Genomic DNA, 98,936 nt, shown 5'->3' with positions numbered 1-98,936 from the left:
TCGCCCCGAGCAATGCCCCCAGCATCAGGGCGCTGCTGCCTTGCATTCCATGGAGCCAGGCAGTGAGGGCACTCAGCGCTTCGGCCACCGGTGTCCCGACGACATACAACATCAGCATGCCGACCAGCAGCGAACCCAGTACCGGCAGAATCAGCATTGGTTTGAGTCCATCCAGATTGCGTCCGAGACGGATGTAGCGATTCAGCAGTTCGGTAGCGTAACCGGCAATGAAACCGGCCAGAATGCCGCCCAGAAAACCGGCGCCGAGATGGGCCGCCAGCAAACCGCCGGTCATACCGGGTGCAATGCCGGGGCGATTGGCAATTGAATAGGCGATGTAGCCGGACAGCACCGGCACGATCAAGGTCAGGGCGGCATTGGCGCCGATCTGGAACAGCGACCACGCCAGTGAGCCTTTGTGCGCATCGTCAAAGGCATAAATGCCGCCCAGGGCAAAGGCCAGCGCAATCAGAATGCCGCCTGCCGTAATGAAGGGCAGCATGAACGACACGCCGGTCATCAAATGTTTGTAGGGCCCGCCGCGTTCCTGGCCGGCAGCGTTGCCATTGCTGGTTTGCGACGTATGGCTAAGCGGCTGCTGCGCAGCGTCGCTGATGGCGCGCCGGATCAGTGCCTGGCCATCATTGATGGCAGGTTTGGTATTGCTCTTGTAAACCCGTTTGCCGGCAAAGCGCGCGACATCGACCTGGGTATCGGCGGCAATCATGACCAGATCGGCGGCGGCAATCTCGGCCTCGCTCAGACCGTCGCGGGCGCCCACCGAGCCTTGCGTTTCCACCCGCATCTGGTGCCCCAGCGCGCGCGCGGCCTGGGCCAGACCTTCTGCTGCCATGAAGGTGTGGGCGATGCCGGTCGGACACGAGGTGATGGCGACGATATTGAGGCTGGCGCCGTTTGTCGCCGTTACTGCTGCCGGTACCGCTGCCGCTTGCATGCGCGTCAGTAAATCTTGCAACACCGCATCGGCATCGTGCAAGACCTTTTCCATGCTGACCGTCAGGCTGAGACAGCCGGCCCGTTCGGCATCGCCGGCCCCGCGTGCATCCGCTTGTGCACCGACCAGCAATACCGCGTCGGCGCTGCGCAGGGCAGCATCGGACAGCCCGGTCGCAGTGGTGAGGATGTGAATTCCGATATGCCGGGATTGCGCGCTGTGACGCAAGGATGCGCCGGCCAGAATCGACTGCGCGGAAGGGGTATCGCGCTCGCCGGCGCTGATGAGAGCCAACAGATTTGCCATGATTTTTTCCTCGTTCGGATGGTTGCCTGGATAGGATAAGTAGGGTGATGACGGCATTACATCTGTCTTATGTTGACCCGCGATGCCAGTGCCCCGATGCTGCTGGCGTCTGGCAGGTGCGGACCAATGCTGGTCAGTTTGGCGGCAGCGAATGCGACTGCCCGGCGGGCGATGGCTTCGCTGTCGAGGCCGGCGTTCCAGGCCGACACCATGCCCGCCACCAGCGCATCGCCGGCACCGACCGTGGAGCGTGCTGCCAACGCCGGCAGGCTGGCCAGCAAACTATGTTCGGCGTCGACAAACAAGGCGCCTTGTTCGCCCAGCGAGACCACGACTTTAGCGATGCCCAGTCGTTGCAGTTCACGCGCCGCCGCCGTGATCAATTCCAGTGTTGGCAAGGCTTGTCCGACCAACTGTTCGAGTTCGTGCCGGTTCGGTTTGACGCAACTGGGCATGGCTGCGGCCGGCACATCCAGTGCCGCTTCCAGTGCCGCACCGCTGGTGTCGAGCAAGACACAGGCACCGCGACGTTTGAGTTGCCAGATCAGATGGGCGTAGCTGGCTTGCGGTAAACCGATTGGCAAGCTGCCGGCCAGTACCACATGGACCGGCGCGTCGAGGGCGTCGAATTGCCATAACACGGCATCGAGCATGCCGGCGTCCACCTGAATGCCGGGCAGGTTGATGTCGGTAGTTTCGTTGCGGCTGCGATCCGATAGTTTGATATTGGTGCGGGTGCTGCCGGGCACGCGCAAGAAACGGTCATTGATGCCCTTGTGACGAAACATCTCGACGAAGCTGTCGCTGTTGTCTTCGCCGAGCAGACCGGTGACGCTCACGCGTTCCCCGAAGTCTGCCAGGCAGCAGGCGACGTTGACGCCTTTGCCGCCCGGATTGCACTGTATCTCATGCGCCAGATTCAGCGCCCCCGGCACCAGTTGCGACAGACTGATGGTCTGGTCGATTGCCGGATTCAGCGTGACGGTAATGATTTCGCGTTTCAAAGAACGTAAGGCCGTGTTGTTCACGATGCGGCTCCGTCGAGGGCGCGTACCTGGTCGGCGGTTTCGCAATTGAGTGCCTGTTGTGCCAGTGCGGTCAGGGCGCTGTGCGTACTGCGTCGCAGACGCGATTTGACGCCGGGAATGTCGCGCGGACTCATCGACAGTTCCGAGACGCCCAACCCGACCAGCAAGGCGGCGCCAAACGCATCACCTGCCAGGCCGCCGCAGACGCCGACCCGCCGCCGGTGTTTGCTGGCACCGTTGACCGTGTCGCGGATCAGGCGCAGCACCGCCGGATGCAGGCTGTCGGCTTCGCCGGCCAGTTCCGTGTGCTGGCGATCAATGGCCAATACATATTGGGTCAGGTCATTGGTGCCGATGGAAAAGAAATCGACATGCTCCGCCAGCTTGTCGGCCAGTACTGCCGCCGCCGGCACTTCGACCATGATGCCGAGCGGTACGTGCGGTGCCTCCAGCTCGCGACGAATGCGTTCACAGCAGGTGCGCAGGGCGGCCACCTCATGCACCGAGGTGATCATGGGGAACATGATTGCCAGTTGTTGACTGCACTTGGCGGCGCGGTACAAGGCCCGTAATTGCGGTTCCAGCAAATCGGGACGGCGCAGTTGCAGACGGGCGCCGCGCAGGCCCAGAAACGGATTGCTTTCTTGTGGCAGGTTCAAGTGGCCGACCTGCTTATCGCCGCCGATATCCAGCGTGCGCACGATCAGCGGGCGATCATTGAGTGCTTCCAGCATGCCGCGATAGGTGCGGTACTGTTCTTCTTCATCGGGGGCATGATCGCGTTCCAGAAACAGGAATTCGGTGCGCATCAGGCCCACGCCTTCTGCGCCCCAGTGAAGCGCGTCGCGTACCTGTTCCGGCAAATTGATGTTGGCGGCAATCTCGGTGGTGTGGCCGTCACGGGTTTGCGCCGGCAAATTGCGTTCGGCTGTTTCGCGTACTTTGCGTTGTTGCTGCAAGGCCATCCACTTTCGCGCGGAGTCGATATCGGCGCTGTCCGGCTGCACATACAGACAGCCGGTCTGGCCATCCAATATGACGCTGGTGCCGTTCGGAATGTCCAGTAGCGTCGCGCCGCCGGCCACGATTGCCGGCAAGCCGAGTGTGCGCGCCAGAATTGCGGTATGCGCGGACGGGCCGCCATGAGCAGTGGCCAGGCCGATGACGCGGGAGGTATCCAGCGTGGCGGTATCGGATGGCGACAAATCGGTGGCAATCAGAATGCAGTCGGCCTCGGGCAGGTCGGTCAGCGAAGGCACATGCAAGCGCGGATCGATATGCTGCAGCACACGCCGGGCGACGTCCCGCAAATCTGCCGCGCGTGCTGCCAGCAGTGGATTGCCCAGGGCTGCCAACTGGTTTGCCAATTGTTCGCTGGCATGGTGCCAGGACCAGGCGACGCCGTGACCTGCCACCAGCAATTCGCAGGTTTGCGTGATCAGATCGATATCGTCGAGCAGCGCGGCCTGGGCGATGAAAATGTCGGCTTGCGCTGCTCCCAGCTTGCCGGTGGTGTTGATGGCAAGCAGTTCCAGCGCGCTGCGCGCAGCGTCGAGGGCAGCGTCCAGCTGATCACCGGCATCGCGCAACAATATCGGCCGATCCGGAATGCAGAATTTTTTCGGATGCAGTACATGGACCTTGCCGATGGCGATGCCAGGACTGGCGCTCAGCCCCGAAATCACTTGCGGATCGCCAGCCGGCATCCAGCGCAATGGCGACGCATCGTCTTTTTTCTTGTGTGCCGCCAGCGCTGCTTCGGCTTGTTCTTTGGCGCTCAGATCGATGATGACTTTGTTGAATCGGATCAGCGCTTCAATCGCGTCGTGGCCATCGGCCGATATGGTGACGACGTCGCCATAGGCCAGACCCAATTGCAGCAGCGAAATCAGGTTCTTCGGATCGGCTGTTTCATCACCGCGACGAATCTGAATGCGCGCTGCGAACTGGCGTGCCGTTTTGACCCATTGCGTGGCCGGCCGCGCGTGCAGGCCGTTGGGGTAATCGGTGGTCCATTCGAAGTGTTCGCTCAGATCGCTGGTGATGGTCATGCCGCCGCCGCTCACCAGTTTGACTGGTTCTGCCTCGGCCATGGCCGCAATCAATTCCTGGACATCGCCGGTTTCGAACAGTTGCTGTAATCGCGCGGCATCTTGTAGCAGTCGTGTCAGCTGACGCAGCAACAGCAAATGTTCATCCGAGCGGGCGGCGATGACGAAGATCAGATGTGTGGTTTGTCCGGGATGCCATTCAAGCCCGTCCGGAATTTGCAAGACGGCGATACCGGTCTGGCGGATCAGATGGCGGTCTTCCGGCATGCCATGCGGAATCGCGACACCGTGGCCGAGAAAGGTATTGGCCAATGTTTCACGGCGCAGCAGGCTGTCGATGTAGGCGGGTTCAATGCAACCGGCTTGCACCAGCAATTGCCCGGCGTCGCGGATAGCGCTGTCGCGGTCCGGACTGCAGCAATTCAGCCAGACAAGTTCAGCGCGTATCAAGATGTTGCTCATAAATGCTCGTCTCCTCGATTGGTTATCCATGTTTGCCAAGGCGTCAATTTGCGTTGCCCGATGGTTGTCGAACAATCAATCAAATGGGTGAGAACGTTTCCAATAATTTCTCATTCATTCGTTTATGGTTACGTAAAATTTCTGCATTTAATCAAAAAAATACCGCTTAAATGCTTGAAATGTAGCCATGTTTGATTTACGATGACGAAATTCATGATGGAAACGATTCCAATATGAGCGTGATTATAAAGGATGTTGCCAAACTGGCCAGTGTTTCGATATCGACCGTCTCGCGAGTGTTGTGCGGCGGCTCGGTCAGTGACAGCGTGCGCAAGAAAGTCGAAGCTGCCATTGCTGCCAGCGGTTATCGTCCCAATCTCTCGGCGCGCCGTTTGCGCACACAACATACCTATGCCATCGGTCTGATCGTTCCGGATATCCGCAATCCCTTTTTCGCCGAGGTCGGGCGTGCCGTGGAAGACGCCGCTTATCGCGCCGGGCTGCGCGTGATTCTGTGCAATACCGATGGCGATGCCGACAAAGAAGATGCGTATTTGCGGCTGATGGAAGAGGAGCGGGTCACCGGCGTGATCATGGCTGCGGGCATGCAAGCCGCAGCCGGCCTGCAGCAGCGCGACACGCCATTTCCCTTATTGCTGCTGGATGTCGGCGGCCCGGTACTCAGGCACGATGCGGTCATGCTGGACAACGCACAGGCTGCAGCCATGCTGGTCGATCATTTGCATCAGAAGGGATGCCGGCGAATAGCCGGTTTGTTTGGCGTCGGCGGCACCACCACGGCAGAACGTCATGCCGGTTTTGTCGCGGCGATGATGGCGCATGGACTGCCGTTGGAGAACGCGCACTTGATTGCGGATGCGGAGCTGGCCGGGCAGGCGATAGTACAGTTGCTGGAGTCGGTTCCGGCACCGCAAGCGCTGGTGGCCGGTGATGCCGGTCTGATGTTGATTGCTTATAAAGTGCTGCGGCGTTTGGGCTTGAGCGAACGCATCGCGATTGTCGGATTTGAAAATGCGGCGTGGACCGAAGTTGCCGGCGCCGGGTTGACGGTCATTGAACAGCCGCTTGATGAAATCGGCCGTACCGCAGTGAACCTGTTGCTGGACCGTCTGGCGCAGCCGCAGCAAGCGGCGCGCAAACTGGTGTTGAGCGGCAAGCTGATCGTGCGCGGCGGTGCCGCAGATGGTGTTGCAGCGTTTTCACCGGACGCTTAAAGCGGCCAGGCGCGGCGCAGAATTTCCTGCTGTATGTTATCCGCCGGCGCCGCGCCGGCAGCGCCGAGGGTGCCGAATACGCGGCCATTGCCGGCATCGAAACGACTGGCGATAAACGCTTCGGCAGATGCCGATGGTGCGTGTTGCAACATCAAGATCGATTGAATCAGCAACACCAGTTTTTGCACCAGACGGCGTGCCTGCATTTCGCGCTGCTCTTGCGGCAATGCCAGCAAGTCTTTCAGTTCGCCGAGCTGCGTGTTCAGCAGCGGGTGACCCGCCGCCGTTTGCTGCAGATCATCCAGCAGCAGGGTCCCGACTTCCGCTTCGCGTTCCAATGCGCGCAGTACATCCAGGCACATGACGTTGCCCGATCCTTCCCAGATTGAATTGACCGGCGCCTCGCGGTACATGCGCGCCAGCGGGCCGGTTTCGACATAACCGTTGCCGCCCCAGACTTCCATGCATTCACCGCTGAATTCGAGCGCCCGCTTGCAGATCCAGAATTTGGCGGCCGGCGTGACGATGCGACGCCAGGCCCGTTGCAATGGTGACAGCGGGGCATCGAAGGCGGCCGCCAGGCGCAGCATCAGCAAGGTGGCCGCTTCGCTTTCGAGCGCCAGATCGCTGAGCACATTGCGCATCAACGGTTGCTCGGCCAGATGTTTGCCGAAGGCGCTGCGGTGGCGCGCATGATGCAGCGCCTGCACCAGCGCCTGTCGCATCAGGCCGGTACTGCCGATCACGCAATCGAGACGGGTCTGGTTGGCCATTTCAATGATGGTCGGGATGCCGCGACCTTCTTCGCCCACCATGACGCCATAGGCACTGTCGAATTCGACTTCGCTGCTGGCGTTGGAGCGATTGCCGAGTTTGTCCTTGAGTTGTTGAATCAGGATGCCGTTCTTTTCACCGTCCGGTCGCCAGCGTGGCAGGAAAAAACAGGACAAGCCGTTTTCCGTATTGGCCAGCACCATATGGGCATCGCTCATCGGTGCCGAGAAAAACCATTTGTGGCCGGTCAGGGTATAGGCCGCGCCGCGCCCGCTGCCATTGAGCGGACGGGCAATCGTGGTATTGCTGCGCACGTCCGAGCCGCCTTGCTTTTCGGTCATGCCCATGCCGATCAGGACCGAGCGTTTGTGCTCCAGCGGAATATCGCGCGGATCGTGTTCGCGCGAAAACAGTTTGTCGCGCAGTAACGCAAACAGTGCCCCTTCGTTTTGCAGCACCGGAATCGCGGCAAACGTCATGGTGGTCGGACACAGCGATCCGGCTTCGATTTGCGCATGCATGAAATAACCGGCGGCGCGCGCCACGTGGGCGCCGGGGCGTTTATCCATCCATGGCAGCGCATGCAGGCATTCGCGCCGCAGCAAGGCCAGCAAGGCGTGCCATGCCGGATGGTAACTGACGCTGTCGATGCGGTTGCCGACGCGGTCATGCGTATGCAGTTCAGGAGGGTAGCGGTTGGCCAGCTCCCCCAGTTGCAGCATATCGGCGCTGCCGAGTTCGATGCCCAGGCCGCTCAGGGCGGAAGCATGCCACTGTGCCTGCTCGCGTTGCACGCCCGCGGTCAGCGCCAGGTCGCTGGCAAAGACGTTGTAATCCTTCAGTTCCGGGACCTGATTCGTGACTTCATGCGTCTTCATCGTTGCTCCTGCGGCTGGTGGCCGATAGGGTGGCATTGCCGGTTGGCAGCGCGTTAGGTAGTTTTGCTATAACTATATGAATATCTTGTTGCTAGTCCGTTCCGGCACATGACAAAGACTCATATTAAAATGAGGCTTCTGAAAAGCATAGAAAACACCATGTCCTATTTGACCATAGAAGAAACGATCGGCAACACGCCGTTGATTCAACTGCAACGTATCGGTGGTGAAGATGCGGTGCGGCGCAATAACATCATCCTGGGCAAGATGGAAGGCAATAATCCGGCCGGTTCGGTCAAGGACCGTGCCGCACTGTCCATGATACGGCGTGCAGAAGAACGTGGACAGATCAAACCGGGCGATACGCTGATCGAGGCCACCAGCGGCAATACTGGCATTGCGCTGGCGATGGTGGCGGCCATGCGCGGTTACAAGATGGTCTTGCTGATGCCGGAAAACCTCAGTGAAGAGCGGCGTCAAAGTATGGCGGCTTATGGCGCCAAGATCGTGCTGACGCCGAAAAGCGGTGGCATGGAATACGCCCGCGACCTGGCGGAGCAAATGCAGAAAGAAGGGCAAGGTCTGATTCTGGATCAGTTTGCCAATGCCGATAATCCGCTGGCGCACTACGAAACCACTGGTCCGGAACTGTGGCGCGACACCAAGGGCGGTATCACCCACTTTGTCAGCGCGATGGGTACCACCGGCACCATCATGGGCGTGTCCAGATATCTGAAAGAACAAAATCCGGCGATTCAGATCGTCGGTGCGCAACCGGAAGAGGGATCGTCGATTCCAGGCATCCGCAAATGGCCGGAAGCCTATCTGCCGAAAATTTATGAAAAGCCGCGCGTGGACCAGCTGGAATACGTGAGTCAGGCTGCGGCGGAAAACATGGCACGCAAGCTGGCGATGGTGGAAGGCTTGTTTTGCGGCATCTCGGCTGCCGGCGCCTGCGAGGTGGCATTGCGCATTTCGCAGCAGGTCGAAAATGCAACGATCGTGTTTGTGGTCTGCGACCGCGGTGATCGTTATCTGTCGACCGGGGTATTTCCGGCCTGACTGGTCAGAATGCATAAAAAAATCGGAGCCAGAACGGCTCCGATTTTTTTTATTCTGCTTGTGCTGTTGCAGGCACGCCTGGCTTCGGCTTGAACTGCTTGTCGCTGATACGGAATTTTTCGCGACGATCGCCCATCAATTCGCGCAACTCGCGGATCGACAGTTCGCTGACTTCATGCATGCGAATCAGCAATGATGCGCCGACCGGCAGTCTGCGATGGCGGATTTTGCTGATGACCGGAGGCGCGACTTCCAGTGCTCTCGACAAGGCGGCATCATTTTTCAGATGGAGCTTTTCGATCAGCGAGTCCAGCAGGTGGTTTGGATCGTAATTGATTTGATCCAAAGGCAATTTATCGTTTGCGCCAATAGGTGTAGTCATGATCGGACATTCCATTATGCAGATGTTTATAAAGACCCTTATTTCGTAAGAGCATTAATTGTTGTTGAGATAACAACTTACGATCAAGTATCGATTAAAGGTGTCATTCTTTGCTCTCTGCAACGTCAACAACATTGTTCAACAAGTCAGTCACAGGTCTTGTGACTCGTATTAATTCGTCAATAAATTGGTAATTTTTTGACTTAATACTAAAACTCAGAAAGAACTATTGCAGAATAGTTGCAAGAGATCACCTAGAATTTGTTATGGATATTAACAGGATTTTTTCGAGATTAGGTGTTGTTTCTTTGATACTACAAACGATAACGCATTCCAGCCCGATAATCCCAGCTCCCGCATCGTAGCGATATTCCTCTCGAAAATCGCGTTTGCCTCAGGGAAAGAATCCACTGCGCGATCGATGCTGCTTTCGCGCAACAGATGAAGCGTGGGGTAAGGTGAACGGTTGGTGTAGTTATCGATTTCATCGGCGTTACTGTCGGCAAATTGATATTCCGGATGGAAACTTGCAATTTGTATAACGCCGGTCAGGTCGTTTTCGTCGACAACGGCGTCGGCGATTTCGAGAAAATCGTTATATTCCAGAAAATCCTGCAGTACTTGCGGATGAATCAGCAAGGTTGTTTCAATTTTTTCCGGATCGGTTTCGTCCAGGAATTGCAATTCACGCTGCAAATCCGCCGCCAGCGCTTCACGGGTCTTGGCATTGCTGACCACATAGCGGATTTGATTCTTGACGTGAACGGCTTTGGCGAACGGACATAAATTCAGGCCGATCACGGCCTCTTCCAGCCACGCTCGCGTGGCGGCAATAATTTCATCGGGGGTAGTTACGGTGTGCATGCGATATTGTCGCACGCATGTAAATGCATGCGCTTGCAGTGCCGGGAAATCGGCTATTCTTCACATCCTTCGTTTGTACACACAAGAAAAACGTTTATGGCTTTGAAAGCAACCATCTTTAAGGCCGATCTCCAGATTTCGGACATGGATCGGCATTATTACCAGAATCACACCCTGACGATTGCCCGGCATCCTTCGGAAACCGACGAACGGATGATGATCCGGGTGTTGGCATTCGCATTGCACGCCAGCGAGGCACTCAACTTCGGCAAGGGCTTGTCGGATATCGATGAGCCTGACCTGTGGGAAAAGGATTTGACTGGCGCCATCGATTTGTGGATCGAAGTCGGGCAACCTGATGACAAGCGCATTCTCAAAGCCTGCGGCCGCGCCGCGCGCGTGATTGTGTATAGCTATAGCAGCACCAGTCATATCTGGTGGGGCCAGATCGGCAACCGGGTCGAACGCGCCAAGAATCTGAGCGTGATCCACATTGATGCCGATACCAGTCAGGCGCTGGAAAAAATGGCGCAGCGCTCGATGCAATTGCAATGCACGATTCAGGATGGCCAGATCTGGCTCGGCAACAATGACCAGATGGTGCAGATCGATCCGCAAACCATCAAGGCCGCGACCAAGTAACCGCCACTGCGCCTGCGTGCGGCAAGCTCGCCGTATTGTTATCTGCGTTCTATCCGGTGCAGCAGGCGCTGCCCTTCGGCACTGTTGAACCAAGCGGCATGGCCGAGGAAGTATGTGTCGTAAGCCAATGCGGCATTGGCGGCAGAGCGCGTGATGCCGTGGAAGTAATTCAGTTCGGCCAGTGCGAACTCGGCATGCACCAGCGGCAACAGTGCCGCCAGGGCGCGCCACTGACGGTTCGACAGCGGCAATACCGACGCGTAGCCATCGAGCAGGGCATCCAGCAATTCCAGGTGGACCAGTTGGGTGTCGCGCGCCGGGATCGCCAGCCATTCAATGATATTGCGTTCGACTGCCGTGGCCAGATCATGCAAGGCACAGGTCCGGTCGCACAAGCCGAAGTCGAGAATGGTTTCCACCTTGGCGTGGGCGCTGCTGTCCGACCACAGTAAATTCGACGCGTGCCAGTCATTGTGACTCCACAGTGGCGTCAATTCATCCAGATACGCTTGCAATCGCGCATGCCACGGCAGCATGGTGGTGCTGACTTCGGCGCGCCAGTCGCGCTGGCGCAGATAATCGGCAATCGCCGGATGGCGTTCGATATAGTCTTGCATCTGCAGCAGCGGATCGGCAGCAGAAAAAATCGTGAAACTGGAAACCAGGGTCTGTGCCTGTCGCGCCGGCGCAGCAAAATCGCGCGCCGCCAGATGCAGCCGGGCCAGTGCGCGGCCGGCATCGAAAGCATGGGTGCTGCTGGTAAACGGGGTCCAGGAAACGGCATCGCGATACAGATCGACACCGGCGGCGACCGCATGCACTTCATACGTCCAGTGATCGTCGGCGACGGCAGTATCGCCCTGATTGGTGCGCAACACTTCGCTGACAGCAACGCCGCGTGAACGCAGGTGGGAAATGAAGCGATGCTCTTCGCGCAAATCTTCGAGACCGCGCACGCTCAGATGGTGGCGCTTGACGAAGATGTCACCGCTGTCGGTGGTCATCACGCAGCCGGCAGAAAACGGGCGCGGGCTATGCCATACCAGACGCTTGATGGCGCCCAGTTGCGGATAGTGCCGCAAGACCCGGGTCACTTCGGCCGAGGTCAATGCCGGCCAGTCCGAAATCACGGCGTCGGCATTCATGCCGTGACTCAAGACCCGCGTCAGGTGATGTGATGCAGCTTCCATAACTTAAAAATCATATTGCATGGTCAGGCGCGCCAGACGCGGCGCACCGAGATGCAGGTAACTGTCGCCGAGCGATTCTCCGACATCTTTCCAGTACCGCTTGTCGAACAGATTATCCACCGTAAAGCGAATGGTGGTGGCGTGACCGCCGATGCGGGTGCCATAGCGCAAGCCGGCATTGAAGATATTCCAGGCCGATACCGTGGCGGTGCCGTCGCGATTGGCGGCCCGGTTGCCGCTGTACAGCCAGCTGCCGAGCAGGTGCAAATCATCCATGCCGGGCACGGCATAGTCGGCGTGCAATGCAGTGCGCAGACGTGGCACGTTGATCGCCTGATGCCCGTCATAGGCCGGGGTGCCGGTATCGCGCACCCGGGCCTGAGTCCATGCCAGGCCAGCGCTCAGTCGCCATTGCCTGCCGAATTTGCCGGAGGCGCCAAGTTCGAGGCCGGTGTTGGTTTGGGTGCCTTGCTGCAGGTAAGTGAAGGAGCCGTCGGCGTTGGGTTTGGGGTATTCGTAGGGTTTGTTCATGCGGAACAAGGCTGCCGTCAAACTGACGTCTTCTTTCCAGTCGTACTTGATGCCGGCTTCCACCTGGCGTGACACGACAGGTGGAAGGATGAGACCGCCTGCCCAGGCTGGTGCCTGTCCGCCCAGCGATAATGCTTCGGTATAGCTGGTGTAAAAAGACAGCGATTTGTTCGGTTGATAAATCAATGCCAGTTGTGGCAGGAACAGTGAGCGATCGGTGTCGCGCGTGACAGCGCCGGTAGCATCAAATGCCTGCTCCTTGAGCCAGATCTGACGACCGCCGGCGATGACTTGCCAGCGTTCACCGAAATGCATACGGTCAGTGGCGAACAGTGATTGCTGGCGGCTGTCGAGCCGGCGATAGGACAAGCCCGGTTGCTGTGGCGAGGGCGAGAAGATCAGCGGCGTCGGGTTGTAGATGTTGTCGCTGCCGCGATAGTCAAATACCGCGTCAGTCTGATCTACCGTGCGCCGGAACAAGCTGGCGCCCATGGTCAGGTCATGCCGTACTGCACCGGTATCAAATTTTCCCAGTACCACCGTCTGTAATTGATCGTTGCGTCGCTCGTCGTTCGGGCTGCGATAGTCGTACACATCAAAATCGCCGTTGGCTGAAAAATACGGAGAGATACCGCTGCCATACACAAACGCCACATTGTCATCAATCACCGCCCGGCTGCGGCTGGCCGCAACATAGGCGCGCCAGTCAGGCGCCAGATCGAGGTCAAGCCGCACGTCCATGTTCAGCGAATTGATGGCCACCGGTTTGGCCCATGGCTGCGGACTCAGCATCACCGTCGGCGATACGTTCGACGGCACTGTCGTGCCGCCCAGCAATTGGTAGGCGGAAACCGAGCGCTGTACCTTTTGCTGGTACTCGGCATTGATCTGCAAGCGCGCCCTTGGGCTGATGATCCAGCTGGCAGCAACCGAGGCAAAGTCGCGGTAACCATCGGCATGGTCGACATATGAATTGATGTCTTCATGCGCGGCATTGATGCGCAAACCGAATTGCTGCTGCGCGCCGAACAGGGTGCCGATATCGGTAGCCAGATAGCGCGAGCCGTTGGCGTCGGCGCCGACCATGACGGAGCGCACATCGGCCGGACGCTTGGTCACGTAATTGACCAGCCCGCCGGGCGTGGCGACGCCGCCTTGCAAGCCCGCCAGTCCCTTGAGGAATTCGACGCTTTCCTTGTTTTCCAGCGCCACATTCTGTTCGCCGCTGATGGTCATGCCATTGATCCGGTAACCGCTCGCCAGATCGAGCGGAAAGCCACGGATGCTGATGTTTTCGTAATAGCCGACCGGCGCGTAGTTTTCACTGATGCCGGGATCGTTCTTGATGACGTCGGTCAACAAGCGTGCCTGCTGGTCTTGCAGGGTGGCGGCAGTGACGACGGTAACCGAGGCCGGGGTATCGAGCAGTGCCGCTTCGTCGAAGCCTGCTACCGAGGCTGCGCGGGCGCGGTAAGCATCCTTGCTGTCCCGGGCGGCACTGACACTGATGGTCGGCAGCGCATCGCCGGCAGGTGTTTCTTCATTGTTGCCGGCGGCATACGCCTCGGGCAGGGCGGCCGCCAGCGTCAGCGTCATGGCCAAAGGGGAAAAACGTTTCATGAGCAAGCAGTGCAGAGCGGTTGGAGTATTAACAGTAATTAACGATTGCGCGCGGCACGCACGGCCCGGCTTAGATCTATCACCGACATGGCGTAGAAATAGCTGCGGTTGTATTGGGTGATGGCAAAGAAATTGTTGGTCGCCAGCCAGTATTCGGTCGCGCCGGTGCCGTTTTGCAGATCCACCAGGCCGAAGCGCATGCCGGCCGGCAATGGCGCATCCGAACTGACGCCGACGGCTTTCAGATCATCCTGATTGAACTTGGCTTCGAGTCCCTGATTGAGCAGGCTTTCCCATTTGTTGCTGCCGTCGATGGCGCTCAGCGTGGCCGGGAATACAGTCGGCTCGCCGCGTTGCCAGCCATGAATCGTCAGGAAATGGGCGACGCTGCCGATGGCATCCACCGGAGAGTTGCGCAAATCGATCTTGCCGTTGCCGTCGAAATCGACCGCATACTGACGAATGCTGCTGGGCATGAATTGCGGCCAGCCGATGGCGCCGGCATAGGAGCCGAGCAGCGAGAACGGATCGATGTTCGATTCGCGTGCAAACAGCAGCGCGTTTTCCAGTTCGCCGCGGAAAAATGCCATGCGCGCTTCGCGGTTGGGCGTATCCGGGTAATCGAAGGCCAGCGTGGTGAGTGAATCGATCACGCGGAAATTGCCGGTGTTGCGACCGTAAACCGTTTCGACGCCGATGATGGCGACGATGATCTCCGCCGGCACGCCGTATTGTTCCTGCGCCCTTGCCAGCGCGATTTCATGTTCATTCCAGAAGTCCACGCCACCCGTAATGCGTACCGGCTCGACAAAGCGGGCACGGTAGGCTTGCCAGTTTTTCGGCTTGTTGCTTGGCGCCGGCTTGATCAGACGGATCGCGGTATCGAGATAACGCGTCTTGTTGAACATGGCCTGTAAGGTGGCCTTGTCAAAGTTGTTGCGCTCCACCATTTCATCGATGAAACGGTTGACCTCTTTCCATTGGCTGAAATTGGCAAACTCTTCATCCTGCGCCGGCGTCGCCGGTTTTTTGGCCGGCTTGCTCTTGGCCTTCTTGGCATTGACGTCGGTTTTCGCCTTGCTGCTGCCGGCTGCCGCCGGCTGGGTTTGCGCACAACCAGTCAGGCAAGCCAGGGATAACGCGAACAAACCGAACAGATGAGGAGTGCGTAAGGATGATTTCATCGACATGGGAAGGTAGTTGGGCCGGAAATGAAGCTGAGCCAGCGAATCGGCAAGTATACCGCATCGCTGCGGCAGGCCGTTGCAGGGATGCCGCAATCCGGCACTTGGAGGTACACTAACAGTTCGCCGTTTCCGGAGCAGACGGCGTTTTTCAAAGCGACTATAAAAATGACGACCGCCTTTTACACGCATACCGATTGCCTGCGCCACGAAATGGGGGACTGGCATCCTGAAGCGCCGGTGCGACTGCAAGCGATTGAAGACCAGTTGATTGCCAGCCGCATCGACCAGTTTCTGGAGCGGCGTGAAGCGCCGTTGGCCAGCCTGGAAGATATCGGGCGGGTGCATACCGGCAACGCGATCAGCCTGGTGCATGACAACTCGCTGGCGCTGGCAGGAAAATCCGACTATTACTCGATTGACGGCGACACGCTGCTCAATGGCCATAGCTGGCAAGCCGCCTTGCGCGCCGCCGGCGCCGCCATTGCTGCGACCGACGCGGTGCTGGCCGGTGAACTCGACAACGCCTTTTGTTCGGTGCGACCGCCGGGACATCACGCCACGCCGACGACGCCGATGGGATTTTGCTTTTTCAATAACGTCGCCGTGGCGGCGCGGCATGCGATGGATGTGCACGGTCTGGAACGGGTCGCGATCATCGATTTCGATGTACATCACGGCAATGGCACCGAAGCCGCATTTGCGCATGACCCGCGCGTCTTGATGGCGAGTTTTTTTCAACATCCGTTTTATCCGTTCAGCGGCGCCGAGCCAGCCGAGTCGCATATCGTCAATGTGCCGGTGCCGGCCTACAGCGGCGGCGATGTGGTGCGCGCGCTGGTCAAGGAAAAATGGTTGCCGGCGCTGCATGCGCACCGGCCGCAGATGATCTTCATTTCCGCCGGCTTTGATGCCCACCGTGAAGATGACATGGGGCAGATGGGGCTGGTAGAAGCCGATTACGCCTGGCTGACCAAGGAAGTCATGGCGATTGCCAGGCTCTACGCCAACAACCGTATCGTCAGTTGTCTCGAAGGCGGCTACAACCTGTCGGCACTGGCGCGCAGCGTGGTAGCGCATCTCAAGGTGCTGGCCGATCTCGACTGAGATCCGCGCAGCGTCAGGACGGCTGATAGGCGGCGATGATGGCGTCGGCCACCGCACGCACGCGGGCAGTACGATTGAGATCACCATGCAGCACCAGCCACATGTCGTAAGGCTCGGAACGCTGCGGCCAGATGCGTTTCAGTTGCGGTTCCTGATCGCCCAGATGGAGCGGCAACTCGCCGATGCCGAGACCGGCCCGGATCGCTTCGATCATCATCAGTCCGGACATCACTTCCATTGCCACCCGCGCATTGCAGAACGATTCGCCGCAGATGGCGGTATTCGAATGTTGCACAACCGTGCGTTGGTAAATCACCACATCGTGACCACGCATGCCGCTGCCCGGCTCCGGCTCGCCGTGCGCTTTCAGATAGGCCTTGGAGGCATACATCCCCAATTCCTGCCGGGCCAGATGGCGCGAGATCAGGTCCGGGCTGGTCGGACGCTGGCTGCGCACCGCCAGATCGGCTTCGCGCCGGGTCATGTTGGCATACTGCTTGGCCGTGTTCAGCACCACCCGGATAGCGGGATGTTCGGCGTGCAGCTTTTGCATGGCGGGGATCAGGAAATAGCGCGCCGAGGTATCGGTGGAGGCAACCTTGACGGTGCCGCACAGTCGCTCATCGATACCCTGGGTCTGGCGCACCAGTTGTTCGGCACCTTGCTCCATGCGTTCGGCGGCGCTGACCGCAAGTTCGCCGGCCGGCGTGGCAACATAGCCGGCAGGTGTCCGTAAAAACAGACGGGCATCGAGCGCCTTTTCCATCGCACTCAGACGCCGCCCGACCGTGGCCTGATCGATCTGCAATTGTTCGGCAGCCCCGCGCAGCGTGCCTATGCGGTGAATTGCCAGAAAAACACGGGCATTATCCCAATCCATTCGGTGCTCCTGTCCGGTGTTCGCCGGAGGTCTCGTTGTGATGCATTTTTGCATCGGAGTCACGATGTTATGCTTCTTTATTGCATCGGACAAGTTGCCTAGAATGAGCATCTGTTCACTGCTCGCGGAAATATCATGTCGCTGCCATCTGCCGTTCCTTGCACTACCGTGCCACTGCCGCCGTCACCGCTGGTGACTGCGCGCGCCGGCTTGTTGCCGCTGGTGACGCTGGCCATCGGCTTCGTCATGGCAATGCTGGATGTGACCGTAGTCAATGTCGGCTTGTCTTCCATCGAACACAGCCTGGCGACACCGCTGTCGATGCTGGTGTGGATTGTCGATGGCTACACGCTGACCTTTGCCGCAATGTTGCTGGTCGGCGGAGCGCTGGCAGATCGCTACGGCGCCAAGCAGATTTACCTGCTGGGTTTGTTGCTGTTCGTGGTGGCGTCCCTGTTGTGCGGCGCGGCGCCGAACGGCGGCTTGCTGGTGGCAGCGCGTTTGTTGCAAGGCTTGGGGGCGGCGTTGTTCATGCCCAGCTCGCTGAGTTTGCTCACGCATACTTATCAGGATGACCGGGTGCGGGCGCACATGTTGGGTATCTGGTCGGCCACGGTGGGCGGCGCTGCTGCGCTCGGACCGCTGGTGGGTGGCGTGCTGATTCACAGTTTCGGCTGGCGCAGCGTCTTCCTGATCAACGTGCCGGTCGGTTTGCTCGGTCTGGTATTGGCGTATCGGCTGATTCCGGCAGTACAGAAAAATCCGCGGCCGCTGCGCATCAGCAGCCACGTACTCGGCATCGGCATGCTGGCGGCATTGAGCTTCGCCCTGATTCAAGGCCCGGTATATGGCTGGGGTTCGCTGCCGATCATTACGGCGTTTGGCTTGACGCTGGCCGCCGCAGCGTTGCTGGTGCAGCGTGAACGGCGCGGCGTCACGCCGTTGTTGCCGCCGGCATTGTTTGCCACGCCGCAATTTGCGGCTGCCAATGGCATCGGCTTCCTGATCAACTTCGGTGTCTACGGGCAATTCTTTTTCCTCAGCCTGTTTTTGCAACAGGCGCGCGGCGCGGATGCCTTGCATACCGGCTTGCAGTTATTGCCGATGATGGCCGTGATTTTTGCCGGCAATCTGTTGTCGGGACGCATGACGGCACGCTGGGGTGCGCGTTTCCCGATGCAGCTGGGCTTGACCGTGGCCGTCATTTTCTCCGGTTTGCTGATGACGGTCACTGCCACCACGCCTTACTGGATCTTCGCGCTGGTCGGTGCGTGCGCCAATCTCGGTGTCAGCACGGCAATTCCGGCCATGACCACGGCGGTGATGCAGGTCGCCGGCCGCACCCATGCCAACAGCGCCGCGGCAGCCCTGAATGCCAATCGCCAGATCGGCGCCCTGGTCGGAGTGGCGCTGGTCGGAGCGATCCTGCATACCTTCGGTGACTGGTACTGGCGCACGGCGCTGGCATTTGGCGTCATTTGTGCCGTCTATGCAGGGGCCTTGTGGCTGGTGGCACGCTACATCGGCAAGCCTGCGGCACCGGCGAGCGCGGCCACGCCGGATCACTGAAGCGCACGAAAAGCGGCGGCGACTGCTTCTTTTTGCGGCGATCGGTGCCGCAGGCCGTAAAATAGCGGCTTATTTGTAAAAAAGAAGAATTCGCATGTCCATACAATGGTTCCCAGGCCACATGAACGCCGCCCGCAAGAAAGCGGCGGAGGCAATGGAAAAGGTCGATCTGGTGATCGAAGTGCTTGATGCGCGTCTGCCGCAAGCCAGCTGTAATCCGATGATTGAGCAATTGCGCCTGTTTCGCCAGCGGCCCTGCCTGAAGATCCTGAACAAGAGCGATCTGGCAGACCCGGGCGCAACGCAAGCATGGATCAGTCATTACAACAGTCAGAAGAACGTCAATGCGGTGGCCCTGAGCTGCAAGAAGCCCAGCGACGTCGCCCGGATCCCCAAGCTGGCACTGGCGCTGGCGCCGCATCGCGGCACGCCGCTCAAGCCATTGCGCATGATGATCATGGGCATTCCCAACGTCGGCAAATCGACGCTGATGAATGCCCTGCTGAAAAAGCGCGTGGCGGCGGTGGGGGATGAACCGGCCGTGACCAAGACACAACAGCGCTTGTATCTCGGCAACAATATGGTGCTGATCGATACCCCGGGCATGTTGTGGCCCAAGATTCAACTGGCCAGCGACGGCTTGATGCTGGCTGCCAGCCATGCCATCGGCAGCAATGCGCTGATCGAAGAAGAAGTCGCCACCTATCTGGCCGACGTCTTGCTCGAACGTTACCCGCAATTGCTGAAGGCGCGTTACGGTTTCGATACCAATGGCATCGATGGCGTATCGGTGATCGAAGGTGTGGCTGCGCGGCGCGGGTTCCGGCTCAAAGGCGGCGATCCCGATTTCGAAAAGGCGGCGCATACTTTCCTGCAGGATTACCGTACCGGCGCCTTGGGCCGCATTACGCTGGAGTCGCCGCAATCGCGCGCACTGTTGCTGCAACAGCACCGCGAAGAAGTGGCTGCCATCGCTGCCGAAGAAGCGGAACTGGCTGCGGCGGCAGCAGCCAAGGCGGCCAGCGATCACGGCCGCGGAGAAGCCGATCTGACGTCGTGATGTGATGACAGGATCAGCATGAAAAAAAAGCGCCGGCGAAGTGATTCGCCGGCGCTTTTTTCATACCGGTCTGCCGCAGCAGACCAGCAAGTGATTACCAGGAAGTGATGACCGAGTTCTTGTACTTTTCGATCACGAACTTCTTGATTTCAGGGCTGTGGTAAGCCTTGATCAGCTTGGCTACCCATGGCTTGTCCTTGTCTTCGGCGCGAACCGCGATGACATTGACGTAAGGACCCTTGGACGCTTCCACGGCGATGCCATCCTTGGTTGGCGACAGGCCGGCCGATTCCGCGAAGTTGCCGTTGATCACGGCAGCATCGAAATCATCCAGCGAACGTGGCAGTTGCGCTGCGTCCAGTTCGATGATTTTGACTTTCTTCGGATTGTCGGTGATGTCCAGCGGTGTTGCCTTCAGACCGGCATCTGCCTTCAGCTTGAGTACGCCTTGTGCTTGCAGCAGCAACAGTGCGCGACCGCCATTGGTCGGATCGTTAGGGATACCGATACGGCCACCGCTCTTGAGGTCTTTGAGCGACTTGATCTTCTTGGAGTACACGCCCATCGGGAACGTGATGGTGGTGCCGACGCTGACGAACTTGTAGCCACGGTCCTTGACCTGAGCATCCAGGTAAGGCTGGTGCTGATAGCTGTTGGCATCGAGGTCGCCGGCAGCCAGCGCTGCGTTCGGCTGAATGTAATCGCTGAATTCGATGATTTGCAATTTCAGACCATCTTTTTCAGCGATCTTTTTGACCTGTTCCAGAATCTCGGCATGCGGGCCGCCGGTGGCGCCGATCTTGATGGTTTTGTCCTGGGCCGACACAGGTGCTGCAACCAGACTGGCGACGACGCCCAAGCCTGCGAAAAACTGGATTAATTGACGACGGTTCATTGTTTCCCTTTCATTTTTTCGATGCAGCGGATAGCTGCGTTTTTTTGCGTCCTAGCGATGACTGAGACGTCTTACCAGGATATCTCCCAGTGTTTGTACCAATTGCACAAATACGATCAGAATCAGCACCACTGCCAGCATCACTTCCGGCAAAAAGCGCTGGTAGCCGTAGCGGATGCCGAGGTCTCCGAGACCGCCGCCGCCGATGGCGCCGGCCATGGCCGAATAGCCGACCAGGCTGACGAAGGTGATGGTGAGACCGGCGACGATACCAGCAAATGCTTCCGGCACCAATACCTTGTAAATGATTTGCCAGGTGGTGGCGCCCATGGCTTGTGCCGCCTCCACCAGACCATGATCGACTTCACGCAATGCGGTTTCCACCAGACGCGCGATGAACGGCGCCGAAGCGATGGTCAGCGGCACGATGGCGGCAGCAGTACCGATTGAGGTGCCGACAAAAAAGCGCGTGAAGGGAATCACGGCCACCAGCAGGATGATGAACGGGGTCGAGCGCACCGCGTTGACCAGCAGGCCGGCAGTGCGGTTGAACGCCAGATTCGGCAAGATGCCGTTGCGTTCGGTCAGATGCAGGGCGATCCCCAGCGGTACGCCGAGAATGGCGCCGAGGATGCCGGAGATGCCGACCATCATCAGGGTTTCGCCAAACGAACTGACGAACAGATCAAGCATTTCAGATGACATGATTCAACTCCTCTACGACCACGCCCTGAGCGCGCAGATACTCCATGGCGCCGGCGATATTTTGTGGGGTACCGCTGGCCAGAATGGCGAGCGAACCAAACGCTTGTCCCTGAATTTCATCGATCTGGCCGTGCAGGATATTGAAGTCCAGATTGAAACGGCGCACCGCTTCCGACAGATGTGGCTGATCAACCCCCGAGCCGGTAAATGCAAAACGGAACAGATGGTCGGTAGCAGCACTGCCTTCGGCATCGCTGCGCGCCAGCCGGGCCCGCAGCCGCTCCAGCACGCCCTTGGGCAATTCATGCGCGATCACATCGCCGATCAGGGCGCGCGTGACTTCATGTTTCGGTTCGCGGAAAACGTCCAGCACTTCGCCTTGCTCGATCACCTGGCCGGCTTCCATCACTGCCACGCGATCACAGATGACCTTGATGACTTCCATCTGATGCGTGATCAGCACGATGGTCAGGCCCAGTTCCTTGTTGATCTTGCGCAGCAGTTCCAGAATCGAGCGGGTAGTTTCCGGATCGAGCGCCGAGGTGGCTTCGTCCGACAGCAATACCTTGGGTTCGTTGGCCAGCGCGCGGGCGATGCCGACGCGCTGTTTCTGGCCGCCTGAAATGTTGGCCGGATAGCGATCCTTGAGCGCAGTCAGGCCGACCAGCTCCAGCAATGGGGCGACCTTCTTTTCAATCTCGGCTTTCGACAGCCCGGCCAGTTCCAGCGGCAAGGCGATGTTGTCGTATACGGTGCGAGACGACAGCAAATTGAAATGCTGAAAAATCATGCCGATTTCGCGACGTGCCGCGCGCAACTGGTCGGCCGACAGCGTGGTCATGTCTTTGCCGTCGAGCACGATGCGGCCCGAAGTCGGACGGTTGAGCAGATTGATGGTGCGCACCAGTGTGCTTTTGCCAGCACCGCTGCGACCGATGATGCCGAATACTTCGCCCTTGCGGATCGACAGGTCGACATTGCGAACCGCGTCCACGGCGCCGCCTGCACTCTGGAAGCGTTGAGTGACCGCTTGAATTTCTATCATTGCAATGAAAAAGGCAGCTATTCGCATCGCATCGCGTTGTTGCGCGTGCCGACACAAGCCGCTGCCTCTGTTTTTATTGTGAATCCGCAATTTTAGGGGTGTTTGCAGATCAGGCGAACTATTTTTTTCTAATTTGTTATGACGAAAATGAATATAGCGCTTCAGGGTGCTCAAATCCGGCATTAAATTTCAATGCGGCACTATCCGGAGCCGTCCGGTTACAAAATGTTTCTTTTGAGAAATATATTGTTGTGTACATTTCATCATGTTTTGTGACGCCAACCGGTACGTTCGCAGTGCCGGCCATTTGTGACGACCCGGGCGGTTGTTTTGTGTATCCGGTCCGGTTTTTGAAAAGGAGCATTTCATGCGTATCAATTCCAATCTGTATACAGCGGTTCCGCAGCAAAACAGCGTTGCCGGCATGGCGGCGGCCGGCGAGATTGCTGCGGGCACCGTGGTGACTGTGACGGGCGGCGACCGGCATGAGGCCGGTTTGCCGTTATATCAGGCCGACGGCCGGTTGCGCCAGCGTGCGGATGCTGCCGGTACGGCACAAGCCGCGCCGGAAGACGCCCCGGCGATTCCGCATGACCGTCCCAAACGTTTCATCCCGGTGGCAGCCGGCGTTGCGGAAGTGATTGCCGAAGTGGTGGCAGAAGCAGAAGCCGCCGCAACTGCGGCTACCCTCAGTCGCAGTCTGGCGGCCGGGAGCACGGCTGCAGCAACTGCTGCCTCGACGATTGTCAGGACCGAAGTGACGATGTTCGAGGCTGAGGCGGCATTCATGATGCCGGTGTCGCGCGAATTCGGCAGCGGCCAGTTGTTTCATGCCATCAAAAAAACGGCGATTCGCGAGGCCGTTGCCAGCGCCACCGATAGCGCTGGCCGGGCCGGTTTGCGGTCGGGCACGCTGCATGGTCAGCGCATGGGAGCGTTGCTCGGCGCGGAGGTTGGCGAAACCAATGGCAGGAGCGCCGGCGCTGCCGCCGCAACGCGCGTTGCCGGGGAGCAGATCGATTGGGTGGCAGTAGCGGCAGGTGGCGATGCCGGACGACAAGCCGGACGCGAGATCGGCGAGGCAATTGGCGGTCAGCGTGCCGGTAGCCTAGGCTACCGGTTTGGCAGGGCATCCGGCGCGGTAGCCGGAAGGTTGACCGGCGCCACGATTGCTTCTCGCCTGGCAGCAAGGCTGGCGGCGACAGAGTTGGCTGCCGGTGCCGGCAGCGGCCGGGCGCTCAGCGACGCCGGCAAGATCGGCCGGGCTGCGGCCATTCAGGCCGGCCGCCTGGCAGGCGAGAAGGTAGGCGTCATCGTTGGCCGGGAGATCGGCAGCAGCGTCACGACGCTGGCCGATGAGGCAGTACGCGTGGCTGCCGCCCGGGCCGGATATGAAGCAGGGCGTGAAGCGGGGACGCTGGCAGCGGCGACCGCCAGAGAGTGTCGCGGCCCGGTGCTTGCCGGGCGCTGGGGCAAATGACCGCGAACCGGCAACAATGTCTTGTGCCGGCAAACGACGGACGAAAAAAAACCGCAGCAAGCTGCGGTTTTTTTCTGCAACAGGAGCTGCGAATGCCGAAGCACCCGCATGGCATCCGGCAAATTACATCATGCCGTCCATGCCACCCATGCCGCCCATACCACCCATGCCGCCTGGCATGCCGCCAGCTGCCTTGTCATCCGGCAGTTCAGCGATCATTGCATCAGTAGTCAGGATCAGACCGGCAACCGACGCTGCATTTTGCAATGCCGAGCGGGTAACCTTGGCTGGATCCAGAACACCCAGTTCCACCAGATCGCCGTAAGTACCGTTGGCAGCGTTGTAACCGTAGTTACCCTTGCCAGCCAGCACTGCATTGATCACAACCGATGGCTCATCGCCAGCGTTGAATACGATTTGACGCAGAGGCTCTTCGATTGCGCGCAGAACGATCTTGATGCCGGCTTCCTGATCAGCGTTGTCGCCTTTCAGGTCCTTGACATTGGCACGTGCGCGCAGGAATGCAACGCCGCCGCCTGGAACCACGCCTTCTTCAACTGCAGCGCGGGTAGCGTGCAGCGCATCTTCAACGCGTGCTTTCTTTTCTTTCATTTCAACTTCAGTTGCCGCGCCGACCTTGATCAGTGCAACGCCGCCTGCCAGCTTGGCAACGCGTTCCTGCAGTTTTTCACGGTCGTAATCCGAAGTGGCTTCTTCGATTTGCGCACGGATTTGCTTGACACGCGATTCGATAGTGATGGCTTCGCCGGCACCGTCGATGATGGTGGTGTTTTCTTTGTTGATTTCGATACGCTTGGCTTGGCCCAGTTCTGCCAGAGTTGCCTTTTCCAGTGTCAGACCAACTTCTTCAGCGATAACTTGACCACCGGTCAGGATCGCGATGTCTTCCAGCATGGCTTTACGACGATCGCCAAAGCCAGGAGCCTTGACAGCTGCTGTCTTCAGGATGCCGCGGATGTTGTTGACGACCAGAGTTGCCAGTGCTTCGCCTTCGACATCTTCTGCGATGATCAGCAGCGGACGGCCCGACTTCGCAACTTGTTCCAGGATCGGCAGCAGATCACGGATGTTCGAAACCTTCTTGTCGAACAACAGGATGAATGGGTTTTCCAGAGCAACAACCTGTTTTTCCTGGTTGTTGATGAAGTATGGCGACAGGTAGCCGCGGTCGAATTGCATACCTTCGACGATATCCAGTTCGTTTTCCAGCGATTTGCCGTCTTCCACGGTGATCACGCCTTCTTTGCCGACCTTGTCCATTGCCTTGGCAATGATTTCACCGATATCGGTGTCGGAGTTGGCGGAGATCGAACCAACCTGAGCAATTTCCTTGCTGGTAGTAGTTGGCTTGGACAGTGTCTTGATTTCAGCAACGATAGCGACAACAGCCTTGTCGATGCCGCGCTTCAGGTCAGTCGGGTTGAAACCGGCTGCAACATACTTGAAGCCTTCGCGAACGATGGCTTGTGCCAGCACGGTAGCAGTAGTAGTACCGTCGCCTGCGTTGTCGGAAGTCTTGGAAGCAACTTCTTTCACGAGCTGCGCGCCCATGTTTTCCAGCTTGTCTTTCAGTTCGATTTCTTTCGCAACCGAAACGCCGTCCTTGGTCACGGTTGGTGCGCCGAAGCTGCGTTCCAGAACCACGTTACGACCCTTAGGACCCAGTGTTACCTTGACTGCGTTAGCCAGGATGTTGACACCGTTGACGATCTTGGCGCGTGCATCATCGCCGAAAATTACTTGTTTTGCTGCCATGTTGGATTCTCCAAAAATTCGTGTGAATTTGCTCGGTAGAGCGGGAATGCATTACATGAATTGCGCGCGGACCGGAGGCCCGGCGGCGCAATTCACATGAAATTACTTGCCTTCGACAACGGCGAACAGATCTTCTTCGCGCATTACCAGCAGTTCCTGGCCGTCGATCTTGACAGCTTGACCGGAGTATTTGCCGAACAGAACGCGGTCGCCGACCTTGACTGCCAGCGGACGGACTTTGCCGTCGTCGAGGATTTTGCCGTTGCCGACTGCCAGGACTTCACCTTGATCTGGCTTTTCGGTCGCAGCGTCCGGGAGCACGATACCGGATGCGGTTTTGGTTTCCTGGTCGAGACGTTTCACGATAACGCGATCGTGCAAAGGACGAAGACTCATAAAAGCTCCTTCAAATTCAATAAGTTATAAGTAATTGCGGCATTCGCTGCAAAGCAGACTTCAACCATGCAGCTTCAATTAAGCGCGCTACATCGGAAAAGTGTTCAGGCCAGAAAGAGCTGTTAGCACTCTCTCATGACGAGTGCTAAGTATAGGGACGGTCAGTTGATTTTTCAAGGGCAGTGTTAGGAAATTAAAGTATGGCGGGCGAAAATCGTTGCCCGAATCCATTTAACAGGGCACTTCACCGATCCGATATCGGGCGCACCGAGACATTGTTTCCAAAAAGAAATACCAATGACGGAGCAGCTGACGCCTTGCGTTGCACGGCATGGCTGGGAGCGCTTGCCGGAGAGGCCAGACACAAATCCCCCCGACATCGACTATTGCAATTGAAATACAGGCAACCCGGTTTGTAATACAACTGCAACTTCGTCTTGGCAAGATTGATTCCAGATCAACACAATCCAAGAGGGAGAAGATGATGAACAAGATAATGGCGCTGGCAGCGGGGGTATTCATGGCAGGTCAGGCTACTGCGGAAATCAGGCCGGAGTTCACCCTGGGTACTGAAATCTACGAAGAGACTTATCTCGAGTGGCACCAGGGGCGGCGCTTCATGAAGGAGCGGGCCAGCATGAAAGGCATTACCGGCGACTTGCGCTTGGAGATTGATCAGCAAAATGCGGTGCGCGTGGCAGGCCGGTATGCCTGGGGTAACGGCGATTACACCGGCGCCTATCAAGGGCAATCTTATGGATCGCTGTCGTTGCCGGGGTTGTCGCGCAGGACCTGGGAGATCAGGAGCACCTATGAGTGGACCACGCATGCCTTCGATTATCCTGTGACTTTGTCCGCCGGCGCTGGCTACCGCAATCTGGTGGATCGACTTGATCAGGCGGGATTGGGAGGTTATCGTCGCGAGTCCAAATATTTTTATGGCACGCTGGGGGTGGGTTCCGTATTCAAGGTCGGGGATGGATCGTGGACTTTTTCGCCCAAGGCGTCTTATCAACATTTACTGCGGGGGTTCCAATATTCCGACAACGTGGTCAATCGTCAGGACAGTGGTTACGGCCTGGAAGTCTCGGCAGCGCTTTCCCGTCCGGTCGGTACCGGCAGCATCAGCGTGACACCGTTTTACCGTTACTGGAAAATTGCCGATAGCAAGTTGAACAGTTCCGCCAATGACTGGATGGAACCCGAAAACAAGACCAGTGAATTCGGCGTCAATTTGTCGTACCGCTTCTGACTTGAGTACAGCAGCAAAAAAATAGCCGGCTAGGTTGCCATTGCAGGGGTGTGATGGCAACGTATTTTCCGGATCACGATTTCATCATTTGGAGGAGAGTAGATTGCTTATAAAAAAAACTCACGGACTCGTCTTTGTGTCCTTGCTGAGCCTGATTGCCGCTTCACTGTTGCCGCTTCAGGTCCGGGCCCAGGTTTCACCCGCCGCACAGGCGCCGGTTGCGTTGCCGCCAGGTGTTACCCGCGGCCCGGTCGCGGAAGGCATTGCCGAATTTCGTTTTGCCAATGGCTTCAAGGTGCTGCTGCTGCCTGATGCCTTGCAGAAGACGGTCACTCTCAACATCACCTATCTGGTCGGTTCGCGCCATGAAAACTACGGTGAAACCGGCATGGCTCACTTGCTTGAACATTTGCTGTTCAAAGGGACGCCACGCAATCCGGCGATCCCTCAGGAATTCAGCCGGCGCGGCATGTCGTTTAACGGCACCACTGGAATCGATAAGACCAATTATGTTGAGACCTTCCAGGCCGGCGATGAAAATCTGCGCTGGGCGATTGCGATGGAAGCTGACCGCATGCGCAATTCTCATATCGCCAGGAAAGATCTCGATAGCGAGATGACCGTCGTGCGCAACGAATTCGAGGAGGGTGAAAACTCGCCGTTCCAGGCAATGATCAAACGCATGCAAAGCGTTGCTTACGACTGGCACAGCTATAGCCGCTCGCCGATCGGCAATCGCAGCGATATTGAAAATGTCAGGATCAGGAATCTGCAAGCCTTTTACCGGACCTATTACCAACCGGACAATGCGGTCATGATGATCGCCGGCGATTTCGCCCCGGAACAGGTTTTGCGCTGGGTCAGCCAGAGCTTCGGCAAACTGCCCAGGCCGAAACGCGCACTGCCCGAGTTCTGGACCATCGAACCGACGCAGGATGGTGAGCGCCAGTTTTTCATCCGTCGCAGCGGCGACATGCAACTGGTCGCGGTGGGATACAAGATGCCGTCCATGGTGCACGCCGATTACAACGCGCTGACGGTAGCGGCGGCGGTGTTGACAAATACCCCGAATGGCCGCTTGCACAAATCGCTGGTGGAAAGCGGACTGGCCACGCAGATTGATGTATTTCAGTTGAGCGGGCTGGCGCCGGGCTTGCAACTGATTGCAGCCAGAGCCAAACAAGGTGCAGACCTTGAGGCGATCAAGCAGGCGTTGGTTGCCGGTATCGAATCGTTTGCAGCGACGCCGCCGACCGAGGCCGAGCTGGTGCGCTTCAGGCAGGAACAAGTCAACTTCTACGAGCAACTGCAAAATGATCCGCAGCAGTTGGCGGTCTCCATGTCCGACGCGATAGCCCTGGGTGATTGGCGCTTGCTGTTCGCTGCACGCGACGACCTGCTTCAGGTGACTGCGCCGCGGGCTGCCGCAGCGGCTGCCAAATACTTCCGCCGCGATAATCGCACCGTGGGTCTGTTCGTGCCGGAAGACCAGCCGCAACGCACGGATGTCCCCGCAACACCACCGGTATCGGCCGCGCTGGAACAGTATCATCCGCAACAGCGCGTACATGCCGGCGCAGGCTTCGATGCGACGCCAGCCAATATCGACCGGCATACCCGGGTGCTGCTGCCCGGCCAAGGCCAGCACACTGGTTTCAAGCTGGCGCTGTTGCCGAAAAGCACGCGTGGCGACATGGTCACGGTCAGTCTTCATCCCGAGTTCGGTAACGAGCAGAGCCTGTTCGGCAAGCAGGTACCGGCCAAAATGGCGGAGATGATGCTCTTGCGCGGTACCGAGTCGAAGAGCCGTCAGGAATTGCTGGACGCGATTCAACGTCTGAAGATCAACGGTGAGCTGTTCGGATTTCAGACTACCCGTGAAAACCTGGTACCAGCCTTGCAATTGCAGGCCGAAGTACTGCGCCATCCCAGGTTTGATGCAGCGGAATTCGAGCAAGTGCGTCAGGAATTATTGTTGGACCTGGAAGCCGCGCGCAAGGATCCTTCGGCCCGCGCCAACGACGTCATGGCGCTTCACTTCAATCACTATCCGGCCGGTGACTGGCGTGCCGCCATGGGACTGGAGCAAAAAATCGACGGCGTGAAAAACACCACGCTGGACCAGGTCAAACAGTTTCATCAGGAATTCTATGGCGCCTCTGACGGCCAACTGGTGATCGTCGGCGCGTTTGATCCGGACACCGCTGTCAAGGCTGTCGATGCAGCGTTTGGCGGGTGGGCGAGTCGCGCTCCTTATGCGCGGGTGTTGGAATCCTGGGCTGAGATATCACCCAAGCGCGAGCTGATCGACACGCCAGACAAGGAAAACGGTTTTTATCTGGCGCGTCAGAATATCCGCATGCGCGATACCGATGCCGCTTTTCCGGCATTGATGGTCGCCAACTATCTGATTGGCGGTAGCTCGCTCAAATCTCGTCTGGCTGACCGCGTGCGTCAGAAGGATGGGCTGTCATACGGCATTGAATCCATGCTGGAAGTTGGCAGTTTCAGCGATGCCGGCTATTTCGCGGTGCGGGCAATCGCTGCGCCGCAGAATCTGGGCAAGGTGGAAGCTGCGGTGAAGCAAGAGCTGGCGCTCGTCGTGAAGGATGGATTTACGGCCGAAGAATTGGAAAACGCGAAATCAGGCATATTGCAAATGCGCCAGCGATACCGTGAGGGCGATGCCAACATCGCTGCCGATTGGGTTGGATTGTTGGCGCTCGATCGCAACTATCAATGGGCTGCCCAACTGGACCAGCAGATCGGCAGCCTGACGCTGGCGCAGCTCAACGCAGCGGTGCGCGCCTATATCGATCCGGCGCAAATGAGTGTCGTGATCGCACGCGATACGAAGCGGGCCGGGCAATAGCGGCAACCTAAGGGGCAGCATAAGGAGCAACATAAGGAGCAACATGCGGACCGGCACATCAGCCGGCATGCAACCGCGCAGATGCTTGCGCACAGAGTCTGAGACTCGTTCAAGGTCAAGGCCGCTCCGCATGGAGCGGCTTTTTCTTTTTGGGAAACAATCTTGTCAAGGTGCGTTTAATGTCCGCCGTGCCGGTCTGACTTCGGGCGCTGCATGCCAATGTTGTCAGTGGAAAATCAAAAGGGAGCCGGGGGAGCAACCGTCAGGGTGCTGCGGTCGCCCGGCAAGAAAATAAACCTGTCACGCCCGGGTAAAGGGGTCATACTCAGTCTCTTCGTATCATTCCGGTGCCACGCCTCAGCCCTAACCATATCTACCTTGTCATGCATGGATAAAAACGACGATAAGCGACAGCAGCTGGTTTCCAGTGTGCTGGCTATAACAGCGGGGGCGAGTCAGGCCGAGTTTGTCGCACAGGCATTGCAAGCCTGGGAGCGGCTGGCTGCGCATTTGTGCCCGCTGGTGGGCGATGCCGGCTTTACGGCCTTGTATGCGCGCTCGGTACGGCTGGTCAGCCAGCGCCATGGTTGGGTGGCGGCGGTGCAATCATCACATTCGGTCGATATTCTGTTCGCGACCCTGAAGGAAAACCTGTTATCAGCTGACTTGACGGAGTCGGGCGCCGCCAATGCTGAACTTCTTGATACCTATACCAAGCTGCTGTCGGACTTGATAGGGGGAGCGCTCACCACACGGCTTCTAAATACTGCATGGGCCGCTGAGCCCGAGGGAAAAAGTAGATGAACGACAAAGTAGCCCTCGGACTGCAGGCGACCGGCGTGCCCGGCCTCGATACGCTGTTGGGTGGCGGCTTGAGCGAATTCTCCTTCAATGTCATTGCCGGCGCGCCCGGCAGCGGCAAGACGACGCTTGCGCACCAGATCATGTTTGCGCTCGCCAATCCGCAACGCAAGGCGCTGTTCTTTACGGTACTTGGCGAACCACCGCTGAAAATGTTGCGTTACCAGCAACAATATTCATTTTTCGATATCGATAAAATCGACGACGCCATCCGCTATATCAATCTGGCGGAAAATTTGCGTACCGGCGATTTCAGCGGTGTGCTGGAACGCATCACGAAAGAAGTGGAAACCTTTGCGCCGGGCCTGGTGTTTGTCGATTCGTTCCGGTCGGTGATCCAGACCGCAAAAAGCGGTAACGAAGGCGTGGCCGACCTGCAACATTTCGTGCAGGAACTGGGGACGCGCATGACCAGCTGGCAGGCCATGACATTTCTGATCGGTGAGTACTCGCATGTGGAAACCGAAGCCAATCCGGTGATGACGGTGGCCGATGGTTTGTTTTCGCTGACGCAAAATGTCGATCAGAATTCCACCATCAGAAAAATCCGCATCGTCAAGATGCGCGGGCAGGCGCATCTGCAAGGCGCGCATACGTTTCGCATCAATGGCGATGGCTTGCATATCTATCCGCGCTTGCTGCCATCGCTGATTGATGCGGCAGTCGTGCCGGATCAACAGCCGCAGCGGATCCCGATGGGTATTGCGGAACTGGATGTGATGCTGCACGGCGGTTTGCCGCGCGGGCATGCGGCGCTGGTGGTCGGGCCTTCTGGTTCCGGCAAGACCATTCTCGGCACGGCGTTTCTGGCCGAGGGGGTGCGACAGGGTGAAAACGGCGTCGTCGTCTCCTTCGAAAAAGGACCATCGCGACTGCGCAATGCCGTGCTGGCGCGGATGGTGAAAGCCGGCGAGGTGGCGGTGATCGAAAGCCGTTCGCTCGATTTGTCGGTCGAGGAAATACTCGATGATCTGGTGCAGGCGGTGCATCGCACGCAGGCCAAGCGCGTATTGATTGATTCCTTGTCCGAATTCGGACTGTATCTGGCGCCCGAGTTCAGGCAGGATTTCCGGGCTTCGGTGTTTCGCGTACTGGCCAGTCTGGCCAGCCTCGGCGTCACCGTGGTCGTCACGATGGGCCTCGAAGATCGCTTTACCGATTTGCGTTTCAGCCAGTCCGATTCCTCCTTTCTGGTGGATGCGATCATTGCCATGCGTTACGTGGAAACCGGCGGTCGTCTGATGAAAATGATTTCAGTGGTCAAGGTGCGCGGCAGCGACCACAGCAATGATTTGCGTCATTACCGCATCTCGGATCAGGGTATTGAAATCGAGCCGCAACCAATTCCGCTGGAAGGGATCCTTTCCGGCCGCCCTTCGGCAATCAAGCCTCCAGGCTGAAAGAGCCATTCATGGCGATTGACAACGAGGACGGGGAAAGTTTGCCGCAGCCATTCGCCGCTGCTGCCAGCAACGCTGCGGATCGCGAGACGGACCCGCTCGTGCTCAGCGCCCGCATTGATGCTCTGCAAGCTCAAATCGTCCGGCTCGGCGCCGAGATGCAGGATTTCAATTCGCTCCGGGAAACAGTCGGACAATTGCGCGAAGCCAACCAGAATCTGGTGCTGGCCACGCTCAGTGCGCAAAATTTGCGTGACGAAGCGGAGGCCAGCAATCAGCGGCAGAATGAATTTCTCGCCATGCTGGCGCATGAATTGCGCAATCCGCTGGCACCGATCAGCATGGCCGCAGCATTGCTGGCAAGAACGCCGAACGCGACGCCGCAACTGGTCAAGATCCAGGAAATCGTCAGTCGTCAGGTCAAGCATCTGGCGCGTTTGCTGGATGACTTGCTGGATGCGGCGCGCATCAGCAGTGGCAAGATCACGTTGATCATCGAACCGGTACTGTTGGCAGAAATCGTCGAGCGTTCAGTGGAAACGGTACAGCAGCGCGTGGCGGAGCGCCAGCAAACACTGACGATCAGTGTGCCGGACGAATTGATCGTGGTCGATTGTGATCAGATGCGCCTGGCGCAGGTGTTTTCGAACTTGTTGGTTAATGCCTCCAAATTCACCCAGGATCACGGTGAGCTGAAACTGACGGCAAAACGCGCGGGCGACAAAGTGCTGGTGAGCGTCAAAGATAACGGTGTCGGCATTTCCGCCGATGTGTTGCCGCATATCTTTTCCTTGTTTACGCAGGGGCCGCGTTCGCTGGCGCGCTCCGAAGGCGGTCTTGGCGTCGGCCTCAATGTCGCGCGCAACCTGTTGCAGATGCATGGCGGCAAAGTTGAAGCGCACAGTATGGGGCTGGGCCGTGGCAGTGTGTTTAACGTGACGTTGCCGATTTCCTCGGCGCTGCCGCTGGTGGTGCCGGTATTGCCTGCATTCCGGGGCGACACCATCAGACACCGGATATTGCTGGTCGAAGATAACCGCGATGCCAGCGATACCTTGAGCAGTTTTCTGGTGCAGACCGGGCATACCGTGGTGACCGCGTACGATGGACCCAGTGGTCTGGCGCTGGCGCGACAACAAGATTTCGACGTGGTGATTTGTGATATCGGCCTGCCGGGATTGGATGGCTTCGGTGTGGTAGAAGGCATCCGTAATACGGTGGGGAAAAAGAAACCGTTGGCGATTGCCTTGTCCGGCTACGGCCAGATCGAAGACCGTGCGCTGGCATTCACTGCCGGCTTTGACCACTATTTCGTCAAGCCGATTGACGTCAATGTCTTGCTGGCACTGATTTCCTCCATCCCGCCCACGATTACCTGAGTGGATTGCCGCCGGCACGCTTGCGCTTGTCGCGGAAGGTGCTGACGGCAACCGTCATCAATAGCGCTTTTACGCGGCCAATGCGCCGTGCGGATCAATCACGAATTTCTTGGGCGCGCCGGCATCGAATTCGCCGTAGCCGCTCGGCGCCTGATCCAGCGAAATCACCTGGACGCCGACGATGTCGGCAATGTTGAGCCGGTCCCATAGAATCGCTTGCATCAATTGCCGGTTGTATTTCATGACCGGCGTCTGTCCGGTATGGAAGCTGTGCGATTTGGCCCAGCCGAGACCGAGCCGAATACTGAGGCTGCCGCGTTTGGCGGCGCTGTCGACGGCGCCCGGATCGTCGGTGACATACAAGCCGGGAATGCCGATGCGGCCAGCGGCGCGGGTAATTTCCATCAGCGAATTGAGGACCGTAGCCGGGGCTTCCACTTGCGAGCCGTCATGGCCGTGACCACGGGCCTCGAAGCCGACGCAATCGATGGCGCAATCGACTTCGGCATCGCCGAGGATGGCGGCGATCTGGTCCGCCAGCGTGGCATCCTGCGACAGATCGACGGTTTCGAAACCGACCTTGCGCGCATGCACCAGTCGCAATGGATTGACATCACCGACGATCACCACTGCCGCCCCCAGCAAGCGCGCCGAGGCGGCTGCGGCCAGACCGACCGGGCCGGCGCCGGCGACGTACACGGTGGAGCCGGGGCCGACACCGGCGGTGACTGCACCGTGAAAGCCGGTCGGCAAGATATCGGACAGGCAGGTCAGATCGGTGATCTTGGCCATGGCGCGGTCTTTATCCGGGAAGCGCAGCAAATTGAAATCGGCGTAAGGCACCATGACATATTCGGCCTGGCCGCCGATCCAGCCACCCATGTCGACGTAACCATAAGCACCGCCGGCGCGTGCCGGATTGACGCTGAGGCAGACCCCGGTGTGTTGTTCCTTGCAGGTGCGGCAACGACCGCAGGCAACGTTGAACGGTACCGAAACCAGATCACCTTTCTTGAGCGTTTCGACATCCTTGCCGATCTCGATCACTTCGCCGGTGATTTCGTGACCCAGCACCAGCCCCGAAGCAGCAGTGGTGCGGCCGCGCACCATGTGCTGATCGGAGCCGCAAATATTGGTCGAGATCACTTTCAGGATCACGCCATGTTCAATTTTCTTGCCGGCGGGATTATCCAGCTTGGGGAAGGGAATGGCCTGGACTTCGACCCGCCCTTGTGCGACGTAAACGACACCGCGATTTTCTGCCATGACTTGATCTCCTTTGTTGTGGGGTGGTGCTGGATGGTGAGTGATGAGCCGCCGGCAGGTATCAGCCGCTGCTCTGGTTATTGGCACGAGCGGGCGTCAGGGTATCGGCCACGACGCGCCATTGTTTTTCGGTCTTGCTGACGATGCCGGCCTGGACCTGATCAGCCATCCAGTCCTGGCGTTGCGCGATGGCGTCCGACAGCCACGGCGTCAACCCGGCATCGTCAACGGTGTGCGCCACTTCGCGCAATTCAGCAGCGCGGCGGCGACCGTGCTGCACCACGCGCGACACCAGATAGTCGGCTTGTTGCGGCCAGTCGATGCCGGGAAAGGTTTCGCTCAGCGACGCGATGACCTGTTCTTCCACGCCGTAATGGCGGGCGGCAAACAGACTTTCGATGGTGAGCGCTTCCAGGCCCTTGATCATGACGCTGCGGCACATCTTGATGGCCGAGGCGATGCCGATCTCGTCAGCGGCAGTGCGCATACGCATGCCGGATCCGGCCATCAGTTCCATGAAGGATGTGGTGTGCGGTCCGCCAAGCAGGATCGGCACCGCCAGTCCGCAGGGCGGGATCGATGCCATGACGGCGGCTTCGACATAGTGCGCGCCGGCGGCGCTGATCAGCGCGAAGCCCCGTTGTTTGGCGGCTGGCGAAATCGAGTTGATATCCATGACGAAGGGCGGTGGGGATGGCTGCTGTTCCTGCAGCAGCGCGGCGACTTGCTGCATGACGTCAAGCGCGGCATTGGCCGTGACCGCCGAAATGATGACGCGTGCGCCGGCCATGGCGGCAGCCAACGTGGCATGCAGGCGGACACCGGCTGCAGTGGCCGCCACCTGCATGGCTGTGGCGACTTGGGCATCGCCGGCGGCGGTCAGTTGCAGATCGAACGCCGTCACGGTGAATTGACCGCCGGCCATCAGACCTTGGGCAAAGATGCGGCCGGCTTCACCGTAACCGATGATGCACAGAGGAATGGGGGCAGTGACTGAGGCTGGCGACATGAGGTGAATTCCGATGGTCAGATGAACGGCTGCCGGCATCCAGCGGCTGGCCAACCGATTTTCAGCCAATTGATTGGCGCTCACTACTGCAATCGACGCCATGTGCCATCTAATTTTCTTATCGGAATACCCGGGGGATAAGCCAGACAGCGGCCATGAAACGGTCATTTTGGCTGCGGCATTGCCGGCTTGTCAAAAGCCGGACTATCGAGCATGCTAGAAAAAACACCGGCATCAGGCTGCTCCCGGCCTCTCATCGAATCAGGTTGTTCCCTATGACACCGTACGTCAGTCTGCGCCATTTGCGCGCCTTTATCACCGTCGCCGAGCTGGGCAGCGTCACCCGGGCGGCGGAAGCCTTGTTCCGGGCGCAGTCGGCAATCACGCGCTCGATTCATGAATTGGAAACGGTTATCGGTGAATCCTTGTTCGAACGCAAATCCAGCGGCATGCTGCTGACCGTGTTTGGCACGACCTTGCTGTTTCGCGCCAAACGCGCAGCGCAGGAATTCGAGCTGGCGCGCGATGAGATCGCCAGCAAGATCCGGATTTCCAATGGCCCGATCAAAGCCTCGATCTTTTCCATGTTGTTCAATGAACGGCGTTTGCAGACCTTCGTCAAGCTGGCCGAATCGCATCACATGCCGACCGTTGCCAATGCGCTGGGGATCACGCAACCGGCCGTCAGCGCCTCGATCTCGGATCTGGAATCGAGCATGGGTACCGCCTTGTTTCAACGCACGCCGAAGGGCATGCTGTTGACTGAAGCGGGTAGTCTGCTGCTGTTCCGCGCCAAGCGGGCGCTGGCCGAACTGCGTCATGTGGAAGCCGATATTTCGGCGCTCAAGGGCACGACGCAGGGTCGGGTGGTGGTCGGCGCGCTGCCGCTGAGCCGCACCGCCATCTTGCCGCGCGCGATTGCGGCGGTCATCGCCGCCCATCCGCATTTGCGCATCTCCACCATCGAAGGCCCGTTCGATCATCTGGCCGCAGGTTTGCGCGCCGGCGACATCGATTTCATTCTGGGTGCCTTGCGGCCGCCCGAATACGCCAGTGATCTGCGCGGCGAAGCACTGCTCGATGACAGCATGTCGGTGATTGCCCGGCGCGGTCATCCGCTGACATTGCAACGGCGGGTAACCATAGAAGATCTGGGACGGGCGCAATGGATTCTGTCGATCAAGGGCACGCCGGCGCGTGACCTGTTTGAATCTTCGATGACCCGCAACAATTTGCCGGCGCCGACCGGGGTGGTGGAAACCAGCGACCTGGCGATCTTGCGCGGGTTGTTGCTGCACAGCGATATGGTGACGGCGCTGTCGGCGCAGCAGCTGGAATATGAAATCCTGTCAGGCGCACTGGAAATTGTCGATTTCGACTTGCCGCAAACCTCGCGCACCATCGGCATCACGCAGCGCGAAGAAAGCTTTCCGGCACCGGGCGCGGTGGTGTTGATGAATGCAATTCGCAGCGTGACGGCGCAGATGCAGCGCACGCCGCTGAAGTAATCTCAGGCGGCCCAGTCCAGCAGGGCCTGACTGACGGCGTCGCTTTGTTCCATGGTCGACATGTGGCCGCAGGCGGGAATCACCAGCAAGTTGCTGCCCTTTACCAACTCTGCCATGCGTGCATGCCGTTCCGGCGGACTCCAGCCATCGTCGGCGCCGCACAGAATCAGGGTCGGGCAGGTAATCGTGGCCAGCACCGGGGTGGCGTCCGGCCGCCCCAGCAAGGCGCGGGTCTGGCCGGCATAAATCTGCGGTGACATGCGGCCCACCATTTGCAGCATTTCCTGTACCAGTTGTGGCTGATGCCGATGCGCCGGCGCCAGCATCGGCAAGGCCCAGGTGGCGGCAATCGCATCAATGCCTTGTTCCTGTGCCTGATTCACCAGCACCGCCCGCTTTTGCGGTTCACCGGCAACCGCCGCTTCATAACCGGTATCGAGCAAGGCCAGCCGGCTGATGCGTGGCGCGGCCTGACGATACACTTCGAGTGCCACCCGTCCTCCCATCGAATGGCCGGCCAGCAAAAATTCTGCCGGCGCATCGCGCAATACTTTTGCCGCCATGGCGCTGATCGAATCCTCATCCTGAAAACTGACAATGTGCACCTCGCAATCACCGCGCTGGCGCAGTGCCTCGGCTTGCCGGCGCCATACGATGTCGTCACACAACAGGCCGCACAGCAGATAAATGGTTTTCATCGGAATCACGCTTTCAGTAAATGACAGGGCCGGGCTGCCCGGCGACAGGGGCGTTGCAAGTGCAGTGAAATGTAGCGAAAGGGTGCCGGCGTGTCCACCCCGTGGCAGCGTTGCAATCAGTCAGTTGCACATCGTGGAGGAAGATTGTCGGCGCGCCGGATGAGCAGGATTTGTTTTTAGTTGATTGATTTTAAAAGGGATTTAATTTTCTCTGTCCCGGATTCCTAAAGGCATTGCCAGTCTTGAAGGAAAAATCGATAAACAAATTCGATGGCACTCAAAGGCTAAATGTATACAGCGAGATGGGTGCCGTGCCGATAATGCAGACACAAGAAAAGGCAGGTGACAGCAAATTTTTTGCCGTCAGCCCCGGCCGGAAAATTCATACAACAGGAGACCAACAATGTTGCATCGATTTATCAAGCTTTCCCTGGCATCTGCCAGCGCCATGCTGTTTGCTGCCAGCGCCAATGTGCAGGCCGATGAAATCCGCATCGGCGTGATTGCCGCCTTCAGCGGTCCTTACAGCAACTGGGGCAAACAGATTCAGGATGCGACCGAACTGTATGTGGCGCAGCATAACGGCCGCGCCGGCGAACACACGATCAAGCTGATTTACCGTGATGTCGGCGGCAACAATCCGGCACGTGCGCGTCAGTTGGCCGAAGAACTGGTGGTGCGCGAGAAGGTGCAATATGTCAGCGGTCTGGAATTTACGCCGACCGCGCTGGCGATAGCCGATGTGGCTACCCAGTCCAAGGTGCCGTTCATCATCATCAACGCCGGCACCTCCGGCATTCTGGCCCGCTCGCCGTATATGCTGCGCGCCGGCTATACCCAATGGATGGTGGCGACGCCGCTGGCCAAGTGGACGGCCGAACAGGGCGGCAAGCGGGTGGTGCTGGCCGTGGCTGATTATGCGCCGGGCGCAGATGCGCTGACCTCGTTCAAGAAGTCGTTCAATGAAGAGAAGGGCGAGATTGTCGGCGAACTGAAGATTCCGTTGAACACCTCCGATTTTTCCACGTACATGCAAAAGATCAAGGAAGCGGCGCCGGACTATGTCTACATGTTCACCCCGGTCGGTCCGTTGTCGGTGGCGTTCATCAAGGCCTTTGTTGATCGCGGTCTGGACAAGTCCGGCATCAAACTGCTGGCGACTGCCGAAACCGAAGAAAGCGAATTGCCGTCCTATGGCGATGCCGCCGCCGGCATCGTGACCGCGTTGCACTATTCGCCGGCCGGCACGACGCCTGCCAATCAAGCCTTCGTCAGCGCCTTCCGCAAAAAGTATGGCAATGACAAGACCCCGAATGTGGCATCGATTGCCGCTTATGATGCGATGAAGATGATTTATGAAATGATTCGCGCCACCAACGGCAAGCAGGATGGCGACAAGGCCATGGCGGCCATCAAGGGTTATGCCTGGGAAAGTCCGCGCGGTCCGGTGTCGGTCGATCCGCAAACGCGCGAGCTGATCCAGAACATTTATATCCGGCGGATTGAAAAAGTCGACGGCGTGTACATGAACAAGCCGTTCAAGACTTATCCGGCGATTCGCGACCCGGGCGTCAAGATTCAGTAATTGCCGGTTCGATTGTTCGTGCTCCCGGGATGGCACCGATGGCACCGTCCCGTTTTGTGAAAAGGAATTCCCATGTTGCAGAAAGCCGCCCCCGCCAAGCCGAAGATGGCCAATCACACGACGCCGCTGATCATGAATTGCTGGTACGTGGCAGCGCGGGCCGGCGAGGTCACGCGCACGTTGCTGGAACGCACCTTGCTCGGCAAAACCGTGGTGCTGTATCGCAAACTCGACGGCACGCCAGTGATCATGCAAAACCGTTGTGCGCATCGTTCTTTCCCGTTGTCCAAGGGACGCTTGGAAGGTGATCAGGTGGTGTGCGGCTATCACGGCATGGCCTACAACCCGGAAGGGCAATGCGTAGCGATGCCGTCGCTGGCCAATGCGCCGACGCATGCCCGCATCGCTTCTTATCCGACGGTGGAACGCGGGCCGCTGATCTGGGTCTGGATGGGCGAAGCCGACAAGGCTGATCCAGCCTTGATTCCTGACACCGCATGGCTGGAGTCGGCTGACTGGACGACCGTCACCGGCTACTTTCACATGAAATCGAATTACGTCGCGATGCATGAGAACTTGCTTGATCAGACCCATTTCGCGATTCTGCATGCCGACACCGTGGGGACGCCGGAATATGCCCGTTCCAGTCTGGAAATTTTCAATGAAGGCGATGTGGTGCGCATTCAGCGCGCTTTGCACGATTCACCACCGCCGCCGATTTATGGCATTCCGATGAAGCTGACCGGGCGTCAGGTTGATCGCTTTTCCGACAGCCGCTTTGCTTCACCAGCCGGACATATTGCCTTTGCCAAAATTGTCGATCTGGCCGCGCCCGATCCGGCACAGGCAGAATACCGGGTCAATATCACGCATTTGTTTACGCCGGAATTTCAAGGCACTATTCATTATTGGTGGTTCAATAGCCGCGACTTCGGACTGGACGACGCCGCCGCCAGCGCCTATCTGACGGAAACCTCGCTCAAGGCCTATCAGGAAGATGTGGACGCCCTGACCTGGATTCAGGAAGAAGTGGAGAAGGGCGACGGCGCGCCGGATGAATTGAGTTTCGGTCCCGACCGGCCCGGTCTGGCGATGCGCAAGATCATGTTGCGTCTGGCCATGGCGGAGCAGCCGGAACAACCGCAGGCTGCCGCGGCCGGGCCGGCAGCGGTGGCGATCAAGATGTATTGAGCACGGTGTGGCCCGAATGCCGCATCACTCCAACGTATTACCCGTTCATGCAGTGGCAACAGAAGGATAGAGATGGCAAGAATTATTGGTGGTATCGGTACCTCGCACGTGCCGACGATAGGATTGGCGTATGACAAGAAGCGCCAGAACGATCCGGCTTGGGCGCCGCTGTTCGAGGGCTACCTGCCGGTGGCCGAGTGGCTGCGCGAGCAGGCGCCGGATGTGCTGGTGATGTTCTATAACGATCACGCCAACAGCTTTTTCTTCGATTGTTACCCAACCTTTGCGCTGGGCGTGTCGCCCAGTTTCGAGATGGCCGATGAAGGTGCCGGCAAACGGCCATTACCGGATATCAAGGGACATCCGGAACTGGCGGCACATATGGCCGAAAGTCTGATCAATGATGAGTTCGACATGACGCTGTTTCAGGAGCGGGCGCTGGATCATGGCTGCAATTCACCGTTGTCGCTGATGTGGCCGCATGAGCCTGAATGGCCGGGCGCCATCGTGCCGATTGAAATCAATGTCTTGCAATACCCGCTGCCGACCGCCGCCCGTTGCTACAAACTGGGGCAGGCGGTGCGGCGCGCGATCGAATCGTTCCCGCAGGATTTGAAGGTGGCAGTGGTCGGTACCGGCGGTTTGTCGCATCAGATTCATGGCGAACGCACCGGCTTCAATAATCCCGACTGGGATGACGAATTCCTGCGGCGCATGGTCGACGATCCGCTCAGCCTGACCAGGATGCGGCATGCCGATTTTGTCCGCCTGGGCGGCGCCGAGAGTGTCGAAGTCATCATGTGGCTGGCGATGCGTGGCGCGCTCGATGACAAGATCAAATGCATTCATCAAAACGTCTATCTGGCCACCACCACCGCGATGGCGGTGGCAATCTATGAAAAGGATGAGGCATGAATCCGCAATTGCAAGGAATCGAGGATATCGAAGGGACCTATGTGTTCGATGTCCGTCAGAGCGTAAAGGCGTTGCGACTGAATCGTTTTTTCTGGCGCCATCGCGAACCACTGTTCCGCGAACTGGTGACGCGTGACTTGGCGGCGGCTTGCGATGAATTGCAGTTGACGCCGGAAGAACGTGCGCTGGTGCAGAATCAGGACTGGCTCGGCCTGATCAGGTATGGCGTCAGTTTTTTCGTGCTGGAAAAATTCGCGCGCGTGGTCAAGATGTCCAACCTCAGTGTTTATGCCGCCATGCGCGGCGAGACGCTGGAAGCATTTCTCAAGACCCGGCGCGTGCCGGCGTCCGCTTAGTCTGCGCTGAAGATGTGAACCCCGCCCGCAACCGGCGGCGGGGACACATCTGCATTACGCGTTACCCCTGGTTCGTTCATTTGTCATGCCCGTCAGCGCCGCTGCGGGCAGGACCGCGCACGTCTGAACGCGCGCAGCGGCACCCGTCAATCGCTTATCGCAAACGCAGCCAATAAATAAATTAGATGGCAGCGTATGGAAACGCGAACGTGCACCGGCGGGCGCTGCCCTAGAATAAATCGCAATGTCATCAAGCGTTTGAAATTGCTTGCAACAGCCTTTTATGAATGACGGAATCAACAGGATAACTATGGAAAATACCCAAAAACCATCGATGCTGGTGGTCAGCGCTCACGCTGCCGACTTTGTCTGGCGCGCGGCCGGCTCGGTTGCCTTGTATGCCGAACGCGGTTATCGCGTCAAGGTCGTGTGCCTGTCGTACGGCGAGCGCGGCGAATCGGCCAAGATGTGGAAGCAGCCGGCGATGACGCTCGACAAGGTCAAGGCGGCGCGCCGTGAAGAAGCCGAAAAAGCGGCCCGCATTCTCGGCGCCGAAATAGAATTTTTCGATATCAGCGATTACCCGATGCGGGTCAGCGACGAAGTCTTGTACAAGCTGGTAGATGTGTTCCGCGAATTGCGACCCGAATTCGTGTTGAGCCATTCCCTGCACGATCCCTACAACTTCGATCATCCGCTGGCGACACACGTGACGCAGGAAGCACGCATCATCGCCCAGGCCCATGGTCACAACCCGGAGCAGGCCGTGATCGGTGCACCGCCGGTATTTTTGTTCGAGCCGCATCAACCCGAGCAATGCAACTGGAAGCCGGATGTCTTGCTGGATATCAGTTCGGTGTGGGAAAAGAAAAAAGCCGCATTCGAAACCATGAATGCGCAAGAACATCTGTGGGAGTACTACACCCGTGTCGCCTTGCAGCGCGGGGTGCAGGCCTCGCGCAATTCGTCGCGCAGCATCCGCTACGGGGAAGCCTATCAGCGTGTATTTCCGCAAGTCAGCGGAGAGTTTTCATGACCCGCACGGTAGCGGTAAGAAACATTGCGCGTGCCGATCACGCCGTGGTCGCCCGTCTGGCCGAGTATGGCGTGGCGACGGTGCACGAAGCGCAAGGGCGCAGCGGCTTGTTGCATCAGCGCCTGCGACCGGTGATTGCCGATTGCGCGATAGCCGGCTCGGCGGTGACCGTCAGTGTCGCTCCCGGCGATAACTGGATGCTGCACGTGGCGGTCGAGTTGTGTCAGCCGGGCGATCTGCTGATCGTCAGTCCGACTTCGCATTGCGAAGACGGTTACTTCGGTGATCTGCTGGCGACATCTTTGCAGGCGCGCGGCGTGGTCGGACTGGTGATCGATGCCGGCGTGCGCGATGTGCGCAGCTTGCGGCAAATGAAGTTTCCGGTGTGGTCGCGCGCAGTGTTCGCGCAGGGTACGGTCAAGGCTACCGTGGGCGCGGTCAATGTGCCGCTGGTGTGCGGCGAGCAACTGATCAACCCCGGCGATGCGGTGGTAGCCGATGATGATGGCGTGGCGGTGGTGGCGCGTGAACAGGTGGCGACGGTGCTTGCGGCCTGTGCCGCCCGCGCTGCCAACGAAGAACAGAAGCGCTTGCGGCTGGCCGCCGGCGAACTCGGTCTGGATATCTACGACATGCGCGCCCGGCTGGCCGCTGCCGGATTGACCTACCTGTAAGGAACAGGCATGACGACAGCTTCTCAACGCGGCATTGCCTGTGCCTTCATGCGCGGCGGGACCTCGCGCGGACCGTTCTTTCTGGCGCACGATCTGCCGGCGGATCGCGCCACGCGTGATGCGGTATTGCTGGCCGTGATGGGCTCCCCCGATCCGCGCCAGATCGATGGTCTGGGCGGCACCGATACGCTGACCAGCAAAGTCGCCATCGTCTCGAAGTCAGTCTTGCCCGGCGTCGATGTCGATTTCCTGTTTGCGCAAGTGGCAGTCGATAAACCGCTGGTCGATGTCTCGCCCAATTGCGGCAACATGCTGGCGGGGGTCGGCCCGTTTGCGATTGAGCGCGGTCTGGTAGCTGTCAGCGGCGCCCAAACCAGTGTGGTGATTCACATGGTCAACAGCGGCAACATCGCCACCGCAACGGTGCAGACGCCGGGCGGCGTGGTGGCGTATGACGGCCATGCCGAAATTTCCGGGGTGCCGGGCACGTCAGCGCCGATCAGCATTGCCTTTCGCGATACCGCCGGCTCTGCCTGCGGTACCTTGCTGCCGACCGGCAATACCCGGGATGTATTCAACGGTATCGACGCCACCTGCATCGACAACGGCATGCCGGTAGTGGTCATGCTGGCCAGCGCCTTCGGCAAGAGCGGACAGGAAACGCCGCAAGAGCTGGATGCCGATCCGGCGTTCAAGCAAAAACTGGAAGCGGTGCGGCTGCTGGCCGGCGCAAAAATGGGCCTGGGCGATGTGCGCGACAAGGTGGTGCCGAAAATGACCTTGATTGCACCGGCCCGGGATGGCGGTCACATTGCTACCCGGACCTTCATTCCGCATCGCTGTCACAGTGCCATCGGCGTATTGGGCGCGGTCAGCGTCGCCAGCGCCTGCCTGTTGCCGGGTTCGGTGGCGGCGCAGATGGTCGACATGCCGCATGGCGATACAGTCGAATTGTCGGTGGAACACCCGAGCGGTGAATTCACGGTGGCATTGCAGATGCACATGCAGGATGGCCGCATGCAGTTTCTCAGTTCCGGTTTGCTGCGCACGGCGCGCATGCTGATGGATGGCACCGTGTACGTACCGCACAAGGTGTGGCCATGAACTAGTCATCTTCATCGTGGTTGCAGGCATGTTCAATTCATTCCAATAAAGAGACACTTCATGCTTTCTCGTTTTGCAATTTCCCTTGCGTCGGTGCTGTTCGACGGCCTGGCATTCGGCATGGTGCTGTTCCTGATATCCATCGGCATGTCGATCACCATGGGTGTCATGCGCGTGGTCAATCTGGCGCATTGCAGCTTCGCCATGGTCGGCGGTTATCTGACCTTCATGCTGGTGACGCAGTGGCAGGTGCCATTCTTTGCCGCCGTGCCATTGGCGGTGATCGGCACCATGCTGCTCGGCGCGGTGCTGGAAAGAACCGTGTATTCGTGGATCTACACGCAGAGCGAACTGGGGCAGGTCTTGATGACCATCGGCCTGACCTTCGTCATGATCGCCACCGCCAATGCCATGTTCGGCTCCACCATTCAGGATATTCCGGTGCCGGCCTCGTTACGCGGCACCATGCACATCGGTGCCATCGGCTTGCCGGTCTATCGCTTGTTCCTGATTGCCGTCAGTTGTTGTTGTGCGGCGCTGATCTGGTATGCGCTGGAGCGCACGCAAGTGGGTGCCAGGCTGCGCGCGGCAGTGGACAACGCCAGGATGGCGGGGTGCATCGGCATGAACGTGAAGGCATTCTTTGCCGTCACCTTCGCCATCGGTTGCGGCTTCGCCGGTCTCGGCGGCGCGCTCGGCGCCGACATGTTTCCGCTGGAACCGTTTTATGCGCTCAACTATCTGGTGCTGGTGCTGATCGTGGTTTCGGTCGGCGGCCTCGGCAGTATCAAGGGCACGCTGATTGCCGCCTTGACGCTGGGCATGATCGATACGCTGGGCCGCTACTTCCTGCCGGCCGCCGGTGGTCTGGTAATTTATCTGGCAACGCTGGCCTTGTTGCTGTTGCGCCCTCAGGGACTCTACGGAAGACAAACTTCATGAAACCGATACGCGAAAAACTGTTGCCTGCCGCCGCCTTGCCGTTTTACCGCATCCGGCCGGCCGATGCGTTGCCGTGGGTGATTGCGCTGGCGGCATTCTTCTTGTTCGACACCTATATGTCGATTGGCGCGCAAATCCTGATCATGGTGATTTTCGGCATCTCGCTCGATCTGGCCCTGGGCTTTGCCGGCATCAATACCCTCGGGCATGCCGCGTTCTTTGGCGTCGGCGCTTACGCTGCCGGTTATTACTCATTGCACATCTCACCCGAGCCCTTGAGCGGATTGCTGGTGGCAGCGGTGATAGCCGGTGTCATCGGTCTGATATCCGGCTGGATGCTGTTGCGTACCAATGGTCTGGCGTTGCTGATGCTGACCATGGTGACCACCGTGGTCTTGCATGAAGTGGCCAATACCTGGCGCGATGTGACCGGTGGCGCGGACGGTTTGTCTGGCATGGATACGGCACCGTTGCTGGGATTGTTTTCATTCGATTTGTATGGAAAGACCGCTTACCTTTATGCGCTGGCGGTGTTGTTCCTGATGTTCATCGTGGTGCGTATCGTTGCCAACTCACCATTCGGTTTGTCGATTCGGGGCATCCGCGAAAATCCGCGGCGCATGTTGCTGGTCGGTACGCCGGTGCATGCGCGGCTGATTCTGGCCTATACCATTTCGGCCGCGATTGCCGGTGTGGCCGGCGCGCTCAGTGCGCAGATCACCAAGACCGTCAGTCTTGATCTGCTGACCTTTCAACTGTCGGGCAACATTCTGATCATGCTGATCATCGGTGGCGTCGGCCGGCTGTATGGCGCCTTCATCGGGATTCCGCTGTACATGCTGTTGCTGGACCGGGCGGCCGCAATCGATCCGTTTCACTGGATGTTCTTTGTCGGCATCGCCCTGATCTTGATGGTGCGTTTCGCCCCCGGTGGTTTATTGATGCTGGGTGCCGGCATCTGGTCGCGCTGCACCGGCGCCAAGGTGGAGCAAAGCAAATGATGCAAACAACGCAGACGACACAACAGACACCAGCCTATGTACTGGAAACCCACAATCTGTGCAAACGCTACGGCGCAATCGAAGTGACCCGGGATATCGATTTCAAAATCGCGCGCGGTGCCCGCCATGCCTTGATCGGTCCCAACGGTGCCGGCAAGACCACCTTCGTCAATCTGGTGACTGGCGTGACGGCGCCGACTTCCGGCACGATTTTTCTGGATGGCAAAGAAGTCACGCAGACCACGCCGCAGCATCGGGTGGCGGCGGGACTGGCCCGGACTTTTCAGATCAATACCTTGTTCACCGAACTGACGGTGGCCGAGAACGTGGCGATTCCGATTGCCCAGCGTCTCGGCCTCGGCTGGAAGGTGTGGGGCAAGACCGGCAAGCATGCGGCGCTGGTCGAGCAAGCGGCATTGTTGCTGGATCAACTCGGATTGCTGGCGCTGGCGGCAAGACCGGTGAATCAACTGGCTTACGGTCAGCGCCGCATGGTTGAAATCGCGATTGCACTGGCGCTCAAGCCGCAAGTGTTGTTGCTGGACGAGCCGGCGGCCGGCATTCCGAACGGTGAAAGCGGCATCATTCTGGATTTGCTGGAACGCTTGCCGGAACACATTTCCATTTTGTTCATCGAGCACGATATGAATCTGGTATTTCGTTTCGCCAAAAAAATTACGGTACTGGTGGAGGGCGGCATCCTGACCGAAGGGACGCCGGCCGAGATCCGCGCCGACGACCGTGTCCGCAACGTTTATCTGGGGCGACGTCATGCTTGATCTGCTCAGCGTAAACAATCTGACGGCCGGTTATCGCGATGCCGTGGTGATCGACGATCTGTCGCTCGACATCGCGCGCGGTGAAGCGGTCAGTCTGCTGGGACGCAACGGCGTTGGTAAAAGTACCTTGCTGGCGAGCCTGATGGGATTGACCACGGTCAGCAAGGGCAGCATTGCCTTCGGCGGCAAGGACATCGGCAACCTGCCGAGCTATCAGCGCAATCGCAAGGGGCTCGGTTATGTGCCGCAAGAGCGCGAAATCTTTCCGTCGCTGACGGTCGAGCAGAATCTGCGTGTCGCGGCGCGTCCCGGCGAATGGGATATTGCGCGCATCTACGCCTTGTTCCCGCGCTTGCAGGAACGGCGCGGCAACTACGGCAATCAATTGTCCGGCGGCGAGCAGCAGATGCTGTCGATGGCGCGCGCATTGGTGGGCAATCCGGCCTTGCTGTTGCTGGATGAGCCGCTGGAAGGCTTGTCGCCGATCATGATGGATATCTTGCTGGACGCCGTCAAACAACTCAAGCAAACCGGACTGACCCTGATTCTGGTCGAGCAGCATGCACATCTGGCGCTGGAAGTGACGGACCGGGTCGTGGTGTTGGATCGTGGCCGCATCATCCATCAGGGCCGCAGCGATGTGTTGTTGCAGGATGAAGCGCAAATGCATTGCCTGCTCGGACTGGCGCAAAGCGAAGCCGCCGGTGACGGATCGCCACCGCATCTGCAACTGGTCAGTTGAGTGCAGCGATGACGACCGACATCATTCGCACCTGTGAACAACTGATTTATCGCTACGCCTATTTGAATGACGAACGCGATTTCGATGCGCTGATTCAATTGTTCACCGACGACGCGGTGCTGTACCGGCCATCCGCGCCCGACACTCCATTGCAGGGACATGCCGCAATACTGGCATCGTTCCGCAGTCGCGCGCCGGATATCCGCACATTCCATAGTTGCAGCGACGTCATGGTCAGCGTTGAACATGCGCAACTGGCACATGCGCGCTCCAGAATACTGCTGCTGTCGGCAAGCCGTTCCGCGCCGTCGGCCACCGCGATTGCCGCGCCGGACAAGCCGCCGATGCCGGGGACGTTTCGCGACCGATTTCAACTGACTGTCGACGGCTGGAAATTTTCACAGCGTCGCGGTTGCTTCTGGATCTGACGCTCTTGCTGTGTTCACCAGTCGCCGGCGCGGCATAAACAAATTAGATCGCGCTCGCGGCAATCAGCAATTATCAGCGCAGGTCCGCTCGCTAGAATGACTCACGCTTTGTCATGCACATCGACCCTGCCAACCGGGCTGATGCATGTGATCTGCGCAACTCAAAAATCAATACGATAAAAACTCTGGAGGAGACCCGTCAATGAATAAATTCGCTTATGCCGCCATCGCCACGTCGGCAGCATTGTTGTCGCACACGGCGCTGGCGCAGTCGCAGGTTGTGGTTTACGGTTTGATCGATACCGGTATCGAGTACGTGACCAATGCCAACGCAGCCGGCAATTCGGTGATCAAGATGCCGTCGCTGACCGGCTCATTCCCATCGCGCATCGGCTTCAAGGGCACCGAAGATCTGGGCGGCGGACTGCAAGCGATGTTTGTGCTGGAAGCCGGACTGGCCGTCGATACTGGTGCCATGGGGCAGGGCAACCGGCTGTTCGGCCGGCAGTCGTATGTCGGTCTGAAAAATGCCGGCAACAGTGTCATGCTCGGTCGCCAGGTCAACATGACGTATCTGTCGACCTTCAAGTCCGACGTGATGGGGCCGAACATTCACAGCATCGGTAATCTGGACGCCTATCTGCCGAACGCCCGCAGCGATAATTCGATTGGTTACCTCGGCACGTTTTCTGATGTCACGGTGGGCGCTACCTACAGCTTCGGTCGCGATGCGTCGGCCGCCGGTGGTCCGGCCGCCACCAATTGCGCCGGCGAAGTGGCCGGCGACAGCAAGGCGTGCCGCCAGATGACGGCATTGCTGGGATATGACAACAAGGCCTTTGGCGTCAACCTCGCGTACGACACCATGAATGGCAATACCAACGCTACCGGCGGTTTGAATAACAGCAGCTACACCGACCGCCGCATCGGCGTGCATGGTTACTTCATGGTGGGCGATACCCGCATCGGGCTGGGCGTACTGGATCGCAAGACCCAGACCGCTGTCAATAGCGATTCCGATTTGTATTACCTGGGAGTGAGCTATCCGTTCCTGACCGCGTGGGTCCTGGATGCGCAGGTGTCGCGTCTGAAATTCAATGGCACGTCGAATGTCTCGACGCTGTCGGTGGCGCGGCTGACCTATAACCTGTCCAGGCGGACTGCCTTGTACACCTCGGTCGGTTACATCAAGAACGGCGGCAACGCAGCGATTGCGGTGGATGCCGGCGGTACGGTCGGGGTTGGCATGAACCAGCTCGGTATCATGACCGGTGTCCGTCACACGTTCTGATCGCCGTTCAGCAGCGTGTGTTTATCGTGTGCAGCAAGGGTGTTGCACACGATGTATCACCAAGTCAGTTCACGCGTTCCATTAGCAACGCCACCAGATAGGAAACCACGCCGGCCGTCACGGCCCATACCAGCACGCGATGTTGCGGGAAATAGCGGGTGATCAGTGGCAGCAGAAAAAAGAGAATGACGGCAATCAAAATGCTGGAGATGACTTTTTTCATGAGTGGTCTTTTGTTGTGGTCGTTTTCATGGGGCTGATTGGTGCCGGCGTTAGTGTAGCGCCGGATGTGTCCGCGCGGTATGCCGGATGAAAAAAACGGCGCGGACAAACATTGCCGGCCAGTTTATTGCAACTGATATGCCTGGCTGGCTTCCGACCAGCGCCATGTCTGGCGCCATTTTCCGTTACGCTCGCGCAATTGCAGATCGTGGTAGCCGGCCGTCGTGCCCGGCAAGACATTGAGCGTATTGCTGCCGTCGGTCAGGTCGTGACTGCGGGTGCCATCTTTATGCCAGTCACCGGCAATCATCTTGTTGAACATCATCGGTTGTGCGAACACCACGCGCAATGCCTTGCCATCGATATGGAACAGGTACAGCGCCTCGAATGAGGCACCGCCGCCGGCATATCCTTCCGACCAGCCGGCACGCACGCCGAACGCGGTATCGCCGTTGCGCAACTGGTAGCGCGCAAAGTCAAACCGCTGCCAGCTTTGCGGCCGGCTCAGCGGCGGCGTTTTGCTATCGTCCAGTTCCATGGCTTGCGGCATATCGATATTGGTGTGGCCCCAATCGGTGCCGGCGGTCACTGCCGCTTCCGTGCGCGCCACCAGTTGCACGCTGCCGTCGGCCGCGCGGTCGAATACGCCGAACCAGATTTCGTTGCCGCTGCTGTCGTTTTCGCCATCGCATTGCGACGACGGATAACGCAACGCGCGCTGTGCCTGTTCTGCCGATGCCGCCAGACAGGCCACTGCGACGTAGCCCCCGGGGCGTTGCGGCCAGGCTTTGGCACCGGTCAGTACCACCCGTTTGCGGTCGATACCCGGTGTCAGTTGCGACAACAGCAGCTCGCGGCTGAACCCGGCCGGTAGTTGCGTGCCGAAGCCATCCGGGATCGGCGCCGAACCCATTTGCTGATCGAACGAGGCGCGCGCATCGGCATTCTTGATGGCGCCACGCGCTTTGTCCAGCGAGGGGACGGTGGTTTGCGCCGTGGCGGGGGCAAGCAACATGCCGGATGAGAGCAGGCACGCGGCAGCGGTTGGCAGAACATGGCGGAAGCGAGGATTCATCAGTGACAAGGAGGGTGGGTTGGCCGGATGGCGATGGCGCTTATTCTACTATCCCGGAAAACGGACAGCCGTGCTTTCGCTCGGGCAATCTTGATTTCAACACGGAAACAGATCGTGAGCGGCAGCCTGATGACCAGCGCTGCCGGTTACAATTTAATTATGGAAAAACTAATAATCTGAATCCCGTTGACTATACTTGTCTGATCAGATGTCGCATCGTTACAGCAGGATGTCGCATTGGTACAGAAACACCGGGAGCGAAAAATGAAAAACGAAACCAGCGTAGCCATGGCTTCGGTCGCCGCGTTTGTTGCGGGGTGTGCGGGAGTCGGCTTCGGCCAGAAGCTGGCCATCAGTCAGGAAGTGGTCAATCAGCATGTGCCGGCGCTGCACGCGCTGTATTTGCAGGACCGCTGGCGCATGCAGGTACTCAACGGACGTTCATCGCGCACGATGTTGAATTTCAAAAGTGCGCGCAATATTTTTCAAGATACAGCGTGGCCCTGAGCCGGGTCCGGAAACAACAACGGCAGACCTTGCGGCCTGCCGTTGCTGATGACGGATGCGTAATCATGCCGGCCTGTTGAATTGCCGGCCGGCATGGCGTTGCATCAGACCTGCGCTGCTTTCAATGCTGCATTGAACGTGGCGCTCGGGCGCATGATGGCGCTGACTTTTTCCGGCACTGCCAGGAAGTAGCCGCCGATATCCACCGGATTGCCTTGCACGGCCTTGAGTTCGGCCGTGATCTTGGCTTCGTTCTCGGTCAGGCTCTTGGCCAGTGGTGCGAAGTGCGCTTGCAACTGTGCATCTTCAGTTTGTTCGGCCAGAGCCTGCGCCCAGTACATGGCCAGATAGAACTGGCTGCCGCGGTTGTCGAGTTCACCGGTGCGTGGCGATGGCGACTTGTTGTTGTCGAGCAGTTTGCCGGTGGCATCGTCGAGTGTCTTGGCCAGAACCTTGGCCTTGTTGTTGCCGGTTTTGATGCCGACATCTTCCAGCGACACTGCCAGTGCCAGGAACTCGCCCAGCGAATCCCAGCGCAAGTGATTCTCTTCCACCAGTTGCTTGACATGCTTTGGCGCCGAACCGCCGGCACCGGTTTCAAACATGCCGCCACCGGCCATCAGCGGCACGATCGACAGCATCTTGGCGCTGGTGCCCAGTTCCATGATCGGGAACAGGTCAGTCAGGTAGTCGCGCAGGATGTTGCCGGTGACCGAGATGGTGTCCTTGCCGCGGATCACGCGTTCCAGCGTGTAACGCATGGCGCGCACTTGCGACATGATCTGGATGTCGAGACCGGTCAGGTCATAGTCCTTCAGGTAAGTACGTACTTTCTTGATCAGCTCGGCTTCATGCGGACGGTACTCGTCCAGCCAGAAGACTGCCGGCATGCCGGACAGGCGGGCGCGGTTGACGGCCAGCTTGACCCAGTCACGGATCGGTTCATCCTTGACCTGGCACATGCGCCAGATGTCGCCTTGCTCGACGGTTTGTTCCAGCAACACATTGCCGTTGAAATCGGTGATGCGGGCCACGCCGTCTTCGGCGATTTCGAATGTCTTGTCATGTGAACCGTATTCTTCCGCCTTTTGCGCCATCAGGCCGACGTTCGGTACTGTGCCCATGGTGGTCGGATCGAATGCGCCGTTGGTTTTGCAGAAGTTGATCACTTCCTGGTAGATACGGGCAAAGGTGCTTTCCGGGATCACGGCCTTGGTGTCTTTCGGACGGCCATCGGCGCCCCACATCTTGCCGCCCAGACGAATCATGGCCGGCATCGATGCATCGACGATCACATCGTTCGGTGCGTGCAGATTGGAAATGCCCTTGGCCGAATCGACCATGGCCAGTTCCGGACGGTGTTCATGACAGGCGTGCAGGTCTTTGATGACTTCGTCACGCTTGGATTCCGGCAGGGTCGCGATCTTTTCGTAGACGCTGCTCAAACCGTTGTTGGCATTGACGCCGAGTTCTTCGAACAGTTTGCCGTGCTTGGCGAATGCATCTTTATAGAAAATCTTGACGGCATGGCCGAACACGATCGGGTGCGATACCTTCATCATCGTGGCCTTGACGTGCAGCGACAGCATGACGCCGGTTTCGCGCGCATCTTCCATCTGTTCTTCATAGAACTTGCACAGCGCGTTCTTGCTCATGAACATGCTGTCGATGATTTCGCCGTCCAGCAGCGATACCTTGTTCTTGAGCACGATGGTCTGACCGCTCTTGGTCACCAGTTCCATCTTGACGTCGCAGCCCTTGGCCAGCGTGATGCTCTTTTCGCCGGCGTAGAAATCGCCGCCGTGCATGTGCGACACGTGGGTGCGCGAAGCCGGGCTCCACTTCGACATCGAGTGCGGGTGCTTGCGCGCAAAACGCTTGATCGAAGCAGGTGCGCGGCGGTCCGAGTTGCCTTCACGCAGAACCGGATTGACGGCGCTGCCGAGTGCGGTCGAATAACGCTTCAGGATCGCTTTTTCTTCGTCGGTCTTCGGATCTTCAGGGAAATCGGGAATCTTGTAACCGCGTGCCTGCAGTTCGCGGATGGCGGCAATCAGTTGCGGCACCGAAGCGCTGATGTTCGGCAGCTTGATGATGTTGGTGTCAGGTTCTTGCGTCAGCTTGCCCAGTGTTGCCAGATTGTCAGGCACCTTCTGGTCATCGCTCAGGTATTCGGGGAATGCAGCCAGAATCCGTGCCGCCACCGAAATATCGCTCTCGACGACATTGATGTCGGCCGGTGCGGTAAAGGTGCGGATGATGGGCAGGAAAGAATAAGTCGCCAGCAGCGGCGCCTCGTCGGTAAGCGTGTAGATAATGGTGGATTTACCTGTGGTCACGATGTTGTTCCTTGCTGTTGGTATATTGATATGTTGATGTGTGCTTGCTGTGCGGGTTCTATTGTATCGGGGCTAGTTAATGGCGAACAGAATTAGCCGGGAAATTGTCATCGGGGAGCGCGCCATGGCGGTCCGGGAACGCAATTTCTCTCAGGGGAAGAAGTTTATTCGGATTTGCACTTGTGTGCTCGACAAAAAATCAGCCGCTAGTTTACTCCGAAGCCGGGACTTTTGCCTTTTTGCTGTGTTTTCGACGATTTTTGCCGGCGATGGTGCGAAAACGGTGGCGCTTGGCATCAGCGCTGCGGATCGGAGTGTCAGGAGCGGGGGGGCGTGACGGAAGAAAGATGGCGGGCCTGGCAAGCAGGCCCGCCGTGCGTACAGGCAGAAATTACCAGTAATACGTGGCGCTGAGTACCGCTTCGCGTGACGCGCCGCGGAAGGTCGAGGTGAAATATTTCTTGTTGAACAGATTGTTGACGTTGAGCGCCAGGCGGTAGCGCGTGGTTTCATAGGCCAATGCGGCATCGGCCAGCGTGAATGGCTGATCGAAGTAATCGCCGCCGGTACTGCTTTTGCCGAAGAATGCCTTGCCACGATAGCGCACGCCGCCGGCCAGCATGACGCCGGGAAGTTGTTGCGGCCGGTAATCGACCCAGATGCTGGCGGTGTTTTTCACGGTCTGGACGGCTTGTCTGCCGATTTGTTGCGGATCGTTACTCTTGGTGGTCTTGGGATCAACGTAGGTGTAGTTGGCCAGGATCGCGATTTCCCGGGTCGGTTGCAATTTTCCTTCGAGTTCGACACCGCGCGAACGCACTTCGCCGGTCTGAATGCTGAAACGCGGATGATCCGGATCGCTGGTCGACACATTGGTCTGGGTGATTTCAAACAGTGATGCAGTGATGAATGCTTCGCTTCCGGGTGGCTGATATTTCAGGCCGGCTTCATATTGCACACCTTTGCGCGGCTGGAACGGCGTGCCATTGAATTGCCTGCCGGTGGCCGGATCGAACGACGTGGCGTAGCTCACATATGGCGCAAAACCGCTGTCGAACAAGTACAGCAAGCCGGCGCTGCCGGTGACGGCGGTATCGCTGATGGTCGGTTGGGTGGTGCTGGTCTGCGTGGTTTTGGCGGTATCATGACGCAGACTCAGATTGGCAACCCAGCGCCCGAGTTTGAATTGATTCAGCGTGTAAATGCCGGTCTGTTCCAGATCGAGATTGCTTTCGTCCATGGCCGGCGTCGGCACGAACTGACCGTAGACAGGCGCGCGCATGTTCAGCGTCGGTACGTCGAAACCAAAACCCAGGCCGCCGCGTTCCTGATACTTGAGGTAATCCAGACCGAGCGAGAACGTGTGGCGCAGGTCGCCCCACACCAGATCTTTTTCAATGCGGTTGTCGATGGCCAGTGTCTTGCCACGGGTTTGCTGTACCAACGAACCGCGATCCACGGTTTTGCCGTCAGCTTGTACCGCGGACGCATAGACGTGCGCGTAATCGATATCGATCACCGAGTAACGCAAATTTTGCCGCAGCCGCCAGCCGTTATCGGTGTCGTGTTCGAAGGCATACCCAATCGATTTGGTATCGCGGTTGAAATGATCGAAGGCCGGTTCGCCGGCGGTCCATTGTGCCGGCAACTCCATCACCGCCGGTGAGACGAACAGGCTCGGCCACCAGGTTTTCGGCGTGCCTCTTTCCTGCGAATACTGGGCGCGCAGTGTGATGCGGGTTTGATCGGAAATGTTCCACAACAGGGATGGAGCAATGGCAATGCGGTCATCGCGTGAATCGATGGTGCGCGCATCGCTGTCGCGGCCCAGAATGTTGAGACGATACAAAACCTTGTTGTCGCTGTCGATGGCGCCGCCCAGATCGGCGGTGGCTTCAACCCGGTTATAGCGGCCATACGACAAGCCGACGCTGTTGACATGAGCAGCCTCCGGCTTTTTTGTCACGACGTTGACCACACCGCCCGGACGGCCCTGTCCGTAATACACGGAGGCCGGGCCTTTCAGCACTTCGATGCTGTCGAGTTCGCTGACCGGATCGTTCCATGAGCCATAACTGCCGGCCGACAGCTGTTTCAAGCCGTCTTTATAGTAAGCGCTGCCATCCGAGAAACCGCGAATGATGGCGCCGGTCATGCGGGTATCCCCGCCGCCGCCATTTTCGGTGATGACGCCAGAGGTATAGGCCAGTGCTTGTTCCAGTGAGCGCGGCGCCTGGGTCTTGATCTGTTCGGCGGTCACCACCGAGATCGCGCGCGGTGTTTCGATCAGCGGCGTATTCAGTTTGGTGGCGTGGTCGGTCCTGGCAATATACGAGGCCGCTGCGGCATCGGCGCTGCCCACTACCGTGACCGTGGTCAACTGCGATTGTGATTGCAGCTTGCGGGTCAGCGTGATGGTATTGCCATTGCGTTCAAACGCAATATTGGTGCCGCTCAGCATGCGTTGCAAAGCTTCTTCCGGGGTAAAGCGTCCCTGAATTTCAGGTGCGCTCCAGCCTTGTACGACGCCGGTGTTGTACAGCAATTGCAATGAGGTTTGCTGACCGAGCTGCAACAAGGCATTACCGAGCGACTGGCGCGGAATGTTCAATTGCACGGCGGCGTCTTGTGCCTGCACCGGATAGGGTGCCGCAGCGACTGCCAGTGCCACGGCCAAAGCGGAGGCGGCGGTTATCCGCACGGCGTAATTGCGCGACTCCGGATGGCCGGAGACGACTGTTATTTTTCTGTGAATCATCGAATGGTTTTCCCTGGTGTTGACATACCGGCGCAATGCGCCAAACCCTTTGGCCAAAGGTTTCACGAGGGATAGCACCGGCTTGCGGAAATATCCCTCTTATCGGATAAGACGGACCAGCAAGGGAAAACCCTGAATCGACGCTGAATATTTCTTGATGTGGAAGGGGGAGGCAGGGCAGTGTGGCGCCGCACCGATAGTCCCGGCGGCATGCTTGCCGTCAGGCCGATTGGGCAATATCGACGCCGCCGTCCGGTCGTTGCTTGACCGTAATCGGGGCGATGCGGCGCAAGGCGGTGAGAAATGCCGCGGAATCTTTCAGATTGAATACGCCGGCCATGCGCAGATGGTTCAGGCGGCTGTCGGTGATACGGATCGGTTGCGGCAGATAGCGGCTCATTTCGCGCACGATATGGTCGAGCGGCTGATCGTTGAACACCAGCTTGCCATAACGCCATGCGGTGGCGGCGCCGACATCGATCCGGGTCGGCGCTGTCAGCGTGCCGGCGCGCATGCTGGTGCTGGTGCCGGCCGCCACGATTGCGCGCTGTCTGCGCCACCATGGTCCGGTACTGATTTCGGCGCTGCCGGATTCGACTGCCAGCCTCACCTGGGCATCATCGTTACGGACGTTGAAACTGGCAGCGTCGGCGCTGATCTGGCCGATGGCGGTAGCGACGATGAAGGGGCGGGCGCTGTCGGCAAGTGTTTGCAACATGATTTCGCCAGACATCAGTTGTACTGTGCGGCGTTGTTTGAAGTATTCCACCACGGCCACGGTATCAGTATTGATCTGTATGCGGGAACCGTCCGCCAGGCTGGCGCTGCGCAGCTCCCCTCTGCCGGTGGCGTAGCGGGTCTGCTGCTCCGGTGTCGTCGGCCACCAGGCGGCAGCGACGACCCCGCCTGCCATCACCGTGCTGCAAATAGCCCCGCCGGTGATAAGCAGACGCCGGCGCGCCATCAACGGCGCCGATCTTGCCGGCGCACTCAGCAAGCTGCGCAACTCATCTGCAGGAATCATCTGCGTGGCTTGCCATACCTCGTCAAGTGCACGGTATTCCTGCTCATGCCGGCTGTCGGCCTGCCGCCATTGCCGGAACATGCGCTGTTCAGCCGTGGTGAAATTGCCCGAATGCACGCGGGCAAACCACCAGGCTGCGGCATCGCGTGGATCGTTCGGAATTTTCGGGGGATGATGAGGCATGTTGAATCGGCGTAATCGGCGTCGTGACAGGATAAGGCTTTTTCGGCTCCCTGACTGCGACGTTTGAGACTGCAAAAATCCTGAATCAATGAGGAGCGTGGCTGTGCAGGCGTTGGCGCAGGTGGCGTGCGGCGCGGATCATGTATTTTTCCACCATGTTCACCGAAATGCCGAGCTTGTGTGCAATCTCCTGCTGGGTATAGCCTTCCAGTCGATGCCAGATGAAAACCTGGCGACATTTTAACGGAAGTTCTGCCAACGCTTCCTTGAGCGCGGCCAGCAATAGTGCGGTGCGGACTGCGGCGTCGGGATCGGACAGCAAAGGATGTTCGTCTTCCTGCAGTTCATGCAGCGGTACGGTGTCGAGAACCTGCGCATGGCGGTGCATGTCGGTGAGCTGATTGCGGACACTGCGATGCAGATAAGCGCGCGGATGATGAATGACGGAGGTGGTGCCGCTCAGCATGGTGGTGATGACATCGTGCACGGCATCCTGAACATCATGCGTGACGCTGTCGGTGCGCCGTACCCAGGTGCCGATCAGTTCCCCGTAATGCGCGAGCCAGCCTTTCTTGAGCGAGGAGGATTGAGACACGAAGCGGGCACCCTGAATAAATGATGCGGCCATTATTGCAAACAATTCTCATTTACGCAATGCGCCTGCGCTCAGGGTGCCACCCGCTTGCCTTGCCAGTGGTTGTCGCTGCGGGTGAATACCGCACGCTGGTGGCCGGCCGGTGAAATATCGAGATAGTCGATTTTACTGAGCGTTGCGCGGACCACGCAGAAATTGTCGTAACCGTCATGCCGTCCGGTGCTCACGGCAGTGGCTTGCGGTGAATGGGGGAGGGGCGTGCCGGGTGACAACGGCGCCTGATACAGAATCAGCGTATGTGGCCGCGCGCTGTTCCAGATGGCGCTGCGTTCGGCTTCATCGGGACAAATCTCGGCGCGGCCTTCGAGCCGGATCTGTTGCAGCTTGACCAGATCGGCTGCCAGCATGGACAGTCGCGGATCGGCGCGCAGCTCCGCCACTTTGACTGAGCGCATATCGGTATGAAACGTCAGTGTGTTGCGCGCTTCATCGGCGGCACGCAACACGATTGTGCGCAATTGCGGTACCCCGTCTGCACCGTTGGTGGCCAGTTGCCACATGGTGAATGGCGACTGGCCGGGGCTTGCACCCGCCGTCAGGCACTGCCAGATGTGGCGGTAGATTTCTTGCATGCGTAATTGGCGCTACTGCTCAGGCCGGCACGCCGACAATCACGTGTGATGCCTTGAAAATGGCGGTGGCGGGTTTGCCTTCGGCCAGACCGAGGTCGTTCACGCTGTCGAGCGTGATGATGGCGCATACCTGATTGCCGCCGCTCAGTTGAATCACCACTTCGGCATTGACCGCGCCCAGTCGCAGTTTGCTGACGGTGCCGGCGAGCTGATTGCGGGCCGACAGTTTGATGCCGCTGTCGTTGGTGGCGACGATCACCCATGGCGCCTTGATCAGGGCAATCGCGGTGCTGCCGTTTTGCAGGCCGAGATGTTTGGTGCTTTCGTGGGTAATGATGGCGATCAGCTTGTCGCCGCCGGGCAATTCGATTTCGATTTCATCGTTGACGGCGCCGGTCTTGATGTTGCTGACTTTGCCGGAAAACTGATTGCGGGCGCTGGTTTTCATGGTCACTCTCTGAATGGGGTGGAATGCGGAGGGCAAGCGTTTCCGGTGCGGCGGGGCACCGGAAACGGCCGGATCAGTATAGACGAAGCACGCGCCCGCGCCCAGTGCCGGCAATCTCGTGCAATTACGAGAATGCGCCGGCCAGCATGAACAGACCGAAGGCGCCGACGATGAAAGCCCAGTATTGCATCTTGATGAAGAACAGGGAGTGCTCGGGCTTCAGGATGACTTCGGCGCCGGTATTCTGATCGACCAGCACGCGATTCTTGAGCGGCGAATTGAGTTTGTTGCCGACCACCCAGATCGCCACTGCCGACAGTATCGCGCCGAGGGCCGGACCGAAACCATGCGCCACGCCCAACGTTGCCAGCAACATCATGGTTGCCAGGCTGACCACCAGTGCAATGACCAATACCAACAATCCCCAACCCTTCCAGATCACAATCATTTCATTTCCTGTTTTTCAATTTTAAAAATACCGGCTTGATACAAAACGAATCTGCATCGTCATGAGATACCAATGCCATTCACCGCTCCGCGTGTCGGCATGTAACATCGCGGGGGGCTGAATTGTAAATTGCGGCGGCAGAATCAGGAAATGAAATTTCAGGCCGGCAGCAGTGGGCTGCCGGCCTGAATCACGCGCACATCAATGTTGATGGCGGTGGTGCATGTCAGGGAAGTGACTGTGCGCATGCTCCAGTGGCGCATGCCGGTGGGCATGGTTGTGGCGGGTGCCGGGAGCTGTCGGCCACGGATGTGCATGATCATGATGTGCATCGTGGGTATGTTCATGCTCATGCTCCATCGGTTCATGCCGGTGCAGATGTTCGTGGCGTTCCGACAGGTGCAGCCAGATACCGAAGGCCATCAGGGCGCCGGCCGCCAGCAGGGGCAAGGTCATCGGTTCGCCCATGACCACTGCCAGCAGTGCGCCGAAAAATGGCGCCACTGAAAAGTAGGCGCCGGTGCGGGCCGTGCCGAGATGACGCAAGGCCACGATAAACAGGGTGAGACTGACGCCATACGCCAGAAAGCCGATGGTCATTGCGCCGCCGATGACCGGCCACGATGGCAGATGGGCGCCCAGCAACAGCGCCAGGCCCAGGTTGGTGCCGCCGGCCACCAGACCTTTGACGGCGGCGATCCATGAGGCGTCGTTGAGCGAGACCTTGCGTGTCAGATTATTGTCGAGGCCCCACGCCAGACAGGCGCCGAGCACCGCCAGTGACGGCCACAAGCGTTGCAGTTCAAGCGTATCGGGCCAGCTCAGAATGGCAGCACCGGCAACAATCGCCAGCATGCCGCAGACGATGCGCTTGTCCACATTTTCCTTGAAGGCAAACCACGCCAGCAGCGCCGTGAAGACGCCTTCGGCATTGAGCAGCAACGAAGCATCGGCGGCGGCCATATGGGTCAGGCCGAACATCAGCAAGACGGGGGCAATGATGCCGCCGCAAGTGACGGCGCCGGCAAACCAGCGCAACTCGGCGCGCGGTAACACGACCTTGGGGCCGGGGCGCAAGCGGCGCAACAATGTCAGTCCGAGTCCGGAGCCGAGGTACAGCAAGCCGGCAATCAGCCACGGCGAATTGCCGCTCAGCAGCGGTTTGGCCAGCGGCGTGGCGGCGCCGAATAACAGCGCTGCCAGCAGCGCGGCCTTGATGCCGGGGTGCATTGCCTGATTGAAATGTTTCATGAAATTCGGCTTCGGGGTGGATTGACGCCGGATGCCGGCGAGATGGTGAATGATACTGCGCGGCGCTTATAAAAATCCGTGCTTGAAAAAATTCGTCATTTCAATAATAATTGAATTATTGAAATAATCGGAGGCAGTTGATGCAAACCAAAGACACTCTGGCCGTATTGGCGGCACTGGCGCAAGAATCGCGGCTTGCAGTATTCCGTCTGCTGGTGCAATGCGGACCCGAAGGGATGGCGGCCAGCAAGATCGCCGAGCAGTTGGCGGTGGCGCCGTCGGCCTTGTCGTTCCATTTGAAGGAACTGTCGCATGCACAACTGGTGACGTCGCGTCAGGCCGGACGCTTCGTGATTTATGCCGCCAACTTCGACACCATGAACGGACTGATTGCGTTTCTTACCGAAAACTGTTGTGGCGGTAATCCCTGCTCGCCGTTGCAGGAATGCTGTTCGCCATCCGTCAGCAGTGTCAAGTAGCCATGTGCGCTCCCTCTGCAAGCGCCGGAAAATCCTCCGCAGCATCGCTGAATGTATTCGAGCGCTATCTGACGGTGTGGGTCGGCATATGTATCGTGATTGGCGTGGCGGCAGGGCAAGCCTTTCCCGCCAGTGTCAAATTGATTGGCGGTCTGGACATTGCCAAAGTGAATTTGCCGGTCGGCGTGCTGATCTGGGTCATGATCATTCCGATGTTGCTGAAGATCGATTTTGCGGCATGGAATCAGATCAGAGGTCATGTGCGCGGCATTGGCGTAACGCTGTTCATCAATTGGGCGGTCAAGCCGTTTTCAATGGCTTTGCTCGGCTGGTTGTTCATTCGCCACTGGTTCGCACCGTATCTGCCAGCGGCGCAATTGGATTCGTATGTGGCCGGTCTGATTCTGCTGGCCGCTGCGCCCTGCACGGCGATGGTATTTGTCTGGAGCCGGTTGACGGGTGGTGATCCGTATTTCACGCTGTCGCAAGTGGCGCTCAATGACTTGATCATGGTGTTTGCGTTTGCGCCGCTGGTGGCGCTGCTGCTCGGCGTGTCGAGTATCACGGTGCCGTGGGCTACATTGCTGACTTCGGTGGGCTTGTACATTGTGGTACCGGTGATCATCGCGCAACTCTGGCGCCGTCTGTTGCTGCGGCGCGGCCAACCGGCATTCGAACGCGCGGCGACCCGGATTCAACCGTGGTCGGTTGCGGCGCTGCTGCTGATGCTGGTGTTGCTGTTCGCATTTCAGGGCGATGCCATCATCAAACAGCCAATGGTGATTGCCTTGCTGGCGGTGCCAATCCTGATTCAGGTGTTTTTCAATTCGGCGTTGGCCTATTGGCTCAATCGCGTGGTCGGTGAAAAACATGCGGTTGCCTGTCCGTCGGCCCTGATCGGCGCTTCCAATTTCTTTGAACTGGCGGTCGCGGCGGCGATCAGCTTGTTCGGCTTCGAATCCGGCGCCGCTCTGGCGACCGTGGTCGGGGTCTTGATCGAGGTGCCGGTCATGCTGCTGGTGGTCAGCGTCGTCAATCGCACGCAAGGATGGTATGAGCGAACCTCCTGAATTGTTTTCCATGCGCTGATGAAGAATACCCGATTACTTTGGCAAGGAGCCGATATCATGCCCGTCACGATCTATCACAATCCCGCCTGCGGCACTTCGCGCAATACGCTGGCGCTGATCCGCAATACCGGCGATGAACCGGAAATCATCGAATATCTGCAGCACCCGCCATCCCGCGAAACACTGCTCGGCATGATCAGGGATGCCGGCCTGACGGTACGCCAGGCGATCCGGGAAAAGGGCTCGCCGTATGCCGAACTCGGTCTGGATAATCCGCAATTGAGTGATGAACTTTTGCTCGACGCGATGCTGGCGCATCCGATCCTGATCAACCGGCCGTTTGTGGTGACCGCCAACGGCACCAGACTATGCCGGCCATCGGAACTGGTGCTGGATATCCTGACCAGGCCGCAGCAAGGTCCCTTCATCAAAGAGGACGGTGACATCGTCATCAATGCGGAGGGCCGTCGTGTCACGCTCCCTTCCTGATTTGCCCAATGTCGAGGCCGCCCTGTTGCAACCGGCTGCCACCGCCGACTTCCGCATGGTCGGCCGGGCTGCGCATGCACCCCGGTTTCTGTTGTTGTACGGATCACTGCGCGAGCGTTCCTATAGCCGTTTGCTGACACTGGAAGCAGCTCGTCTGCTGTCAGCGATGGGTGGTGACGTGAAAATATTCGACCCGCGCGGCTTGCCGCTCCCCGATGGCGAACCGGAGACGCATCCCAAGGTGCAGGAATTGCGGCAACTGGCGCAGTGGTCGGAAGGTATGGTGTGGACTTCGCCGGAACGCCACGGTGCGCTGAGCGGCATCATGAAGGCGCAGATCGACTGGATTCCGCTGGCCGCCGGCGCGCTCCGTCCGACTCAGGGTAAAACGCTGGCGGTGATGGAAGTGTCCGGTGGTTCGCAGTCATTCAATGCGGTCAATCAGATGCGCATTCTCGGACGCTGGATGCGGATGCTGACCATACCGAATCAATCTTCCGTGGCCAAGGCCTTTCAGGAATTCGATGAGGCCGGCCGGATGAAACCTTCGGCATACTATGAACGGGTGGTCGATGTCATGGAAGAACTGTACAAGTTCACCGTGCTGACGCGCGATGTCTCGCCATGGCTGACCGACCGTTACAGTGAACGGCGCGAGAGCGCCGGACAACTGACGTTGCGAGTCAATCAGACGGCAATTTGAAAGGCGTCGGTCATATATGCCGGCGATGCTGTCAGAAAGGACACGACATGCTGCAGGCAGGGTGGTCATGCTGCCAATGCGCAGCGTAAATTCTGTTGTTGCCAACGACACTGAACATGGTAATGTTAGCGATGTTTTCGCATCGCCGGCGGCGCCGTGCGAGGCGCGGCGCAAGCGTTTCATGTTGATTGAGCAATAAGGTTTACCTGTCATTTTTCCTGGTTTCCTGACGCCATCCTGACGTACCGCAGATGTAATGAAACAGTCACATTGGCTTGATAGCATCGGGCACCTTTTTTCGGAAGGATCACCCTTATGAAATTGCATTTCAAAGCCTGCGCTGTTACAGCACTGCTGGCAACCATGACCACCCCGGCCTGGGCCGTCACCGAAATTTCCTGGTGGCATTCGATGACTGGCGCCCTTGGCGAGCGCGTCAATGCCATGGCCGACGAATTCAATAAAAGCCAATCTGACTACAAGGTGATCCCGGTCTACAAGGGGACCTATGACGAGTCGATGGCCGCCGCAACCGCCGCTTATCGCGCCGGCAATGCGCCCGATATCCTGCAGGTCTTTGAAGTCGGCACCGCCACCATGATGTACTCCAAGGGTGCGATCAAACCGTTCTACGAAGTCATGCAGCAAGCCGGCGAGAAGGTCGATCAGAATGCCTACGTGCCAGCCGTCGCTGGTTATTATTCGACCGCCAGGGGCTTGATGTCCTTCCCGTTCAACAGTTCGACGACGATCATGTTCTATAACAAGGACCTGTTCGTCAAAGCCGGTCTGGACCCGAACAAGCCGCCAGCGACCTGGCAGGATTTCGTCGGCATGGCCGCCAAGATGAAGGCCAGCGGTATTTCCTGTCCTTACACCACCACCTGGCAATCGTGGGTGCATCTGGAATCATTTTCGGCCTGGCACAACACCGAGTCAGCCAGCAAGAACAACGGTTTTGGCGGCCTTGATGCGCGTCTGAAAATCAATGGCCCGCTGCAAGTGCGTCACATTGAAAATCTGTCCAACTGGGCCAGGCAAGGTTACTTTGTCTATGCCGGCCGCAAGGACGAAGCCAACGCCAAGTTCAATGCAGGCGAGTGCGCGATCATCACCGGCTCGTCTTCCGCTTACGCCGATATTCGCAAGAACGCCAAGTTCAAGTTTGGCGCAGCACCGTTGCCTTACTACAGCGATGTAGCAGGCGCACCGCAAAACACCATCATCGGCGGCGCCTCGCTGTGGACCATGGGCGGCAAGAAGGCTGATGAATACAAGGGCGTGGCGAAATTCTTCACTTACTTGTCCAAGCCCGAAGTACAAGCCAAGTGGCATCAGGAAACCGGCTACCTGCCAGTGACCAAGGCGGCTTATGACATCACCCGGACGTCCGGATTCTATGACCGCAATCCAGGGACCGACGTTGCCGTGAAGCAGATGATCGTCAAGACCACGGACAAATCGCGCGGCATTCGCCTGGGCAACTATGCCCAGATCCGTACCGTGATCGATGAAGAGTTGGAAAACGTCTGGACCGGCAAGAAGACGCCCAAGGAAGCACTCGACAATGCCACCCGGCGCGGTGACGAATTGCTGGTACGTTTCGAGAAAGCCAACAAATAAAAACCGGCGGAACGGTGTTCTTGCATCCGCTTGCGGTTGGACAGGAATGCAGTTTCAGTCAGCGATGGTAAAGCACGCAGCCCCGGTCTTTCCGGGGCGCCGTGTTTTCAGTCGCCAGGCGATCTTTCAGTAAATTCAACGATGCGGGATGTAATCGTTTTCAATCATCCTTGGTCCGCATCGCTTTCAGGGACATAAGCTATCGTGGAAAAACGCGCCCGCTTCACTTCTTCATGGCTGCCGTACGCGCTGGTTGCGCCGCAGATCCTGATCACCATTTTGTTTTTCTTCTGGCCGGCGGCGCAAGCCTTGTACCAGTCCGTGCTGCTGCAAGACGCTTTCGGCGGCTATTCCGAATTCGTCTGGTTTGACAATTTCATCACGTTGTTCAGCGATCCGACTTATCTGGAGGCATTCCAGACTACCGCGATTTTCTCGGTGCTGGTGGCGGCGGGCGGGATGGTACTGGCGCTGATTCTGGCGGTGTTCGCCGATCGCGTCGTCAAGGGGGCGGCAATCTACAAGACCTTTCTGATCTGGCCGTACGCGGTGTCGCCGGTAGTGGTCGGCGTACTGTGGATGTTTTTGCTGAGCCCTTCACTGGGGCTGATCTCGCACGTGCTGGCCTGGCTCGGCATCAACTGGAACTATATGATCAACGGCAATCAGGCCATGACGCTGATCGTGATTGCCGCGATCTGGAAACAAATCAGCTACAACTTCCTGTTCTTCCTGGCCGGCCTGCAATCGATTCCGAAATCGCTGATCGAGGCTGCTGCCATTGATGGTGCCGGTCCGGTCAAGCGTTTCTTCACGATCATCTTCCCGATGATTTCGCCGACCACCTTCTTCCTGATGGTGGTCAACATTGTGTATGCCTTCTTCGATACGTTTGCCATCGTCGAAGCGACGACCCATGGCGGTCCCGGCAAGGATACGGAAATCTTGGTCTACAAGGTATTCAGCGACGGTTTCAAAGGCGGCGACCTCGGCAGCGCCGCAGCGCAGTCGGTGGTGCTGATGGTGATCGTGATTCTGCTGACCGTGGTGCAATTCAAGTATGTTGAGAAGAAAGTCCAATATGCCTAAGCCCTCATTGCATGTGATCGTGGCGGAGGTGCGATCATGATCGAACGCCGTCCCGTACTCGACGCGATCAGTCATCTGGTCTTGATCATCGGCGCGATCATCGTGATTTTCCCGCTGTATGTCGCGTTCATCGCCAGCACGCAAACCGCCGAACAATCGGCAATGTCGCCATTGTCACTGATGCCCGGTGCCGAGTTGATCAACAACTACCGCACGGTATTGACCCAGGGCGCGTCGGGCAACGTCTCCTCGCCGCCGGTGTCGCGCATGTTGTGGGTCAGTCTGGTGACGGCGCTGGTGATTGCCATTGGCAAGATTTCCATCTCCATGCTGTCGGCGTTTGCGATAGTGTATTTCCGCTTCAAGGGGCGCAATTTCTTTTTCTGGATGATCTTCGTCACGCTGATGCTGCCGGTCGAGGTACGCATCACGCCGACCTATCAGGTGGTGTCGGATTTCGGCATGCTCAATAGCTATGCGGGCCTGACGGTACCGCTGATTGCCTCGGCGACCGCCACCTTCCTGTTCCGGCAATTCTTCCTGACGGTGCCCGATGAGCTGGCCGAAGCGGCGCGCATCGACGGTGTCGGACCGTTGCGCTTTCTCAAGGATGTGTTGTGGCCGCTGTCGCGTACCAATGTGATTGCCCTGTTCGTGATCATGTTCATTTACGGCTGGAATCAATATCTGTGGCCACTGATGATTGCTACCGAACAAACCATGTACCCGATCGGTATCGGCATCAAGACGCTGATATCGGGCGGTGACTCGGCGGTGGAATGGAATATGGTGATGGCCACGATGGTCCTGGCAATGTTGCCGCCGGGGCTGGTGGTCGTGGTCATGCAAAAATGGTTTGTTAAAGGCTTGGTCGATTCCGAGAAATAGAGACATGGCAAAAATTCATCTGAAACAAGTCAAGAAGACTTACGGCAAAGCGCCGAAAGCAGTCGATGTCATTCACGGTATTGACATCGATATCGCCGACGGCGAATTCATTGTGATGGTCGGACCGTCAGGCTGCGGCAAGTCGACGCTGTTGCGTATGGTGGCGGGGTTGGAAGAAATCAGTTCCGGCGACATCGTCATCGGCGACCGGGTGGTCAATAACCTCGAACCCAAAGAGCGCGATATTGCGATGGTATTCCAGAACTACGCCCTGTATCCGCATATGAGCGTGTACGACAACATGGCGTACGGCCTCAAGATCCAAGGCTTGCCCAAAGCCGAGATCAACACGCGCGTACAACGTGCAGCGGAGATCCTGGAGCTGGGGGCATTGCTGGATCGCATGCCGCGCGCCTTGTCCGGTGGCCAGCGTCAGCGGGTAGCGATGGGTCGCGCGATCGTGCGCAAGCCGGCGGTATTTCTGTTCGACGAACCATTATCGAATCTGGACGCCAAGCTGCGGGTGCAAATGCGCCTGGAAATCCAGAAGCTGCATGCGGCGTTGCGCACGACCAGCCTGTACGTGACGCATGATCAAGTCGAAGCGATGACGCTGGGCCAGCGCATGATCGTAATGAACAAGGGCCGCGCCGAACAGATCGGCACGCCGGCGCAAGTCTACGGCAAGCCGGCCACCACGTTCGTCGCCAGCTTCATTGGTTCACCGCCGATGAACCTGCTCAATGGCAAGCTCAGCGACGATGGCACACGGTTTGGTGTTGACGATGGTGCAACGGTCGAACTACCGGCATCAGACAAGATTGGTGGCGGCGCGCGCATCCTTGGCATTCGTCCGGAGCATTTGCAATTGGGACTGCCGGGTCTGAACCTGGAAGTCGAACTGGTCGAGGCGCTGGGTGCCGAGTTACTGGTGCACACGCGGTGCGGCCGCCAATCGGTGGTGATCCGCTGCGCGGCGGCCACCGAGGTCAAGATGGGCCAATGGGTGACGGCCGGGTTCGATCCCGGTCTGCTGCACTGGTTCGATCCGCATACCACGCAGCGTATCGACTGACCACGGCCAGGCACGCGGGCGGCGGTGGCGGCCGGGATCAGTGATCTTCGGTGAGATGCATGCTGCGGCGCGGATGCCCGATGCTATCGGTAAATGCGCTGAATGCTGCGCGCGTCAGACACAGCGTCGCGGTATTGACCAGCGGATGAAAACACAGCACCGGCCGCGCTTCCAGATCCTGATCGAACAGCAGTTGCACCACGCCATCGTGGTCATTGATCAGCGCCAGAGGCGACAGGGCGCCGGCACCGATACCGAGTTTTTCCGCCAGTGTCGCGGCCGAAGCAAACGACAGCCGGGGACAATCGAGGCTGGCGGCCAGTGCCTTGAGGTCGACAGTCTTGTCCGGCGTGGTGGTCAACAAAAAGAACTGACGTTTTTTCTTGTCATGCAAGAACAGGTTTTTGCAGCGCACCCCGGGCAGGTCGATATCCAGCGCTGCCGAGTCGCGCATGGTGTAGACCGCCGCGTGAGCGACGCGGACATACGGCAACCGGCGGCTGTCGAGCAAGGCCAGTACCGCCTGTTCCTTGTCATCGACGCCGCTGTGCAGGGGGTCACAAGACATGGCTCAGGAACTCCTGGGTGCGCGGGTCGCGCGGGTTGCTGAAAAATTCTTCCGGCGCTGCATGCTCCACGAGCAGGCCACGGTCGGTGAAGAACACATGATGCGCGACCTCGCGCGCGAAGCGCATTTCGTGTGTGACCAGAATGCTAGTCATGCCTTCGCTGACCAGATCACGAATGGTGTTGAGCACTTCCTTGACGGTTTCCGGATCGAGCGCGGCGGTGACTTCATCGAACAGCATCACTGATGGCCGCATCGCCAGCGAACGGGCAATCGCCACCCGTTGCTGCTGACCGCCCGACAGATTGCCGGGGTAGGCTTTTTCCTTGCCGGTCAGTCTGACCTTGGCCAGCAATTCCAGCGCCCGCACTTCGACTTCGTGCTTGTCTTCCTTGAGCACATTGATCGGCGCCAGCATCACGTTTTCCAACACTGTCATGTGCGGGAACAGGTTGTACTGCTGGAATACCATCGACACATCCTTACGCAACGCCATCTTGTCTTGTTCGGTGGCGGTTTCATGCACCCGGTGTCCGGCGGCGATCACCTGGCCGCTGTCGACCTTGATCAGGCCGTTGATGCAGCGCAGGATAGTGGACTTGCCGGAACCGGACGGGCCGATCAGTGCGGCGGCGGTGCCTTGCGGGATATCCAGCGAAACGCCGCGCAGCACCTGGTTGCTTCCGAAGGCTTTGGTAATGTTGTTGACTGAAACAATCGGCGACATAGATTTTCTTTCTGTAGTAAACGATGTGAGGTCTGTCCGTTATTTGGCGCGTGCTTCAATGCGTTTGGTCAGCAATGCAATCGGCGCGCAATACATGAAGAACAGCAACAGAATCAGGCCATAGACCCAGATCAGCAGGGCCGGATTTTCCAGCGTCGAGAGCATCGAGCCGGCCACCTTGACGCTGTCATTGACGCCGACAATCGACACCAGCGGGGTTGCCATGATCAGCACCGCATAGGTATTCATCCACGGCGCCATCATGCGTTTGATGGCTTGCGGGATGATGCACAAACGCATGGTTTGGGCGCGGTTCAGGCCCAGTGCATCGGCGGCTTCCCATTGTCCCGAAGGCAGCGACTGGATGCCGCCGCGCACCACTTCCGATACATTGCCCATGACCGGGAACGACAAACCGATGACGCCCTTGGCCCAGGCCGGAAAGGGAATTTCCAGACCGAAGGCGCGGATCTCGAACGGCAGCAGATAAATGCAGAAAAACAAGATCACCAGCCATGGCGCATTGCGGAAAAATTGCGTGACGATGCGACTGACGAGTCGTACCGTGGCGTGTTCAGCAACCTGACCGAAGCCCAGGAACAGGCCGGCGATACTGCCGATCAGCATGGCCAGCAGGCTGATCAGGATATCGAAGCCGAAACCTTGCAGGATGACCGGCAACCAGTTGACGATGACTTCCAGTTTGTCCATGTTCATGCTTTCCCCCATCCCGGTACCGCAATCGATTTTTCCAACAGGCTCATCAACAATACAAACAATCCGATCAGGCCCAGATAAAACACCAGCAACACAATCATCATTTCCGCCGTGTTCAGATTCTGGGTCCAGATTTGCGACGACACGTACAGAATCTCCGGCACCGCGATGGCGTAGGCGTTGGTGGTGGTCTTGATCAGATTGATCAGGTTGTTGGTCAAGGCCGGCAGGCTGATGCGGGCGGCCAGCGGAAACGCCACCTTGACGAAGATCTGACGCCGGTTCATGCCCATGGCCGAGGCTGCTTCCATCATTGACGACGGTACCGCTTCAATCCCGGAACGGAAGATTTCGATATTGAAGGCACCGGCATACAGGATCAGTGAAATCACGGCCCAGCCGATATTGCCGAGCACCGGCGTACTGCTGCCGGCCAGACTGGCCAGTTGCGGACCGAGCGCAAAGTAAAAGAAAAACAATTGCACCAGCGGCGGCGTGTTGCGGAATATCCAGACATAGGTCGCCACGACAATGCGCAACCAGCGCACCGACGACTGTTGCATGAATACGCCGAGCATGCCGAGCAACACACTGCCGACGATAGTGCCGGCCGACAGCAGCAAGGTGTAGCCGATGCCGCCGACGAAGGCATGCCATTCGAAGGCATCGTAAAACACCGAAAAATTGAAACCCAGGTCGTTATTGACCCAGGTAAAAAATGCAACGATTGGGGAGGTCTCCATCCTGTTTCCTGTCCTTCCTTATTTTTTGGAATTGTCAGAACTGCGCCTGCGCTGCCAGTTCGATCCGGGTGCGTGCCTCGGCCCGCGACAGCAGACCGGATTCATCGAGTATCTCGATCAGCGGCCGTCCTTCGCTGACCGATTGCCGCGCCAGTGCACTGACTTTTTTGTAACCGAGGGTCGGCACCAGCGCTGTAGCCACGGCCATCGAATCGAACAGATGGCGTTCGTTCACCTCGGCATTGGCGGTAATGCCGCGCACGCATTTTTCGCGGAATTGACGGATGCCTGCAGTCAGCAAATGGATCGACTCGAACAAGCGGTCAGCCACTACCGGTTCGAAGTGATTGATTTCCAACTGGCCGGCCTGGGTTGCCTGGGCAATGCAGGTGTCGTTGCCGATCACGGCAAAGCCCAGTTGAATCATTGCCATCGGCAACACCGGATTGACCTTGCCGGGCATGATCGAGGACCCGGCTTGTACCGCCGGCAGGCCGAGTTCGGCAATCCCGCCGGCGGGGCCGGATGACAGCGTGATCAGGTCCGAGGCGATTTTGGCGAGCGCGGCGGCGGCGGTGCGCAATTCGCCCGAGACCCGCGCAAAGACATCGATGTTCTGCATGGCGTCGAAGGCATTTTCGGGCGCGCTGAACGGCGTCTGGCTGAGCGCTGACAGATGCGTGTAAAGCGCTTTGCGGTAGCCTTGCGGGGCGCCGAAGCCGGTGCCGATGGCGGTGCCGCCCAATGGCAGCACGGTCAGCTTGTTGCGCACGCTTTGCAGTTCCGAAGCCAACCGGTTGGCCAGCGCGGCGTAACCGCCAAAGACCTGGCCCAGGCGCATCGGTTGCGCATCTTGCAGGCAGGTGCGGCCCAGATGCAGGATGTGGTCGAATTCCTGCTCCTTGGCGGCAAACGCCGTGGCCAGCGCCTGCAATTCCGTGATCAGTGCGGCCAGCATGGTATGGCTGGCGATCTTCATGGCCGCCGGGTAAACATCGTTGGTCGATTGCGAACCGTTGACGTGATCATTGGGGTGCACCGGCGCATAGCTGCCGAGTGCGCTGCCCAGAATCTGGTTGCTGCGATTGGCAATCACTTCATTGAAATTCATGTTGGTCGAGGTACCGCCCGAGCCTTCCAGCAAATCGACGATGAGCGCGTCGCGATGTTGACCGCCGATGATTTCGCGGCAGGCTTCAGCGATGGCGTCGCGCTGGGCCGGCGTCAGCACGCCGACATCATGATTGGCCAGCGCCGCCGCCCATTTGCACAGCGCAAATGCCTTGGTGAATTCTTCGCAGGCACCGATATTGCGGGCCGATACCGTCAGGTTCTCCACGCCGCGCACGGCATTGATGCCATACAGGTTGGCGGCAGGAATCTCGACGCTGCCGAGCAGGTCGGTTTCGGTGCGTATGTCAGTGGGTATCGATGTCGTCTTGTTCATGGTCAGTCCTTGGTTCCAGTTCAATAAGTGATTCCAGACCCGGATGGATGGATCTCAGGCCGGGCGGCAGGGTCGATTCCAGAATCGCGTGCGCGATACGGTAGGTTTGGTTAAACAGATGTTTGTATTCGTCGTAACGGGCCAGCAGAAACAATGAGCGGCCGGCATTGGCGCCCTTGAGCGGATGCACCTTGACGGTCTTGATGCTGGTGCCGCTTTGCAGCAGGCACATCGGGGTGGTGATGGCCCAGCCGATACCGCCGGCCACCATCGAGGTCAGGGTGTCGGCACCATCCAGTTCCAGCCGGTGCGGGACCTTGATGTCGATGCGACGCAGGAAGACGTCGATTTGCGCGCCCAGATGGGATTGCCGGTTGAAGTGCAGCAACGGCTGCGTGTCGGCCAGTTTGCGCATGTCGCTGATGGTGGTGTAGGTGCCGGGATAGCTCTTGGGCGTAATCAGGACAAACCGTTCCGATAGCAGCCGGCGTCGCACGATGCCATCAATGGCATGCAAACCGTCGGTTGAAATCGCCAGATCGAGACTGCGGCCGATCAGCGATTCGCCGTGCATCGGCGACAACCCGGCGCGGATCGACAGTGTCGCCGAGACGTTCAGCATTTCCTTGATGAAGGACACGCCGCACGTGGCGGCAAACGAATCGACCAGGCCGATGCGCACATCCGGTTTGATGCCCTGGCTGGCATCAATGATTTGCGCTTTCAGATTGGCGATGTCGCCGAGCAGGGTCAGCGCTCGGTTTTTCAGCGCCAGCCCGGCCGAGGTCAGTGACAGCGGACGCCGGGTGCGGTTCATCAGTTGCACGCCGAATTGTTCTTCCAGTTGCTGAATGCTTTGGGACACGGCCGATTGCGTAATGCCCAGCCGTTTGGCGGCATTGGTCATGTTCTGCTCTTCGGCGGTAGTGACGAAGATCTGTAGCATCTGGATGTCCACGTGATTGGCATTTGGCATGGTTAAACTCCGGCAGAATGTAATGGTTGAGAATCTATATCGCAAATAGTATGGCTATAAAATTAGCAAAACTAATTGAATGAATTTTCTCCCGTGATACTGCACGGGAGCAAGCGGGAAATGCTGCTGGCGTGTCGCGGTTGCCGCGCCGCTCATGCGCAGGGGGACATCGGGAAACAGCGGGAGGTATCGCGCCAGCCTTGCTGCCAACGATTCTTGGCGGATCGCATGATGCCGTGCGGCAATGTCGGTGATGTGGACCGGTTGCAGACGAGCTGGCAATGCGCGGCGGCGCTATTATCTGGAAAATTGAATTTCATCATTAATCTTGCTAATTCTTGGTGGCTATCATTTGCCTTAATGATGGCGATCCTTATACTTCCACTGGCAGGATTCACTACCCTCGACACCCATCACATTCGCTGCTTCGCATGCATGGTTTGTGCACATGGATACGAACAAATAAATCAGGAGACACGTATGAAAACCAATGGAATTTTTTGCCTTGCCGCGTTGCTGGCATGTATCTCGACGCCGGCGCTGGCACAAAGCGATGCGCTGGATAAAATCAAGAAGGATGGCGTCATCAAGATTGGCGTCAAGACCAACTATCAGCCGTTCGGCATGCTCAATTCCAGCGGCAAGATCATCGGCATTGAGCCGGATCTGGCTGCCGATATCGGCAAGCAGATGGGCGTCAAGGTCGAACTGGTGCCGGTCGAGTCTTCCAACCGGATCCAGTTTTTGCAGCAAGGCCGCATTGATGTGCTGATCGCTACCCTCGGTGTCAGCGCCGAGCGCGTCAAGGTGGTCAATTTCATCCAGCCCTACTATTACGCCAGCGGCACCGGTTTGCTGGTGCGGCCGGAATCCGGCATCAAGGCCTGGGAAGATTTGAAGGGCAAGACGCTGTGCGGCGTGCAGGGGACGTATTACAACCGGCCTGTGAGTGAAAAGTATGGCGCCACGGTATCGGCCTTCGCCAATATTTCGGAAGCCCAGACCGCATTGAAGAACGGCTCGTGCATCGGTTTGCTGGACGACAGCATCGTCACCGGCAAGATTCTGATGGAAGGCAAGTTGCCCGGCTATGTGGCGCCGCTGCCGCCGGGCGATCCGCAGCCGTGGGGACTGGCGACTGCGCTGAGCAACAAGGATTCGGCCCTGGCCAAAAACCTGTCGGCAATCGTGACCGGTTGGCACAAGAGCGGCAAGATTCTGGCACTGGAAAAAGCGGCTGGCCTGCCCGAGTCGAAATGGCTGCTGGACGCCCAGCAACAGGTCAAATAAGGAAATCGTTGTCATGCATCCCCGGCATCGCCTGCGCATGCCGGGGCGCGGCATGATCTTTACGCGTGACAGTAGTGGGCCGCTGATGTCATTATTCTGAGAATTCGGATAATTTCACTTACTCAGGGCATGACATGCGGCGTTTGACAATCTCGGTCGATGACGATCTGGCGGATTCCTTTGATCAATTGGTCGAGCGCAAAGGCTATCTGAATCGTTCCGAAGCCTTCCGCGATCTGGTGCGCAAGGAACTGGGCGCGGCCGAAATCGTCAGCGGCAAGGCCAAGTGGTGCATCGCCACCGTCAGTTATGTGTATGACCACCACGAGCGCCAGCTCGCCAACCGGCTGACCCAGTTGCAGCATGATCATCATGATCTGGCCGTCACTTCGCAGCATGTCCATCTGGACCACGACAATTGCCTGGAAACGGTGGTCCTCAGAGGCCGCATCGACGAAGTCAAGGCTTGCGCCGAAGGCATCATTTCACAGACCGGCGTGCGGCACGGCAATGTCCACATCGTGCCGGTCGACATCGATAACGGCAAATATGTCCGCAAGGGCCATGCCCATGTCCATCCGCATCGCTGAGCCGGGGCGCCGATGATTGCTGTGGTGCGCGCCGTTTGCCGGCCATTTCTGCAAGACCGGCTGTTGCATGTCCTGCTGCTGCTGGCCGTGGTGCTGACGTTGTGGCATCCGGACGCGGTGCGCGACTATCCGCAGTGGGTGAACTGGACCACCATCATGACCCTGGCCGGGTTGATGCTGCTGACCAAAGGCATTGAAGTCAGCGGTTATCTCGATCATGCTGGCCGGCGCATCCTCGGCCGCCTGCGCCATGAGCGGCCGTTGGCGCTGTTTCTGGTGAGTGCCGCCGCCGTGCTGTCGACCGTACTGACCAACGATATTGCCTTGTTCATCGCGGTGCCGCTGACGCTCGGTTTGCGCAATGTGGCGGCGCTGCCGGTCAGCCGCCTGATCATCTTCGAAGCGCTGGCGGTCAATGCCGGGTCATTGCTGACGCCGATTGGCAATCCCCAGAATATCTTGTTATGGCAACAATCGCATTTGTCGTTCGCCGCCTTTACCCTGCAAATGGCGCCGCTGGCGGCGGCGGTGTTCGGCGTATTGCTGGTGTTGACCTTGCTGGCGTTTCCCAACGAGGAAATTGAAGTACGCCTGAATGCCGAGACCGGGCATTGGGATACGCGGCAAATGACGGTATGTGCGGTACTGTATCCCGGCTTTGTGCTGGCGCTCGAATTCGGCCACGCCGGTCCCGGTCTGGTCGCCGTGATCGCGGTGCTGCTGTTGCTGTACCGGCGCTTGCTGGTGACGGTCGACTGGAGCCTGATTGCCGTTTTCATCCTGATGTTCATCGACATCCGGCTGCTGACGGGCCTGTCGTTGTTGAGGCCGGCGCTGGATGCGATTGCCGGTTATTCGGACGTGCAGATTTTGTGGGCCGGCTTGCTGGGATCGCAAGTGATCAGCAATGTCCCGGCCACCATCCTGCTGCTCAAGTATCTGCCGGCCAGCAAAGTGATTGCCTATGCCGTCAATGCCGGCGGTTTCGGTCTGGTGCTCGGCTCGCTGGCCAATCTGATTGCCTTGCGCATGGCGAACGAGCGCAAGATATGGCTGCAATTTCATTATTATTCGATGCCGATGCTGATCATTGGCGGTGTATTGGCCTGGCTGCTGCTGGATTTGTGACGCCGGTGCCGGGTGCGGCATGCTAGAGTGGTCACCGGCTGCGCGCACGTGCAGCGCCATGAGAGATATCACACCTGTCAATGAGAAAAGCCATGAAGAAAACCACCCTGATGCTGTCTCTGATCGCCGCCATGGCGGTCAGCAATACCAGTTTTTCCCAGACCGATAACGGTTTGTTGCAAGCCGCGCAAAAGAAGAAGGCTGATCTGGTCAATGACCTCGGTCGTCTGGTCAATATCGATTCCGGCACTGATGATGCCAAGGGGTTGGGGCAGGTAGAAGCGGTACTGGCGCAGCGCCTGAAAGAATTGGGCGCTCAGGTCGAGATCGTGGCCGCACCGCCGGCAGCCGGAAAAATGGTGATCGGCACCGTGGCAGGCAGCGGCAGCAAGAACATCATGCTGATGATTCACTACGATACCGTGTTCGGTATCGGCGAAGCGGCCCGGCGCCCGTTCAAGGTCAGCGGCAACAAGGCTTATGGTCCGGGCGTGGCCGATGCCAAGGGCGGGGCACTGATCATCCTGTACGCGCTGGACCTGATCCGCGAACGCGGCTTCAGGGAATTCAAGACGCTGACGGTATTGTTCAATCCGGATGAAGAAAAGAGTTCACTCGGTTCACGCGACATGATTCGCAAGCTGTCGGCCGATCAGGATTACGTGCTGGTGTTTGAGCCGCCGGAAGCAGACCGGGTCACGGTCGGCACCAATGGCATCGCCTATGTTTACCTGAGTGTGAAGGGGCTGGCCTCGCATGCCGGATCAGCGCCGGAAGCCGGCCGCAATGCAGCGGTGGAACTGTCGAATCAAATCATGCAATTGAAGGATCTGGGCAGCCCGGCCAAGGGCACGACCGTCAACTGGACCGTGATTCAGGCCGGTGACCGGGTCAATATCATTCCCGAGAAAGCCAGCGCCACGGCCGATATGCGGATGTCCGACCTGAGTGAAATCGAACGCGTGCAGCAAGATGCCAATCGCATCGTGCTGAAGAAATTCATTCCGGAAACCGAAGTCAGCGTCAAGGTGGAAAACCGCCGGCCGCCATTCAGCAAGAATGCCGCCAGCGATGAACTGGCAGCGACTGCCGACCGTATCTATCAGGAACTGGGCAAGAACATTCAGCCGGTGGTGATGCGTTACGGTACCGATGCCGGTTTTGCCTACAACCCGAACACCGGCAAGCCGGTGGTGCTGGATGGCATGGGCATCGTCGGAGACCGGATTCACTCGGCCGATGAATGGGCTGATCTGGACAGCGTGGTGCCACGGCTGTATCTGACGGTGCGCATGATTGAAAGCATGAGCAAGGCGGGCAGCAAGTAATTCAAGTAATTGCCCGCTGTCGGCGCACATGCGCGGCGAAAGAATCCGGCTGTGACAGCCGGATTTTTTTCGCCTGCACGCGGCGGGAGCGGCTTACAACACCGGACTGAACAGTCGCGCCACGTGCATCGCCACCCGCCGCAGATAGCTTTGCTTGAGGTAATCGCCGGTATCGATTTCCAGCGACTGCGCGAAATCGGCCAGCAGCATGGCTTCCACTTCGCTGGCGAAAACCGGATCGAGATTGAGTGCCGCCACTTCAAAATTCAGGCGCAGGGAACGATTGTCCAGATTCATGCTGCCGACGCCGGCAGTGTCATCGTCAATCAAGATCACTTTTTGATGCGTGAACCCGGGTTGATAACGGAACACCCGGATGCCGGACCGCACCGTTTCATAGGCGTTGAGCGTTGACGCCAGAAAGACGGTGCGATGGTCGGGCCGCGACGGGATCAGGATGCGCACATCGACACCGCGAAATACCGCCAGCCGCAGTGCCGATATCACCGCCGAATCCGGCACCAGATAAGGCGACGTCAGCCACAGACGGCGGCGGGCGGAATTGATCAGTTGCACGAAGTACAGCGAGCAGGTTTCCTGTTCATCGGCCGGTCCGGTCGCGGCCACCAGTGAGGTCGCCTGACCGTCGGCAGCGGGCGGTGCGCGCAGCGCGATCTGGTCGCCGGTAATCCAGTGCCAGTTTTCATCGAAGGCCAGTTGCAGCTCGTTGACGGCCGGTCCCTGCAATTCCATATGGGTATCGCGCCACGGCGCCAGCGGTGGTTTCTTGCCGAGATATTCTTCGCCGACATTGAGGCCGCCGACAAAACCACGGACGCCGTCGATCACGACGATCTTGCGATGGTTGCGAAAGTTGAGTTGAAAACGATTGCGCCAGCGCCGGGTCTTGAACGGATGCACCTGCACGCCGCCGGCGCGCAAGGCTTCGCCGTAGCTGGCCGGCAGATCGTGACAGCCGACACCGTCGTACAACAGATAAACCCGCACTCCGGCCGCAGCGCGTTCCAGCAGTGCCGCTTGCAACTGACGTCCGAGCGGATCATCGCGAATGATGAAAAACTGGATCAATACATACTGTTCGGCCGCGGCAATGGCGGCGAACATGGCTTCAAAGGCGGCGCTGCCGTTGACCAGCAAGCGCAGCCGGTGGCCGCCCAGAAACGGCACGCCGAGCATGGCGCTGATGGCGGAAAAACGTTCGGCGCCCGCATGCGGCGGATAGTGCAGCGCCAACTGACGGCTGGCCGGATCGTCCAGCGTGCGCCGGCGGGCCAGCCGCGAATGATGCAATTCGGCGTAGCCGGTGAAATGTTTGCTGCCCAGGAACAGATAGGGCAACAGTGTGACATAAGGCAGCAGTACCAGCCCGAACACCCAGGCCACCGCACCTTGCGGCGTGCGGGTATGCATCAGGGCGTGGGCGGCGGCAACAATACCGCCCAGATGCAACAGAATGACCGCGACAGAAATCAGGCTTAACGTGACAGACAGGTGTTGCAGCATGCTTGGGCTCCGGATTGCGAGGATCTTGATGCATGACATCTTAATGCATTGCGCGCAGCAGGCAACGGCCGTGGTTCAGTCGCTGCTCAGGGTAATCTGGCTGTAGCCCATGCCGACTGCCTTGTGGACCTTGATCTGCACCGCAATTCTTTCCTGCATGGCGGCGACGTGACTGATGACGCCGATCATCTTGCCGCTGGCATTGAGTTTGTCGAGCGCATCGAGTGCAATTTCCAGTGTTTCGCCATCGAGCGTGCCGAAGCCTTCATCGAGAAACAGCGATTCAATCGAGGTCTTGTGACTGACCAGATCGGACAGCGCCAATGCCAGCGCCAGGCTGACCAGAAAGCTTTCGCCGCCGGACAGGGTTTTGGTATCGCGGCCGATATCGCCTTGCCAGGTGTCGACGATGCCGAGTTCCAGTTCGACATTGCTCTTGCGGATCAACTGATAGCGCCCGTGCAGTTGTTCCAGGTGGCGATTCGCCAGATGCACCAGATGATCGAGCGTCAGGCCTTGCGCAAACTTGCGGTACTTGGCGCCATCGGCGGAACCGACCAGACCATTCAGATGTTGCCACAGCGTGTATTGCTCCTGCTGTTTTGCGATCTCGGCAAACAGTGCCGACTGTCGTTGCCGTTGCTGGTCATCGTTTTGCAGCAGGCCCGCAATCTCGCCCTGGCGCTGAGTAAGCTGGCTGATATCGGCGCTCAGCAATTCCAGCCGCGTGCTCAGCGTGGCGCCATCATCAGTGGTCAGTGCCTGGGTGTGCAATTGGTCGAGCTGTTGCGTGACCGTTTGCAATACCGCTTGCGTGGCGCTGGCCTGACTGTCTAATGACTGCTTGAGTGCGTGCAGATGCTGACGCTCTTCGTCGCTCAGCAGTGCCGCCAGAAAAGCCGCTTCATCCCCGAACGGGCTGGCATCCAGCACCGTTTGCCAATGGTGTCCGGCATCTTGCGATTGTGTCTGTTCGGATTCCCATTGCGTTTGCAAAGCGGTGCAGGTGCCGCTCAGCAGACTGAGTTGTTGCTGGGCTGCGTCGTGGGCGTGGATGCAGGCCGCCAGTGTGTCCGCGAGATCTGTTGCAGCGGGCAGGTCGATTGCCGGCGGCGCTATGTCAGTGAGCGCATTCCAGCGTTGTTCCCACAATTGTTGTTGTACCAGTGCCGCTTCGGCTTGTGGCTGTTGGCGTGAAATGGTCTGTGCCAGTGTTTGCAGTTGCGCCTGCGCCTGCTGCCAGCGTTGCCATTCCTGATCGCGCTCTTGCAGCCAGGCGGCGGCATCGGCCGGCATGCTCAGGCCCAGACTTTGCAGCGCAGCCGCGATCTCTTGCTGGCGCTGATTATGTTGATGCCGGCTGTGGACAATGCGCTCGTTCAACTCCTGCTGACGTTGCTTGTGATTTTCCAGCTGTTGCGTCAGCAAGGCACCCGCCTGGGCATCGGCGTTGAGTGCCTGTCCGGCATCTTGCACGGCTTTGCCGGTTTGCTGTACGGCGCGCTTGGCCAGATCGATCTGTTCCAGCCGCAGTTGTGCCGCGCGCATCTGTTCCTGTTGCAACTGGCGCAGTGTCTCAATGATCTGTGCCGGCGCGGCCGTCTGTTCCTGTGCCACGCCCAGCCTGGCGGCCAATGCCTGCCATTCCTGTTGCGCCCGTTCCAGCTCGCCATGCGATTGTTGCAATTGGCTTGCCAGCGTCTCGTTCTGGGTGATCAGTGCGGTATGTTCGCGGTCTTGTGCCTTGCCTTTTTCTTCCAGAGCATCCAGTTCGGTTTGCAAGGCATTCATTGCCTGACGGGTTGCCGACACATCGAGTGCCTGGTATGCGGCAATCGCCGGATGTTCGGTAGCGCCACACAGCGGGCAGGGCGCACCAGCCTGTAGCTGGTTGCGGTGGGCTTCCAGTGCCTGAATCCGCTGTTCCTGTTCCAGCAATTTCTGTTTGTCTGCGAGTTGTTGTCGCAGCGTCTTGAATTGCACGCGCAGCGCATCAAGCAGGGTTTTCTTTTGCTGCTGCAACTGCCGCTTTTCAGCCAATGCGGTCTGAGTATGTTGATACTGCTCCTGCAATTGGTGACGCCGACGCTGTATCTGTTCCAGTTGCGCGATATCGGCTTCCCGTCGCGACAAGTTTTGCCAGTCGTCACGCCAGGTTGCTTCGTCCTTGCCATCGAGGAGCGTTGCCAGTTGCCGCGCCGTCTCCGCATCCTGCTCGCGGCAAAGTTGCAACTGTGTCGCCAGCGCTTGCGTTGCGGTTTGCCGGCGTTCAATGCCGGCTTGTATGGTCTGGATCTCGCTTGCCGCCTGGTCGAGCGCTTTTTGCAGTTGCGCGGTGTCGTGCGCGGCTTGATCCAGCGCGGCAAATTGCTCTTTCCATTGGCCGAGGTGTTGCCCTAGCATGTCGCGCTGCGGCTGGCTGGCGAGTTCGTTGTGTAATTGCTGGTGCGCGGCATTGCTGTGTGCCAGTGCCGCCTGTTGCTGCTGCGCCAGTTGCGTGGCGTAATGGCGCGCGCGCCAGCGTTCCTGGTGCAGTGCCTGCGCGGTGGCGTCATGTGTCTGCCGGTTCTTGTCCCGTTCCAGTGTCGTGTGTTGCAGCCGTTGGGCCGCATGCTGGCGACTCTGATAGGCCGGGGCGATCTTTTGTGCCGGTTCTGCCGCAGCCAGTTGCAACAATTGTGCTTGCGCCTGCACGGTCGCCGCTTGCCATTCCTGGCGGCGTTGTTGCGCATCGCCTTGCAGTTGTTCGGCCTTACTGATGTCGTTGCGCCAGTTGAGCTGTACCTGCAATTGCTTTTGCTGTTGCACCAGCTTGCCGCTGTTGCTGCCCAGTTGCGCGACTTCCTGTTGCAGTTGAGTCCGTTTTTCCGGCGTCAGCAATTCGGCGCCGGCAGCACGCGCTTCCAGTTGATCCAGCGCGTTGCGCAATTCTTTGGTACGCGCATAGACCCGTTGCGAAATGTTGCCGTAGATATCGGTGCCGGTCAGTTCTTCCAGCAACTCGGCACGGGTGCCGGCATCGGCATTGAGAAAGGCGGCAAAGCCACCTTGCGCCAGCAACATCGATTTGGTGAAACGACCGAAATCGAGTCCGCTCAGTTTTTCGGTGATGCGCAGTTTTTCATTGATCTTGTCGGTCAGGATCGTGCCATCGGCCGCCGCCAGTTCTACTTTGGGTGCCTGTAATGCGCCATCGGCCTTGTCGCGCGAACGGCGCTGACTCCAGAAGGCCCGGTAGCCCTGACCCTTGATTTCAAATTCGACTTCGGCCAGGCAGTCGGCGGTATGCCGCGTCATCAGTTCATTGCTGCCGGCCGATACCGTCGCCATGCGTGGCGTCTGGTGGTACAGCGCCAGACAGATGGCATCCAGCAGCGTGGTTTTGCCGGCGCCGGTGGCGCCGGTGATGGCGAACAAACCGTTGCCCTTGAATGGCGCTTCCCGGAAATCGATCTTCCATTCACCCTTGAGCGAATTCAGGTTCTTCAGGCGCAGCGAGAGAATTTTCATGCCTGCTCCGTGCGCAGTTCGTCGATCACCTGATCATGCAATTGCATCAGTTGCTGCTGCAATTGCGGTTCCAGCGCTTCGCTTTGCAGGCGTTGCGAGAATACTTCCTGCGGTTGCAATTCATCGAGGGTGAGCTTGCTTTGCTGCTGCATGACGCTGGCGGCATTGCCGCGCGCGCGCCGGATGCGCAGGATGTCGACCGGCAAGTCCGCCGCCATTGCCAAAACCTTGCCTTGCATGTCGCTCAGATAGTCGTCGATGGCGACCGTGATGTCGAGCCACACCGTTTGTTCTGCACTGCCGGATTGCGCGGCGTCGCGGATCTGTACCTGCAGTTCTGCCAGCGTGCCGCTCAATGATTGCAGGTGCCGGAAGCGCGGCACTTCCAGTGGCAGCACGCGCTGCAAGCCTTGCGGCGTGAATTCGGCCAGCAATACTTCCTTGGTTTGGCGCGCTTCATCAAAACTGAGCGGCAATGGCGAACCGCTGTAACGGATGTGTTCCAGGCCGCCGACCTTTTGCGGCCGGTGGATGTGCCCCAGCGCAATGTAGTCGGCCGGTGGAAAGGCGCTGGTGGGAAAGGCTTCCAGTGCGCCGACATAAATTTCCCGCACCGAATCGCTGGCGCTGGCGCCGACCGTAGTCAGATGACCGGTAGCGATGACCGGCAGCGGCAGACCCAGCGCTTCGCGTTTGGCCAGCGCCATTGCATACAGCTGGCGATAGTGATCATGAATTGCCGTTTGCAGTGACAACTGTTTGTCATTGGCGCTTTGACCGGCCTGACTTTGCAAGACATCGCGCGCACGAATGAAGGGGATCGCGCACAACACGGCGCCCGGGGTGCCATCGCGGCGCGGCAATACCAGTACTTGCTGTTCGGGGTCGGCCGCGACGCCGGGGATCACCTGGGTATGCAGTTGTGCCAGCAGCGTCCGGCTTTCACTCAGCGTCGCCACCGAATCGTGATTGCCGCCCAATACCACCAGCCGGGTGCCGGTCCGGTGCAAGGCAACGATGAACTCGTTGTACTGCTCGCGTGCATAGCTGGGCGGGGTACCGGTATCGAAGATGTCGCCGGCGATGATGATGGCGTCGATCTGATGCGCATCGGCCTGCGTCACCAGCCAGTCGCAAAACTGACGATGCTCCGCTTGCCGGGTCTGGCCCATGAAGTGCTGGCCGAGATGCCAGTCAGAGGTATGCAGGATTTTCATTGCTGATGGTAGTGAGGTAGAGGCGACAGCAATGGTGCTGGCATCGCGCGCTATTGTACGGCCGTCATGGATAAGGCGCTATAGATATGAACGAGAAAATATACGCGGTTTTTTTGATGCAGGGTGCATTTATGTGGGTAATCCATGCACACGCGCGACTTCAGGACGGGGATATAAATCGCATCACAAATCGCACATTATTCGATGTTGCCGGTAATCGTTGCTGATTACGATGGAGTCGTAAATTCGAGCACGGAAATGTATCGGCCATTCCATGAATTTACGTTTGCCGGCCGGCTTATTTTGAATGGAGAAAGAGTAATGAAATTGTTAGAGAAAAATGCATTGGAACAAGTGTCGGGTGGTTTTTTGTTTGGTTTGTTTTGGCAAAAATTGCAGGGCAAGCTGGATAAGATATTCCCGCCGGTAATGCCGTCGCCGCCAGCCATGCCAGCACCGCTGCCCAGGCCGCCGGTGGTTACGCCGCCGGTAGTTGATCCGGGTACGAACGGCGCCAGCTGGGGGTAAGTACACGCGGCCAGAGGCTGTCTGCGCCGCAGTCGTGATCAGTGGTTCTCAGAAGGAGAAATGAAGTGGACGTGAATATCAACGCATGCTTTGGCGGATTGCTCATGTTGGGCCTGCTGAACACGACGCATGTGCAGGCAGCATGCAAGCAGCTTGCCGGCTTTGAAACCAAAGTGATTGAAATGGGAATGGGAGCGGTGATCGTCCGGCGCGATACGCCGGTCGGTGGTGTCATCGTGACCCGGACCTTTCCGATTCCGGTGCGACCGAACAGCGACAATGGCGGCGAGCGCTTTGCCACTTGCCGGGGCGGCGGTCAGATGATCGGGGCAATCTTGCAAGGGTTGCCGGTGACCGGTATTTCGAGCGTTGATACTCCGGTGTATTCAACCGATGTGGCCGGCATCGGTATCCGTTTGTCGCGTACCGTGGGTGCCGGTAGTCAGTTCAGGACGGTGTATTACCCGCACAGTCTTGCGGTCAATACAGGCACTTCCGGTGCGGGAGATTTTTACTTTGCACCGGTCAACGGGTTTCAGGTCGATTTGGTAAAAACTGCGGCAAACACTGGCAGTGGCGCATTGTCATCGGGACTTTATACAAGCTATTACGCCGATGGTGACGGTATGGGAAAGCCGGTGATGGTGACCCGGCTCGCAGGAAATGCCACAACGATCGTCAGCGCAACCTGCTCGGTGGGCTCCAGTGACAAGAACCAGGTTGTCAATCTGCTGCCGATCGGGCAGCACAAATTTACGCATCCGGGTTTTACCGGTGGGGAACGCGCTTTCTTTATCAGCATCTATTGCAATCAGAGCATTCCCGGCCAGGAGCGCCGGGTGGGATTGCGCTGGGACGGGCTTTATCAGCACCGCGACAAATTGCCGGGTGTGCTGGCGCCCGTCACGAATACCCGTGCGCGCGGCGTGGCGATACAACTGTTATCAGGCAGTGCGCCCGTGCGCTTCGACGACGCCGTGCAATGGCTGCCGGGTCAATCGAGTGTGGGTGGTTTTACCGTTCCCATTGTCGCCCGCTATTATCAAACCGCGCAAGTGGTGAGCGCCGGGTCGATCCAGGCCGTGGCGCGTTTTTCGCTTACTTACCAATAGCTTCCCGGGCATCGTGCTTTTTTCTGTGTCGGGCGCTCGCTGCTGCCTCTGGCGGAATGGGGTGATTGCGCCGGGATTGACGTTGGCGCGTAGCGTCAGCGGTGATGTGCATCATTCATGCCACATATGCTGTCGGCAGCGGTATCGGGGATAATAGCGAAAACGAAGCATGTCGCCGCTCATGGCGCGTGCTTTTCACTTTCGTCGTCCATGCGGACGTACCCAGCCTGAAAGCAGAGGTAAACGGTGCCAGTCACTATCAAGAATGAAAAACAGATCGCCCAGATGCGCGTGGCCGGCCGCCTGGCTGCCGAAGTGCTGGAAATGATCGCCGAATATGTGGTGCCGGGCGTGTCCACGGAAGAACTCGACCGCCGTTGCCATGACTATATTCGCAAGGTACAAAAGGCGACACCGGCCAATGTCGGCTATCACGGTTTCCCCAAAACCTTGTGCACCTCGATCAACAGCGTGGTGTGCCACGGCATTCCGAGCAGCAAGGAAATTCTCAAGGAGGGCGACATCGTCAATATCGATGTCACCGTGATCAAGGACGGCTGGCATGGCGATACCAGCCGCATGTATTTTGCCGGTACGCCGTCGGCCAAGGCCAGTCATTTGGTGCAGACCACGCTCGACGCCATGCTGGCCGGGATTGCCGTGGTGCGGCCGGGGGCTCGTCTGGGCGATGTCGGACACGCGATCCAGACGCTGGCCGAAGCCGCCGGTTATTCGGTGGTGCGCGAATACTGCGGCCATGGCATCGGCAAGATTTATCACGAAGAACCGCAAGTCTTGCATTATGGCCGGCCTGGCACCGGCTTGTTGCTCAAGCAGGGCATGACCTTCACCATCGAGCCGATGATCAATGCCGGCGCCAGAGGCGTGGAAGAGCTGGGAGACGGCTGGACCGTGGTGACGCGCGACCGTTCGTTGTCGGCGCAATGGGAACACATGATTGCGGTGACGGAAAACGGTTCTGAAATTTTGACGCCCTGGCCGCAAAAGTAAGCCGTTCTCCTCCATCCTCGTTGCCGGCGCGTCAGGAAAAATTCCTGCCAGCAATCGAATTTTCTGGATTACCATGACGGCTCTGATATTCGCCGAGAGCTTGATATGGAGTGGCTAGCCCCGACCCTGCGTCGTTATCCCGAGATCGCGATTTTTCTTTCTCTGGGTATCGGTTACTGGATCGGCGAACGGAAATTCTTCGGTTTCAGCCTCGGTGTGGTACCGGCGACTCTGCTGGCCGGCATTCTGATCGGTCAGTTCGAGATTGCGGTATCCGCCGATCTCAAGCAAATCTTTTTCCTGATGTTCATCTTTGCGGTCGGCTATGGACTGGGGCCCCAGTTCATCCGCGGACTGGCGCGCGAAGGCTTGCCGCAGGCGGCGTTTGCGGTGACGGCCAGCGTGGTGTCGCTGGCGGTGACGCTGGTCATCGCCAAACTGGCGCAGTACGACGCCGGTTCTGCTGCCGGCTTCTTTTCCGGGACCCAAACCAATTCCATGTCGATTGGTCTGGCGACCGATGCCATCGGCCGTCTGCTGTTGTCCGATGATGCCAAACGCGATCTGATCGATGCCATTCCGGTCACTTATGCAGTGACCTATCTGTTCGGCACGCTCGGTACCGGACTGATTCTGTCGCGCCTCGGGCCGTGGTTGTTGCGTATCGACCTGGCACAGGCTTGCCGTGAATATGAAGCGCAGATGAATCTGCTGGCGGGCAACACCGGTGCCGGCTGGACGCAATTGGAGCGGCGTGCGTACCGAGTCGGGGCAAGCAGCCGGGTGGCCGGCCTGACGGTGCTGGAAGCGGAAATGCTGGCGCCCGAAGATCGCATTTTCGTTTCGCGCATCAGACGTGGCGCTGACATCTTCGAAGCGCAAATCGATACCCGTTTGCAGGTTGGTGATGTGGTTGCCGTCAGCGCGCCGCGTCAGAGCCTGATCAATCTGCTGGGAGCGCCGGCGCAGGAAGTGGACGATCCGGAATTGCTGATTGTCGAGACCGGCACGCTGGAAGTGTATGTGTCCGGGCGCGAGGTGATCGGCAAGACCCTTGATGAATTGGCATGCCGGATGGAGGCGCGCGGCGTGTTCGTGGCCAGAATCGTGCGTGGCGCCGCCACCACCGAAATCCCGGTGTTGCGCAATACGCGTCTGGAACGCGGCGACATCGTCACCCTCAACGGCCGGCAACGCGATATTTTTGCGGCGGCCAGGATACTGGGGCAAATCGAATCGCCGACGCGCGTGGTCGACATGGCGTTTGTCGGCGCGGCGATTGCGGTGGGGGCGCTGGCCGGTGCGGTGGTCATCAATATCGGCCATGTGCCGTTGTCATTGTCGAGCGCCGGCGGCACGCTGCTGGCCGGCATCCTGTTGAGCTGGGTACGCTCGGTGCGCCCGCTGTTCGGTCGCATACCCGAGAACACGGTATGGTTCATGAATGCCATCGGCCTCAATATCTTCATCGCCACGGTGGGCATTTCGGCCGGACCACGTTTCGTCGCGGGCCTCGAACAACTGGGCTTTTCACTGTTCTTCTGGGGTGTGGCGGCGACCGGATTGCCGCTGATCGCCAGCATGTTGATCGGCAAATATCTGTTCCGCATCCATCCGGCGCTGGTATTGGGGTGTTGCGCCGGCGCCCGCACTTCCACCGCTTCGCTCGGCATGGTGTGCGAAGTGGCGCAAAGCAAGATTCCCGGTCTTGGGTATACCGTCACGTATGCGGTCAGCAATACCCTGTGCGCGATCTGGGGAATTGTTGTTGTTCTAGCTATTGCCTGATTGGCAACCGTCTCTCGGACGGGTATTTGGTTCCCCGAAATTCGGTAAGTTTTGCGACTAAATATTTCTTGCTCTTGTCCCAGATCAATACCATGATGCCTGCGACAGCACAGAATCGAATCTCACATTTTTTCTGCCCCGCTGCGCCGAGTCGGCTACCCCTAATCTCATGCGGCGGTCATGAACAGCACGCCATCCGTGTGCGCTGAAGTGCCGGGACTATCAATCACCCGGATTTTCAATTTAATTCTGAATGGACCAACATGACACTGGAAAAAATATCTCCGCGCAGCATTGATCATTTTTTTTCAACGCCTTCATTGCGCGCCGATCAATGGATGACGATTCTGGCGGCCACCCGCAAGCTCAGCGCCACGCCTGATCATGTCGCCACCCGCGAAAAACTGTTGGAGATATTTGCCGGCATGGCACCGATTGAGGCGTTTTATGCCTACCCCGGCGTGCATTTGCTCAAGACCCTCAATGAAAAACTGGCCGCCGACGACATTCAGGGCTTCAGCATTCTGGCGCAGCGTATTTCGACCGCCATCATTTCCCGCAACTACAAGCGCAATACCACCGAGTGGGAAACCAGCGATGATGCCAAGGATCAGCATGCTGATCGCTTGCCGCCGACCGTCGGTCAGAATGGCCATGCGCCGCCGTATTTCGAAGTACTGGTCGTCACGCCGTTTCCGGAATCGCGCTGGGAATATACTGCCACGCAAGTGCGCCGGGTCCGTCGTCCGGAAGATGAGTTCATTTATGAACCGGTGCTGGTGGGCAGTTTCGAAGATGCGATCTGCGCTGCCATCATGAATCCGGATATTGCTGCCGTCACCTTGTATGAAGGTTTCGGCATGCGTTCGCGGCAGGAAGCGCCGCTGCTGCGCGCCATGCTGGAGGCGTTCAATATCGATACCGATGGTCCCGAAGATGAAATTGCTTTGCGCCTGGCCAATATCTTGAAATGGATCCGGCCGGAACTGGACATCTATTTGCTGACCGATCGCTGGGTAGAAAAGATTGCCGGCGACCCGCGTGCCGATGTCGTGCGACGGATTTTCTATCAGGTGGAAGAACCGCTGGAAATTCACTTGTCGGTACTCGAAGGCATCCGTGCCCGTTACGAAACACCATTCTTTGATAACCTCAAGCGCTATGCGCAACGGCCTATCGGCACTTTCCATGCGCTGCCGATTGCACGCGGCAAGGCCGTGTTCAAGTCGGACTGGATTCGCGACATGGGCGAGTTCTACGGCATCAATCTGTTCCTCGCCGAAAGCTCGGCCACCACCGGCGGTCTCGACAGCCTGCTGGAACCGACCGGCAACATCAAGCGCGCACAGGAACTGGCAGCGCGGGCGTTTGGCGCCGACAAGGTATTCTTCGTCACCAACGGCACCTCGACCAGCAACAAGATGGTGATCCAGGCTTTGCTGACGCCGGGCGATATCGTCATCGTCGACCGTAACTGCCACAAGTCGCATCACTACGGTTTCGTCTTGGCCGGCGCCCAGCCGTATTACGTCGAAGCGTATCCGATGACGCAATACTCGATGTATGGCGCGGTGCCGCTGCGCACCATCAAGAAGGCGCTGCTCGATCTGAAAGCGGCCGGTCGTCTGGACCGGGTCAAGATGCTGGATCTGACCAACTGCACCTTCGACGGTCACTTCTACAATACACGGCGGGTGATGGAAGAGTGTCTGGCAATCAAGCCGGATCTGATCTTCCTGTGGGATGAGGCATGGTTCGGTTTTGCGCACTGGTCGCCATTCATGCGGCCGCGTACCGCGATGGGCGGCGCCAAGACGCTGGAAGCCGAATTCCGCGATCCGGCGTTCCTCGAACGTTACGAAGCACAGCAAAAACTGCTGGGTGAAAAACCGGACGTCAATACCTTGCTCGATACCCGTCTGGTTCCCGATCCGCGCAAGGTGCGCCTGCGCGTGTACCAAACCAACTCGACGCACAAGTCGATGTCGGCCTTGCGTCAAGGCTCGATGATTCTGGTCAAGGACGTCGATTATCACACCGTGGATGAGCAATTCCATGAAGCCGTATTCACCCATGCCTCGACCAGCCCGAATCAGCAGTTGATCGCCAGCCTCGACGTGGCGCGCCGGCAGATGGAGCTGGAAGGCTACGGACTGGTCATGAATGCAATTGAAATCGCGTTGGCGATCCGGCGTCAGGTCAAAGAGCATCCGATCATTTCCAGGTACTTCGAAATCCTGGGTGTCGACGGCATGATCCCGGCCGAGTACCGCGAGTCCGGTTACAGCGACTATTTCGCACCGGATACCAGTTGGTGCGATCAGGCTGAAAGTGTGCGCCACGACGAATTCTGCCTCGATCCGACACGCATGACGCTGGTGTGCGGTCGTGCCGGCTTTGACGGTACCCAGTTCAAGGGCTTGCTGGCGGCGAAATACGATATCCAGCTCAACAAGACGTCACGCAACAGTGTGCTGTTCCAGTCCAACATCAACAATACCCGCAGCGATGTGGCCTTGTTGCTGCGCGTGCTGCTGGAAATTTCACATGAGATCGATACCCGTCTGCAAAACGGCAGCGATGCCGAACGGGCGGCGTTCGATGCGCGTGTGTATTCGCTGATGGACGATGTGCCGGATTTGCCGAACTTCAGCCATTTCGATGAACGCTTCCGTCAGCAATCGGGCAAGGGCACGATTGAAGGGGATATCCGCAGTGCGTTTTACGATGCCTATCGTGCCGCCGATTGCGAACACATCCCGATTGGCAGCGCGGATATCGACCAGCGTCTCAAAGACGGACCGCCGCTGGTGTCGGCCAATTTCGTGATTCCTTATCCACCGGGTTTCCCGATCATGGTGCCGGGCCAGGTGATTACCCAGGGCATCGTCGACTTCATGCGCAAACTCGATGTCAAGGAAATCCACGGCTATAACCACGCCGAAGGTCTGAAGCTGCTCTCAGCCAAAAAATAAACGGGACGCGTGAGACGGTTTCTGCTTGCAGATGCCGCCATCGCCGGCCTCGTTGATGTCCGCAGTAGTCGGGTACAGCGGGGGCGGCGATGCCATGCGCCACATATCACTATTTCGGGAAAGTGAACCAATCATGGCAGCAGCCTTTCAATTTTTACATGACAACCCTTACATCCTGCTGTTCTTGACCGTCGGTCTGGCAGTCGGCATCGGCCGGCTGACCGTCGCCGGCTATGGTCTGGGCATGGTGGCGGCCGCCATCGTGGTCGGCACCGCACTGGCAGTGTGGTCATCGATGTATGGCGTCAAACTCAATCTCAACGACTTCACCAAGAGTCTGTTCTATTACCTGTTCATGTATGGCGTCGGGCTGCGGGTCGGGCCGTCGTTTCTCAACAGTCTCAGCCGCGAGGGTTTGCGGTACGCGCTGCTGGGTGTCATCAGTTGCTTCGCCGGTCTGGGCATCATCGTGCTCGGTGCGCGCTTGCTGGATTTGCCGCTCGGCGCCGCCGGCGGCATTCTGGCCGGTTCGCAAACCATGTCGGCTGCCATCGGTTCGGCTGAGCAAGCAGTCTCCGCGCACGCGGTAACGCTGCCACCGGGCACCACGGCCGAGCAAGTGTCGGCCATGATTGCCTTGTCCTACGGCATTACCTATGTCTGGGGTACGGTCGGTATCGTGCTGATCACCAAGTATCTGCCGAAGTGGTGGGGCCTCAATGCCAAGGCCATCGCGCGCAAATACGAAGATGAGCATGGCGTGGCCAGTGCCGATGTGCCGAGCCTGAGCGGCTGGCGCAGCGGCGTCAGCTTGCGTGCCTATCGGCTGGAAAACACAGCGGTGGCCGGGCTGACGATTGGCAAGTTCCTGGCCGACAATCCGGAGTATCAGATCGGCAATGTGGTGCGCGATGGCAAGTCAATCGGCTGCGACGATAATCTGGTGATGCAACTGGGCGACGTCATTGCGCTCGGTGGCAACAAAGAACACATCACGCAAAAGATGGGATTGATCGGACCGGAAGTGGCGGATCGCGATGCACTCGATATTCCGCTCGATCAGGCAGATATCGTGGTGATGGAAAAGTCGGTGGTCGGCAAGACACTGGCCGAACTGCGCACCAATCCGGCTGCCAATCACTTGCATCTGGTGCGGTTGGAACGCGGCGGGGTGCCGATTCCGGTGGCCCACGATACCCGGCTGCAACGGATGGACATTCTCGGCGTGGTCGGCCTGAAGGCCGCGGTCACCTATGGCGGCAATCTGATCGGACGCATCGTGCGACCCAGCACGTCGACCGACTTGCTGACGCTGTCGGCCGGTATGATCCTCGGCTTGCTGATCGGCATGATCCAGTTCCCGGCTTTCGGCGCTTCGGTCGGCCTCGGCAATGCCGGCGGCTTGCTGGTGTCCGGCGTGATCGTGTCATCGGTGTCGTCACGCTTGCGCTTTTTCGGCAATACGCCGAGCGCGGCGCGCAATGTGCTGGAAGATATCGGACTGGTGGTGTTCGTGGCGATTGTCGGTATCAATGCCGGCTCTTCGTTGCTGGAACAATTGACCGGCGCGATTGCGATGAAGATTTTCGCCGTCGGCTTTGTCGCCAGTACCGTGCCACCGTTCATTGTGTGGGCAATCGGCTACCATTGGTTCAAGATCAATCCGGCCATTCTGATGGGCGCCGTCGCCGGTGCGCGCAGTCACTCCGGGCCTTGCCGCGAAGCAGCGGTGGAAATCCAGAGTAATGTGCCGTGGATCGGTTTCCCGGTCGGCTATGCCGTTTCGGGTGTGCTCTTGACTGTCTTCGGATATTTTGCGATGGTGTTGGCATAAATTACGCACAGCGGTGAATCAGGCGGCGGTTGCGTGATTGGCGCAACCGCCGCTTTTGTTTGCGCCGGCACTTTTCTTGTTGCAGCCGCAGCGCCTGATTCCGTCGCTGGTCCCGTCATCCGATTTTCCGTCACTGAAAGCGTCAAATGAAAATACCGCAAACCTTGCCGCTGTGGTCCATCGCTGCACCGGTCATCGGCTGGTTGTTGCTGGCAGGCGTGGCGGCCGGCTTGGGCGGCGCTTATGAGCTGATCCTGGTGCCGGCGCTGATGGCCAGCGTGCTGGCCGCGGTGTATCACGCCGAGGTGGTGGCGCACCGGGTCGGCGAACCGTTCGGCACGCTGGTGCTGGCGCTGGCGGTAACGCTGATCGAAGTGGCGCTGATCGTATCGCTGATGCTGAGCGGCGGTGAATCGACCGCCGGCCTGGCGCGCGACACGGTGTTCGCCGCCATCATGATCATTCTCAACGGCATCGTCGGCATCTGCCTGTTGCTCGGCGCCGGTCGTCACCGCGAACAAACCTTCGGGCTGCTCGGGGTCAGCGCTTCGCTGGCGACGCTGGCGGCAATCGCGGTGCTGACGCTGGTATTCCCAAATTTCACGTCGAGCTTGCCCGGTCCTTCTTACAGCAGCAGCCAGCTGATTTTCATCGCGGTCATTTCACTGGTGCTGTACGGCACCTTCGTGCTGATGCAAACCGTGCGCCATCGCGATTATTTTTTACCTGAAGTGGCGCTGGCCGACGAAGATGTCCATGCGCCGCCACCAAGCAACAAACTGGCATGGTCGAGCGGTGTGCTGCTGGTGATCTGTCTCGGCGCAGTGGTATTGCTGGCCAAGTCGCTGGCACCGACGCTGGAATCGGCCGTCGAAGCGATGGGCGCGCCGAAGACGCTGGTGGGCATCATCATCGCCGCCGTGGTGCTGTTGCCGGAAGGCTTGGCAGCAGTGCGCGCAGCCCGCGCCAATCGTTTGCAGACCAGCATGAACCTGGCGCTCGGCTCGGCACTGGCCAGTATCGGTTTGACCATTCCGGTCGTCGCGGTGGTTTCGCTGGCCACTGGCTGGACGCTGTCGCTCGGCCTCGACATGAAATCGACCGTGTTGCTGCTGCTGTCATTTCTGGTTGCCACGCTGTCGCTCGGCACCGGCCGTACCACGGTGATGCAGGGGACGATCCATCTGGTTATTTTTGCGGTGTATTTGTTTACCACGATCGTGCCGTGAGCTAGTGCTGTATTCCGCAGCTTCAGCATGTTGACACTGCTGTGGTAGCCGTTACCATGTCCGGCAGATGATGATCCGGTTGGCATCGACGATCAAAGAATTGAAATTTTTTAAATGGAGCCTGTATGAAATCAACAATTATTTTAGCGACGGATGGATCGGAATTTGCAGACGCGGCAGCACGCTTTATTGCTGAAGGAACGCTGCTTGGTTCTGATCCGATTGTGCATTTAGTCACGGTCGCTACTGACGTTCCCTTGAGAATGCGTGGGTACTTTGACAAAGATACGATCGATACGTGGCTGCGAGATACCAATGTCGCCAACCTGGTGTCGGCATGCAAGATTCTTGACGATGCCGGAATCCCTTATGAAAAACACCTGTTGCACGGAGATGCCGCGGAAGTCATCGTCGAGTTGGCAGAAACCGTTGGCGCGTCAGCCGTTGTCATGGGACGGCATGGACGGGGCTCATTTCTCGATGCCATCGTCGGATCAGTCGCAGGCAAGGTGTTAGCGCGTGCTGAATGTCCTGTGATCCTGATTAAAACTGATGCGCCGACTGGCAAGGAATCTCCTGCGAAAAATTGGAAAGAATGACAAGAGTGGCTTTATTCATCTGACCAACGACAACGCCAGGAGCCGGCGGATAGTCACGCGATACTTTGCCGGGTGATATAGCGCAACTGCATTTCGCTCTGGCGTGTATGGCGAACACCCGGAGCTGCAGATATCCGGGCGTACCGTTGGTGTTGATGAACTCTTCACGCATGTTGCCTGGCGCAGCGATGTCAGCTAAGATCCCGTCATGGAATCCGGAATGCAGAATTCAATCGACCAAAATACCCTCTACATCGAGAAGGTGTATGACCGCCTGCTCGAAGCTATCACCAGCGGTGACCTGAAACCCGGTGAACGGGTGCGGCAATCGGCGCTGGCGGATCGCCTCGGGGTATCGCGCCAGCCGATCAGTCATGCCTTGCAACTGTTGCGGCATCAGGGGCTGGTGCGCGATGCGGGCAAGCAAGGGGTGGAAGTCTCGCCGGTCAATCCCGACTACATCGTTCATCTTTACCGCGCGCGCGTGTCGCTGGAAGCCAGTGCGGCTGCCATGGCGGCGCAGCGGGTCAAGGATGGTCTGGCGCCGAAAGAAGACATCGATGCGCTGAAGGAAACGATTGAACTGGGTGTCAGCGCGATGCGGCATAACGCGCCGTTGGCGGTGCTGGTCAAGGCAGATTTCCGGTTTCACATGGCGATTTACCGGCTCAGCGGCAATCCCGCAATCGAGCAAATCATGGCCGGGCAATGGCCGCATCTGATGCGTTCCATGATGGCCGTGCTCAATGATCCCGGCGTCCCGGTGCGGGCCTGGGAAGAACATCAGATCATCGCGACGCACATTTTTACCGGCGTGGTGGATGAGGCATTTCAGGCTGCCACCCGCCACATCGAACGCGCTGGCCGCGACCTCAGCAAGCGCCTGAGCGCGGCCTGATCCGGTTGCCTCAACTGTGCTGAGGGCAGGGCAGCATTGCCTTGCCGGCTTTCATTTCCATCCTTCAGATTCAGGGCCGGACCGGCTGACATCTGTTGCGATTTTCATGTTGATTGGCGTCGCTGTTGCCAATTCAGTCGATGTCATATTGATAATTTCGCCTCCCTGAAATTGCTTAATAGCAATAAATCCAGCCCTTCGTCTGTCTTGCTGCACGTGGATTTCGGCATCCGTTGGCAGCAGACCTGACCGCATTCCGCATCATCCCATCCCCGCAGTTAACCACTCGCAGCCCGCGTGGCCGGGCATTCCGGCTGTGCACGGTCGTTATTCAGGCATTTTCGCACGCACAAATTTGTCGTTGACCTGTTGCAAAGGGACGTCTATTATTCGAACACTGAATTCGGAATTCCAAATTCAGGATTCAAAATAAGAACAATATTACTTCGACCCCATTGCGTCCACAGGAGACAGTATGAAACTCAACGCAGAACAACTCGCCCGCTTCGACGAACTTGGTTATGTCTTTCTTCCCGATTGTTTTTCCGAGGCAGAAATCACCGCATTGCGCAATGCATCGGCAGCGGTACTGGAAATGCAACGGCCGGATATCTGGCGTGAAAAAGATGGCACCCCGCGCACGGCTTTTGCCTGTCAGCAATACAACGAAGCCTGCAAATTGCTGGCCTCGGACGAACGTCTGGTAGCGCCGGTTGCGCAGTTGTTCAACGAAGAGGTGTATATCCATCAATTCAAGATCAACGCCAAAGCAGCCTTTACCGGCGAAGTCTGGCAATGGCATCAGGATTTTCCGACCTGGCACAAGGATGATGGCATGCCGGAACCGCGCGCCATGAACATTGCGGTGTTCCTGGACGAAGTGATGCCGATCAATGGTCCGCTGATGGTGGTGCCGCGCAGTCACAAGGCCGGTGCGCTGGAATCCTCGCACGATACCGAAACCACCTCCTATCCGTTGTGGACGCTGGACAAAAAGACCGTCACCGAGATGGTGGACCGCAACGGTATCGTCACCCCGACCGGCAAGGCTGGCGGCGTCTTGATGTTCCACGCCAACATGGTGCACGGTTCGGCCGGCAACATTACGCCATATCCACGGCGCATCGTTTATCTGACGCTGTCGGCCGTATCGAATGCGATCACCAAACCGACCCGGCCTGATTTCATTGCGCATCAGGACTTCACGCCGCTGCGCGCGACCAGCGCCAATATTCTCAAAGAGTACGCCGAACGTGCTGCTGCGGCGCCTGCCAAATCTGCCCTGGCAGCCTGAGTCGCAGCAACATTCCAACGGGGCCTGTGACATGTGATGAAGCATGTCCGCTCGCCCCGATACCCCGTACATCATTGAGGAAATCATGTCTGAACGCATGCAAGGAAAAGTCGTCATTGTCATCGGCGCCGGCTCATCCGGGCCGGGCTGGGGCAATGGCAAAGCTGCTGCGGTGCTGTATGCCCGCGAAGGAGCAAGAATATTCGCGGTCGATTTCCGGCTCGAAGCCGCCGAGGAAACTGCTGCCATCATCCGCAGTGAAGGCGGTGAATGCACCGCGTTCCGCGCCGATGTCGCCAGCAGCGAAGAAATTCGCGCAATGGCTGCAGCTTGCGTGGCTGCCTATGGCCAGATCGATGTGTTGCACAACAATGTCGGCATTGTCGAAACTGGTGGCCCGGTCGAGACGTCGGAAGAAAGCTGGGACCGCGTCATTGCAGTCAATCAGACCAGCATTTTTCTGACCTGCAAACACGTACTGCCCTACATGGCAGAACGTAAGGCGGGCGCCATCGTCAACATCGGTTCGATTGCCGGCCTGCGCTGGATCGGCTTTCCCTATCTGGCATACAGCGCCGCCAAGGCAGCATTGATCAGCATGACCGCCAACATCGCAGTGGAGTATGCGGCACAAGGTAT

Annotated in this window: 87 protein-coding genes (1 of these 87 cut by a window edge); 50 read left to right on the top strand and 37 right to left on the bottom strand. The window is 58.5% G+C overall.

Annotation, left to right across the window (positions count from 1 at the left end; translation table 11 throughout):
- From AKL27_RS03895 to ptsP, 3 genes are all read right to left on the bottom strand, one after another.
- Nucleotides 1–1,261: PTS fructose transporter subunit IIC (locus AKL27_RS03895; RefSeq protein WP_050461460.1), on the bottom strand; the 1,261-nt coding region annotated here is incomplete at its 3' end.
- A 56-nt stretch (nt 1,262–1,317) separates the two neighbouring features.
- On the bottom strand, nt 1,318–2,289 hold the full coding sequence (gene pfkB / locus AKL27_RS03890; RefSeq protein ID WP_332308326.1) for a 1-phosphofructokinase: 972 nt from the start codon (nt 2,287–2,289) through the stop codon (nt 1,318–1,320).
- Nucleotides 2,286–4,802: a phosphoenolpyruvate--protein phosphotransferase gene (gene ptsP, locus AKL27_RS03885; protein WP_050461459.1), complete on the bottom strand. Its 2,517-nt coding sequence runs from the start codon at nt 4,800–4,802 to the stop codon at nt 2,286–2,288. The genes pfkB and ptsP overlap by 4 nt, the downstream gene beginning before the upstream one ends.
- 233 nt (nt 4,803–5,035) lie before the next feature.
- Between ptsP and AKL27_RS03880 the strand changes: the two genes are divergently transcribed.
- Nucleotides 5,036–6,037, top strand: coding sequence for a LacI family DNA-binding transcriptional regulator (locus AKL27_RS03880; protein WP_050461481.1), 1,002 nt, complete (start codon nt 5,036–5,038; stop codon nt 6,035–6,037).
- On the opposite strand, the gene AKL27_RS03875 is transcribed toward AKL27_RS03880, so the two are convergent.
- On the bottom strand, nt 6,034–7,689 hold the full coding sequence (locus tag AKL27_RS03875) for an isovaleryl-CoA dehydrogenase (RefSeq protein WP_050461458.1): 1,656 nt from the start codon (nt 7,687–7,689) through the stop codon (nt 6,034–6,036). The genes AKL27_RS03880 and AKL27_RS03875 overlap by 4 nt on opposite strands.
- A 159-nt stretch (nt 7,690–7,848) precedes the next feature.
- Between AKL27_RS03875 and cysM the strand changes: the two genes are divergently transcribed.
- A complete protein-coding gene (gene cysM / locus AKL27_RS03870) occupies nt 7,849–8,751 on the top strand; it encodes a cysteine synthase CysM (protein WP_050461457.1) in 903 nt (300 codons plus the stop codon).
- A gap of 49 nt (nt 8,752–8,800) precedes the next feature.
- On the opposite strand, the gene AKL27_RS03865 is transcribed toward cysM, so the two are convergent.
- Together AKL27_RS03865 and AKL27_RS03860 are read right to left on the bottom strand one after the other, a co-directional pair.
- A complete protein-coding gene (locus AKL27_RS03865) occupies nt 8,801–9,148 on the bottom strand; it encodes a hypothetical protein (protein ID WP_198155876.1) in 348 nt (115 codons plus the stop codon).
- 258 nt (nt 9,149–9,406) lie between these two features.
- Entirely contained in the window at nt 9,407–9,997 is a 591-nt protein-coding gene (locus AKL27_RS03860; protein WP_050461456.1) for a DUF1415 domain-containing protein, read from the bottom strand.
- A 96-nt stretch (nt 9,998–10,093) separates the two neighbouring features.
- Here AKL27_RS03860 and AKL27_RS03855 point away from each other — a divergent pair, with 96 nt between their 5' ends.
- On the top strand, nt 10,094–10,639 hold the full coding sequence (locus AKL27_RS03855) for a YaeQ family protein (protein WP_050461455.1): 546 nt from the start codon (nt 10,094–10,096) through the stop codon (nt 10,637–10,639).
- A gap of 38 nt (nt 10,640–10,677) precedes the next feature.
- Here AKL27_RS03855 and AKL27_RS03850 read toward each other — a convergent pair whose 3' ends face one another.
- From AKL27_RS03850 to mltB, 3 genes are read right to left on the bottom strand one after another with little or no spacing between them, the layout of a single operon-like run.
- Nucleotides 10,678–11,829: a phosphotransferase enzyme family protein gene (locus tag AKL27_RS03850; protein ID WP_050461454.1), complete on the bottom strand. Its 1,152-nt coding sequence runs from the start codon at nt 11,827–11,829 to the stop codon at nt 10,678–10,680.
- A 3-nt stretch (nt 11,830–11,832) separates the two neighbouring features.
- On the bottom strand, nt 11,833–13,980 hold the full coding sequence (locus AKL27_RS03845) for a TonB-dependent siderophore receptor (protein ID WP_050461453.1): 2,148 nt from the start codon (nt 13,978–13,980) through the stop codon (nt 11,833–11,835).
- A gap of 38 nt (nt 13,981–14,018) precedes the next feature.
- A complete protein-coding gene (gene mltB, locus AKL27_RS03840; RefSeq protein ID WP_083438853.1) occupies nt 14,019–15,170 on the bottom strand; it encodes a lytic murein transglycosylase B in 1,152 nt (383 codons plus the stop codon).
- A gap of 162 nt (nt 15,171–15,332) precedes the next feature.
- On the opposite strand from mltB, the gene AKL27_RS03835 reads away from it, so the two are divergent.
- Nucleotides 15,333–16,271 carry a histone deacetylase family protein gene (locus AKL27_RS03835; RefSeq protein WP_050461478.1) on the top strand — a complete coding sequence of 313 codons (939 nt, stop codon included), beginning with the start codon at nt 15,333–15,335 and terminating at the stop codon, nt 16,269–16,271.
- 13 nt (nt 16,272–16,284) lie between these two features.
- On the opposite strand, the gene AKL27_RS03830 is transcribed toward AKL27_RS03835, so the two are convergent.
- Complete coding sequence (locus tag AKL27_RS03830; protein WP_050461452.1) at nt 16,285–17,151, bottom strand: LysR family transcriptional regulator; 867 nt, start codon at nt 17,149–17,151, stop codon at nt 16,285–16,287.
- Nucleotides 17,152–17,286: 135 nt separating this feature from the next.
- On the opposite strand from AKL27_RS03830, the gene AKL27_RS03825 reads away from it, so the two are divergent.
- Complete coding sequence (locus AKL27_RS03825; protein ID WP_083438852.1) at nt 17,287–18,720, top strand: MFS transporter; 1,434 nt, start codon at nt 17,287–17,289, stop codon at nt 18,718–18,720.
- A 94-nt stretch (nt 18,721–18,814) separates the two neighbouring features.
- Entirely contained in the window at nt 18,815–19,780 is a 966-nt protein-coding gene (gene ylqF, locus AKL27_RS03820) for a ribosome biogenesis GTPase YlqF (RefSeq protein WP_083438851.1), read from the top strand.
- A gap of 94 nt (nt 19,781–19,874) precedes the next feature.
- Here the strand turns inward: ylqF and AKL27_RS03815 are convergent, their stop codons facing one another.
- Genes AKL27_RS03815 through AKL27_RS03805 form a run of 3 tightly spaced genes read right to left on the bottom strand, consistent with a single transcriptional unit; the run spans nt 19,875 to nt 22,425 of the window.
- Nucleotides 19,875–20,675: a MetQ/NlpA family ABC transporter substrate-binding protein gene (locus AKL27_RS03815; RefSeq protein ID WP_050461450.1), complete on the bottom strand. Its 801-nt coding sequence runs from the start codon at nt 20,673–20,675 to the stop codon at nt 19,875–19,877.
- Between the two features lie 51 nt (nt 20,676–20,726).
- On the bottom strand, nt 20,727–21,380 hold the full coding sequence (locus AKL27_RS03810; protein ID WP_050461449.1) for a methionine ABC transporter permease: 654 nt from the start codon (nt 21,378–21,380) through the stop codon (nt 20,727–20,729).
- Nucleotides 21,370–22,425 carry a methionine ABC transporter ATP-binding protein gene (locus tag AKL27_RS03805; protein ID WP_050461448.1) on the bottom strand — a complete coding sequence of 352 codons (1,056 nt, stop codon included), beginning with the start codon at nt 22,423–22,425 and terminating at the stop codon, nt 21,370–21,372. Before AKL27_RS03805 ends, AKL27_RS03810 begins: the two co-directional genes overlap by 11 nt.
- Nucleotides 22,426–22,792: 367 nt before the next feature.
- On the opposite strand from AKL27_RS03805, the gene AKL27_RS03800 reads away from it, so the two are divergent.
- On the top strand, nt 22,793–23,905 hold the full coding sequence (locus tag AKL27_RS03800) for a hypothetical protein (RefSeq protein ID WP_050461447.1): 1,113 nt from the start codon (nt 22,793–22,795) through the stop codon (nt 23,903–23,905).
- Between the two features lie 123 nt (nt 23,906–24,028).
- Here the strand turns inward: AKL27_RS03800 and groL are convergent, their stop codons facing one another.
- Nucleotides 24,029–25,681 carry a chaperonin GroEL gene (groL, locus tag AKL27_RS03795; RefSeq protein WP_050461446.1) on the bottom strand — a complete coding sequence of 551 codons (1,653 nt, stop codon included), beginning with the start codon at nt 25,679–25,681 and terminating at the stop codon, nt 24,029–24,031.
- A gap of 102 nt (nt 25,682–25,783) precedes the next feature.
- Nucleotides 25,784–26,077, bottom strand: coding sequence for a co-chaperone GroES (gene groES / locus AKL27_RS03790; RefSeq protein WP_050461445.1), 294 nt, complete (start codon nt 26,075–26,077; stop codon nt 25,784–25,786).
- A gap of 481 nt (nt 26,078–26,558) precedes the next feature.
- On the opposite strand from groES, the gene AKL27_RS03785 reads away from it, so the two are divergent.
- From AKL27_RS03785 to AKL27_RS03765, 5 genes are all read left to right on the top strand, one after another.
- A complete protein-coding gene (locus AKL27_RS03785; RefSeq protein WP_157056782.1) occupies nt 26,559–27,329 on the top strand; it encodes a hypothetical protein in 771 nt (256 codons plus the stop codon).
- Nucleotides 27,330–27,432: 103 nt separating this feature from the next.
- A complete protein-coding gene (locus AKL27_RS03780; protein WP_408609752.1) occupies nt 27,433–30,201 on the top strand; it encodes a M16 family metallopeptidase in 2,769 nt (922 codons plus the stop codon).
- 387 nt (nt 30,202–30,588) lie between these two features.
- Nucleotides 30,589–31,005 (top strand): hypothetical protein, encoded by a 417-nt coding sequence (locus tag AKL27_RS03775; RefSeq protein ID WP_050461442.1) that lies wholly within the window; start codon nt 30,589–30,591, stop codon nt 31,003–31,005.
- Nucleotides 31,002–32,462, top strand: coding sequence for an ATPase domain-containing protein (locus AKL27_RS03770; RefSeq protein ID WP_050461441.1), 1,461 nt, complete (start codon nt 31,002–31,004; stop codon nt 32,460–32,462). Before AKL27_RS03775 ends, AKL27_RS03770 begins: the two co-directional genes overlap by 4 nt.
- Nucleotides 32,463–32,473: 11 nt before the next feature.
- Nucleotides 32,474–33,841 (top strand): hybrid sensor histidine kinase/response regulator, encoded by a 1,368-nt coding sequence (locus tag AKL27_RS03765; protein ID WP_083438850.1) that lies wholly within the window; start codon nt 32,474–32,476, stop codon nt 33,839–33,841.
- A 69-nt stretch (nt 33,842–33,910) separates the two neighbouring features.
- On the opposite strand, the gene fdhA is transcribed toward AKL27_RS03765, so the two are convergent.
- Both fdhA and AKL27_RS03755 read right to left on the bottom strand, forming a co-directional pair.
- Complete coding sequence (gene fdhA / locus AKL27_RS03760; protein ID WP_050461440.1) at nt 33,911–35,107, bottom strand: formaldehyde dehydrogenase, glutathione-independent; 1,197 nt, start codon at nt 35,105–35,107, stop codon at nt 33,911–33,913.
- A 61-nt stretch (nt 35,108–35,168) separates the two neighbouring features.
- Nucleotides 35,169–36,116 carry an NAD(P)-dependent oxidoreductase gene (locus AKL27_RS03755; RefSeq protein WP_083438859.1) on the bottom strand — a complete coding sequence of 316 codons (948 nt, stop codon included), beginning with the start codon at nt 36,114–36,116 and terminating at the stop codon, nt 35,169–35,171.
- 275 nt (nt 36,117–36,391) lie between these two features.
- On the opposite strand from AKL27_RS03755, the gene AKL27_RS03750 reads away from it, so the two are divergent.
- Entirely contained in the window at nt 36,392–37,624 is a 1,233-nt protein-coding gene (locus AKL27_RS03750) for a LysR family transcriptional regulator (protein ID WP_050461438.1), read from the top strand.
- 2 nt (nt 37,625–37,626) lie between these two features.
- On the opposite strand, the gene AKL27_RS03745 is transcribed toward AKL27_RS03750, so the two are convergent.
- Nucleotides 37,627–38,322 (bottom strand): alpha/beta fold hydrolase, encoded by a 696-nt coding sequence (locus tag AKL27_RS03745; RefSeq protein ID WP_050461437.1) that lies wholly within the window; start codon nt 38,320–38,322, stop codon nt 37,627–37,629.
- Nucleotides 38,323–38,725: 403 nt separating this feature from the next.
- On the opposite strand from AKL27_RS03745, the gene AKL27_RS03740 reads away from it, so the two are divergent.
- The 13 genes from AKL27_RS03740 to AKL27_RS03680 all read left to right on the top strand — a co-directional run bounded on the left by AKL27_RS03740 (nt 38,726) and on the right by AKL27_RS03680 (nt 50,366).
- Complete coding sequence (locus AKL27_RS03740; RefSeq protein ID WP_050461436.1) at nt 38,726–39,907, top strand: ABC transporter substrate-binding protein; 1,182 nt, start codon at nt 38,726–38,728, stop codon at nt 39,905–39,907.
- 72 nt (nt 39,908–39,979) lie between these two features.
- Complete coding sequence (locus AKL27_RS03735; protein ID WP_050461435.1) at nt 39,980–41,098, top strand: aromatic ring-hydroxylating dioxygenase subunit alpha; 1,119 nt, start codon at nt 39,980–39,982, stop codon at nt 41,096–41,098.
- A 72-nt stretch (nt 41,099–41,170) separates the two neighbouring features.
- The gene (locus AKL27_RS03730) at nt 41,171–42,013 is read left to right on the top strand and encodes a gallate dioxygenase (protein WP_050461434.1); all 843 of its coding nucleotides are present in this window, start codon (nt 41,171–41,173) and stop codon (nt 42,011–42,013) included.
- The gene (locus AKL27_RS03725) at nt 42,010–42,369 is read left to right on the top strand and encodes a protocatechuate 3,4-dioxygenase (RefSeq protein WP_050461433.1); all 360 of its coding nucleotides are present in this window, start codon (nt 42,010–42,012) and stop codon (nt 42,367–42,369) included. The genes AKL27_RS03730 and AKL27_RS03725 overlap by 4 nt, the downstream gene beginning before the upstream one ends.
- Nucleotides 42,370–42,679: 310 nt before the next feature.
- Nucleotides 42,680–43,405 (top strand): PIG-L deacetylase family protein, encoded by a 726-nt coding sequence (locus tag AKL27_RS03720; protein ID WP_050461432.1) that lies wholly within the window; start codon nt 42,680–42,682, stop codon nt 43,403–43,405.
- On the top strand, nt 43,402–44,079 hold the full coding sequence (locus tag AKL27_RS03715) for a 4-carboxy-4-hydroxy-2-oxoadipate aldolase/oxaloacetate decarboxylase (RefSeq protein ID WP_050461431.1): 678 nt from the start codon (nt 43,402–43,404) through the stop codon (nt 44,077–44,079). The genes AKL27_RS03720 and AKL27_RS03715 overlap by 4 nt, the downstream gene beginning before the upstream one ends.
- Before the next feature lie 9 nt (nt 44,080–44,088).
- A complete protein-coding gene (locus tag AKL27_RS03710) occupies nt 44,089–45,183 on the top strand; it encodes a 4-oxalomesaconate tautomerase (protein ID WP_050461430.1) in 1,095 nt (364 codons plus the stop codon).
- Nucleotides 45,184–45,243: 60 nt separating this feature from the next.
- A complete protein-coding gene (locus tag AKL27_RS03705) occupies nt 45,244–46,125 on the top strand; it encodes a branched-chain amino acid ABC transporter permease (RefSeq protein WP_050461429.1) in 882 nt (293 codons plus the stop codon).
- On the top strand, nt 46,122–47,126 hold the full coding sequence (locus tag AKL27_RS03700; RefSeq protein WP_050461428.1) for a branched-chain amino acid ABC transporter permease: 1,005 nt from the start codon (nt 46,122–46,124) through the stop codon (nt 47,124–47,126). The genes AKL27_RS03705 and AKL27_RS03700 overlap by 4 nt, the downstream gene beginning before the upstream one ends.
- Nucleotides 47,126–47,905 carry an ABC transporter ATP-binding protein gene (locus AKL27_RS03695; protein WP_198155880.1) on the top strand — a complete coding sequence of 260 codons (780 nt, stop codon included), beginning with the start codon at nt 47,126–47,128 and terminating at the stop codon, nt 47,903–47,905. The genes AKL27_RS03700 and AKL27_RS03695 overlap by 1 nt, the downstream gene beginning before the upstream one ends.
- Nucleotides 47,898–48,647, top strand: coding sequence for an ABC transporter ATP-binding protein (locus AKL27_RS03690; protein ID WP_050461426.1), 750 nt, complete (start codon nt 47,898–47,900; stop codon nt 48,645–48,647). Before AKL27_RS03695 ends, AKL27_RS03690 begins: the two co-directional genes overlap by 8 nt.
- An 8-nt stretch (nt 48,648–48,655) precedes the next feature.
- The gene (locus tag AKL27_RS03685; RefSeq protein WP_050461425.1) at nt 48,656–49,075 is read left to right on the top strand and encodes a nuclear transport factor 2 family protein; all 420 of its coding nucleotides are present in this window, start codon (nt 48,656–48,658) and stop codon (nt 49,073–49,075) included.
- Between the two features lie 202 nt (nt 49,076–49,277).
- On the top strand, nt 49,278–50,366 hold the full coding sequence (locus AKL27_RS03680) for a porin (protein ID WP_050461424.1): 1,089 nt from the start codon (nt 49,278–49,280) through the stop codon (nt 50,364–50,366).
- A gap of 64 nt (nt 50,367–50,430) precedes the next feature.
- Here AKL27_RS03680 and AKL27_RS28095 read toward each other — a convergent pair whose 3' ends face one another.
- Nucleotides 50,431–50,589 carry a hypothetical protein gene (locus AKL27_RS28095; protein WP_198155875.1) on the bottom strand — a complete coding sequence of 53 codons (159 nt, stop codon included), beginning with the start codon at nt 50,587–50,589 and terminating at the stop codon, nt 50,431–50,433.
- 123 nt (nt 50,590–50,712) lie between these two features.
- Nucleotides 50,713–51,603 carry a hypothetical protein gene (locus tag AKL27_RS03675; protein ID WP_157056781.1) on the bottom strand — a complete coding sequence of 297 codons (891 nt, stop codon included), beginning with the start codon at nt 51,601–51,603 and terminating at the stop codon, nt 50,713–50,715.
- A gap of 324 nt (nt 51,604–51,927) precedes the next feature.
- Here AKL27_RS03675 and AKL27_RS03670 point away from each other — a divergent pair, with 324 nt between their 5' ends.
- Nucleotides 51,928–52,170, top strand: a complete 243-nt coding sequence (locus tag AKL27_RS03670; protein ID WP_050461422.1) for a hypothetical protein — start codon at nt 51,928–51,930, stop codon at nt 52,168–52,170.
- Between the two features lie 104 nt (nt 52,171–52,274).
- Here AKL27_RS03670 and AKL27_RS03665 read toward each other — a convergent pair whose 3' ends face one another.
- From AKL27_RS03665 to AKL27_RS03625, 8 genes are all read right to left on the bottom strand, one after another.
- The gene (locus AKL27_RS03665) at nt 52,275–54,509 is read right to left on the bottom strand and encodes an NADP-dependent isocitrate dehydrogenase (protein ID WP_050461421.1); all 2,235 of its coding nucleotides are present in this window, start codon (nt 54,507–54,509) and stop codon (nt 52,275–52,277) included.
- A gap of 391 nt (nt 54,510–54,900) precedes the next feature.
- Nucleotides 54,901–57,267, bottom strand: a complete 2,367-nt coding sequence (locus AKL27_RS03655; RefSeq protein WP_083438849.1) for a TonB-dependent siderophore receptor — start codon at nt 57,265–57,267, stop codon at nt 54,901–54,903.
- A 220-nt stretch (nt 57,268–57,487) separates the two neighbouring features.
- On the bottom strand, nt 57,488–58,474 hold the full coding sequence (locus tag AKL27_RS03650) for a FecR family protein (protein WP_050461418.1): 987 nt from the start codon (nt 58,472–58,474) through the stop codon (nt 57,488–57,490).
- An 85-nt stretch (nt 58,475–58,559) separates the two neighbouring features.
- Nucleotides 58,560–59,069, bottom strand: coding sequence for an RNA polymerase sigma factor (locus tag AKL27_RS03645; protein ID WP_232310890.1), 510 nt, complete (start codon nt 59,067–59,069; stop codon nt 58,560–58,562).
- Between the two features lie 71 nt (nt 59,070–59,140).
- Entirely contained in the window at nt 59,141–59,701 is a 561-nt protein-coding gene (locus AKL27_RS03640; protein ID WP_050461415.1) for a pyridoxamine 5'-phosphate oxidase family protein, read from the bottom strand.
- A gap of 19 nt (nt 59,702–59,720) precedes the next feature.
- Nucleotides 59,721–60,149 (bottom strand): TOBE domain-containing protein, encoded by a 429-nt coding sequence (locus AKL27_RS03635; RefSeq protein WP_050461414.1) that lies wholly within the window; start codon nt 60,147–60,149, stop codon nt 59,721–59,723.
- 124 nt (nt 60,150–60,273) lie between these two features.
- On the bottom strand, nt 60,274–60,597 hold the full coding sequence (locus tag AKL27_RS03630; protein ID WP_050461413.1) for a hypothetical protein: 324 nt from the start codon (nt 60,595–60,597) through the stop codon (nt 60,274–60,276).
- Between the two features lie 201 nt (nt 60,598–60,798).
- Complete coding sequence (locus AKL27_RS03625; RefSeq protein ID WP_050461412.1) at nt 60,799–61,848, bottom strand: DMT family transporter; 1,050 nt, start codon at nt 61,846–61,848, stop codon at nt 60,799–60,801.
- Between the two features lie 140 nt (nt 61,849–61,988).
- On the opposite strand from AKL27_RS03625, the gene AKL27_RS03620 reads away from it, so the two are divergent.
- The 8 genes from AKL27_RS03620 (at nt 61,989) to AKL27_RS03585 (ending at nt 69,264) form a co-directional block, all read left to right on the top strand.
- Nucleotides 61,989–62,327: an ArsR/SmtB family transcription factor gene (locus AKL27_RS03620; RefSeq protein WP_050461411.1), complete on the top strand. Its 339-nt coding sequence runs from the start codon at nt 61,989–61,991 to the stop codon at nt 62,325–62,327.
- A 2-nt stretch (nt 62,328–62,329) separates the two neighbouring features.
- Nucleotides 62,330–63,397, top strand: coding sequence for an ACR3 family arsenite efflux transporter (gene arsB, locus AKL27_RS03615; protein WP_050461409.1), 1,068 nt, complete (start codon nt 62,330–62,332; stop codon nt 63,395–63,397).
- Nucleotides 63,398–63,454: 57 nt separating this feature from the next.
- Nucleotides 63,455–63,886, top strand: coding sequence for an arsenate reductase (glutaredoxin) (arsC, locus tag AKL27_RS03610; RefSeq protein WP_050461407.1), 432 nt, complete (start codon nt 63,455–63,457; stop codon nt 63,884–63,886).
- Entirely contained in the window at nt 63,852–64,589 is a 738-nt protein-coding gene (arsH, locus tag AKL27_RS03605) for an arsenical resistance protein ArsH (RefSeq protein ID WP_157056780.1), read from the top strand. Before arsC ends, arsH begins: the two co-directional genes overlap by 35 nt.
- Nucleotides 64,590–64,904: 315 nt before the next feature.
- Nucleotides 64,905–66,212: a sn-glycerol-3-phosphate ABC transporter substrate-binding protein UgpB gene (ugpB, locus tag AKL27_RS03600; RefSeq protein WP_050461404.1), complete on the top strand. Its 1,308-nt coding sequence runs from the start codon at nt 64,905–64,907 to the stop codon at nt 66,210–66,212.
- 204 nt (nt 66,213–66,416) lie between these two features.
- Nucleotides 66,417–67,301: a sn-glycerol-3-phosphate ABC transporter permease UgpA gene (ugpA, locus tag AKL27_RS03595; protein WP_050461403.1), complete on the top strand. Its 885-nt coding sequence runs from the start codon at nt 66,417–66,419 to the stop codon at nt 67,299–67,301.
- A gap of 36 nt (nt 67,302–67,337) precedes the next feature.
- Nucleotides 67,338–68,189 (top strand): sn-glycerol-3-phosphate ABC transporter permease UgpE, encoded by an 852-nt coding sequence (gene ugpE, locus AKL27_RS03590; protein ID WP_050461402.1) that lies wholly within the window; start codon nt 67,338–67,340, stop codon nt 68,187–68,189.
- A 4-nt stretch (nt 68,190–68,193) separates the two neighbouring features.
- Nucleotides 68,194–69,264, top strand: coding sequence for a sn-glycerol-3-phosphate import ATP-binding protein UgpC (locus tag AKL27_RS03585; RefSeq protein ID WP_050461401.1), 1,071 nt, complete (start codon nt 68,194–68,196; stop codon nt 69,262–69,264).
- Nucleotides 69,265–69,301: 37 nt separating this feature from the next.
- Here AKL27_RS03585 and AKL27_RS03580 read toward each other — a convergent pair whose 3' ends face one another.
- The 6 genes from AKL27_RS03580 to AKL27_RS03555 are packed head-to-tail and all read right to left on the bottom strand — an operon-like array spanning nt 69,302 to nt 74,442.
- A complete protein-coding gene (locus AKL27_RS03580) occupies nt 69,302–69,832 on the bottom strand; it encodes a prolyl-tRNA synthetase associated domain-containing protein (RefSeq protein ID WP_050461400.1) in 531 nt (176 codons plus the stop codon).
- Nucleotides 69,822–70,559, bottom strand: a complete 738-nt coding sequence (locus tag AKL27_RS03575; RefSeq protein ID WP_050461399.1) for an amino acid ABC transporter ATP-binding protein — start codon at nt 70,557–70,559, stop codon at nt 69,822–69,824. Before AKL27_RS03575 ends, AKL27_RS03580 begins: the two co-directional genes overlap by 11 nt.
- Before the next feature lie 39 nt (nt 70,560–70,598).
- Entirely contained in the window at nt 70,599–71,276 is a 678-nt protein-coding gene (locus tag AKL27_RS03570; protein ID WP_050461398.1) for an amino acid ABC transporter permease, read from the bottom strand.
- The gene (locus AKL27_RS03565) at nt 71,273–72,019 is read right to left on the bottom strand and encodes an amino acid ABC transporter permease (RefSeq protein WP_050461397.1); all 747 of its coding nucleotides are present in this window, start codon (nt 72,017–72,019) and stop codon (nt 71,273–71,275) included. Before AKL27_RS03565 ends, AKL27_RS03570 begins: the two co-directional genes overlap by 4 nt.
- A gap of 34 nt (nt 72,020–72,053) precedes the next feature.
- Complete coding sequence (locus AKL27_RS03560) at nt 72,054–73,466, bottom strand: aspartate ammonia-lyase (protein ID WP_050461396.1); 1,413 nt, start codon at nt 73,464–73,466, stop codon at nt 72,054–72,056.
- Nucleotides 73,438–74,442 carry a LysR family transcriptional regulator gene (locus AKL27_RS03555; protein ID WP_157056779.1) on the bottom strand — a complete coding sequence of 335 codons (1,005 nt, stop codon included), beginning with the start codon at nt 74,440–74,442 and terminating at the stop codon, nt 73,438–73,440. The genes AKL27_RS03560 and AKL27_RS03555 overlap by 29 nt, the downstream gene beginning before the upstream one ends.
- A 480-nt stretch (nt 74,443–74,922) precedes the next feature.
- Here AKL27_RS03555 and AKL27_RS03550 point away from each other — a divergent pair, with 480 nt between their 5' ends.
- The 4 genes from AKL27_RS03550 to AKL27_RS03535 all read left to right on the top strand — a co-directional run bounded on the left by AKL27_RS03550 (nt 74,923) and on the right by AKL27_RS03535 (nt 78,778).
- Nucleotides 74,923–75,732 carry a transporter substrate-binding domain-containing protein gene (locus AKL27_RS03550; protein ID WP_050461395.1) on the top strand — a complete coding sequence of 270 codons (810 nt, stop codon included), beginning with the start codon at nt 74,923–74,925 and terminating at the stop codon, nt 75,730–75,732.
- Nucleotides 75,733–75,866: 134 nt separating this feature from the next.
- Nucleotides 75,867–76,322, top strand: coding sequence for a nickel-responsive transcriptional regulator NikR (gene nikR / locus AKL27_RS03545; RefSeq protein ID WP_050461394.1), 456 nt, complete (start codon nt 75,867–75,869; stop codon nt 76,320–76,322).
- Between the two features lie 12 nt (nt 76,323–76,334).
- Nucleotides 76,335–77,450 carry an SLC13 family permease gene (locus tag AKL27_RS03540; RefSeq protein WP_050461393.1) on the top strand — a complete coding sequence of 372 codons (1,116 nt, stop codon included), beginning with the start codon at nt 76,335–76,337 and terminating at the stop codon, nt 77,448–77,450.
- 92 nt (nt 77,451–77,542) lie between these two features.
- Entirely contained in the window at nt 77,543–78,778 is a 1,236-nt protein-coding gene (locus AKL27_RS03535) for a glutamate carboxypeptidase (RefSeq protein ID WP_050461392.1), read from the top strand.
- Nucleotides 78,779–78,871: 93 nt separating this feature from the next.
- Here AKL27_RS03535 and cls read toward each other — a convergent pair whose 3' ends face one another.
- The 3 genes from cls to sbcD all read right to left on the bottom strand — a co-directional run bounded on the left by cls (nt 78,872) and on the right by sbcD (nt 85,029).
- On the bottom strand, nt 78,872–80,302 hold the full coding sequence (gene cls, locus AKL27_RS03530; protein WP_050461390.1) for a cardiolipin synthase: 1,431 nt from the start codon (nt 80,300–80,302) through the stop codon (nt 78,872–78,874).
- 75 nt (nt 80,303–80,377) lie between these two features.
- Nucleotides 80,378–83,812 carry an AAA family ATPase gene (locus tag AKL27_RS03525; protein ID WP_050461389.1) on the bottom strand — a complete coding sequence of 1,145 codons (3,435 nt, stop codon included), beginning with the start codon at nt 83,810–83,812 and terminating at the stop codon, nt 80,378–80,380.
- Nucleotides 83,809–85,029 carry an exonuclease subunit SbcD gene (sbcD, locus tag AKL27_RS03520; RefSeq protein ID WP_050461388.1) on the bottom strand — a complete coding sequence of 407 codons (1,221 nt, stop codon included), beginning with the start codon at nt 85,027–85,029 and terminating at the stop codon, nt 83,809–83,811. Before sbcD ends, AKL27_RS03525 begins: the two co-directional genes overlap by 4 nt.
- 204 nt (nt 85,030–85,233) lie before the next feature.
- Here sbcD and AKL27_RS27540 point away from each other — a divergent pair, with 204 nt between their 5' ends.
- From AKL27_RS27540 to AKL27_RS03465, 11 genes are all read left to right on the top strand, one after another.
- Nucleotides 85,234–85,557 (top strand): hypothetical protein, encoded by a 324-nt coding sequence (locus tag AKL27_RS27540; RefSeq protein ID WP_157056777.1) that lies wholly within the window; start codon nt 85,234–85,236, stop codon nt 85,555–85,557.
- 104 nt (nt 85,558–85,661) lie between these two features.
- Nucleotides 85,662–86,669 (top strand): fimbrial protein, encoded by a 1,008-nt coding sequence (locus AKL27_RS03510; RefSeq protein ID WP_157056776.1) that lies wholly within the window; start codon nt 85,662–85,664, stop codon nt 86,667–86,669.
- A gap of 246 nt (nt 86,670–86,915) precedes the next feature.
- Entirely contained in the window at nt 86,916–87,680 is a 765-nt protein-coding gene (map, locus tag AKL27_RS03505) for a type I methionyl aminopeptidase (RefSeq protein WP_050461384.1), read from the top strand.
- A gap of 105 nt (nt 87,681–87,785) precedes the next feature.
- Nucleotides 87,786–89,468: an aspartate-alanine antiporter gene (gene aspT / locus AKL27_RS03500; RefSeq protein WP_050461382.1), complete on the top strand. Its 1,683-nt coding sequence runs from the start codon at nt 87,786–87,788 to the stop codon at nt 89,466–89,468.
- Between the two features lie 263 nt (nt 89,469–89,731).
- Nucleotides 89,732–92,443 carry an aminotransferase class I/II-fold pyridoxal phosphate-dependent enzyme gene (locus tag AKL27_RS03495; protein WP_050461381.1) on the top strand — a complete coding sequence of 904 codons (2,712 nt, stop codon included), beginning with the start codon at nt 89,732–89,734 and terminating at the stop codon, nt 92,441–92,443.
- A 133-nt stretch (nt 92,444–92,576) separates the two neighbouring features.
- Nucleotides 92,577–94,277 carry an aspartate:alanine exchanger family transporter gene (locus AKL27_RS03490; RefSeq protein ID WP_050461379.1) on the top strand — a complete coding sequence of 567 codons (1,701 nt, stop codon included), beginning with the start codon at nt 92,577–92,579 and terminating at the stop codon, nt 94,275–94,277.
- A gap of 146 nt (nt 94,278–94,423) precedes the next feature.
- Nucleotides 94,424–95,506: a calcium:proton antiporter gene (locus AKL27_RS03485; RefSeq protein ID WP_050461377.1), complete on the top strand. Its 1,083-nt coding sequence runs from the start codon at nt 94,424–94,426 to the stop codon at nt 95,504–95,506.
- Between the two features lie 125 nt (nt 95,507–95,631).
- Nucleotides 95,632–96,105 carry a universal stress protein gene (locus AKL27_RS03480; RefSeq protein WP_050461375.1) on the top strand — a complete coding sequence of 158 codons (474 nt, stop codon included), beginning with the start codon at nt 95,632–95,634 and terminating at the stop codon, nt 96,103–96,105.
- A gap of 220 nt (nt 96,106–96,325) precedes the next feature.
- Nucleotides 96,326–97,003, top strand: a complete 678-nt coding sequence (locus AKL27_RS03475) for a GntR family transcriptional regulator (protein ID WP_050461372.1) — start codon at nt 96,326–96,328, stop codon at nt 97,001–97,003.
- Nucleotides 97,004–97,478: 475 nt separating this feature from the next.
- Nucleotides 97,479–98,297: a phytanoyl-CoA dioxygenase family protein gene (locus tag AKL27_RS03470; protein WP_050461370.1), complete on the top strand. Its 819-nt coding sequence runs from the start codon at nt 97,479–97,481 to the stop codon at nt 98,295–98,297.
- An 85-nt stretch (nt 98,298–98,382) separates the two neighbouring features.
- On the top strand, nt 98,383–98,936 hold the 5' portion of the coding sequence (locus tag AKL27_RS03465; protein WP_050461368.1) for an SDR family NAD(P)-dependent oxidoreductase. Its footprint extends 244 nt past the window's final position; 554 of the gene's 798 nt are visible here — the first part of the coding sequence; it begins with the start codon at nt 98,383–98,385; its stop codon lies beyond the right edge, outside the window.

Origin of the sequence: Herbaspirillum autotrophicum, assembly GCF_001189915.1 — a bacterium.
GTDB lineage: Bacteria > Pseudomonadota > Gammaproteobacteria > Burkholderiales > Burkholderiaceae_D > Herbaspirillum > Herbaspirillum autotrophicum.
Note: the sequence above shows the minus strand (reverse complement) of the source record. Positions and strands in the feature narration are given on the sequence as shown.

Bases quoted from the DNA above. Each gene is read 5' to 3' on its own strand.
- ptsP (WP_050461459.1), bottom strand. From the start codon at position 4,802: ATGAGCAACATCTTGATACGCGCTGAACTTGTCTGGCTGAATTGCTGC.
- AKL27_RS03880 (WP_050461481.1), top strand. From the start codon at position 5,036: ATGAGCGTGATTATAAAGGATGTTGCCAAACTGGCCAGTGTTTCGATA.
- AKL27_RS03875 (WP_050461458.1), bottom strand. From the start codon at position 7,689: ATGAAGACGCATGAAGTCACGAATCAGGTCCCGGAACTGAAGGATTAC.
- cysM (WP_050461457.1), top strand. From the start codon at position 7,849: ATGTCCTATTTGACCATAGAAGAAACGATCGGCAACACGCCGTTGATT.
- AKL27_RS03865 (WP_198155876.1), bottom strand. From the start codon at position 9,148: ATGGAATGTCCGATCATGACTACACCTATTGGCGCAAACGATAAATTG.
- AKL27_RS03860 (WP_050461456.1), bottom strand. From the start codon at position 9,997: ATGCACACCGTAACTACCCCCGATGAAATTATTGCCGCCACGCGAGCG.
- AKL27_RS03855 (WP_050461455.1), top strand. From the start codon at position 10,094: ATGGCTTTGAAAGCAACCATCTTTAAGGCCGATCTCCAGATTTCGGAC.
- AKL27_RS03850 (WP_050461454.1), bottom strand. From the start codon at position 11,829: ATGGAAGCTGCATCACATCACCTGACGCGGGTCTTGAGTCACGGCATG.
- AKL27_RS03845 (WP_050461453.1), bottom strand. From the start codon at position 13,980: ATGAAACGTTTTTCCCCTTTGGCCATGACGCTGACGCTGGCGGCCGCC.
- mltB (WP_083438853.1), bottom strand. From the start codon at position 15,170: ATGTCGATGAAATCATCCTTACGCACTCCTCATCTGTTCGGTTTGTTC.
- AKL27_RS03835 (WP_050461478.1), top strand. From the start codon at position 15,333: ATGACGACCGCCTTTTACACGCATACCGATTGCCTGCGCCACGAAATG.
- AKL27_RS03830 (WP_050461452.1), bottom strand. From the start codon at position 17,151: ATGGATTGGGATAATGCCCGTGTTTTTCTGGCAATTCACCGCATAGGC.
- AKL27_RS03825 (WP_083438852.1), top strand. From the start codon at position 17,287: ATGTCGCTGCCATCTGCCGTTCCTTGCACTACCGTGCCACTGCCGCCG.
- ylqF (WP_083438851.1), top strand. From the start codon at position 18,815: ATGTCCATACAATGGTTCCCAGGCCACATGAACGCCGCCCGCAAGAAA.
- AKL27_RS03815 (WP_050461450.1), bottom strand. From the start codon at position 20,675: ATGAACCGTCGTCAATTAATCCAGTTTTTCGCAGGCTTGGGCGTCGTC.
- AKL27_RS03810 (WP_050461449.1), bottom strand. From the start codon at position 21,380: ATGTCATCTGAAATGCTTGATCTGTTCGTCAGTTCGTTTGGCGAAACC.
- AKL27_RS03805 (WP_050461448.1), bottom strand. From the start codon at position 22,425: ATGATAGAAATTCAAGCGGTCACTCAACGCTTCCAGAGTGCAGGCGGC.
- AKL27_RS03800 (WP_050461447.1), top strand. From the start codon at position 22,793: ATGCGTATCAATTCCAATCTGTATACAGCGGTTCCGCAGCAAAACAGC.
- groL (WP_050461446.1), bottom strand. From the start codon at position 25,681: ATGGCAGCAAAACAAGTAATTTTCGGCGATGATGCACGCGCCAAGATC.
- groES (WP_050461445.1), bottom strand. From the start codon at position 26,077: ATGAGTCTTCGTCCTTTGCACGATCGCGTTATCGTGAAACGTCTCGAC.
- AKL27_RS03785 (WP_157056782.1), top strand. From the start codon at position 26,559: ATGATGAACAAGATAATGGCGCTGGCAGCGGGGGTATTCATGGCAGGT.
- AKL27_RS03775 (WP_050461442.1), top strand. From the start codon at position 30,589: ATGGATAAAAACGACGATAAGCGACAGCAGCTGGTTTCCAGTGTGCTG.
- AKL27_RS03770 (WP_050461441.1), top strand. From the start codon at position 31,002: ATGAACGACAAAGTAGCCCTCGGACTGCAGGCGACCGGCGTGCCCGGC.
- AKL27_RS03765 (WP_083438850.1), top strand. From the start codon at position 32,474: ATGGCGATTGACAACGAGGACGGGGAAAGTTTGCCGCAGCCATTCGCC.
- fdhA (WP_050461440.1), bottom strand. From the start codon at position 35,107: ATGGCAGAAAATCGCGGTGTCGTTTACGTCGCACAAGGGCGGGTCGAA.
- AKL27_RS03755 (WP_083438859.1), bottom strand. From the start codon at position 36,116: ATGTCGCCAGCCTCAGTCACTGCCCCCATTCCTCTGTGCATCATCGGT.
- AKL27_RS03750 (WP_050461438.1), top strand. From the start codon at position 36,392: ATGACACCGTACGTCAGTCTGCGCCATTTGCGCGCCTTTATCACCGTC.
- AKL27_RS03745 (WP_050461437.1), bottom strand. From the start codon at position 38,322: ATGAAAACCATTTATCTGCTGTGCGGCCTGTTGTGTGACGACATCGTA.
- AKL27_RS03740 (WP_050461436.1), top strand. From the start codon at position 38,726: ATGTTGCATCGATTTATCAAGCTTTCCCTGGCATCTGCCAGCGCCATG.
- AKL27_RS03735 (WP_050461435.1), top strand. From the start codon at position 39,980: ATGTTGCAGAAAGCCGCCCCCGCCAAGCCGAAGATGGCCAATCACACG.
- AKL27_RS03730 (WP_050461434.1), top strand. From the start codon at position 41,171: ATGGCAAGAATTATTGGTGGTATCGGTACCTCGCACGTGCCGACGATA.
- AKL27_RS03725 (WP_050461433.1), top strand. From the start codon at position 42,010: ATGAATCCGCAATTGCAAGGAATCGAGGATATCGAAGGGACCTATGTG.
- AKL27_RS03720 (WP_050461432.1), top strand. From the start codon at position 42,680: ATGGAAAATACCCAAAAACCATCGATGCTGGTGGTCAGCGCTCACGCT.
- AKL27_RS03715 (WP_050461431.1), top strand. From the start codon at position 43,402: ATGACCCGCACGGTAGCGGTAAGAAACATTGCGCGTGCCGATCACGCC.
- AKL27_RS03710 (WP_050461430.1), top strand. From the start codon at position 44,089: ATGACGACAGCTTCTCAACGCGGCATTGCCTGTGCCTTCATGCGCGGC.
- AKL27_RS03705 (WP_050461429.1), top strand. From the start codon at position 45,244: ATGCTTTCTCGTTTTGCAATTTCCCTTGCGTCGGTGCTGTTCGACGGC.
- AKL27_RS03700 (WP_050461428.1), top strand. From the start codon at position 46,122: ATGAAACCGATACGCGAAAAACTGTTGCCTGCCGCCGCCTTGCCGTTT.
- AKL27_RS03695 (WP_198155880.1), top strand. From the start codon at position 47,126: ATGCAAACAACGCAGACGACACAACAGACACCAGCCTATGTACTGGAA.
- AKL27_RS03690 (WP_050461426.1), top strand. From the start codon at position 47,898: ATGCTTGATCTGCTCAGCGTAAACAATCTGACGGCCGGTTATCGCGAT.
- AKL27_RS03685 (WP_050461425.1), top strand. From the start codon at position 48,656: ATGACGACCGACATCATTCGCACCTGTGAACAACTGATTTATCGCTAC.
- AKL27_RS03680 (WP_050461424.1), top strand. From the start codon at position 49,278: ATGAATAAATTCGCTTATGCCGCCATCGCCACGTCGGCAGCATTGTTG.
- AKL27_RS28095 (WP_198155875.1), bottom strand. From the start codon at position 50,589: ATGAAAAAAGTCATCTCCAGCATTTTGATTGCCGTCATTCTCTTTTTT.
- AKL27_RS03675 (WP_157056781.1), bottom strand. From the start codon at position 51,603: ATGTTGCTTGCCCCCGCCACGGCGCAAACCACCGTCCCCTCGCTGGAC.
- AKL27_RS03670 (WP_050461422.1), top strand. From the start codon at position 51,928: ATGAAAAACGAAACCAGCGTAGCCATGGCTTCGGTCGCCGCGTTTGTT.
- AKL27_RS03655 (WP_083438849.1), bottom strand. From the start codon at position 57,267: ATGATTCACAGAAAAATAACAGTCGTCTCCGGCCATCCGGAGTCGCGC.
- AKL27_RS03650 (WP_050461418.1), bottom strand. From the start codon at position 58,474: ATGCCTCATCATCCCCCGAAAATTCCGAACGATCCACGCGATGCCGCA.
- AKL27_RS03640 (WP_050461415.1), bottom strand. From the start codon at position 59,701: ATGCAAGAAATCTACCGCCACATCTGGCAGTGCCTGACGGCGGGTGCA.
- AKL27_RS03635 (WP_050461414.1), bottom strand. From the start codon at position 60,149: ATGAAAACCAGCGCCCGCAATCAGTTTTCCGGCAAAGTCAGCAACATC.
- AKL27_RS03630 (WP_050461413.1), bottom strand. From the start codon at position 60,597: ATGATTGTGATCTGGAAGGGTTGGGGATTGTTGGTATTGGTCATTGCA.
- AKL27_RS03625 (WP_050461412.1), bottom strand. From the start codon at position 61,848: ATGAAACATTTCAATCAGGCAATGCACCCCGGCATCAAGGCCGCGCTG.
- AKL27_RS03620 (WP_050461411.1), top strand. From the start codon at position 61,989: ATGCAAACCAAAGACACTCTGGCCGTATTGGCGGCACTGGCGCAAGAA.
- arsB (WP_050461409.1), top strand. From the start codon at position 62,330: ATGTGCGCTCCCTCTGCAAGCGCCGGAAAATCCTCCGCAGCATCGCTG.
- arsC (WP_050461407.1), top strand. From the start codon at position 63,455: ATGCCCGTCACGATCTATCACAATCCCGCCTGCGGCACTTCGCGCAAT.
- arsH (WP_157056780.1), top strand. From the start codon at position 63,852: ATGCGGAGGGCCGTCGTGTCACGCTCCCTTCCTGATTTGCCCAATGTC.
- ugpB (WP_050461404.1), top strand. From the start codon at position 64,905: ATGAAATTGCATTTCAAAGCCTGCGCTGTTACAGCACTGCTGGCAACC.
- ugpE (WP_050461402.1), top strand. From the start codon at position 67,338: ATGATCGAACGCCGTCCCGTACTCGACGCGATCAGTCATCTGGTCTTG.
- AKL27_RS03585 (WP_050461401.1), top strand. From the start codon at position 68,194: ATGGCAAAAATTCATCTGAAACAAGTCAAGAAGACTTACGGCAAAGCG.
- AKL27_RS03580 (WP_050461400.1), bottom strand. From the start codon at position 69,832: ATGTCTTGTGACCCCCTGCACAGCGGCGTCGATGACAAGGAACAGGCG.
- AKL27_RS03575 (WP_050461399.1), bottom strand. From the start codon at position 70,559: ATGTCGCCGATTGTTTCAGTCAACAACATTACCAAAGCCTTCGGAAGC.
- AKL27_RS03570 (WP_050461398.1), bottom strand. From the start codon at position 71,276: ATGAACATGGACAAACTGGAAGTCATCGTCAACTGGTTGCCGGTCATC.
- AKL27_RS03565 (WP_050461397.1), bottom strand. From the start codon at position 72,019: ATGGAGACCTCCCCAATCGTTGCATTTTTTACCTGGGTCAATAACGAC.
- AKL27_RS03560 (WP_050461396.1), bottom strand. From the start codon at position 73,466: ATGAACAAGACGACATCGATACCCACTGACATACGCACCGAAACCGAC.
- AKL27_RS03555 (WP_157056779.1), bottom strand. From the start codon at position 74,442: ATGCCAAATGCCAATCACGTGGACATCCAGATGCTACAGATCTTCGTC.
- AKL27_RS03550 (WP_050461395.1), top strand. From the start codon at position 74,923: ATGAAAACCAATGGAATTTTTTGCCTTGCCGCGTTGCTGGCATGTATC.
- nikR (WP_050461394.1), top strand. From the start codon at position 75,867: ATGCGGCGTTTGACAATCTCGGTCGATGACGATCTGGCGGATTCCTTT.
- AKL27_RS03540 (WP_050461393.1), top strand. From the start codon at position 76,335: ATGATTGCTGTGGTGCGCGCCGTTTGCCGGCCATTTCTGCAAGACCGG.
- AKL27_RS03535 (WP_050461392.1), top strand. From the start codon at position 77,543: ATGAAGAAAACCACCCTGATGCTGTCTCTGATCGCCGCCATGGCGGTC.
- cls (WP_050461390.1), bottom strand. From the start codon at position 80,302: ATGCTGCAACACCTGTCTGTCACGTTAAGCCTGATTTCTGTCGCGGTC.
- AKL27_RS03525 (WP_050461389.1), bottom strand. From the start codon at position 83,812: ATGAAAATTCTCTCGCTGCGCCTGAAGAACCTGAATTCGCTCAAGGGT.
- sbcD (WP_050461388.1), bottom strand. From the start codon at position 85,029: ATGAAAATCCTGCATACCTCTGACTGGCATCTCGGCCAGCACTTCATG.
- AKL27_RS27540 (WP_157056777.1), top strand. From the start codon at position 85,234: ATGTTGCCGGTAATCGTTGCTGATTACGATGGAGTCGTAAATTCGAGC.
- AKL27_RS03510 (WP_157056776.1), top strand. From the start codon at position 85,662: ATGTTGGGCCTGCTGAACACGACGCATGTGCAGGCAGCATGCAAGCAG.
- aspT (WP_050461382.1), top strand. From the start codon at position 87,786: ATGGAGTGGCTAGCCCCGACCCTGCGTCGTTATCCCGAGATCGCGATT.
- AKL27_RS03495 (WP_050461381.1), top strand. From the start codon at position 89,732: ATGACACTGGAAAAAATATCTCCGCGCAGCATTGATCATTTTTTTTCA.
- AKL27_RS03490 (WP_050461379.1), top strand. From the start codon at position 92,577: ATGGCAGCAGCCTTTCAATTTTTACATGACAACCCTTACATCCTGCTG.
- AKL27_RS03485 (WP_050461377.1), top strand. From the start codon at position 94,424: ATGAAAATACCGCAAACCTTGCCGCTGTGGTCCATCGCTGCACCGGTC.
- AKL27_RS03480 (WP_050461375.1), top strand. From the start codon at position 95,632: ATGAAATCAACAATTATTTTAGCGACGGATGGATCGGAATTTGCAGAC.
- AKL27_RS03475 (WP_050461372.1), top strand. From the start codon at position 96,326: ATGCAGAATTCAATCGACCAAAATACCCTCTACATCGAGAAGGTGTAT.
- AKL27_RS03470 (WP_050461370.1), top strand. From the start codon at position 97,479: ATGAAACTCAACGCAGAACAACTCGCCCGCTTCGACGAACTTGGTTAT.